General features: G+C 62.5%; 101 protein-coding genes (2 of these 101 running past the window's edge). 45 read left to right on the top strand and 56 right to left on the bottom strand.

All coding sequences use genetic code 11. The features are described 5' to 3' along the window. A protein-coding gene (locus E0L37_RS02045; RefSeq protein WP_080531622.1) for a phosphotransferase family protein crosses the window boundary here: on the top strand, positions 1-520 show its end. Its footprint begins 575 nt before the window's first position; only the last 520 of its 1,095 coding nucleotides appear in the window; its start codon lies beyond the left edge, outside the window; the stop codon is at positions 518-520. Between the two features lie 18 nt (positions 521-538). Further along, positions 539-2,137, top strand: a complete 1,599-nt coding sequence (locus E0L37_RS02040) for an acyl-CoA synthetase (protein ID WP_205655563.1) — start codon at positions 539-541, stop codon at positions 2,135-2,137. A gap of 47 nt (positions 2,138-2,184) precedes the next feature. Here the strand turns inward: E0L37_RS02040 and E0L37_RS21840 are convergent, their stop codons facing one another. The 7 genes from E0L37_RS21840 to E0L37_RS02010 form a co-directional block, all read right to left on the bottom strand. Further along, entirely contained in the window at positions 2,185-2,613 is a 429-nt protein-coding gene (locus E0L37_RS21840) for an ABC transporter ATP-binding protein (protein WP_255433109.1), read from the bottom strand. Beyond that, positions 2,592-2,888 (bottom strand): ATP-binding cassette domain-containing protein, encoded by a 297-nt coding sequence (locus E0L37_RS21835; RefSeq protein WP_255433108.1) that lies wholly within the window; start codon positions 2,886-2,888, stop codon positions 2,592-2,594. The genes E0L37_RS21840 and E0L37_RS21835 overlap by 22 nt, the downstream gene beginning before the upstream one ends. Next, positions 2,875-3,645: an ABC transporter ATP-binding protein gene (locus tag E0L37_RS02030; protein ID WP_133490138.1), complete on the bottom strand. Its 771-nt coding sequence runs from the start codon at positions 3,643-3,645 to the stop codon at positions 2,875-2,877. The genes E0L37_RS21835 and E0L37_RS02030 overlap by 14 nt, the downstream gene beginning before the upstream one ends. Further along, on the bottom strand, positions 3,638-4,633 hold the full coding sequence (locus E0L37_RS02025; protein ID WP_063139826.1) for a branched-chain amino acid ABC transporter permease: 996 nt from the start codon (positions 4,631-4,633) through the stop codon (positions 3,638-3,640). Before E0L37_RS02025 ends, E0L37_RS02030 begins: the two co-directional genes overlap by 8 nt. A 2-nt stretch (positions 4,634-4,635) precedes the next feature. Then, the gene (locus E0L37_RS02020; RefSeq protein ID WP_080531625.1) at positions 4,636-5,505 is read right to left on the bottom strand and encodes a branched-chain amino acid ABC transporter permease; all 870 of its coding nucleotides are present in this window, start codon (positions 5,503-5,505) and stop codon (positions 4,636-4,638) included. A 93-nt stretch (positions 5,506-5,598) separates the two neighbouring features. Next, a complete protein-coding gene (locus E0L37_RS02015) occupies positions 5,599-6,831 on the bottom strand; it encodes an ABC transporter substrate-binding protein (RefSeq protein WP_080531626.1) in 1,233 nt (410 codons plus the stop codon). Positions 6,832-6,880: 49 nt separating this feature from the next. Continuing rightward, positions 6,881-8,053: an iron-containing alcohol dehydrogenase gene (locus E0L37_RS02010; RefSeq protein WP_133490137.1), complete on the bottom strand. Its 1,173-nt coding sequence runs from the start codon at positions 8,051-8,053 to the stop codon at positions 6,881-6,883. Between the two features lie 454 nt (positions 8,054-8,507). On the opposite strand from E0L37_RS02010, the gene E0L37_RS02005 reads away from it, so the two are divergent. After that, positions 8,508-9,422, top strand: a complete 915-nt coding sequence (locus E0L37_RS02005; RefSeq protein WP_133490136.1) for a LysR family transcriptional regulator — start codon at positions 8,508-8,510, stop codon at positions 9,420-9,422. A 110-nt stretch (positions 9,423-9,532) separates the two neighbouring features. Then, positions 9,533-10,663, top strand: a complete 1,131-nt coding sequence (locus E0L37_RS02000; protein ID WP_133490135.1) for an alpha/beta fold hydrolase — start codon at positions 9,533-9,535, stop codon at positions 10,661-10,663. 32 nt (positions 10,664-10,695) lie between these two features. Here E0L37_RS02000 and bioD read toward each other — a convergent pair whose 3' ends face one another. The 5 genes from bioD to bioB all read right to left on the bottom strand — a co-directional run bounded on the left by bioD (position 10,696) and on the right by bioB (position 15,463). Beyond that, complete coding sequence (gene bioD, locus E0L37_RS01995; protein WP_133490134.1) at positions 10,696-11,328, bottom strand: dethiobiotin synthase; 633 nt, start codon at positions 11,326-11,328, stop codon at positions 10,696-10,698. Continuing rightward, complete coding sequence (locus E0L37_RS01990; protein WP_133490133.1) at positions 11,328-12,164, bottom strand: methyltransferase domain-containing protein; 837 nt, start codon at positions 12,162-12,164, stop codon at positions 11,328-11,330. The genes bioD and E0L37_RS01990 overlap by 1 nt, the downstream gene beginning before the upstream one ends. Positions 12,165-12,172: 8 nt before the next feature. Continuing rightward, entirely contained in the window at positions 12,173-13,003 is an 831-nt protein-coding gene (bioH, locus tag E0L37_RS01985; protein ID WP_133490132.1) for a pimeloyl-ACP methyl ester esterase BioH, read from the bottom strand. 122 nt (positions 13,004-13,125) lie between these two features. Further along, complete coding sequence (gene bioF, locus E0L37_RS01980) at positions 13,126-14,301, bottom strand: 8-amino-7-oxononanoate synthase (RefSeq protein ID WP_133490240.1); 1,176 nt, start codon at positions 14,299-14,301, stop codon at positions 13,126-13,128. Positions 14,302-14,305: 4 nt separating this feature from the next. After that, a complete protein-coding gene (bioB, locus tag E0L37_RS01975; RefSeq protein ID WP_133490131.1) occupies positions 14,306-15,463 on the bottom strand; it encodes a biotin synthase BioB in 1,158 nt (385 codons plus the stop codon). An 81-nt stretch (positions 15,464-15,544) separates the two neighbouring features. On the opposite strand from bioB, the gene E0L37_RS01970 reads away from it, so the two are divergent. The 5 genes from E0L37_RS01970 to E0L37_RS01950 all read left to right on the top strand — a co-directional run bounded on the left by E0L37_RS01970 (position 15,545) and on the right by E0L37_RS01950 (position 19,693). Continuing rightward, the gene (locus E0L37_RS01970) at positions 15,545-16,219 is read left to right on the top strand and encodes a ComF family protein (RefSeq protein WP_240687409.1); all 675 of its coding nucleotides are present in this window, start codon (positions 15,545-15,547) and stop codon (positions 16,217-16,219) included. Between the two features lie 105 nt (positions 16,220-16,324). Then, entirely contained in the window at positions 16,325-16,999 is a 675-nt protein-coding gene (locus tag E0L37_RS01965) for a 2-phosphosulfolactate phosphatase (protein WP_133490129.1), read from the top strand. Between the two features lie 582 nt (positions 17,000-17,581). After that, positions 17,582-18,811, top strand: coding sequence for an acyl-CoA dehydrogenase family protein (locus E0L37_RS01960; RefSeq protein WP_133490128.1), 1,230 nt, complete (start codon positions 17,582-17,584; stop codon positions 18,809-18,811). Between the two features lie 76 nt (positions 18,812-18,887). After that, positions 18,888-19,235: a 4a-hydroxytetrahydrobiopterin dehydratase gene (locus tag E0L37_RS01955; RefSeq protein ID WP_201303843.1), complete on the top strand. Its 348-nt coding sequence runs from the start codon at positions 18,888-18,890 to the stop codon at positions 19,233-19,235. After that, positions 19,235-19,693, top strand: coding sequence for a YiiD C-terminal domain-containing protein (locus E0L37_RS01950; protein ID WP_133490126.1), 459 nt, complete (start codon positions 19,235-19,237; stop codon positions 19,691-19,693). Before E0L37_RS01955 ends, E0L37_RS01950 begins: the two co-directional genes overlap by 1 nt. Positions 19,694-20,055: 362 nt before the next feature. Here the strand turns inward: E0L37_RS01950 and hemE are convergent, their stop codons facing one another. From hemE to E0L37_RS01895, 11 genes are all read right to left on the bottom strand, one after another. Continuing rightward, positions 20,056-21,129 (bottom strand): uroporphyrinogen decarboxylase, encoded by a 1,074-nt coding sequence (hemE, locus tag E0L37_RS01945; RefSeq protein ID WP_133490125.1) that lies wholly within the window; start codon positions 21,127-21,129, stop codon positions 20,056-20,058. A 146-nt stretch (positions 21,130-21,275) separates the two neighbouring features. Then, entirely contained in the window at positions 21,276-22,697 is a 1,422-nt protein-coding gene (locus tag E0L37_RS01940; protein WP_133490124.1) for an FAD-dependent oxidoreductase, read from the bottom strand. Positions 22,698-22,709: 12 nt separating this feature from the next. Then, positions 22,710-27,173: a glutamate synthase large subunit gene (gene gltB / locus E0L37_RS01935; RefSeq protein ID WP_133490123.1), complete on the bottom strand. Its 4,464-nt coding sequence runs from the start codon at positions 27,171-27,173 to the stop codon at positions 22,710-22,712. A gap of 180 nt (positions 27,174-27,353) precedes the next feature. Further along, positions 27,354-28,709, bottom strand: a complete 1,356-nt coding sequence (locus E0L37_RS01930) for an SPOR domain-containing protein (RefSeq protein WP_133490122.1) — start codon at positions 28,707-28,709, stop codon at positions 27,354-27,356. Next, positions 28,696-29,778 (bottom strand): 3-dehydroquinate synthase, encoded by a 1,083-nt coding sequence (gene aroB, locus E0L37_RS01925; protein ID WP_133490121.1) that lies wholly within the window; start codon positions 29,776-29,778, stop codon positions 28,696-28,698. Before aroB ends, E0L37_RS01930 begins: the two co-directional genes overlap by 14 nt. A 50-nt stretch (positions 29,779-29,828) precedes the next feature. After that, on the bottom strand, positions 29,829-30,365 hold the full coding sequence (gene aroK, locus E0L37_RS01920) for a shikimate kinase AroK (protein ID WP_370450504.1): 537 nt from the start codon (positions 30,363-30,365) through the stop codon (positions 29,829-29,831). Beyond that, entirely contained in the window at positions 30,362-32,512 is a 2,151-nt protein-coding gene (gene pilQ, locus E0L37_RS01915; RefSeq protein WP_133490119.1) for a type IV pilus secretin PilQ, read from the bottom strand. Before pilQ ends, aroK begins: the two co-directional genes overlap by 4 nt. Positions 32,513-32,532: 20 nt before the next feature. Further along, positions 32,533-33,066 (bottom strand): pilus assembly protein PilP, encoded by a 534-nt coding sequence (locus tag E0L37_RS01910; RefSeq protein ID WP_133490118.1) that lies wholly within the window; start codon positions 33,064-33,066, stop codon positions 32,533-32,535. 18 nt (positions 33,067-33,084) lie between these two features. Then, positions 33,085-33,783, bottom strand: a complete 699-nt coding sequence (locus tag E0L37_RS01905) for a type 4a pilus biogenesis protein PilO (protein ID WP_133490117.1) — start codon at positions 33,781-33,783, stop codon at positions 33,085-33,087. Next, complete coding sequence (locus E0L37_RS01900) at positions 33,770-34,351, bottom strand: PilN domain-containing protein (protein WP_133490116.1); 582 nt, start codon at positions 34,349-34,351, stop codon at positions 33,770-33,772. The genes E0L37_RS01905 and E0L37_RS01900 overlap by 14 nt, the downstream gene beginning before the upstream one ends. Continuing rightward, positions 34,348-35,415: a pilus assembly protein PilM gene (locus E0L37_RS01895; RefSeq protein ID WP_205655562.1), complete on the bottom strand. Its 1,068-nt coding sequence runs from the start codon at positions 35,413-35,415 to the stop codon at positions 34,348-34,350. Before E0L37_RS01895 ends, E0L37_RS01900 begins: the two co-directional genes overlap by 4 nt. Before the next feature lie 334 nt (positions 35,416-35,749). Between E0L37_RS01895 and E0L37_RS01890 the strand changes: the two genes are divergently transcribed. Then, positions 35,750-38,278, top strand: coding sequence for a penicillin-binding protein 1A (locus E0L37_RS01890; protein ID WP_236564164.1), 2,529 nt, complete (start codon positions 35,750-35,752; stop codon positions 38,276-38,278). A gap of 30 nt (positions 38,279-38,308) precedes the next feature. Here E0L37_RS01890 and E0L37_RS01885 read toward each other — a convergent pair whose 3' ends face one another. The 4 genes from E0L37_RS01885 to rpmE all read right to left on the bottom strand — a co-directional run bounded on the left by E0L37_RS01885 (position 38,309) and on the right by rpmE (position 42,858). Then, positions 38,309-39,604: a DKNYY domain-containing protein gene (locus E0L37_RS01885; RefSeq protein WP_240687408.1), complete on the bottom strand. Its 1,296-nt coding sequence runs from the start codon at positions 39,602-39,604 to the stop codon at positions 38,309-38,311. Then, entirely contained in the window at positions 39,601-40,995 is a 1,395-nt protein-coding gene (locus tag E0L37_RS01880) for a DKNYY domain-containing protein (RefSeq protein ID WP_133490113.1), read from the bottom strand. The genes E0L37_RS01885 and E0L37_RS01880 overlap by 4 nt, the downstream gene beginning before the upstream one ends. A gap of 159 nt (positions 40,996-41,154) precedes the next feature. After that, positions 41,155-42,429 carry a malic enzyme-like NAD(P)-binding protein gene (locus E0L37_RS01875; RefSeq protein ID WP_097058845.1) on the bottom strand — a complete coding sequence of 425 codons (1,275 nt, stop codon included), beginning with the start codon at positions 42,427-42,429 and terminating at the stop codon, positions 41,155-41,157. Positions 42,430-42,639: 210 nt separating this feature from the next. Continuing rightward, entirely contained in the window at positions 42,640-42,858 is a 219-nt protein-coding gene (gene rpmE, locus E0L37_RS01870) for a 50S ribosomal protein L31 (RefSeq protein ID WP_022995164.1), read from the bottom strand. Positions 42,859-42,992: 134 nt separating this feature from the next. Here rpmE and E0L37_RS01865 point away from each other — a divergent pair, with 134 nt between their 5' ends. The 11 genes from E0L37_RS01865 (at position 42,993) to E0L37_RS01815 (ending at position 57,874) form a co-directional block, all read left to right on the top strand. Further along, positions 42,993-45,191, top strand: coding sequence for a primosomal protein N' (locus tag E0L37_RS01865; protein WP_133490112.1), 2,199 nt, complete (start codon positions 42,993-42,995; stop codon positions 45,189-45,191). A gap of 96 nt (positions 45,192-45,287) precedes the next feature. Next, a complete protein-coding gene (locus E0L37_RS01860) occupies positions 45,288-46,859 on the top strand; it encodes a DHA2 family efflux MFS transporter permease subunit (protein WP_133490111.1) in 1,572 nt (523 codons plus the stop codon). Between the two features lie 14 nt (positions 46,860-46,873). Continuing rightward, positions 46,874-48,019, top strand: a complete 1,146-nt coding sequence (locus E0L37_RS01855) for an HlyD family secretion protein (protein WP_236564162.1) — start codon at positions 46,874-46,876, stop codon at positions 48,017-48,019. A gap of 840 nt (positions 48,020-48,859) precedes the next feature. Continuing rightward, positions 48,860-50,614 (top strand): arginine--tRNA ligase, encoded by a 1,755-nt coding sequence (gene argS, locus E0L37_RS01850; protein ID WP_133490109.1) that lies wholly within the window; start codon positions 48,860-48,862, stop codon positions 50,612-50,614. Next, complete coding sequence (locus E0L37_RS01845) at positions 50,614-51,267, top strand: SPOR domain-containing protein (protein WP_133490108.1); 654 nt, start codon at positions 50,614-50,616, stop codon at positions 51,265-51,267. The genes argS and E0L37_RS01845 overlap by 1 nt, the downstream gene beginning before the upstream one ends. Positions 51,268-51,484: 217 nt before the next feature. Further along, on the top strand, positions 51,485-52,006 hold the full coding sequence (hslV, locus tag E0L37_RS01840) for an ATP-dependent protease subunit HslV (protein WP_133490107.1): 522 nt from the start codon (positions 51,485-51,487) through the stop codon (positions 52,004-52,006). After that, a complete protein-coding gene (hslU, locus tag E0L37_RS01835; RefSeq protein WP_133490106.1) occupies positions 52,006-53,337 on the top strand; it encodes an ATP-dependent protease ATPase subunit HslU in 1,332 nt (443 codons plus the stop codon). Before hslV ends, hslU begins: the two co-directional genes overlap by 1 nt. Positions 53,338-53,570: 233 nt before the next feature. Continuing rightward, on the top strand, positions 53,571-55,418 hold the full coding sequence (gene ilvD, locus E0L37_RS01830) for a dihydroxy-acid dehydratase (protein WP_133490105.1): 1,848 nt from the start codon (positions 53,571-53,573) through the stop codon (positions 55,416-55,418). Positions 55,419-55,726: 308 nt separating this feature from the next. Continuing rightward, positions 55,727-56,113: an MAPEG family protein gene (locus tag E0L37_RS01825; RefSeq protein WP_133490104.1), complete on the top strand. Its 387-nt coding sequence runs from the start codon at positions 55,727-55,729 to the stop codon at positions 56,111-56,113. Positions 56,114-56,121: 8 nt separating this feature from the next. After that, the gene (locus E0L37_RS01820; protein WP_133490103.1) at positions 56,122-56,817 is read left to right on the top strand and encodes a class I SAM-dependent methyltransferase; all 696 of its coding nucleotides are present in this window, start codon (positions 56,122-56,124) and stop codon (positions 56,815-56,817) included. Between the two features lie 40 nt (positions 56,818-56,857). Further along, a complete protein-coding gene (locus tag E0L37_RS01815) occupies positions 56,858-57,874 on the top strand; it encodes a 2Fe-2S iron-sulfur cluster-binding protein (protein WP_133490102.1) in 1,017 nt (338 codons plus the stop codon). A gap of 13 nt (positions 57,875-57,887) precedes the next feature. Here the strand turns inward: E0L37_RS01815 and E0L37_RS01810 are convergent, their stop codons facing one another. Then, the gene (locus E0L37_RS01810) at positions 57,888-58,916 is read right to left on the bottom strand and encodes an AraC family transcriptional regulator (RefSeq protein ID WP_166642977.1); all 1,029 of its coding nucleotides are present in this window, start codon (positions 58,914-58,916) and stop codon (positions 57,888-57,890) included. An 89-nt stretch (positions 58,917-59,005) separates the two neighbouring features. Between E0L37_RS01810 and E0L37_RS01805 the strand changes: the two genes are divergently transcribed. The 4 genes from E0L37_RS01805 to E0L37_RS01790 all read left to right on the top strand — a co-directional run bounded on the left by E0L37_RS01805 (position 59,006) and on the right by E0L37_RS01790 (position 64,233). After that, entirely contained in the window at positions 59,006-60,718 is a 1,713-nt protein-coding gene (locus E0L37_RS01805; RefSeq protein WP_133490100.1) for an alkyl sulfatase dimerization domain-containing protein, read from the top strand. Between the two features lie 99 nt (positions 60,719-60,817). Beyond that, a complete protein-coding gene (locus E0L37_RS01800; protein ID WP_133490099.1) occupies positions 60,818-62,101 on the top strand; it encodes a paraquat-inducible protein A in 1,284 nt (427 codons plus the stop codon). Then, positions 62,070-63,710: an intermembrane transport protein PqiB gene (gene pqiB / locus E0L37_RS01795; RefSeq protein ID WP_133490098.1), complete on the top strand. Its 1,641-nt coding sequence runs from the start codon at positions 62,070-62,072 to the stop codon at positions 63,708-63,710. Before E0L37_RS01800 ends, pqiB begins: the two co-directional genes overlap by 32 nt. Beyond that, positions 63,688-64,233, top strand: coding sequence for a membrane integrity-associated transporter subunit PqiC (locus E0L37_RS01790; protein WP_133490097.1), 546 nt, complete (start codon positions 63,688-63,690; stop codon positions 64,231-64,233). The genes pqiB and E0L37_RS01790 overlap by 23 nt, the downstream gene beginning before the upstream one ends. A 170-nt stretch (positions 64,234-64,403) precedes the next feature. On the opposite strand, the gene E0L37_RS01785 is transcribed toward E0L37_RS01790, so the two are convergent. From E0L37_RS01785 to E0L37_RS01760, 6 genes are all read right to left on the bottom strand, one after another. Continuing rightward, positions 64,404-65,624 carry a heme biosynthesis HemY N-terminal domain-containing protein gene (locus tag E0L37_RS01785; RefSeq protein ID WP_133490096.1) on the bottom strand — a complete coding sequence of 407 codons (1,221 nt, stop codon included), beginning with the start codon at positions 65,622-65,624 and terminating at the stop codon, positions 64,404-64,406. After that, complete coding sequence (locus E0L37_RS01780) at positions 65,621-66,601, bottom strand: uroporphyrinogen-III C-methyltransferase (protein WP_133490095.1); 981 nt, start codon at positions 66,599-66,601, stop codon at positions 65,621-65,623. The genes E0L37_RS01785 and E0L37_RS01780 overlap by 4 nt, the downstream gene beginning before the upstream one ends. A gap of 205 nt (positions 66,602-66,806) precedes the next feature. Beyond that, positions 66,807-67,514 (bottom strand): uroporphyrinogen-III synthase, encoded by a 708-nt coding sequence (locus tag E0L37_RS01775; RefSeq protein ID WP_236564084.1) that lies wholly within the window; start codon positions 67,512-67,514, stop codon positions 66,807-66,809. After that, positions 67,511-68,440 carry a hydroxymethylbilane synthase gene (gene hemC, locus E0L37_RS01770; RefSeq protein ID WP_133490094.1) on the bottom strand — a complete coding sequence of 310 codons (930 nt, stop codon included), beginning with the start codon at positions 68,438-68,440 and terminating at the stop codon, positions 67,511-67,513. Before hemC ends, E0L37_RS01775 begins: the two co-directional genes overlap by 4 nt. Before the next feature lie 189 nt (positions 68,441-68,629). Beyond that, entirely contained in the window at positions 68,630-69,373 is a 744-nt protein-coding gene (locus E0L37_RS01765; protein ID WP_133490093.1) for a LytTR family DNA-binding domain-containing protein, read from the bottom strand. 24 nt (positions 69,374-69,397) lie between these two features. Then, positions 69,398-70,477, bottom strand: coding sequence for a sensor histidine kinase (locus tag E0L37_RS01760; RefSeq protein WP_133490092.1), 1,080 nt, complete (start codon positions 70,475-70,477; stop codon positions 69,398-69,400). A 381-nt stretch (positions 70,478-70,858) separates the two neighbouring features. Between E0L37_RS01760 and argH the strand changes: the two genes are divergently transcribed. Then, entirely contained in the window at positions 70,859-72,253 is a 1,395-nt protein-coding gene (argH, locus tag E0L37_RS01755; protein ID WP_133490091.1) for an argininosuccinate lyase, read from the top strand. Positions 72,254-72,560: 307 nt separating this feature from the next. Here argH and E0L37_RS01750 read toward each other — a convergent pair whose 3' ends face one another. The 4 genes from E0L37_RS01750 to E0L37_RS01735 form a co-directional block, all read right to left on the bottom strand. Beyond that, a complete protein-coding gene (locus tag E0L37_RS01750) occupies positions 72,561-74,957 on the bottom strand; it encodes a TonB-dependent receptor (RefSeq protein WP_133490090.1) in 2,397 nt (798 codons plus the stop codon). A gap of 67 nt (positions 74,958-75,024) precedes the next feature. Beyond that, complete coding sequence (locus tag E0L37_RS01745; RefSeq protein ID WP_133490089.1) at positions 75,025-76,044, bottom strand: FecR domain-containing protein; 1,020 nt, start codon at positions 76,042-76,044, stop codon at positions 75,025-75,027. Beyond that, on the bottom strand, positions 76,023-76,544 hold the full coding sequence (locus tag E0L37_RS01740) for a sigma-70 family RNA polymerase sigma factor (protein ID WP_133490088.1): 522 nt from the start codon (positions 76,542-76,544) through the stop codon (positions 76,023-76,025). Before E0L37_RS01740 ends, E0L37_RS01745 begins: the two co-directional genes overlap by 22 nt. Before the next feature lie 94 nt (positions 76,545-76,638). Further along, positions 76,639-77,112, bottom strand: coding sequence for a hypothetical protein (locus tag E0L37_RS01735; RefSeq protein ID WP_133490087.1), 474 nt, complete (start codon positions 77,110-77,112; stop codon positions 76,639-76,641). Between the two features lie 103 nt (positions 77,113-77,215). Here E0L37_RS01735 and E0L37_RS01730 point away from each other — a divergent pair, with 103 nt between their 5' ends. Beyond that, positions 77,216-77,821: a TetR/AcrR family transcriptional regulator gene (locus E0L37_RS01730; RefSeq protein ID WP_133490086.1), complete on the top strand. Its 606-nt coding sequence runs from the start codon at positions 77,216-77,218 to the stop codon at positions 77,819-77,821. A 73-nt stretch (positions 77,822-77,894) separates the two neighbouring features. Beyond that, on the top strand, positions 77,895-78,461 hold the full coding sequence (locus E0L37_RS01725) for an NnrU family protein (protein ID WP_133490085.1): 567 nt from the start codon (positions 77,895-77,897) through the stop codon (positions 78,459-78,461). A 244-nt stretch (positions 78,462-78,705) separates the two neighbouring features. Here the strand turns inward: E0L37_RS01725 and E0L37_RS01720 are convergent, their stop codons facing one another. From E0L37_RS01720 to rnk, 5 genes are all read right to left on the bottom strand, one after another. After that, on the bottom strand, positions 78,706-81,120 hold the full coding sequence (locus tag E0L37_RS01720) for a TonB-dependent siderophore receptor (RefSeq protein ID WP_133490084.1): 2,415 nt from the start codon (positions 81,118-81,120) through the stop codon (positions 78,706-78,708). 71 nt (positions 81,121-81,191) lie between these two features. Continuing rightward, entirely contained in the window at positions 81,192-82,139 is a 948-nt protein-coding gene (locus tag E0L37_RS01715) for a FecR domain-containing protein (protein ID WP_233925490.1), read from the bottom strand. After that, the gene (locus E0L37_RS01710; RefSeq protein ID WP_133490082.1) at positions 82,136-82,663 is read right to left on the bottom strand and encodes a sigma-70 family RNA polymerase sigma factor; all 528 of its coding nucleotides are present in this window, start codon (positions 82,661-82,663) and stop codon (positions 82,136-82,138) included. Before E0L37_RS01710 ends, E0L37_RS01715 begins: the two co-directional genes overlap by 4 nt. Before the next feature lie 85 nt (positions 82,664-82,748). Continuing rightward, on the bottom strand, positions 82,749-83,231 hold the full coding sequence (locus E0L37_RS01705; RefSeq protein ID WP_133490081.1) for a YbaK/EbsC family protein: 483 nt from the start codon (positions 83,229-83,231) through the stop codon (positions 82,749-82,751). A gap of 65 nt (positions 83,232-83,296) precedes the next feature. Next, positions 83,297-83,695, bottom strand: a complete 399-nt coding sequence (gene rnk, locus E0L37_RS01700) for a nucleoside diphosphate kinase regulator (RefSeq protein WP_133490080.1) — start codon at positions 83,693-83,695, stop codon at positions 83,297-83,299. A gap of 318 nt (positions 83,696-84,013) precedes the next feature. On the opposite strand from rnk, the gene E0L37_RS01695 reads away from it, so the two are divergent. After that, a complete protein-coding gene (locus E0L37_RS01695) occupies positions 84,014-84,184 on the top strand; it encodes a lipoprotein (protein ID WP_133490079.1) in 171 nt (56 codons plus the stop codon). 13 nt (positions 84,185-84,197) lie between these two features. Next, entirely contained in the window at positions 84,198-85,439 is a 1,242-nt protein-coding gene (lysA, locus tag E0L37_RS01690; RefSeq protein ID WP_133490078.1) for a diaminopimelate decarboxylase, read from the top strand. 183 nt (positions 85,440-85,622) lie between these two features. On the opposite strand, the gene E0L37_RS01685 is transcribed toward lysA, so the two are convergent. The 4 genes from E0L37_RS01685 to E0L37_RS01670 all read right to left on the bottom strand — a co-directional run bounded on the left by E0L37_RS01685 (position 85,623) and on the right by E0L37_RS01670 (position 89,944). Next, on the bottom strand, positions 85,623-86,462 hold the full coding sequence (locus E0L37_RS01685; protein ID WP_133490077.1) for a 23S rRNA (adenine(2030)-N(6))-methyltransferase RlmJ: 840 nt from the start codon (positions 86,460-86,462) through the stop codon (positions 85,623-85,625). Between the two features lie 84 nt (positions 86,463-86,546). After that, positions 86,547-87,506 carry an alpha/beta fold hydrolase gene (locus tag E0L37_RS01680; RefSeq protein ID WP_133490076.1) on the bottom strand — a complete coding sequence of 320 codons (960 nt, stop codon included), beginning with the start codon at positions 87,504-87,506 and terminating at the stop codon, positions 86,547-86,549. A gap of 130 nt (positions 87,507-87,636) precedes the next feature. Beyond that, positions 87,637-88,443: an SDR family oxidoreductase gene (locus tag E0L37_RS01675; RefSeq protein WP_133490075.1), complete on the bottom strand. Its 807-nt coding sequence runs from the start codon at positions 88,441-88,443 to the stop codon at positions 87,637-87,639. 25 nt (positions 88,444-88,468) lie between these two features. After that, positions 88,469-89,944, bottom strand: a complete 1,476-nt coding sequence (locus E0L37_RS01670) for an NAD(P)/FAD-dependent oxidoreductase (RefSeq protein ID WP_133490074.1) — start codon at positions 89,942-89,944, stop codon at positions 88,469-88,471. A gap of 131 nt (positions 89,945-90,075) precedes the next feature. Here E0L37_RS01670 and E0L37_RS01665 point away from each other — a divergent pair, with 131 nt between their 5' ends. The 6 genes from E0L37_RS01665 to E0L37_RS01640 all read left to right on the top strand — a co-directional run bounded on the left by E0L37_RS01665 (position 90,076) and on the right by E0L37_RS01640 (position 94,544). Continuing rightward, complete coding sequence (locus E0L37_RS01665) at positions 90,076-90,684, top strand: TetR/AcrR family transcriptional regulator (RefSeq protein ID WP_133490073.1); 609 nt, start codon at positions 90,076-90,078, stop codon at positions 90,682-90,684. Between the two features lie 239 nt (positions 90,685-90,923). Next, positions 90,924-91,802: a diaminopimelate epimerase gene (gene dapF / locus E0L37_RS01660; RefSeq protein ID WP_133490072.1), complete on the top strand. Its 879-nt coding sequence runs from the start codon at positions 90,924-90,926 to the stop codon at positions 91,800-91,802. Positions 91,803-91,824: 22 nt separating this feature from the next. Continuing rightward, entirely contained in the window at positions 91,825-92,538 is a 714-nt protein-coding gene (locus E0L37_RS01655; protein WP_133490071.1) for a DUF484 family protein, read from the top strand. Between the two features lie 4 nt (positions 92,539-92,542). Next, on the top strand, positions 92,543-93,451 hold the full coding sequence (gene xerC / locus E0L37_RS01650; protein WP_133490070.1) for a tyrosine recombinase XerC: 909 nt from the start codon (positions 92,543-92,545) through the stop codon (positions 93,449-93,451). Between the two features lie 69 nt (positions 93,452-93,520). Continuing rightward, positions 93,521-94,228, top strand: coding sequence for an HAD family hydrolase (locus tag E0L37_RS01645; protein ID WP_133490069.1), 708 nt, complete (start codon positions 93,521-93,523; stop codon positions 94,226-94,228). Next, complete coding sequence (locus E0L37_RS01640) at positions 94,221-94,544, top strand: YqcC family protein (protein ID WP_133490068.1); 324 nt, start codon at positions 94,221-94,223, stop codon at positions 94,542-94,544. Before E0L37_RS01645 ends, E0L37_RS01640 begins: the two co-directional genes overlap by 8 nt. Positions 94,545-94,685: 141 nt before the next feature. Here E0L37_RS01640 and elbB read toward each other — a convergent pair whose 3' ends face one another. The 3 genes from elbB to greB are packed head-to-tail and all read right to left on the bottom strand — an operon-like array spanning position 94,686 to position 96,498. Next, complete coding sequence (gene elbB / locus E0L37_RS01635; protein WP_133490067.1) at positions 94,686-95,336, bottom strand: isoprenoid biosynthesis glyoxalase ElbB; 651 nt, start codon at positions 95,334-95,336, stop codon at positions 94,686-94,688. After that, positions 95,333-95,986: a DUF502 domain-containing protein gene (locus E0L37_RS01630; protein WP_133490066.1), complete on the bottom strand. Its 654-nt coding sequence runs from the start codon at positions 95,984-95,986 to the stop codon at positions 95,333-95,335. The genes elbB and E0L37_RS01630 overlap by 4 nt, the downstream gene beginning before the upstream one ends. Beyond that, complete coding sequence (gene greB, locus E0L37_RS01625) at positions 95,983-96,498, bottom strand: transcription elongation factor GreB (RefSeq protein WP_133490065.1); 516 nt, start codon at positions 96,496-96,498, stop codon at positions 95,983-95,985. Before greB ends, E0L37_RS01630 begins: the two co-directional genes overlap by 4 nt. 190 nt (positions 96,499-96,688) lie before the next feature. On the opposite strand from greB, the gene hemB reads away from it, so the two are divergent. Next, complete coding sequence (hemB, locus tag E0L37_RS01620; protein ID WP_133490064.1) at positions 96,689-97,702, top strand: porphobilinogen synthase; 1,014 nt, start codon at positions 96,689-96,691, stop codon at positions 97,700-97,702. 223 nt (positions 97,703-97,925) lie between these two features. Beyond that, complete coding sequence (gene ppk1, locus E0L37_RS01615) at positions 97,926-100,010, top strand: polyphosphate kinase 1 (RefSeq protein ID WP_133490063.1); 2,085 nt, start codon at positions 97,926-97,928, stop codon at positions 100,008-100,010. A gap of 193 nt (positions 100,011-100,203) precedes the next feature. Here the strand turns inward: ppk1 and ppx are convergent, their stop codons facing one another. After that, complete coding sequence (gene ppx, locus E0L37_RS01610) at positions 100,204-101,694, bottom strand: exopolyphosphatase (protein ID WP_133490062.1); 1,491 nt, start codon at positions 101,692-101,694, stop codon at positions 100,204-100,206. Positions 101,695-101,901: 207 nt separating this feature from the next. On the opposite strand from ppx, the gene trxA reads away from it, so the two are divergent. Both trxA and rho read left to right on the top strand, forming a co-directional pair. Continuing rightward, positions 101,902-102,228, top strand: coding sequence for a thioredoxin TrxA (gene trxA / locus E0L37_RS01605; protein WP_014996354.1), 327 nt, complete (start codon positions 101,902-101,904; stop codon positions 102,226-102,228). A gap of 447 nt (positions 102,229-102,675) precedes the next feature. Beyond that, the gene (gene rho, locus E0L37_RS01600; protein WP_133490061.1) at positions 102,676-103,935 is read left to right on the top strand and encodes a transcription termination factor Rho; all 1,260 of its coding nucleotides are present in this window, start codon (positions 102,676-102,678) and stop codon (positions 103,933-103,935) included. A 79-nt stretch (positions 103,936-104,014) separates the two neighbouring features. Here rho and ycaC read toward each other — a convergent pair whose 3' ends face one another. Continuing rightward, complete coding sequence (gene ycaC / locus E0L37_RS01595; protein WP_133490060.1) at positions 104,015-104,641, bottom strand: isochorismate family cysteine hydrolase YcaC; 627 nt, start codon at positions 104,639-104,641, stop codon at positions 104,015-104,017. A gap of 183 nt (positions 104,642-104,824) precedes the next feature. On the opposite strand from ycaC, the gene E0L37_RS01590 reads away from it, so the two are divergent. After that, complete coding sequence (locus E0L37_RS01590; protein ID WP_133490059.1) at positions 104,825-105,730, top strand: LysR family transcriptional regulator; 906 nt, start codon at positions 104,825-104,827, stop codon at positions 105,728-105,730. A 60-nt stretch (positions 105,731-105,790) separates the two neighbouring features. Here E0L37_RS01590 and E0L37_RS01585 read toward each other — a convergent pair whose 3' ends face one another. Together E0L37_RS01585 and E0L37_RS01580 are read right to left on the bottom strand one after the other, a co-directional pair. Beyond that, positions 105,791-107,845 (bottom strand): PhoX family phosphatase, encoded by a 2,055-nt coding sequence (locus tag E0L37_RS01585; protein ID WP_133490058.1) that lies wholly within the window; start codon positions 107,843-107,845, stop codon positions 105,791-105,793. 150 nt (positions 107,846-107,995) lie between these two features. Beyond that, on the bottom strand, positions 107,996-108,913 hold the full coding sequence (locus E0L37_RS01580) for an aspartyl/asparaginyl beta-hydroxylase domain-containing protein (RefSeq protein WP_236564082.1): 918 nt from the start codon (positions 108,911-108,913) through the stop codon (positions 107,996-107,998). A gap of 112 nt (positions 108,914-109,025) precedes the next feature. Between E0L37_RS01580 and ubiD the strand changes: the two genes are divergently transcribed. From ubiD to E0L37_RS01560, 4 genes are all read left to right on the top strand, one after another. After that, positions 109,026-110,492: a 4-hydroxy-3-polyprenylbenzoate decarboxylase gene (gene ubiD, locus E0L37_RS01575; protein WP_133490057.1), complete on the top strand. Its 1,467-nt coding sequence runs from the start codon at positions 109,026-109,028 to the stop codon at positions 110,490-110,492. A 22-nt stretch (positions 110,493-110,514) separates the two neighbouring features. Beyond that, the gene (locus tag E0L37_RS01570) at positions 110,515-111,441 is read left to right on the top strand and encodes an oxidoreductase (protein WP_133490056.1); all 927 of its coding nucleotides are present in this window, start codon (positions 110,515-110,517) and stop codon (positions 111,439-111,441) included. Positions 111,442-111,551: 110 nt separating this feature from the next. Next, positions 111,552-112,922 (top strand): D-arabinono-1,4-lactone oxidase, encoded by a 1,371-nt coding sequence (locus tag E0L37_RS01565; RefSeq protein WP_133490055.1) that lies wholly within the window; start codon positions 111,552-111,554, stop codon positions 112,920-112,922. Next, positions 112,919-114,223 (top strand): DSD1 family PLP-dependent enzyme, encoded by a 1,305-nt coding sequence (locus E0L37_RS01560; RefSeq protein WP_133490054.1) that lies wholly within the window; start codon positions 112,919-112,921, stop codon positions 114,221-114,223. The genes E0L37_RS01565 and E0L37_RS01560 overlap by 4 nt, the downstream gene beginning before the upstream one ends. Here the strand turns inward: E0L37_RS01560 and E0L37_RS01555 are convergent. Further along, the gene (locus E0L37_RS01555) at positions 114,132-114,554 is read right to left on the bottom strand and encodes a hypothetical protein (RefSeq protein WP_133490053.1); all 423 of its coding nucleotides are present in this window, start codon (positions 114,552-114,554) and stop codon (positions 114,132-114,134) included. The two genes, E0L37_RS01560 and E0L37_RS01555, sit on opposite strands and share 92 nt — an antisense overlap. Further along, positions 114,551-115,343: the 3' portion of a cell envelope integrity protein CreD gene (gene creD, locus E0L37_RS01550; RefSeq protein ID WP_133490052.1), read on the bottom strand. 557 nt of this gene lie beyond the right edge of the window; the window shows 793 of its 1,350 coding nt (coding positions 558-1,350); the start codon falls outside the window, past its right edge; the stop codon is at positions 114,551-114,553. Before creD ends, E0L37_RS01555 begins: the two co-directional genes overlap by 4 nt.

Here is a 115,343-nt window from a genome sequence, read left to right as displayed (position 1 = left end):
GTTGGCCTGGAGCAACCACCCGCCGGCGGATCTGATCCGGCTGATTGAATGGCTGCAACAGCGGATACCCGCGGATCAAGGTCATTGTTTTATCCACAATGATTTCAAACTCGACAACGTGCTGCTTCGTGAACACGACCTGTCACCAGTGGCGGTGATCGACTGGGACATGGGCACACGGGGCGCCCCGCTCTATGACCTGGGGGTGCTCCTCAGCTACTGGACCGAGCGCGACGACCCGCCCTGTATGCACGCCCTGAATCAAATGCCCACCGCCGGTGACGGCTTCCCCGGCCGCGAACAAGCCGCCACTCTCTACCAGAATCTGACCGGGACCACACTGACGTCCCTGACTTATTTCCGGGTACTGGCACTACTGCGCAGTGCCGTGGTGTTTCAGCAGATATGCCAGCGCAAAACTCTGAACGGAGAAGACAACGACTCCGGCGTTGAGTTCGGGCAACTCGCCCGGGAATTGTGTTCATTCGCCCTGGATGTTAGCCGGGGCCAGTATTTTTAAGTGAGAAGGAGCAGGCCGATGCAACGCATGCCGATGAATAACTACGAAAAAACCCACTCCCAATTCGAATGGCAGCTTCCCGACCATTTCAACTTCGGCGGCGATGTGGTCGACTACTGGGCGCGTACGCCGGAAAAAACCGCACTGATCTGGACCAATCAACACGGCCAGGAGCAGATCTACAGCTTCGCCGACATTAAACGTCTCACCAACCAGTTCGCCAATGTGCTTGCCTCCCACGGCATCAAAAAGGGCGACCGCGTTCTGGTGGTGCTGCCCCGGTTGCCCCATTGGCAGATCGCCATGGTCGGCTGTAACAAACTGGGCGCCATACCGATTCCTTGTGTCACCATGCTCACCGAGAAAGACATCCGCTACCGCCGCGAGCATTCCGGCGCCATCGCCGCGATCACCACCGCGGAACACGCCGCCAAGTTCGGAGATCATTTCAAAGTCCGTATCAGTGTTGGCGAAGCAGAGGGCTGGCTTGATTTCGATCAGGCCGTGGCCGCCGCCGCCGAGGATTTTTCGCCCGTCCCGCTGCGCATGACGGATCCCGCCATCCTGTTCTATACGTCCGGCTCCACCGGTATGCCAAAAGGGGTGTTGCACTCCAGTGCGGCCCTGTTCAGTTGGCGCGGATCAGCCTGGTACTGGCTGTCGCTCGACCAGGATGATTTGATGTGGTGTACCGCCGACACTGGCTGGAGCAAAGCCGGCACCAGCATTCTTTATGGTCCCTGGAGCTGCGGAAGCGCCGTCCTGTTCCACGATGGCCCTTTCGACCCGGAATCACGACTGGCACTGCTGGAGCGTTATCAGGTCAGCGTTTTCTGCGCGTCCGCCACCGAACTGCGCCGTCTTCTGCTCGAGGATACAACAAACCGGGACCTGAACCGGCTGCGCTTGACGGTCTCCGCCGGGGAGGCGGTAAACCCGGACATCGTGCACGCCTGGCGTGACCGCACCGGCGCTCAGTTGCTGGATGGTTATGGCCAGACCGAGACCCTGATGACGGTATTGAATTATCCGTCCATGCCGGTCAGACCGGGTTCCATGGGGCGGCCTCTGCCCGGCGTGGAAGCGGCCATTCTTGGCGAACAGGACCGGTTACTGCCACCGGGCAAAACCGGCCGTCTGGCAATCAAGACGCCCAACCCGCAAATCATGCTCGGCTACTATAAAGATGAGGAGCGAAGCGCCAGCAGTTATGTGGAGGCCAATGGAGAACGCTGGTTCATCACCGGTGACAACGCACATATGGACGAAGACGGCTACATTTATTACGAGGGACGCGGTGACGATGTTATCAACTCCGCGGGTTACCGCATTGGTCCGGTGGAAGTGGAAAACGCTTTACTGGAACACCCGGCCATCCATGAATGCGCCGTCGCCGCCAGCCCTGATCCGGATCGTGGTGAAGTGGTGAAAGCCTTTATCATTCTGTCACCAGGCTATCAGGCCAGCGACGAGTTGGCGCGGGAGATTCAAACTTTCGTCAAGGCACTCACCGCGCCTTATAAATACCCTCGCAAAATCGCCTTCGTGGAGGATCTGCCCAAGACCGCCACCGGCAAGATACAGCGCCGCCTGCTCAAACAAGCGGAATTTGCCTGACCCGTTCCCCTCCCCGGCCCGGGGGAGGGAGAACAGGAGCCCTCTCTTCAACCGCCCAGATACAATTCCTTGAGTTCCGGCCGCTGACTGATTTCGGCGGAGTCGCCTTCCAATCCAATGCGGCCATTCTCCAACACATAGGAATAGTCGGATATCCTGATCGCCATATGGGCGTTCTGTTCCACCAGCAGAATAGCGGTGCCGGCCTTATTGATCCGCTTGAGAATCTCAAAAATCTCCATCACCAGCTTCGGCGCGATGCCCAGCGAAGGCTCGTCCAGCAGCAACAGCCTGGGCCTGCCCATCAATGAACGGCCAATGGCCAGCATTTGCTGTTCACCGCCGCTCAGCGTCGCCGCCTTTTGTTGCATACGCTCCTTCAGGCGCGGGAAATAGCCGAACACCGTCTCCATGTCTTCGTCGACATCCTTGTTGCCAATACGGCGGTAGGCGCCTACACGTAGATTTTCCTCCACGGTGAACTGCGGAAAAACCCGCCGCCCTCGGGGCAATGAATGACGCCATTCTTGACCAGGTCGCCGCAGGATCGTCCCTGCACGGATTCTCCGTTCAACCGCACGTCGCCGCTTTGCGGAGCACACAAGCCGGAAATCACCTTCAAGGTGCTCGACTTGCCGGCGCCATTGGCGCCCAGTAATGAGACGATCCGCCCTTCAGGAACCTCCAGGGAAATACCCCGCAAGGCATGCACCCGCCCGTAGTACAGGCTGACATCATCAAGCTTCAACATCGTCCACCTCCCCAAGATAGGCCTCGATCACCGCCGGGTCGTTCTGGATCGCCGACGGGCTCCCTTCGGCGATCTTTTCACCGAAATTCATTACCGTGATGCGATCGGATATGTCCATTACCAACGACATGTCATGCTCAATCAACAATACCGAGATCCCCATATCATCGCGCAGTTTTCGGATCAGTCGGGAAAGACCTCCGGTTTCGGAGGTGTTCATTCCCGCCACCGGTTCATCCAGCAGTATCAGCCGGGGCTCGACCATGACCGCCCGGCCGATATCCACCATCTTCTGGTACCCATACGGCAGGTTTTCAACACGTTCATTGGCGCAGTGAGACAGGCCGAACATCTCCAGCACGGCGTCCGCCTTTCGGCGGGCCTCCGCTTCCGTACGCCGGATAGAGGGGAGGTTGAAACAAATTTTCAGAAGATTGTGATTCAACCGGGAATGCAGGCCGGTGAGCAAGTTGTCCATGACCGTCATTTTCGAGAACAGCTCCACGTTCTGAAAGCTGCGGGCAATACCCAGGCCAATAATCTGATGAGGGTTAAGCCGCCCCAGGTCAGTGCCTTCGAAGCTGATCGATCCGGACGCCGGCGTATAGAACCGGCTGATACAGTTGAACACCGTGGTCTTGCCGGCCCCGTTAGGCCCGATGATGGAATGGATGCTTCCCTTTTCCACCCGCAAGGACAGCTCGGACACGGCGGTAAGACCAGAGAAACGGACCGTCAGGCGATCGAAACTAAGCATTGTCGGCCTCCTCGAAATCCTGCCCTGGTACCTTTTCCACAGGTGTCTCACCGGACGGACGCTGTTTCCTCCGCTGGAAGAACTCACCCAGTGAAACAAGCCCGGCCGGACGGAACAGAATCACCAGCACCACGGCCAACCCGATGACCAAATTGGTGACACCGACGTAAGCATCGGAGAAGTGAGGAATCCCGGTAAACAGGACAGCGCCCAGAATGGCGCCCCATATCGACGCCAAACCACCTACCACGATCATCGCCAACAGGAAGAAGGAGGCCATGATGGTGAAGTCATTCGGGCTTATGTATTGAATCCAATAGGCATACAGACCGCCGGCCAGGCCGGTGAAGAAGGCGCTGATCATGAACATGACGGTCTTGTAGCCGGCAACATTGATACCGGTGGCCGCGGCGGCGATTTCACTGTCCCGGATCGCCAGGAATGCCCGCCCGAGCCGGCTGTTGGCGATATTCATCAGCACCCAGGTCACCAGGAAAGTGAGCATCAGAATGACATAAAAGAACGTCAGGTCATCGGATGCCCATTCCGGGCGCATCAAAGGCAGGCCCGAATAGCCTCCCGTCACCGACTTCCAATTCAACGCAATTTCCGGAATGGACAATCCAAACCCCAGCGTTGCCACCGCCAGAAAATGGCCTTTCAGACGTACCGCCGGCAGCCCGATCACCAGACTCACCAGCGCGGCAATGACGCCCGCCGACGGCAAGGCCAACCAGATCGGCAAGCCGAAAGTCGTTGATAGAACGCCAGTTGAATACGTCCCCATCATCAAGAAGCCGCCTTGACCTATGGACACTTGGCCGCCGTAACCGGTTAACAGGTTCAAGGACATGGCGGCAATGGCATAAATCGCCATGGTGACCACCAGTCCCATGAAGTACGAGGACTGACCGACCAGAAATGGAAATGCCAGCAAAACCAGTACAAGCAGGGATACGAACCACCGCCGATCAAATACTTTTTTCATTGTCACACCTTCTTCATGGTCGGGGCGTCACCGAAGATACCCTGCGGGCGGATATAAAGAACCGCGACGATTAGTGCGAAGGTGCAAACCAGAGCCATTTCCGGCGCCCAGTAGTAACTCACCAGATTGCCGAATACGCCGATCATAAGTCCGCCGATCACCGCCCCGGGCAAGCTCATGAATCCGGCCAGCACGGCTGCCGCGAAGGCCATGATCAGCACATTGAACATCATCGACACCCCGAGGAACGTGAAGGGCGCCGTCAACAGGCCGGCAATGCCGCCCAACACGGAACCCGCGGCCCAGGTCGCCAGAAATACGGCATTGACATTGATACCCATAAGCCGCGCCGCCACCAGATCCTGCGAAGAGGCCCTCATCGCCAGCCCCACCCGGGTGTAGCGAAACAGGACGAAGAGAATCATGGAGAGCAGGAAGGTGATCACCAACACAAAGATTTCGTTGGGCGTGATGAAGACACCGGCGATGGAGAAGGATTTACCTTCCACCGCCTTGGGGAAACTGGTGGGGGTGTGGCCCCAAATCAGTCCCGCCGCGCCATGTATGGCGAGAAACACACCCAGTGTCATCACCAGCTGATTAAGATGGGATGCCTGACTGACATGACGTATCAGCACCCAGAACACCGCGATGCCAAAAAACGCCGAGAACGCAATGGCGGCGAGAAACGCCCCATAGTAGGGTAATTCAAAGTTTGTCAGTAATGAGAACGCCACGAACGAGCTGACCATGGCCATCTCGCCATGAGCAAAGTTGACCAGACCGGTGGTTCTGAAAATCAGCACCAGGCCAAGCGCCGCGAGCCCATAGACACAGCCGAAGATCAGGCCGCTTACTACGATCTGTCCCATGCGGACATACCTCCCGAGATGTTTTTCTTCTTAATGCGGCCCCGCTATCAGCCGAGGCAGAGCGGGGCCGCCTACTGCGAGCGACACTGTTCTTCAACCGCCGCTGATCTGCCCCGTCACCGGATCAAAGGTGATCGGCTTGGAAATCGGAACAATATGCCCATCCTTGGCTTCGGTGATGAACATGGAGGTCAGTCCATAATGGTTATGTTCGGAAAAGCTGACCCCGGCGTACATGGAACCGGTCCAGTTATCGAACGAATCGAAAGCGCTCAGGAAATCATCCCAGCTCAGTGTCTCGCTACGTCTCAACGCCTCAACCAGCACCTCCGCCGCGGCCCACCCGGTTTGTCCCCAGTCGGCAAGCGCCACCTTCGGGTAGTCCTTGCCAAACTGTTCTATGTACTGCTTGATGCTTTCGTCGTCGCTTTGATCCGGCTTGGGTAAAACCGCGCTGGAAATGGTACCGTTCCATACCTCCTTCCCGGCCAGGTCGAACATCGTTTCAGAGTCACCGCCAACCGAGGACACCAGGAAAGCCGGCTCGGACAATCCGATGTTATAAAGTGCTTTTTTCAGCTGCGCCGCCGGAGCCGGCGTTGAGAAGGCCAGTATAGCGTCCGGATCAGCCTGGCGAATACGCTGGGCCTGAGTACTCAGATCGGAATCCGCCGCCTGGAAATTCACTTCACCGACCAGCTCCACATCCTGATACTCCTTCAACGCTTCCTTGGCGGCCTCCGCCAGCGGGCTCCCGTAGTCGTCGTTCTGGTAAGCAACAACCACCCGCTTCGCCTTCAGAGACGTGGCAATATAGTTGGTCAAAACCCGGGCTTCGAATTCATAATTGGCCAGGCTGGAACCCATATAGTTGGCGATAGGCGGATCAACGAACTGCTTGGAGCCAGAGCTGGTCATCAGCATGGGAATACCACTGCGTTCATTGAACCGCCGGGTCGCCACATTGCAAGGAGTACACACATTGCCAAGCATGGCGTACACCTTGTCCTCATCCACCAGACGCTTGGTCAGCTGCACTGTCCGGCCAGGCTGATACTGGTCGTCATAGGCGATCAACCGCAGTTTTCGCCCCTTCACTCCACCATTCTCGTTGACGTGCTTGAAGTAGGACTGGATACCCATTCGGATTTTATCGTAAGCCGCTACCGGTCCGGTCTGCGGGCCAAGATGACCGATGCGGATTTCCGTGTCGGTGACACCCTGCGGGGCATCAAGATCATCAGCCCATGCCGGCGGCGCCGCGAACAAGGCCGCCAGCGAGGCCGCTGTCGTCCATTTTTTCCAGTTCTTTTTGATCAGAAACATGATTCACCACCTTTGTTTTACTAATAACGTCATTATTCGTGGACGCCGCTCAATAGGCGGCGTTGAGAATGGCGACAATGTCCTCCCGGGTACGTATCGGCCGGGGATTGGTATTGACCCAGATATTGCCCATGGCGCCTTCCGCCACCGACTCGAAGCAACCCGGATCAACCTCCAGTTCCCGCAGCCGGACAGGCAGTCCCAGATCTTTGATCAGAGTTTCCACGGCGCTAACCGCGTCGCCGTCGGTACGCCCCATAGATGCCGCGACTCGTTTCTGGCGGGCGCGGTTTTCCCCTTGTCCACGATTCCAGCGCAGTACCGCCGGCAGCAATACACAGGAGGTATAGCCGTGACTGAGACCGGTGACCGCACCGAGGCTGTGACCGATGCCGTGGCTGGCGCCATAATCGACCCGCAGGATGCCCTGGGAGGCCAGCCAGGCGCCCTGCTGAGCCCGCAGCCGTGCGTCCAGATCCTCGGGCGCACGCCGATTACGAGGCAAGGCTTCACTTAGAAGCGACAGTGCGTGCAAGGCGCAGGCATCCACCAGTGGCGCCGGCGAACGGCTGCAGAGGGATTCCACCGCGTGATCCAGCGCGCGGATCCCGGTCGATAGCCAAAGGCGTTCAGGTGTTGGCAGAGTGACGGCCGGGTCCATGATCACCGTCGCGGGGCATAAAGCGGCGCCATGGTAACCATCCTTGACATGCCGCCGCTCATCCACGGCGCCGCCCAGACAGGAAAACTCGGCACCGGACAGGGTGGTAGGGACCGCGATCTGACGAACTGGCGGCGCCCGCAAATCAGGAATCCGCCGCTCACCCGAGGCATCAACGGTTATGTGGCAGCGGTCCAGACCCGCCACATCGACCACGTTTTCCGCCAGCGCCACGAGAACCACCTTGGCGGTGTCGATGACTGTTCCACCGCCCACGGACAGGATCAGATCCGGTCCGGCGCGTCGTATCGCGGCGGCGGCCTCGATCACCGTTTGGCGGGGCGTATGCTCACGGCAGCCGTCGAATACGCCAACACTTTTTACGCCCAGAGCCTGTCTGATACCGTCAACCACCGGCGTCGCTCTGTTCAACGTTCTGCCGGTAATGATGAAAACACGCTCGGCACCAAGACGCTCCACTTCGGAACGTACCGCCTCCCCGGCGGGAACGCCCCAGACAACACGGTCCTGGGCAATATACTGGTACCAACCTGAATTCATATCCGCCTCACTCCGAAACCGACGGCAACGCCCCTCACCGTATTCGCACCACAAAGCCTGCCTCCCATTGCTTTATTGCAGAACGAAAGGTCCGCTTTTTTTATCGAAAAAATAGAGTTAAATTGAATTAGCGCGCGCCCGCTTCCGGCAAGCGCGACCACGCCGGTCAAACCGGGAAAAGGCACGCTTCATAAGATGTGAATTCACAAGGGAAGAGCTGGCGATATCAATGGCACCCCATTTTTTCCGATAAGCGAGAGAGGCGCCTGCATGCTTATTCGGCACGGGCATAAGGACTTTGAGAGGGTTTCCGGTATTCATTTTTGCATCCAACCTGCCATTGATTTCACGCTTATACTTTTTGGAAGAGTAGTAATCGCGGCAGGCGGGCTCAAATCACTTTTTGAAATACGCCATCATTTTCATCACAAATACATCAAATAAAGACAGAACCATGAGACTGAACCGCATAGATCTGAACTTGTTCATTGTCTTTGAAGCGCTGTACCGTGAGCGCCGTGTAACCAAGGTTGCACGCCATTTGAATATTACCCAGTCCGGGGTAAGCAACGCGCTCCGGCGGCTACGCGAGACCTTTGATGACCCTCTCTTTGTACGTGGCCCCGAAGGGATGGTGCCCACTCCAGTGGCGGAAAACATGATCGTGGATGTGCGCCAGGCTCTGGACCTGCTCAGCCGCAGTGTGGGAGAAAATCTACGTTTTCAACCGGAGCTTTCGGAAAGGGAATTCCGCCTTGGCATGAATGATCTGGGGCAGGCTCTGATACTTCCCGGGCTGCGCGAGAAATTACGTGAGCAGGCCCCTAAAGTGGCGCTCAGCACCTATTACGTGGATCGCCGTATCGGCGAGGAGGACCTTAAATCCGGCGGCCTGGATTTATTGATCGATGCACCGGACATCAACTCCCTGGAGTTGGACCAGGCGTTCCTTGCCGAATTGCCTTACGTCGTCACCATGCGCCACGGCCATCCGTTGGCGAAGGGCCCGCTGTCCCTGCAATGTTATCTCGGCGCCGACCATATTCACGTCTCAAGCCGCAAGCGCGGCCGCGGACAAGTGGATGTGGCCCTGCACGCTCTCGGGGAGCAGCGTCATATCTCCATGCGCGTTCAGAACTACCTGGTGGCGGCGAACATCACCGCGGAAAGCGACCTTTTATGGACGGTACCGAGAATGCTGGCGGAAACCACCGGCCTGTATATCACCGAGGCGCCGCTCAAGGTGCCGCCTTTATTCTGGAATCTCTATTGGCCGAAAAGCGTGACCATGGACCCGGCAAGCCGATGGATGCGGCAGCTGATCATGAGCCAGTTTGCCGAGAGCTGCTCCCGACTGTTGCCAGATTGACGGCCCTCCCGCCGTTTGACGGGGACGCCGGTCCGCTCCGTCGATACGGCAAGTGCTGACATCAGAGCCACGCCGTACACTGCGCCTCCCTATTTACGGAGGCTTGTTTCATGCCGCTGTCCGTTCCCACCCTGGACACCGCCCGCGCTACCTTCGACAACGCCCGTCAATGGATCACCCGTCCGCGCCCTCTGATTCAGGCGCAAACCACGCCTTTTCAAGTCATCCATGACGACGGGCTGGCCCGGCTGCGCTACTACCCACCGCTGACGGAAACCGCTATCCCGCTGGAGGACGGCAGCGAGCTGGTGGTAAGCACGCAACGGCAACGTACCCCCCTGGTGCTGGTGCCGCCGCTGGCAGTGAACATGCTGATTTACGATCTGTTCCCGCAACGCAGTCTGGTGCGTTACTTGCGCGCCAGGGGGTTCGAGCTGTATCTGGTCGATTGGGGACGTCCGGGCCGGGAGAACGACCATCAGGGGCTGGCCGATTATTTTTCCGAACGCTTTCCCGCCCTGCTGGAACGGGTACGCGAGCACAGTGGCGAGCGCCGCCTGAATCTGCATGGTTGGAGCTTCGGTGGGTTGTTCAGTCTGTGCTATTGCGCGCTGGGACGTGATCCGGACATCGCCAATCTGGTTCTGGTTGGCACCCCTACGGACTATCACCGCAACGGTGTCCTCGGCCGCCAGTATCAACGCATCAGCCGTACCCTGGGCTGGCTGCGGCACCGTACCGGCTGGCGCGCCCATGAACTCTCTCCCGGCTGGTTCCGCTCACCGGGCTGGCTCAACAGTCTGGCGTTCAAACTGACCAGTCCGGTGGCCAGCCTCAAGGGCTACCTGGACCTGTTGCGCCACCTGGACGACCACGACTATGTGAGCAATCACGCCACCAACGGCGCTTTTCTGGACGACATGGTGGCGTACCCCGGCGCGGTGATTCAGGACATCATCCATTATCTGTGGGTGGACAATGTCATGGCCGAAGGCCGGCTGCCCATGGAAAGTGATGAAGGCGGCCTGAGCCAAGTCACGGTGCCCATGTTGAACATCACCAGCCCCACCGACATGATCGTCACCCCCGAATGCTCACGGGCCATGCTGCCATTGGTGAGCAGCACCGATGTCGAGTGCCTGTCGGTGAGCGGCGGACATATGGCCATTCTCGGCGGCGGCAAAGCGCAGCAGGAAAGCTGGCCGCGCGTGGCACAGTGGTTGGTGGAGCGCGATGGGTGATCGGCGTAACTTCAAGCAGGCCGGCCTTTCCTTCAGATGACGGTAAAAGCCCCGGGCAGATGCTGACGCAGGGTGAGCAGGTTTTCTTCGCGCACATCCATGTCACCGAAGCAGTTGGCGACGGTTCCGGTATAGCGCAAACCGTCCGCCTGGACCGCCTCGGCGGTGAGGATGGCGTGATTGATACAGCCGAGTTTCATCCCCACCACCTGGATCACCGGCAGGGACAATTCCACCGCCAGACCCGCGAGCATTTCGTGATCGTTCAAAGGCACACGCCAGCCGCCGGCGCCTTCCACCAGGATCAGATCCGCCGGATGACTGCTGATCGCACCACGCACATAGCCGGCCAGTTGGGCCAAAGTGATCCGGCGCCCTTCTTGTTGCGCGGCGATGTGCGGCGCGATGGCGGCTTTCAGCGCCACCGGGTTGACCACATCATAGGGTAGTTGCACCGATGAGGCCGCCATCAGGTTGACGGCGTCGTCGTTGCGCAACCCTTCCGGTGTTTCCTCACAGCCCGCCGCCACCGGTTTCAGCCCGTAGCAGCTCAAGCCGGCCTCCCGGGCCCGTTCCAGCAGCCGGCAACTGACCCAGGTCTTGCCCACTTCGGTATCGGTGCCGGTGATGAAAAACACCCCTTTCAGGGCCGGTAGCGCGGGCATCAGAGCCTCTCCTTGCTGGCATGCAGAAACAGCACCCGCCAGGTCAGCGGCAGACCGTCCCGGGTGCGCAGAGTTTCGTAGGCATCGAGCATGGCACGGAAGGCACGCTTGCCAGTGAGACCACCACCACCACCTTGCACATGATCGGCGCCCGTGGCCTTGAGGGTACGGGCTATGGCACGCACGTCGGGATAGTGCTGGGTCACCGTCAGGGTTTGCTGAGTTACCGTGGACAATCCTTCCGTGGCCAGGGCGTCGTGCCACTGCACCATGGTCGGCAGATCATTGACGTGGGGGCGGCGATCCGCGGCTTTCCAACTCTCGGATAGCTCCTGCAGTGAGTCCCGCAATGGCACCGCCAGCAACAAATGGCCGCCGGGGGCGAGCACCCGCCCGGCTTCGGCGATCACCACCGCCGGATCACACCATTGCAGAGCAAAGCTGGAAAACACCAGTCCCAGGGAACGGTCCGGCAGCGGCAGGGCTTCGGCATCGGCGCACACTGGTGAAAACAGCCGGCCAGTACGGCCTCGCTGGGACGCTTCCTGAAGCATGGCCGGCGCCAGATCCAGGGCCAGCCAGCGCACTTCATGCCAGCGCTCCTGTTGCTGCCGGCTCAACGGCGCCGTGGCGCACCCCAGATCCGCCGCCCGGGGGATCGGCAGAGACTCAGGCGCCATGGCCAGAAGACTGCGGGCACAGGACAGCTGCAGCACCGCGTGAGCGTCGTAACTGGCCGCGGCCCGGCCGAACTGGCGCCCTACCGCCCGTTTGGTGGCCGTGGAGGAGGTGACGGCGGGCTCATACCCAGCGGATGGATTGAAAGCAGAAGACATTACGGTCATTACCAGTCGGCGGCGCTGGCAACGGTGCCGTGACGCCGATAGAAATCGAGAACCACGGCGGAGAAGCGCTCCGGCGCGGATAGAAACGGTACATGGGACACTCGCTCGATCACCGCGGTTTCCCCGTGTTCATTCAGCAGCGGCCGGATGTCATCCACCAGGGTCACCGGCACGATGTTGTCACGTTCGCCGAACACCATCAGCAGGGGCTGGCTCAGCGCCGACAGGGCCTCGCGCAGATCGGTGTCCGCCAGGATTACCAGTCCTTCGATCAGTGCGCGGCGAGCCGGCAGGCCGCAAAAGTAGAGGATTTCCTTGAGCCGGGCAACGTCCTCCCGCATGTTCTCGCTGTCTTTGCAGTTAAGCGCCAGAAAGCGTACCAGGGTGCCTTCGAAATCCTCTTCACAGACCTCGGCGAAAGTCCGCAGAATCGCCGGGCGCATGGCCCGCGGCCAGTGGTCGGCGCGGGTGAAACGCGGCGTGGTCGCCACCGTTACCACCGAGACCACCCGTTCAGCATGGCGTTGCGCCAAATTCAGCGCCACCAGCCCGCCCAGGGACCAGCCCAGCACATGGGCCCGTTCCGGCATGACCGAGGCAATCTGGTCAGCCAGAAAATCCAGCGTGTACTCGTCATTGGGTAACGGACTCTGGCCCATGCCCGGCAGGTCCACAACGGTCACCCGGAAGTGCTCAAGCAGAGCCGGCACGATGTCGTCGAAGACAATGGCGTGCAGCCCCCAACCATGGATCAGCACCAGGTCCTCGGCCTGTTCACCGGCCTTGCCGGTACAGCGGTAGGTGTTGTGAAAGGGGATGAGACGGGGCATGGATTACACCCTGGCGCTCGCACGCTTGCACGCAACACGCTTGCACGCAAACACAAAAACCTGCCCTCTCACTGCCTGGCGAACTTGCTTCATAATGTGCGGCCTCTCTGGTCCTTCCATTCTTAGCGTGCCGGCGTGTCAGCGTGTTGCGTGCAAGCGGCCTCCAGGCTGTTCAGCAACCGGTCCACATCCGCCTCCTCGTGGGCGGCGGAGAAGGTGATCCGCAGCCGCGCCTGCCCTTCGGGCACGGTCGGCGGCCGGATCGCGCTGATCAGCAGACCGTTGGCGCACAGACGCTGGCTCAGGGCCAGAGCATCGGCGTCCTCGCCCACCAACAAGGGTTGGATCGGCGTCGCCGAGTCCATCAGGGTGTAGCCGAGCCCGGCCACACCGCGCCGGAAACGCTGCACCAGCGCCGTCAGTTTTTCCCGGCGCCAGGCTTCCCGGCGCGCGATATCCAGGCTGACCAGGGTAGCGGCGGCCACCGCCGCCGGCATGGCGGTGGTGTAGACGTACGTGCGGGCGAATTGTATCAGGGTTTCGATCAGTTCGTCGGAGCCGGCCACGAAAGCGCCGGCGGTGCCCAGCGCCTTGCCCAGCGTGCCCATGTAGACTGGCACCCGGTCCTGCACGCCCTGATGCCAGAGCGAGCCGCGCCCGGCCTCGTCAAGCACGCCGAGGCCGTGGGCATCGTCCACCATCAGCCAGGCGTCATGCGCTTCACAGGCGTCCAGATAGGCGCGCAGGGGCGCCTCGTCACCATCCATGCTGAAGACGCCGTCGGTGATCACCAGCTTGCGGGCCGCGTCGCTGCGCGCCAGCAGGCTGGCCAGGGCATCCGGCTGATTATGGGCGAAACGGCGGGAACGGGCGCCGCTGAGCTGGCCGGCATCCAGTAACGAAGCGTGGTTCAGGCGATCCTGAAAGACCGCGTCACCCCGGCCGACCAGAGCGGTCACGGCCCCCAGATTGGCCATGTAGCCATTGGAGAACAACAGCGCCCGCTGCCGCCCGCAATGCTCCGCCAGCGCTTCTTCCAGAGCCTGATGCGGGCTCTGATGCCCACACACCAGATGGGAGGCGCCACTGCCCACCCCCCATTGATCGGCGGCATCGCGGAACGCGGCGACGATACGCGCATCACCGGCCAAGCCGAGATAGTCGTTGGAACAGAAGTTGAGGTATTCCCGACCGTCCGCCACGGCGGTACGTCCGCAGGCGGCATTCATCAGCGGTGGCGTGCGATAGCGGTGTTGAGCGCGGCGTTCCACCAGCCGCGCCCGCAGATCGAACCCCATGGGGTCAGGAGTCAAGCGTGGCGCCGGCGGTGGGCCGGCCGGTGTCGCGGTCCAGTACATGCTTGGCGGGGCGCTTGCTCATCGCATCGTAGAACAGCCCCTGCTCCTCTGCCTGCTGCTCCGCCACCTGGGCGCGCAGCGCCTCTTCGTGGGCCTCGTCGGAGGCTTCGTGGCGAGGATCCAGCGGATGGATGCCGAGACGTTGGAACAACTGCCGGTCGTGGGTCGCTTCCGGGTTGTCGGTAGTGAGTAGTCGCTCACCGTAGAAGATGGAATTGGCACCGGCCAGGAAGCAGAGTGCCTGGGCTTCGTCATGCATTTCCTGACGCCCGGCGGACAGCCGCACATAGGATTCCGGCATAAGAATGCGGGCCACCGCCACGGTGCGCACGAACTCGAGCGGATCCAGATCGTCCACGTCCGCCAGCGGTGTGCCCTCGATTTTCACCAGCATGTTGATCGGCACGGATTCCGGATGGTGGGGCAGATTGGCCAGTTGTTGCAGCAGACCGACCCGGTCATCGCGGTTCTCACCCATGCCGATGATGCCGCCACAGCACACTTTCATGCCGGCATCCCGCACATTCGCCAGGGTGCTCAGGCGGTCATTGTAGGTGCGGGTGGTAATCACCTGGCCGTAATACTCCGGCGAGGTGTCCAGGTTGTGGTTGTAGTAGTCGAGGCCGGCCTCGGCCAGGTTCCGGGCTTGATTTTCATCCAGCATGCCCAGGGTCATGCAGGTTTCCATGCCCAGCGCCTTCACCTGACGCACCATGTCCAGCACATAGGGCATGTCCTTTTCCCGCGGGCTGCGCCAGGCAGCGCCCATGCAGAACCGGGAGGCGCCTTTGTCCCGCGCCGCTTTGGCCTCTTCCACCACCCGCGCCACTTCCAGCAGCTTTTCCTTTTCCAGCTCGGTGTTGTAGTGACCGGATTGGGAGCAGTATTTGCAGTCTTCCGGGCAGGCGCCGGTCTTGATCGACAGCAGCGTGCTCACCTGCACCGCGTTGGGATCGAAGAACTGCCGGTGCACAGTGGCGGCACGAAAGATCAGATCATTGAAGGGCAGGGCGAACAGGGCTTCGATCTCACCCCGATGCCAGTCATGGCGTACAGCGGTTCGGGAAGAAGTCGTCTGGGCGTTGGCGGCGGCTACGGTCATGCTGGTTCTCCTTCTTGAGATCCCAAAGGCTAGGCAGCCCCGGGCACCCTGTCAACCATGAAGCATTTCCAAAGTTTACATTTGGTTAAAAAACATCCCAACTCGATCTGCTTGTTGTGTGGTCGGGGCGCCGGGGCGCCGCTGTGCCCGCCCTGCCAGGAGTTCCTGGAGCAGCGCTGCCGTCTGCCCGCCACCCTGTGTCGCTGTGGCCTGCCGGATCCCGCCGGTGGCTGTGGCACCCTCTGTGGGCGTTGTCTGAAACAACCGCCTCCCTTCACCACCACCCATTGTGACTGGCGTTATGATTTCCCGCTGGATCGCTTGATTACCGCCTATAAGCACCATGGTCAGCTGTACCAGGAGCGCGCGTTCGCGCACTTACTGGCGCAGCGACCTTTGCCCTGGGCGCAAGCCGATGTCCTGTGCCCGATCAGCGCGCATTGGCGCCGGCGGCTATGGCGCGGGTTTGATCAGGCGGAGCGTCTGGCCCATCTGCTGGCCCCACTCTGGCGCAGGCCGGTTCTCCCCGCCCTGCGCCGACAGCGGGCCACCGCGCATCAGCAGGGCAGTAGCCGGCGCCAGCGGCTGCGTAATCTGCACGGCGCTTTCACTATCCAGACGCCAGTCCGGGGGCTCCGGTTGTTATTGGTGGACGATGTCATGACCAGCGGCGGCAGCGCCCGCGAAGCCGCCGCCACACTGCTGGCCGCCGGTGCCGCCGAAGTGCGGGTCTGGGTGCTGTCACGGACCTGCTAGCGCTCAGCGCCGGCCATGACCAGGCCGGGTCCTGATTGAGGGTGCCGTCGGCGGCACCAGGCTCTACAATACGCGCTTGCTCCATTCGAGGGATCCGCTCGCGCCATGAAAATCAGCATCGCTCAAGGCCACAATCCGCCACACAATATCGACGGCATCACCGTGATCATTGATGTGATCCGCGCCTTTACCACCAGCCATCAGGCGTTCGTCGGCGGTCTCGATCACATTTTGCCGGTGGCCACGGCGGAGGAAGCCTTCGCCCTGCGCGAGCACCACCCCCAGGCACTGCTGGCCGGCGAGGTGCAGGCGTTGCCGATCAAGGGTTTTGACTACGGCAACTCCCCCTGGGAAATCGCCAACAGCGACGTGACGGACCGCACCATGATCCTGCGCACCACCAACGGCGTCACCGCCACCCTGCGGGCACGGGACAGCCGGGAGGTGCTGGTGGCGGCGCTGATCAATGCCGAGGCCACCGCCCGTTATATTCAAGAAAAAGCCCCACCGTCGGTGGTGCTGGTGGCTTCCCACCCCACCGGGGACGAGGACGTGGCCTGCGCCGAGTACATTCGGGCTTTGCTGGGCGGCGACGGCATCACCCTGGAACAGGCCCAGGAGCGCACCCGTAACGCCTTCGCGGCACGGAAGTTCTTCGACGGCAGCCACCCGCGCCTGCGCCCCGAGGATATTCACATGGCCAGTAGCAACGCCGGGGATGATGGGCTGGTGATGAAGGTAAGCTTCGAGCCGCTGCCACGGATCGACAGGGTGGGCTGAGCGGACGCCGGACGCCGGACGCCGGACGCCGGACGCCGGACGCCGGACGCCGGACGCCGGACGCCGGACGCCGGACGCCGGACGCCGGACGCCGGACGCCGGACGCCGGCAATGCAAAACCAGACCCAGCGCCCTGGCAAGCTCTAAAACGCCTTTTTTATGGTTCCTCGCGGTTTAGAGGGAAGGGGCGCTCCGGCGGGGGCTCCCGTATTGCTCGGTTACCTCGAAGACCTCCATTCAGAGGGGGCTACAGCGCCGCTGTGAGAAGAGGTCCGGGCGGCGCTCCGTTGACCGCGAATGCCCTGGGCCATTGGCGATTCGCTTGCAAGCAAGCTTCCCACAGCGGCTTCGTGGCATGATCCGTGGGAGACCAGCTTGCTGGCGAATATAGCGGCTTGGCAGTCCCGGGTTTTGACTTTAGCGTCTGGCGTCTGGCGTCACGCCCCATGCCTTAAGCATCTGGCATCCAGCGCTCACCCCCTGACCATTTCCGCCAATTCCGCCACCACTCCAGATCAATGACCCGCCATCGGGACACTGCTAATGTCAGTGGAACCCAAGAGCCTCAGGATCCCCAGTGTCATGATCGAGTGGAACGAACAACAACAAATGATCCAGAAAATGGTGCGCGACTTTATCGCCAAGGAAGTGGTGCCCAATCTGGACGACATCGAATACAACGGCGTCCCGCCTTACGACATCCTGCGCAAGATGATCAAAACCTTCGGCATGGACGAAATGGCGCGGCAGAGCTTCGAACGCCAGATCGCCAGGGAAAAGGCCGGCACACCGAAACAGGAGGAGGGCAAGAAAAGCGCCTCCGCCGCGGCCGAACAGGCGGCTCTACGTCTGATTCCCACCATTGAGCTGTGTCGCCACGCTCAGGGGCTGGTCACCGCCATGGGCGTGTCCATGGGCCTGGCCGGTGGCGCCATCATGAGCAAAGGCACCCTGGAACAAAAAGAACGCTGGGCCCTTCCCCTGCTGACCATGGAGAAGATCGGCGCCTGGGCCATTTCCGAACCCAATTCCGGCTCCGACGCCTTCGGCCAGATGAAGACCGTGGCCCGCCGTGACGGCGATGGCGGTTACATCATCAACGGCTCCAAAACCTGGATTACCAACGGCCCCTACGCCGACACCATCATCCTGATCTGCAAACTGGACGAAGAAGGGATTGAGCCCCGGGACCGCAAAATCGTCTCCTTCATCCTCGACAGCGGTATGGAAGGTCTGACCCAGTCCAAACCGTTCAAGAAGATGGGCATCGGTTCCTCGCCCACCGGAGAACTGTTTTTCGATGACGTCAAAGTCGGCGTGGACCGCCTGCTTGGCGGTAGCGAAACCAGCTATGGCCGTTCCGGCGCAAAGTCCACCTTCATGCAGGAACGGGCCGGCGTCGCCGCCATGGCGCTGGGCATGGTGGAGCGGGCTCTGGAACTGTCGGTCGGTTACGCCCGCGAGCGAGTCCAGTTCGGTCGTGCCATCGGCGAGAATCAATTGATCCAGCTGAAGCTGGCGAAGATGGAAGTCGCCCGCGGCAATCTGCAGAACATGGTGTTCCGCTACATCGACCTGACCGGCGCCGGCAAACAGATGACCCTGGCCGAGGCCTCGGCGATGAAACTCTATGCCGCCCAGGCCGCCATGGAAGTGGCCACCGAAGCGGTGCAGATCCATGGCGGCTATGGCTACATGCGCGAGTCCCGGGTGGAGCAGTTGATGCGCGATGCCAAGATCCTGCAGATTTATGCCGGCACCGACGAAATGCAGGTGATCGCCATTGCCCGGGATCTGCTGGGCCGCGGCTGATCACCGGAAAGACGGATGCGAGCACCGTGCCAATGCACTAATCTGGAAATGACCCGCAACCCCTACAAGGAGCCTCATCATGTCTCTGCATCAACAGCGTTGCGAGGCCTGCCGTGCCGATGCGCCCCTGATCAGCGACCAGGAGGCCGAGACCCTGGCCGAGGAAATTCCGGACTGGAAGCGCATTGAGGAAGACGGCGAGGAACGCTTGCAACGCCAATACTCCTTCCACGACTTCAATGACGCTCTGGCGTTCACCAACCAGGTGGGCGCCATGGCCGAGGAAGAAGGTCATCATCCTGCCCTGCTCACCGAGTACGGCAAGGTGACGGTGACCTGGTGGACCCACAAGATCAACGGTCTGCACCGAAATGACTTCATCTGCGCGGCGAAGACCGATCAACTTTATCTGAGAGCCGGTTAATGACCCTGAGCGAAGAACAACGGGAACAGATCCAAACCCACGCCGGCCGTGCCTTCCCCTTCGTGGAAAGGTGCGGGGTGGAAACCCTGGAAGTGGACCGGGGCTATTGCCGGATGAAAATGCCGCTGGCCCCAAACCACAACCACGTGGGCACTATGTACGCCGGGGCGCTCTATACCCTGGCGGAACTGCCCGGCGGCGTGATCTACATGACCAGCTTCGATACCTCCCGCTTCTACCCCATCGTCAAGGACATGCAGATCCGCTTCCGACGCCCGGCCACCACCGATATCGAAGTGGAAGTCCGCATCAGCGAGGAGGATGTTCAGCGAATTCAGGCCGAAGCCGAGGCCAATGGCAAATGCGACTTCGCCTGGGACACCGAACTCAAGGACAGCCACGGCGAGGTGGTGGCCACCACCCGGAATCTTTATCAGTTGCGACGGATTGGTCAGTAAGCAAAAGGAAAGCCAGGCTCATTCAGCATGAATTCACAGATCGCCACGAAGCCGCTGTGGGAAGCTTGCTGGCAAGCGAATGGCCAACGGCCAGCGGGGCATTCGCGGCCAAGGCCGCTTCCCACAGCGGCTTCGTAGCATGATCCGTGGGAGCCAGCCTGCTGGCGAATGGCGTGCTAGCGTGGCGGCATATCAGTGAGCTTGCCAAGTACCATGGGGACCTCCCACGGAGGCTTCGTAGCCAGGGGTTTTTCTTATGCACAAACAGGAGTAAGGTGGCAATTGCATGGCGCCGTTACCGCATCCAAACGGTCGACATGCGTTCCTTGTTTTTGCTGTTTTTTCCTAGTTTTAACGGCCCTTCACGGGCCGTCTTTCTTGGCGCCCAACTCCACCACCGCCTCAATGAAGGCCCGGGCGTGTTCCGGGTCCACATGGGGGGTGATGCCGTGCCCCAGGTTGAAGATATGGCCCGGATGATCGCCGAAATCGTCCAGGATACGCTTCACTTCAGTGCGGATGGCGGCGGGATCGGCGTACAGCACCGCCGGATCCATGTTGCCTTGCAGAGCCACCCGCTCGCCGACCCGGCGGCGGGCGTCACCGATGTTCACGGTCCAGTCCAGCCCCAAGGCATCGCAACCGGTATCCGCCATGGCTTCCAGCCACAAGCCGCCGTTCTTGGTGAACAGGATCACCGGCACCTTGCGGCCTTCGTGATCGCGGATCAGGCCGTTGACGATGCGTTGCATGTAGGCCAGGGAAAACTCCCGGTAGGCCTCGGCGGACAGGGTCCCGCCCCAGGTATCGAAAATCTGCACCGCCTGGGCACCGTGACGAATCTGGGCGTTAAGGTAATCGGTCACCGCCAGGGCCAGTTTCTCCAGCAGCGCGTGGGCCACCTCCGGCTGGCTGTAGATCATCGCCTTGAGGTGGCGAAAGTCCTTGCTGGAGCCACCTTCCACCATGTAGGTGGCGAGCGTCCAGGGGCTGCCGGAGAAGCCGATCAGCGGCACCCGCCCATTGAGCGCGCCACGAATAGTGGAAACCGCGCGCATGACGTAATCCAGGTCACTCTCCGCGTTCGGCACCGGCAGCGCCGCCACGTCCTGCTCGGTGCGCACCGTCTTGTGGAATTTCGGCCCCTCTCCGGTTTCAAAATAGAGGCCCAACCCCATCGCGTCCGGCACGGTGAGAATGTCGGAAAACAGAATCGCCGCGTCCAGCGGGTAGCGCTCCAGCGGTTGCAGCGTTACTTCGCAGGCCAGTTCGGCGTTACGGCACAAATCCATGAACGACCCGGCCGTCTCCCGGCTGGCACGGTATTCCGGCAGATAGCGCCCGGCCTGGCGCATCATCCAGATCGGGGTGCGGTCCACGGGTTCGCGGGCCAGCGCGCGGAGGAAGCGGTCGTTTTGGAGCGGGGCGTGGGTCATGGGGATTCCTTGAAAAGCGTTTTCACGCAACACGCTGGCACGCGAACACGCAAAGCATAAAAAGACTATCGCATCATATAGAAAAAGGGCCTGCGAAAGCAGGCCCCTTAGCGTGTTGCGTGCGGGCGTGTTGCGTGAAAGCGCCTTTATACATCCAAATAGTCGAGAATACCCTTGGCCGCTTCCCGGCCTTCCCAAATGGCGGTCACCACCAGGTCGGAACCGCGCACCATGTCGCCGCCGGCGAAGATTTTCTCATTGCTGGTCTGGAACGGGAACGCTTGCTGTTCCGCCGCCAGCACGCGGCCGGAGTCATCCAGATTGATACGTTGGGGCTCGAACCAGTCCGCCGGGCTGGGGCGGAAGCCGAAAGCAATGATCACCGCATCGGCTGGCAGCACTTCCTCGCTGCCCGGGATCGGCTCCGGGCGGCGGCGGCCATTGTTGTCCGGCTCACCCAGCTTGGTCTCCACCACTTTCACGCCAACCACCTTGCCGTTCTCGCCGACCACTTCGATGGGCTGACGGTTGAACAGGAAGCGAACGCCTTCTTCCTTGGCGTTGGCCACTTCCTTGCGGGAGCCCGGCATGTTCTCTTCGTCCCGGCGGTAGGCACACACCACGCTGTCGGCGCCCTGGCGAATGGAGGTGCGGTTACAGTCCATGGCGGTGTCACCACCACCGAGCACCACCACGCGCTTGCCGCCCATGTCGATAAAATCGGCGGCGTCTTTTTCAAAGCCAAGGTTACGGTTGGCATTGGAGATCAGGAACGGCAGCGCCTCATGCACGCCATCCAGGTCCTCACCGGGGAACCCGCCCTTCATGTAGGTATAGGTCCCCATGCCCATGAATACGGCGTCGAACTCATCCAGCAGTTCATCGATGGTGACGTCGGTGCCGATCTCGGTGTTGAGACGGAACTCGATACCCATGCCTTCAAACACTTCACGGCGTTTAGCCATCACCGGCTTCTCGAGTTTGAACTCGGGAATACCGAAGGTGAGCAGACCGCCGATTTCCGGATAACGGTCGAACACCACCGGCTTGACGCCATTGCGGACCAACACGTCGGCACAGCCGATACCCGCCGGGCCGGCACCGATCACGGCGACTTTCTTGTCGGTCCACACCACCTTGGACATGTCCGGGCGCCAGCCCATGGCCAGTGCGGTATCGGTGATGTACTTCTCGGTGGCGCCGATGGTGACCGCGCCGAAACCGTCGTTCAGGGTACAGGCACCTTCACAGAGACGGTCCTGCGGGCACACGCGGCCACAGACTTCCGGCAGGGAGTTGGTCTGGTGACACAGCTCCACCGCCTCCATCAGATTCCCTTCGCTGATCAGTTTCAGCCAGTTGGGAATATAGTTGTGTACCGGGCATTTCCATTCGCAGTACGGGTTACCGCAGTGCAGGCACCGATGGGCCTGATGCTCCACTTCCCGGGTTTCAAACGGGTAGTAGATTTCCTCGTACTTGTGCTTGCGCAGTTCGATGTCTTTCTTCTTCGGATCGTGCCGCGGGACATCGAGAAACTGGAAGTTATTGCTTAAACGTTCAGCCATGTCGCTCTCTCGTTATGCCGGGTTCGCACGCGTGCTCTTGAGCAGGTCTTCCAGGCTCGCCGCCTTGGGTTTGACCAGCCAGAACTTGCGGCTCATGGCATCGAAATTGTCCAGGATCTCCCGGCCCCACTCGCTGCCGGTTTCGTCCACGTATTCCTCGATCACATGACGCAGATGAGCGCGATGGGATTCAGTGGACTCGGAACTGATCCGATGCAGTTCAATCAATTCCGGGTTGATGCGGTCGAAGAAGTCATTATCCTGATCCAGCACGAAGGCGAAGCCCCCGGTCATGCCGGCACCGAAGTTGTGGCCTGTATGGCCCAGCACGGTGACGCAACCGCCGGTCATATATTCACAGCAGTGATCACCAGCCCCTTCCACCACCGCATGGGCGCCGGAGTTACGCACCGCGAAACGCTCACCGGCGGTGCCGGCGGCGAACAACTTGCCACCAGTGGCGCCGTACAGACAGGTGTTACCGATGATGGCGGTATCCTGGGTCTTGAACGGGCTGCCCTTGGGCGGGCGTATCACCACTTTGCCGCCGGCCATGCCTTTACCGACATAGTCGTTGGCATCACCTTCCAGATACAGGTGCAAGCCGCCGGCGTTGAACACACCAAAGCTCTGCCCGGCGGTGCCGGTGAAGCGAACCCGGATCGGCGCGCTTTCCATGCCCAGGTTACCGTGGTGTCTGGCAATTTCCCCGGACACCGTGGCGCCCACGGAACGGTCGCAGTTGGTGATGGTGTAGTGGAACGAGCCACCGCTTTTGCCTTCCACGGCGGTGCGCATTTCTTCCATCATTTTGGCGTTGAGCACGCCCTTGTCGAACGGCTCGTTGCGCTGCACCTGACAATGGGTCGGCTTGTCCGCCGGCACATGGTCATTGCGCAGGATCGGCAGCAGATCCAGACGCTTCTGTTTCTCGGTCAGACCTTCGATGCGCTCCAGCAGATCGGTACGGCCGATCAGTTCCGGCAAGCTCTTGATACCGAGCGCCGCCAGCAATTCGCGCACTTCACGGGCAACGAAGGTGAAGTAGTTCATCAGCATTTCCGGCGCGCCGATGAAATGCTCCTTGCGCAGGTCGTCCCGCTGGGTGGCCACACCAGTGGCGCAGTTGTTCAGGTGACAGATACGCAGGTACTTACAGCCGAGCACGACCATTGGCATGGTACCAAAGCCGAACGACTCAGCGCCGAGGATGGCCGCCTTGATCACGTCCAGCCCGGTCTTCAGACCACCATCGGTCTGCAGGCGGATCTTCTGGCGCAGATCGTTGGCACGCAGTGCCTGGTGCGCTTCCGCCAGCCCCAGTTCCCAAGGGGAACCGGCGTAACGGATGGACGTCAGCGGGCTGGCGGCGGTACCGCCGTCGTAACCGGAGATGGTGATCAGATCGGCGTAGGCCTTGGCCACGCCGGAAGCCACCGTGCCAACACCGGGCTCGGACACCAGTTTCACCGACACCTGGGCCTGCGGATTGACCTGCTTGAGGTCGAAGATCAGCTGAGCCAGATCCTCGATGGAGTAAATGTCGTGGTGCGGCGGCGGTGAAATCAGGGTCACGCCGGGCACGGAGTGACGCAGGCGGGCGATCAACGCATTGACCTTACCACCGGGCAACTGGCCGCCCTCACCAGGCTTGGCGCCCTGGGCCACTTTGATTTGCAGCACTTCGGCGTTGACCAGGTAATGCGGGGTCACACCGAACCGGCCAGAAGCGATCTGCTTGATCTTGGAAACACGCTCGGTGCCATAACGGGCCGGGTCCTCGCCGCCTTCACCGGAGTTTGAACGCCCTCCCAGACGGTTCATGGCGGTGGCGATGGCTTCGTGAGCTTCCGGACTGAGCGCGCCCAGCGACATACCGGCGGAGTCGAAACGCGGCAAAATCGTTTCGATCGGCTCCACCTCTTCCAGCGGCACCGGCGTCACATCGCCGCGCACTCTCAACAGGTCGCGCAGGGTCGCCACCGGGCGGTCATTGACCAGCTCGGCGAATTCCTTGTACGCCTGGTAATCGCCGTTCTGCACGGCACGGTGGATAGCGTGCACCACATCCGGATTGTAGGCGTGGTATTCCTTGCCGTGGATGTACTTGAGCACACCACCGGCATCGATTGGCTTACGTTGTTTCCAGGCGTCGGCGGCGATGGTTTTCTGGTCGCTCTCAAAGTCCTCGAAGGTAGCCCCTTCGATGCGGCTCTGCACCCCCCGGAAGCACAAATCCACCACGTCGCTGGCAATACCCACGGCTTCGAACAGTTGAGCGCCACGGTAGGAGGTGATGGTGGAGATCCCCATCTTGGAGAGGATCTTCATCAATCCCTTGTTGATGCCTTTGCGGAAATTCTTCTGCAGTTCCACCACGTCGCCCAGCAACTCGCCGCGCTTGACCATATCGGCCAGGATATCCTCGGCCAGGTAGGGGAACACCGCGGTGGCACCGAAACCGAAGAGAACGGCGAAGTGGTGGGCGTCACGGGCGGTGGCGGTCTCGACAATGATGTTGGCATCACTGCGCAAGCCGCATCCGGTCAGGTGGTGATGCACCGCGCCACAGGCCATCAGCGCATGAATTGTCAGTGTATCCGGGCTGATGCCGTTGTCGGACAGCACCAACAGGACGACACCGTCACGCACCGCTTGCTCGGCTTTTTCACACAGAGCATGGACCGCCGCCCGCAGTCCCAGGGCCGGGTCATAGTGCAGACTCAACCGCTCGGAGCGGTAGCCCGGCCGGTCGATGTCCAGCAGGTTGTGATACTTGGCGTAGGACAGCACCGGCGTGGAGAGGATGGCCCGGTCCGCATGGTCAGCGGTTTCCTCGAACACATTGCGCTCGGCGCCAATACAGGTTTCCAGGCTCATCACAATCGCTTCACGCAGCGGATCGATGGGCGGGTTGGTCACCTGCGCGAACTGTTGCCGGAAGTAGTCATACAGCGGGCGCTGGCGCTGGCTCAGCACGGCCATCGGCGTGTCGTCGCCCATCGAGCCGGTGGCCTCCTGGCCCGCCTCAGCCAGCGGACGCAGCACCTGGTCACGCTCCTCGAAACTGACCTGGAAGAATTTCTGGTAGCTGAGCAGCTCTTCCGGTTTTATGTCATCGATGTGTTTGGTGCCAGGAAGGTAATCGGCCTCGATACGAAGCGCGTTCTCCCTGAGCCATTGGCGATAGGGGTGGCGCACTTTCAGACGATTGTCGATGTCCTCGGTCTGCAGCAGCTCGCCCTTCTCGACGTCCACGGCCAGGATCCGGCCGGGTCCGACGCGGCCTTTGGCCACCACGTCCTCGGGCTGGTAGCTGTATACACCGATCTCGGAGGACAGCGTGATGAAACCGTTCTTGGTGATCACCCAGCGGGCCGGACGCAGGCCGTTGCGGTCCAGCATGCAGACGGCATGGCGCCCGTCGGTCATGACCAGCCCGGCGGGGCCGTCCCAGGGCTCCATATGCATGGAGTTGTATTCATAGAAAGCACGCAGGTCCGCGTCCATGGTTTCCACGTTCTGCCAGGCCGGCGGCACCATCATGCGCGCGGCGCGGAACAGGTCCATGCCGCCGGAGAGCAGCACTTCCAGCATGTTGTCCATGCTGGAGGAGTCGGAGCCCTCACGGTTAACCAGCGGGCTGAGTTCGGCCAGATCGGGCAGCAGTTCGTTCTCGAATTTGTTCTCACGGGCCAACGCCCAGTTACGGTTGCCCTGGATGGTGTTGATCTCGCCGTTGTGGGCCAGATAACGGAACGGCTGGGCCAGCGGCCACTGCGGTGAGGTATTGGTGGAGAACCGCTGGTGAAATACCACGATGGCGGTTTCCATGGACTCGTCACCGAGATCCGGGAAGAACGCCGGCAGATCCACCGGCATCATCAGGCCCTTGTAGGACACCGTGGTGGCCGACAGCGAGCAGACATAGAAGTAACCGTCCTTCGCAATGCGTTTCTCGGCGAGACGGCGGGCGAAGAACAGACGGCGGTTGAGGGCGTCCTCGGATGTCTCCTCACCGCTCACCAGCACCTGGTGAAAGCCCGGCAGGGAGCGCAACGCCAGCTCACCGAGGCAGGAAGCGTCGGTGGGCACTTCGCGCCAACCCAGAACCTTCAGCCCCTGAGCTTCCAGCTCGGCGTCGATCACCGCCTTCTGGGCGGCCGCCTGCTCGGCTTCCGGATGGGTGAACACCATCCCGACGCCGTAGATGTCCGGCAGTTCAATGCCCTGTTTCCCGGCCTGCGCCCGGAAGAAGGAGTCGGGTTTTTTCAGCAACAGCCCGCATCCATCACCGGTCTTTCCATCGGCGTTGATCCCGCCCCGGTGAGTCATGCAGGTGAGTGCTTCAATAGCGGTTTGCAAAAGCTCGTGACTGGCCTGCCCCTCCATGTGGGCGATCAGGCCAAAGCCACAGTTGTCCCGGAATTCTCCGGGCCCATAGAGCCCCTGCACCAGCGTTGAGTTCTGCTGCATCAAAACCTATTCCTCTTGAAATTCAGAGACTTACAGAAGGCGGAACTGGCGCCGGAAAAACGACGACGGCAAAAAAGGGATGAACATTCTACACATTGAGGGGGTAGCCGACAAACACCACCGCACAGAGCCGGTCCCGGCCCCGAAGGCGCCGGAGCCCGCGGGCCCCGGCGGATTATGTCATTGCAGTTCTTTTCGTATCGACGCCATGCTGCGCGGGAAAGGCCCCGCTTTACGCAGTTGCTCGGGCAGGCCGTCACGGGCCCGCACCGCCGCGTCGCGGCTGGCGTAAGGGCCGGCCAGCACCACATATACCGTCTCCTCACCCCTGCGGGCAGGGTAGTAGGCGCCCTTACGGTCCAACACGTCAAGCACACCGTGGGCGCCGTCCTCGCGACCGGTGGCGGTTACTTGCAGGAACCACTCACTGTCCGGACGGGACGCCAGCCAGCCATCATGGTGATAGCCATCGTCACTGGACGCCGGGCGCGGCTTGGGCCGGGCAGCGGGTTGCGGAGTGGCCGCCGGCGCGGTGCCGGCATCCGGCTCACTGACCGGGTCCGCGGCCCGCGGCGCCTCCTCGCTCTGGCGCGGCTTGCTCGGCGGCTCTTCCCGGCTTTTGAACGTCCTGGCGTTATCCGCGTAGGAGGCCAACGCTTCCCGGGTACGCTCCGGATCACGAATCGCCGGTAACGACGGCGGTTCATCCGATGTCGGCGCGGTCTGTTGTGCCGGCTCCTCCGGGGGAGTGGCCGGCGGCTTCGGCAAATCCAGGGCCACGGGCCGCGACGGCCGCGGTTCCTCATCACCGCCACTGGCCAACCACAATACCAGCACCACCAGCACCAACGCCCCTACCGCCAGCACATGACGCCAGGGCAGAGGCCTGCGGGCGGGGCTGTCGGCGAGCGGCGCCGGAGCCGCGTCGGCACGCTCATCCAGCAACGCCAACAGCGCCCCGGGCTGCCCTTCACTTTCCGCCAGCAGACTTTCCGCTTCCTCTTCACCCAGAGTAACGCCGTACACCTCATCGGCGAACGCCACCACCTCGGACTCATCCAGCGGCGGCAGCGCGAGCGTATCCGCCACCGCCAGGCCGGCGCTGACGACCCGCTCGGCGGCACCCGGGTAACCGCCGAACAAATAGGCCAAACGGCCTCCCAGTTTTTCCTTCAACGCCGCCATGGTGGCCAGGGCCGCTTCGTCGGCACGATCCGCGTTGTCCACCACGATCACCAGCCGGGTGTCCGCCAGCGCCTGCTTGAGAGCGTCCGCCAGCCCTTCGCGATCCACTCCGAAGTGCGTCAGCATGGCTTCCACCGGCGCGTTGGCGTTCAGCTCATCGTCGCCGTCCAGACGGATGACCTCGAAATCATCCACCAGGGCCATGCACACCATACCCAACAGAGTGGATACCCCACTGCCATGCTCGCCCTCCAGCACCGCGGTGCTGCCTTCGTGAGCGTAGCCGTTCAGCGCGTCGAGCAGATCGCCCCGTTCCGCGCCTTCGTAAAAGTACTCGTCATCCCTTATCACAAAAGGCCTCAAGCGTTCGCGTCAGTGCATTGGGGTGGTACTCCCCTGTGACCAGAGCCTCGCCGATTCGTTTCAGCAATACCAGTCTCAGGCGTCCATTACGGACTTTCTTGTCCAGGGCCATCAAATCGGAGAAATCCGCCGTCGTCATCCCCTCTGGGGCCGTTACCGGCAGCCCCCAGGGCGTCAGGCTGCCGGCCACGCGGGCCACTTCGTCGTCGTCGAGCCAGCCCAATTCCCGGGACATGCGTGCCGCCATCACCATGCCAGCGGCCACCGCCTCACCATGCAGCCACTGGCGATAACCGGTGAAGGTTTCCATGGCATGGCCAAAAGTATGCCCCAGATTGAGCAGGGCACGGTTACCCTGTTCGGTTTCGTCGGCGGCCACCACCTCCGCCTTGTTGCGGCAACTGCGCAGGATCGCCTCGGCGAGGGCGGCGTCATCGCGCCGCTGCAGTTCGGGGCGGTGCTGCTCCAGCCAGTCGAAGAACCGCGGATCGCGAATCAAACCGTACTTGATCACTTCCGCCATGCCGGCGGCGAATTCCCGCTCCGGCAGGGTGTCCAGCACACGGATGTCGATAATCACCGAGCGGGGCTGATGAAAGGCGCCGATCATATTCTTGCCACGGGGATGGTTCACCGCGGTCTTGCCGCCCACCGAGGAGTCCACCTGGGCCAGCAACGTGGTCGGTACCTGAATGAAATCCACGCCGCGCTGGTAACACGCCGCGGCGAACCCGACCATATCGCCGACCACGCCGCCGCCCAGGGCGACCAGGGTGGTGGTGCGCGAATGTCGCTTCTCCATCAGCGCGTCAAAAATCCGCTCCAGGGTCGCCAACGTCTTGTGTTGCTCACCATCCGGCAGAATCACGGTGTCGCACTGGAGGTCACCAAGGGAGGCGGTCACCTGCCCAAGATACAGCGGAGCGATGGTTTCATTGGTCACCACCATGACCTGATTGCCACGGATGCGCTCGCGAATCAACGAAGTGGACAACAGATCGGGGCCTATGTGGATCGGGTAACTGCGTTCGGCCAGCGCCACGTCAAGCGTCTGCATAGTGTCTCCGGACAAGGAAGGGAACGCCGGAGCCGTCCGGCGTCGAAGCATTATCGGACGGGGAAATCGGCCAGACAACCGAGGATCTGATCAGCGACCTTTTTCAGGTTGCTGGAAGCGGTGGAAACCACATGATGCGCCACTTCCCGATAGAGCGGATCTCGCTGCTCGAACAGCGTGGTCAGGCGGGCCTTGGGGTTACTGGTCCGCAACAACGGACGGTTGCGATCATTACGGGTACGGGCCAGTTGCACATCCACCGGTGTCCACAGGTAGATCACGCAACCGCGTTCATGCAGGTGGCGCCGGTTTTCCTCGGTCACCACCGCTCCACCTCCGGTGGCCAACACGATGCCGGGCAGCGCGCTCAGCTCATCGATGACCTCACTTTCGCGCCGGCGAAAGCCCTCCTCCCCCTCCATATCGAAAATCCACGGGATATCGGCACCGGTCTTCTCCTCGATGACCCGGTCCGAGTCATGGAAAGGGCGATTCAATAACTGTGCGAGCTGGCGCCCCAGGGTGCTTTTACCTGCCCCCATGGGGCCCACCAAAAAAAGAGAGGGAGTGTTTTCTCTATCGTTCACCGACGGGCCATTGTCTCTTTCACCAAGCGTGGCGTAATGAATATCAGCAATTCCTGCTTGCTGTCACGCTTCACTTTCTTGCGGAACAGGGCTCCCAACCAGGGAATATCACCCAGGAAGGGGGTTTTGATCAGGGAGTTTATCTGTTCCTGCTGGAAAATGCCGCCCAAAACCACGGTTTCCCCATCATTCACCAACACCGTGGTCTCAACCCGGTTGGTGCTGATGGTGGGATTGTCCAGATCCGAGCCAAGAGCATCGTTGTTGACCTTGAGTTGCATGATCACATCGCCTTCCGGGGTGACCTGCGGCGTCACTTCCAAGCGCAGCTCCGCCTCGATGAACTCCACCGCGGTGGCACCGGAGGAGGTAGCCACGTTGAACGGGATCTGCTGACCGGAGGCGATCACCGCCGGTTGCTGATCCGCGGTGAGCACCTTGGGCGTGGCCACCAGTTCACCGCGCCCCTCGGACTCCAGTGCCGACAGTTCCAGCTCGATCAGGCCGGAGCTCAGGGAGGTGAAACCGATGGCGAAGCGGGTGGCATCGGCGGAATCCACTCCCATGTCGACGATCATGTCGTTATTGGTGTCCTCGTCGAATTCCTCCATTTCCCCCAGGGAGCCATCGTCATCACGGTCAACGTTGGCGTAATGCAGCTCCCGCAAGGAGGTGAGCCGGCCGGAAATCGCCAGGGAGCGACCATCATTGGCAAGGGAATTGCCGTCGTAACCGAGACCGCCCCAACGCACCCCGAACTCGTCGGACAGATCGGTGGTGGCCACCACCACTCGCGCCTCAATCAGCACCTGCTGGACCGGAATGTCCAGTTGCTGGATCAGATCGCGGATCTCCTGCAGCTTAGCCACGGTGTCCTGGATGATCAGGGTATTGGTGCGCTGATCCACGGACACCGAACCGCGCTCGCTGATCAACGCGGTGGCGCCGCTTTCCCCGGTAATCAGTGTTTTCAGCTCCTCGGCGCGGGCGTAGTTGATGCTGATGAACTCAGTGCGCAACGGCGCCAGTGAAGCGATTTTCTTCTGGCTTTCCAGTTCCAGTTGTTCACGCGCGGCGATCTCGTCCGCTGGCGCCACCAACAACACATTGCCGACCTTGCGCTTATCCAGCCCCTTGGTCTTGAGAATCAGGTCCAGCGCCTGATCCCAGGGCACGCTTTGCAGCCGCAGGGTGATTTTGCCCGCCACCGTATCGGACGCCACCAGGTTCAATTCGGTGAAGTCAGCGATCAACTGCAGCACCGAACGCACCTCAATGTCCTGGAAGTTCAGCGACAACTTCTCGCCGGTGTACTTGAAGGACTCACGTTTCTTGCGTTCCGCCTCGCCGCGGGTGAGTGGCTTGATATTGATGCTGAACTCGTTGTCCGCCTGATAGGCCAGATATTCCCAGGTGCCGGTGGGTTCGATGGTGATCACCGTGCTGCCATCATCGGTGCGGGTCTCCACGTACTGCACCGGCGTGGCGAAATCGGTGACATCAAGACGGCGCACCAGCTTATTACCGACCCCGGCGCCGACGAAGCGCGCCTGGATGCGGCCGCCCTCTTCCTTCACATCCACCGGAATGGACGGTTTGGACAGCGTCACCACGACCCGGCCTTCGCCGTCACTGCCGCGACGGAAATCGATGTCACGAATGCTCTCCTGAGCGCCCCGTGGTGGCTCGGCGGTGGCTTCCTGGTCCGCGCGGGCCGGATCACTGGCCGGCGCTCGGTCGCGGCCGAGCACCACCACCAGTTCCTGCCCGTCCACTTCGGTGCTGTAGCCGGTCAGTTGATCCAGATTGAAAATCAGCCGGGTGCGATTCTTGGCCTCCACCACCGTGACACTGCGGGCATTGCCGGTGCCAAGGTTATGCTGACGGGTTTTCAGGGCGCTGTCCGTGCCCACCAGATCGAGAGCGATGCGGGCCGGGCGCTCGATACTGTACCCCTTTACCTCCGGCGCGGCGCCATCAAAGCGAACGCGCACTTCCATGCCGTCCCCCGGCAGCATATTGGCATCGAGGCCGGTTATGGTGGCCGCCGACGCCAACGAGGCGGCACAGCAAGCCAGCACCACCAGCACCCTGATTCCCCAGCGCCGGGGAGCGAATCGGTTTTTTATTGCATTGCAGATTGTCATAACAGGCTTCCCCAGCAACATTATTCGGCGATGGAAACGGCGCGGGACCGCTCCACCCAACCGTCGTGGCCGTCAGGCACGATTTCCACCAACGACACTTCGTTATCGCGAACGGCCACCACCCGGCCAAAATTTTTCCCCAGGTAACTGCCTACCCGGATCCGGGTAACGGCACCGGCGGGATCCTCCATCAACGCTTCCAGCGCCTTCCCCGGCTTGGTGATGGTGCCCACCATGCGCAACGCGTCCAGACTGAAGCGCTCCAGGTATTCCCGGGGCCGGCTCATGTCCGGCTCCACCTTGCGGCCTTCCGGCACTTTCACCAGTTCCTGTTCCACCGGCGGTGAAAAGGGCGGTCGCAACTTGTGCGCCCCGTAGGTAAAGGTGGCGATGGGCTTGAACTCCGGCGGCGGCTCGATGCGTCCGCGCGGCCGGGCTTTGATTTCCTCGAGACGGGCATCCAACTGGCCGAGATCAGCGCCGGCGGCACACCCCCCAAGAGACAATATCGCCGCCAGCAGACACGGTGCGGCCGCTAAATTAAGCGCTTTCATGATTCCCCCTTTAGAGCTCTAGGAACGGCCGTTCCGTTTGTTCGCCTTCGCCGTTTTGCCGGCCACCTTTTTATTATTGCCGCCTTCATCGCTATCCCGCGCCGCGTAGCGATAGGTCTTGGCGGTGATCGCCAGATTCAACAAACCGCCGCTCTCGTCCTTGCTACCGGGCTCCACCTTGAAGTCGTGCAAGGTAACGATCCGCGGCAACGCCGACACGCCGGAAACGAACGCCCCGAATCCGTGGTAATCCCCGGTCACCCGGATATCGATGGGCAATTCCGCGTAAAACTCCTTCTGTACTTCATCCTTGAGCTCGATCACCTCGAATTCGAGACCACTGCTCAAACCGGTATGGGTGATGTCCTCCAGCAAGCCGGGCACCTCGGTGTCGCGGGGCAACTGGTTCTTCAAGGTATCGAAGTTCTCTTCCAACTCGACCAGTTGCCGCCGGTACTGCTCCAGGTTGTGGGCACTGAACGCTTTTTTCTCGTAACTGGTGAGCAGGCTCTGCTCCTCCCGCTCCAGACGTTGATGCTGGGCTTTCAGATCCTTGATCGACAGCAGATAGCCCAACAGCAACACCGCGGTGAACACCAGCACGGCGGCGCCGATCTTGATCGGCAGCGGCCAACCGCCAACGTTCTCGAAATCCAGACTGTTGATCTCGTCGATCAGCTCACGAATATCGAGATTCTTCAGGTCAGAGGCTTTCATCGTCACCCTCCCCTTCACCTTCACGGTCCGGACGCCCCTGCTTCACGGTCAGAGTGAACTGGTTGGCTTGCTGACTGCCCTCCAGGGCGGTGACGTTGATCAGGTTGGGCTCGACGAACCAATCGGAGCCGTCCAGATTCCGCATCAGCCGCGACACCCGGTTATTGGATTCGGCCACGCCCTTAATGGTGAAGATATCGCCGGCGCGCTCCACCGAGCTGTAATAAACGCCGTCCGGCAAGGTCCGGACCAGTTGATCGAAGACGTAGACGATGGTGGGTCGATTGCCCTGCAATTCCTGGATCACTTTCATCCGCGCCACCAGTTCCGCGCGGCGGGTCTCCAGTTCCTTGATCTCCTTGATCTGCTCATCGAGCTTGGCGATCTCGGTCTGGATATGGCTGTTGCGGGTCTGCTGATCGGCAATGCGATCCTCCATCACCCCTTTCCACATCCAGAACAGCAGACCGGCCAGCAGCGCGGCGAAAATCAGCAAGGCGACGAATTCCTGCTGGCGCTGCTTGCGGCGCGCCTCACGCCAGGGGAGCAGGTTAATGCTGGTGCTCATAGTTCAAAGCTCCTCAGCGCCAGGCCGCAGGCGATCATCATCGCCGGGGCGTCGTTGGCCAGGGCCCGGGCGTTGACCTTGCCGGCCTTGCCCATGCTGGCGAAGGGATCCGCCAGGGAACACCCCGCGCCCACCTTTTCCTGAATCAGCGCCGGCAGCCCGGCGATGGAAGCCGAACCGCCGGCCAGCAGGATGTAATCCACCTGATTGAACTGGGTGGAGCCATAGAAGAACTGCAGGGACCGGTTGATCTGCTGAACGATGGCATCCTTGAACGGCTGCAATACTTCGTTCTCGTAGTCTTCCGGCAATTCACCGGTTTTCTTCGCCAGCCCGGCTTCCTCCATGGAAATGCCGTAGCGGCGCTGAATTTCCTCGGTGAGTTGCTTGCCGCCGAACAGTTGCTCGCGGGTATAGACGCTGCGCCCCTGATGAAACACATTGAGGGTGGTCATGGTGGCGCCGATATCGAATACCGCCACCGTTTCCAGTTCATCGGCGTTGGGCAGGGAGGGGGCAATCAGTTGGAAGGCCCGCTCCATGGCGTAGGCTTCCACGTCCACCACCTTGGCCTGGAGATTACCGATCTCCAGAGCATCGGCGCGCATCTCCACATTTTCCGTACGCGATGCCACCACCAGAACCTCCACCCGGTCGGGCGAATCCTCGGTGGCGCCGAGCACTTGAAAATCCATGCGCACTTCGTCCAGCGGAAACGGGATGTACTGGTCCGCCTCCACCCGCAATTGCGTTTCCATATCGTCCTCGCCGAGCGAGGCGTCCATTTCGATCACCTTGGTGATGGTGGCGGAGCCCGGCACCGCCACGGCGGCGGCCTTGACCCCGGGGCGGGCCCGGGCGACCACCCGGGCGATCACGTCCCCCACTCCTTCCACATCGGTGATGTTTTTCTCCACCACGGTATTGGCCGTGAGCGGCTCGACGGCATAGCTCTCGACCTTGAAGCGCCCCCCGGACCTGGATAGCTCCAGCAGCTTCACGGCGGTGGAACTGATATCGACCCCCAGCATGGATTGGGCCTTTTTTCTTAGAAAAGGCAGCACAGTCTTTCGCCCCAAGAGAGTAGATTGGAAGTACTTTTTTACCCAGAAAAAGATATACTTACGTAGTTCTTATGCTGTACAACATGAGAAATTAGTAGTAGCAGAAAGGTTATTAGATCACAACAACCTTTACGCCGTATAATGACGTGCTTCACGGCTGGATGCTGTTCCCGCGCATAAACCGTCCCAGGTGACTTGGCCCGGACCGCCGAGAGCATGCTCTAAGCCTTTATTCTGAATCCACATCAATTGCCACTATATGCAATCTGCCGTCCGTTGGATCCGCCCCCTTCTCCTCCTCGCCTTTGCCGCCGTCTGTGGCGCCGTCCTGGTCATGGCCGGCTCCTACCTGTATCTGGCGCCGCAACTGCCTGATGCCATTGGCATTCGCGAGGTCGAATACCAGACGCCGCTGCGCATTTACAGCAGCGACGAGAAACTCATGGCCGAATACGGCGAGAAGCGCCGCGAGCCGGTCACCTTCGACCATCTGCCGCCGATGTTCGTCCAGGCAGTGCTGGCGGCGGAGGACGAGCGCTTCTTCCGTCATGCCGGCGTGGACGTGAAAGGGCTGGCCCGGGCCGCGGTGGAGTTGATCCGCTATCGCGAGATCCGCTCCGGCGGGTCCACCATCACCATGCAGGTGGCGCGCAACTTCTTTCTCGACCGGGAACAGCGTTTCCTGCGCAAGTTCAACGAGATCGTGCTTGCCATGCAGATCGAGAACATCCTGACCAAGGAGCAGATTCTCGAGCTGTATCTCAACAAGATCTACCTGGGGCACCGCTCCTACGGCGCCCAGGCCGCGGCCAAGGTCTACTACGGCAAGGACATCGGCGAACTGACCCTGCCGCAGCTGGCGATGATCGCCGGCCTGCCGAAGGCCCCTTCCGCCTACAACCCGATCACCAATCCGGAGCGGGCGGTACAGCGCCGCAACTGGATTCTCGGCCGCATGCTCGAAACCGGCGCCATCACCGAGGAGCAAATGGAACAAGCCCGGCAGGCACCGGTAACCGCCCGCTATCACACTTCGCGCCCGGAAGTGGAGGGCGCCTATGTGGCGGAAATGGCGCGCCTGGCGGTGGCCGACATCATCCCCGGCGACCTCTACACCCAGGGATTGCGGGTTATCACCACGGTCGACAGCAAGCGTCAGGAAGCAGCGGTACGCGCCCTGCGCGAGGGCCTGCACGAATACGATGAGCGCCACGGCTATCGTGGCCCGCTGGCCGAGGTGGATACCGGCTCCCTGCCGGCACTGGCATGGCCCCGGGGCGATGAGGCGGAGGCCGCCCCCGAGGATGAGGCACCGCAGCCGGAACTGGCCCGTCAGGAAGAGGAAGATCAGGAAGGCCTGAGCAACGACGTGGTGGCCTGGCTCGACACCTTCAAGAACCAGCCCGCCTACGGCCCGCTGCGCACGGCCGTCGTCACCGAGGTACGGGAAGACGCCGCCGCCATGCTGCTCGGCGACGGCAAGCAGGCAGTGGTGAACTGGAAGGATATCAGTTGGGCCCGCCCGGCCTTGCGCAAGGGCTATGTCGGGGAAAAACCGAAGCAAGTCGCCGACGTCCTCAAAGTCGGCAACGTCGTCTATGTCCGCCCGGTGGATGACAAAAACGGCGCCCGCTGGCGTCTGGCGCAATTGCCCCAGGCACAATCCGCGCTGGTGTCACTGGATCCGGAAACCGGAGCCCTGCAAGCCCTGCAAGGCGGCTACAGCTTCGCCGCCTCCAACTTCAACCGGGCGATGCAGGGCCAGCGCCAGGCCGGTTCCGTGTTCAAGCCGTTTGTTTATACCGCGGCACTGGAAAACGGTTTCACGCCGGCCACCATCATCAATGATGCCCCGGTGGTCTACGACAGTTCCGAGCTGGGCAAGGCCTGGCGGCCGAAAGGTTCCAGCGGCCGTTTCTACGGCCCCACCCGCATGCGTGAGGCGCTGTACCGCTCCCTTAACCTGGTGTCGATCCGAATTCTGCGCCAGGTGGGCATCGAGCAGACCATGGAAACGCTGAAGGAATTCGGGCTGCCCTATGATCGCTTCCAGAGGGACCTGTCCCTGGCCCTGGGCAGCGGGTCGCTGACACCGCTGGAGCTGGCCACCGCCTATGCCATGTTCGCCAACGGCGGCTACCGGGTGGCGCCCTGGTACATTGATCGCATCGAGGATCGCGACGGCCATGTGCTGTGGCGCGCACCGGAGGTGTTGCGGTGCGACCTGCCCTGCGCCGATGAACGGGCCCGAATCGCCGCCGAGGAAGCGACCTGGGAACAGCGCGAACAACTGCCCACCCTGCTGGAACGCGAGGAAGTGAGCCTCGGCAACAGTGACAACGGCAATGAGCAACCTCCGGAAACCCTGCAGCCGCCGCCGGTACTGGCACCACGCACGCTGGACCCGCAGGTGGCCTGGCTGATGAACTCCATGCTGCAGGACGTGATCAAGCGCGGCACCGGTCGCCAGGCAAGCTCCCTGGGCCGCAAGGATCTCGCCGGCAAGACCGGTACCACCAACAATCATGTGGACGCCTGGTTCTCCGGCTATGCGCCGAGCCTGGTGACCACCGTGTGGGTGGGACTGGACACGCCAACCTCCCTGGGCTGGGGAGAATACGGCGGTCGCGCCGCCCTGCCGATCTGGATCAGCTACATGGGCAAGGCCTTGGAGGGCGTTCCGGAAACCTCCCTGCGTCAGCCGCCGGGCATTGTCTCGGTCCGCATTGATCCGAAGAGCGGCCTGGTCGCGCGGTCCGGCAACGGCAATGCCATCTTCGAGTATTTCCGTGAGGATGAAGTGCCAGAACAGGAAAGCCCCTACAATGGCGGCAGTGGCGGCAGCCCGGAACAGATTTTCTGATCCGTTCCCGGTTGCCGGATCAATCGCGGCTCACGAGCCGCGATTGATCATCCATTTCACCATACCTTTCAGATCATTGAGGAAACTCGAGCGGTTCGGGGACTCCGTATAGGCACCACAGCGGCCGTCATGTCGCAAGTGGCGCAACTCACCGCTCTCATCGAAGCCCATCAACGCCGCCTGGTAGGGGGCCGCTCCTTTGTAATCCGGATGGAAGAAACGCTCTCCGTTGGCCTCGTACACCTCGCCACGCAGCGCGGATCCCGACCGGCGGTAATGCGTCTTTTCAATAATACGGAATGTGTCGGGATCAATACCCGGCACCACCGCCAGGCCACTGCTCCAACCCTGCAGCCCGCGCCCTCCGCCTCGGCTTTGCCGATTCCAGTCCCATTCCACCCAGGCGAAATACAGATGCCGGTCGTCCCGGTAAAGCCCCTGCCCCAACGCCTCCATGGGAGCGCCGGAATCGCGCCGGCACAGCACCTTCACCTCATTGGTGTAAGGCTGATGGTAGAAGACGCTGTCATCCTGATAGAACAGCAGGTGCCAGCCAAACTCCTTGTCCGCCAACAATAACTTGAGATCACCCGGCCGCAGCGCCTGACCGGAATCCGCCGCCTGATCGGGCAATGGTTGGTCCTTGAAGAAGTAGCGATCACCATCGTGGCCGTAGTGGTTGCCCCAGGTGTCCCCTTCGACCCTGATCACGGTGAAGTCCCCCGGTTCTGCTCCTTCCACCACCTTGCCCCGGTAATAGACCCTGCCGGCGTCCTTGAGGTAGTAAAAGTCCGCCGAGGTCCGTTCCGTCACCGCCACTTCGCTCAACGAGGAAACATCGGCGTCGGCGATCCGGTGCCCCTGATAGTACAGCCGCCGTCCATCGTCGGCGTAATCGCCGTGGCGGACGCGGACCCTGGCGGCATCGGCGCCATCCAGTAACGTGGTGCGGTAATACACCCGGTCACCGGCACGATAGTAGTGGCGGCCCAGATAACGGACGGAATCCGGATTCACCTCCGGTTGCTGCTGGCCGTCGACATAGAAGTGCTCGCGGTCCCGGGCCAGACCACTGTAAAAGTAGCCTTTCCCAGTATCGCCGGGCACCGGTTCGAAAGTCTCCGGATCGGCCCCCTCGACCCGATGATGGCCCTCTCCCGCTCGCAGAAACCAGATACCACCGTTCTCATCATGGCTGTAGCGGCTTACCGGATAATCAGTGCGGTTCACCTCGGGTTCTTCCCCGGGATCCAGCCACAGCATCAGCGAGACCATCAGCGCCAGAATCGCCATGACCCAGGCCAGCCCCTGCCCCCATCGTCTCATTGATGCCCTCCCTTGGTTCCTGTTGCCTTTCGCCGCAGCAGCCAGCGGATACCACCGATGACAGTCAGCACGATGGCGAGCAGGATGAGGATAGCGCGGGCACGCGCCGGAACGTAATTCCAGTCCGGATTGCGCGTGTACGCCAGGCACTCGTTCTCTCTATCCAGCCTCTGTAGCTGCCCGTCTCCATTCACGCCCCACAGCCCGGCCACATACCCTTCGGCGGGATTGAGAAAACGGCGCTCATCGGCCTGATACAGATTCCCGGTCAGGGTTTTGCCTGGCATGTGCAAACGGCGCTCGCCGATCAGACGCCACTCATCGGGATGCACACCGGGCACCACTTCCAACCCGGTATACCATCCACGCAGGCCGCTGGCGTACCGGCCCTTGCGATGATCCAGTGCCGTCCAGGCGTAGTACAGATGCCGGTCATCCCGGTACAGACCCCGCCCCAATTGCTCCAGCGGCGCCCCGGAATCCCGCCGGCACAGAGGTTCCAATTCATTGGTGAACGGTTGGTGATAGAACAGTTGCCGCCCCTGATAAAACAGGAAATGCCAACCCAGATCCCGGTCCGCCAGCAGCAGTTCCAGGCCACCCGGCGGTAACGCCTGCTCGGTGCCTGCCACCCGCTCCGGCAGTGCCTGGTCTCTCAGGAAGTAATGCCGGCCATCGTGGCCATAAAAGGCATGGTGACTCCGATCCACGATCAACCCCGGCACTGCCACCAGCGCGAAGGAATCCGCATTCGCGCCCACCACCACGCGGTCCCGGTAGTACACCCGATGACGGTCTTTCAGATACCCCCGTTCCGCCGGCGTCGGCGCTTCCCGGGGGACCTTCGCCAAGGACGCGATGTCCGCACCCTGGATCCACCGACCCTGGAAATACAGGCGTCGGTCATCGTGAGCGTACTCGTTGGGGTACCTTGGGGCGTTCTGGAATACCCGCAGCCGGTCAGCATCCGCCCCTTCCAACAGCGTGGCACCGTAATACGCCTGATCACCGGCAACGTAGTAACGGGACTCCAGATAGTGCACGCCGTCCGGCGCCACACCGGGCATACGCTGCCCCATGGCATAGAGATGGTCGCGATCCCGGGCCAGGCCGCTGTACTCAATGGGCCCACTGGCATTGGCTGGCAGTGGCTCGAAGCTGTCCGCGTCGGCGCCTTCCACCCGCTGATAGCCATCGCCGGGGCGCAAAAACCAGACACCACCGGCGTCATCGTGGGCATAGCGGCTACGGGGATAATCAGCGGGGTCTACGTCGGCCCCCTTGGACAGCGTCCAGCAGATCGCCAGGGCACTGGCGATACTGACCAATACCGCGATGACAACAACGGCTTTGCCGCCGATGGCTGGCTCAGATTTGTTGGTATTGTCCAAACATCGCGCTCCATGCGTCTGCCGTTGTCCGACACAGTATAGTCATGCGGACCGGTTTGCGCGCGGCGCGGAGGGTGAGGGGTACAGACGTCGCGCTCGCCAGCTGTTCCCACGAAGGCCTCGACGACCTGCCGTGGGAGCGGCTAACGAACCCGTCCGTCAAAGCTCCGGGAAGATATCGTCCAGGGACTTCAGCGGATAGTGAGACGGGTAGCCTTTGCGGGCGACGCCAGAATCCACGGCCGCACGGGCCACGGCGGCGGAGACCCGGCCCAGCAGGCGCGGGTCGTTGGGCTTGGGAATGATGTATTCCGGACCAAAGTTCAGCGGCTCGCCACCATAGGCTTCCAGCACTTCCCGGGGCGGTGCTTCACGCACCAGCTCGGCGATGGCGTGCACCGCCGCCAGCTTCATGTCCTCGTTGATGGAGGTGGAGCGTACATCCAGGGCCCCCCGGAACATGTACGGGAAGCACAGAACGTTGTTGACCTGGTTCGGATAATCGGAACGGCCGGTGGCGATGATGGCATCGGCGCGGGCGGCCTTGGCCACTTCCGGGCGGATTTCCGGGTCCGGGTTGGCCAGCGCGAAGATGATCGGCTTGTCGGCCATCTTCTTCACCATTTCCGGCGTCAGCATATCCGGGCCGGACACGCCGATGAACACGTCGGCGCCTTCGATGGCGTCATCCAGGGTGCGTTTGTCGGTGTCATTGGCCAGCGCCGCTTTGTACTGGTTGAGATCGTCGCGGCGGTTGTGGATCACGCCCTTGCGGTCCAATACCAGGATATTTTCCTTGCGCGCGCCCATTTCGATCAGCAGCCGCACGGAAGCAACCCCGGCGGCACCGGCGCCAACGCACACCACCTTGATGTCCTCGATGCGCTTGTTCTGGATTTCCAGGGCGTTGAGCAGCCCGGCGCCGACCACGATGGCGGTACCATGCTGGTCGTCATGGAACACCGGCACGTCGCAGATTTCCTTGAGCACGCGTTCGATCTCGAAGCACTCCGGCGCGCGGATGTCTTCCAGGTTGATACCGCCAAAGGTGGTGTGAATGCGCACCACGGTATCAATGAACGCCTGCGGATCCTCTGCTTCGACTTCGATGTCAAACACGTCGATACCGGCGAACAGCTTGAACAGAATGCCCTTGCCTTCCATCACCGGCTTGGACGCCAGCGCACCCAGGTTGCCCAGTCCCAGGATAGCGGTGCCATCACTGATCACCGCCACCAGGTTGCCCTTGGCGGTGAAACGGTAGGCCAGCTCCGGTTCGCGCGCGATCTCACGCACCGGTTCCGCTACGCCGGGGCTATAGGCCAGGCTGAGGTCGCGACCGGTTTTCGCGCTCTTGGTCACCTCGACACTGATCTTCCCTGGACGTGGTTTGGCATGATAATCCAGGGCCGCCTTCTTGAAATCCTCGGACATGGTGGTCTCCGCTCCCCGAAACGGGCTTCAAAACACTATATTGGCCAAATAAAAATCAATCGACGTAAATTTCCATCGATACCAGATTCTACCGGTGGAAAGCTTCAATTGATGAAAAACCGCTGCTTATGTAAAACAATGCCGGCGATGAACGTAAAAAGCACCCGGAAGGGTGCTTTTTACAGGTGGAACGCAAAGCAATGAGAACGATCAGTTCTTCTTGGAGCGCAACACACCAAAGCGCTGCTTGAACTTGTCGATCTGGCCGCCGCTGTCCGCCTGTTTCTGCTTGCCGGTGTAGAACGGGTGGCAGGCGGAACATACGTCCACGGAAAAATCACCAGCACGGGTGGACCGGGTCTGGATGACGTTTCCGCAGCTGCAGGAAATCGCCACGTCCTGGTATTCAGGATGAATGTCTGCTTTCATAACTGGGCTCCATTGCGTGTCGCTACCCGATCCTGGCCGGGCACCACACTGGCTTACGCCGGGAAAAGTGAACGCGAACTATATCAGTTTGCGCCCGATGCGCAAGCTGTAACCGCCGTTTTCCGGATTTCCACGTGCCGCTCTCCACCTTACAGGTTGCCTTGCCGGTCCCTCTGCCGGGCTGTTTCGACTATTCCCTGCCGCCGGAGACGCCGGTGCCGCCCCGTGGCACCCGGGTGGAAGTGCCGTTCGGAAAACGGACCCTGGTGGGCGTGGTCCATGACCATCAGCCCAGCAACCTGAAGACGCTCAAATCGGTCAAACGGGTACTCGACGAGGCGCCGATCATTGATGAACGGCTCTACGCCCTGTGCGAATGGGCCGCCGGCTACTATCACCATCCCCTTGGCGAAGTACTGAATTTCGTGCTGCCAACACTGCTGCGCCAGGGGCAGGCAGCACGGCCGGACGCCGAGGTCCGCTGGCGTATCACCGACCGCGGCCGGCACGTGGCACTGGATCGCCTGAAGCGGGCTCCGCGCCAGCAGGAAGCCCTGGCCCTGCTGGCCGCACACCCGGACGGCCTCACCCCGGCCATGCTGGAAGCGCTGTCGGTATCGCGCCCGGCGCTCCAGGCACTGCGTGACAAGCAGTGGGCGGAGCGCGAAGAGCACCTGCCCCAGGTACCGCCGTTGCCAGCGGATGTCCTGGCCGAGCCCGCTCTGAGCGCCAGCGCGGAGCAGCGTCTGGCGATCGAGGCGATCAACCAGGCCAGCGGCTTTCAGCCGTTTCTGCTGGACGGCGTCACCGGCAGCGGTAAAACCGAGGTGTATCTGCAAGCCATGGCGCCGGTATTGGCGGCCGGCCGGCAGGTGCTGGTGTTGGTACCGGAGATCGGTCTGACACCGCAGACACTGCGTCGTTTCCGCCAGCGTTTCGCGGTGCCGGTGACCGTCATGCACTCGGGCCTGAACGACCGTGAACGACTGGAGGCCTGGCTCGCCGCCGGCGACGGCCGGGCACGCATCATTATCGGCACCCGCTCGGCGGTCTTCACCCCGTTGCACGCCCCGGGGTTGATCATCGTCGACGAAGCCCATGACGGCTCCCTCAAACAACAGGACGGTTTCCGTTACCACGCCCGGGATCTGGCCACCTGGCGCGCCCGCCAGTGGGACATTCCGGTGGTCCATGGCAGTGCCACGCCGGCTCTGGAAACCCTGCATCTGGCCCACACCGACCGCTACCATTGGTTGCGCCTGCGCGGACGGGCGGGTGGCGCCGCGCTGCCGGAGATCGAACTGCTGGATGCCCGCGACGCGGCACCGGACACGCCACTGCTGCCCCCCGCCCTGACCGCCATCGAGGACACCGTGCGCCGTGGCGAGCAGGCGCTGGTGTTCCTCAACCGGCGCGGCTTCGCCCCGGTGATCCTGTGCCGGGACTGCGGCTGGCAAGCGGAATGCCCGCGCTGCGACAGCGTCATGACCTGGCATCGCAGCCTCTCGCAGTTGCGTTGCCACCACTGCGATCATCAACAGAGGGTCCCGCGCCGGTGTCCGCAATGCGGCTCCAGCAATTTGATCGATGCCGGTGCCGGCACGGAAAAACTGGAGGCTCTGTTGAGTGATCATTGCCAGGCTCCCGTGGTTCGCATCGACCGGGACACCACTCGCCGAAAGGGCAGCCTGGACGCCAAACTGGCGGAGATCCGCGCCGGCGCGCCGGCGGTGCTGGTGGGGACGCAGATGCTGGCCAAGGGCCACCACTTTCCACGCCTGAGTCTGGTGGTGATCACCAATCTGGACGCCGGTTTCCTCAGCGCCGACTTCCGTGGCCCGGAACAGGCCGCGCAATTGCTGCTGCAAGTGGCTGGCCGCGCCGGGCGGAAAGATCTGCGTGGCCGGGTGCTGCTGCAAAGCCGCCATACCGATCATCATCTGGTGCGTCTGGCCGCCGCCGGCGACTACCATGCCCTGGCCGACACGCTGCTGGAAGAACGGCGCCTGGCCGGGCTGCCGCCGTTCGGCCACCTCGCATTGCTGCGCTGCGAGGCGATGTCCATGGACAAGGCCCTGGCCTTTCTCGATGAATGCGCGGCGCCCTTTCCGCAACAGACGAACATCGACGACGACAGCGTGAATCTCCTCGGACCAGCGCCGGCGCCGATGGAAAAACGGGCTGGCCGTTATCGCGCCCAACTGCTGCTGCAAGCACGGCAGCGGCCGGCACTGCACCGGGTACTCGACGCCCTGGTGCGGCACGCCCGCGGCTTGCCCTCCGCCCGCCACTGCCGCTGGCATCTGGATGTGGATCCCACCGAAATGGTCTAATTCGCCATTGGAATACGTCACCTCACTTGACTAAACTGGCGGTTTCCCCCGCATCCTGCCCGGGCTTTTCCGATCCCCGGGCCGTCAGGAGCATGCATGAGTCAGGTGGACATTCTGTTCCAGCGTTACGGCCCGCGTTACCGTCTGTGGGTAACGCTCACCGTCATGCTCGGCCTGGTGGCGCTGGGCATGTCCATCACCATCGTCAACGTCGCCATCCCCTATATAAAAGGCGCCTTCGGTATGAGCGACAGCCAGGTGCAATGGCTGTCCACCGGCTTCCTGGCTTCCACCACCGTATCCCTGCTGGTGGCGCCCTGGCTGGTGTCCGCGGTGGGCCAGCGCGCCACTTTCATGGGGCTGTTGCTGGTATTCATCATCGCCTCCCTGCTTGGCGGCCTCGGCGAGGGCATGGCGGCCCTGGTGGCCGCCCGGGTCATTCAGGGAGCGATGACTGGACTGATCCGGCCGGTGGCCATGGAAGCGCTGTTCGCCGCCTACCCGCCGGAAGGGCGGGGCATGGCCACCGCCATGTATGGCATGTGTCTGGGCCTGCCACTGACCCTGGCCACGGTGATCGGCGGCTGGCTGGTGGAGAACTTCACCTGGCGTTATGTGTTCTTCATCACCCTGCCGATCTGTGTCGCCGCGGTGGTGATGGGCTACTTCTTTTTGCCGCCCCGCGAGAGCAAAGGTCCGCGCTCCCCCTTTGACTGGGGTGGCGTGATCATCTCCTTCGCCGCGGTTTTCTCCTTGTTGGCGGCGCTGTCCAACGGCCAGCGCTGGGGCTGGGATGACCCCCGGGTACCGGTGCTGATTGTCACCGGCATCTTGCTGGGCACCGCGTTCTTTTTTTGGCAGAAGCGGTGCCGCCACCCGCTGCTGGACCTGGCCATTTTCCGCAATCGCCTGTTCGTCACCGGCACCACCGCCATGTTCCTGTTCGGCGGTACTTTCTACGGCATCATGTATCTGTTGCCCCAATTCGTGCAGACCATCCTGCACTACAGTCCGGTCAGTGCCGGCAAGATCTTCCTGCCTTCCACTCTGGTTCTGGCGATTCTGGTGCCTCTGGTGGGCCGGCTCAGCGACCGCTATCCGGCTCATTGGTTGACGCTGCCGGGGCTGGCTTGCGCTCTGTTCGCGGTCTGGCATATGGCGTTGATGGATTGGGATACCTCCTTCGCCTACCTGGCCACCACCATGGCGGTGCTCTCCGTGGGCATGGCGGCGTTTCCGCCACCCACCCTGTCCAAGGCCATCGCCGCGCTGGAGCCTCGCCTCACCGGCCACGGCTCCGGCGCCATCAATTTCGCCATGCAGCTGGGCGGCGCCCTCGGCACCGCCGGCCTGGTGATCATGCTGGAACGCCGCACCGTGGAGCATGGCCAACAGCTCAACGCCGGCGTGCACGCCGGTAACAGCACTGCCCAGCATCAACTGAGTCAACTGGCCGAACTGGCCGGCCGGCTGGGTGTTCCAGACCCCCACCTGCAGGCCATGGCCGGGCATTTGATGGGTCGGCTGGAAACCCTCTGGGCGTCGATTTTTGCTTACCAGGACGGGTTCTGGATTCTGGTTGTCAGCCTGGTGCTGGTGGCGATCCCCTCGGTGCTGTTAAGCCGGCTGCACAACCGGCCTTCCGCCAACAACCCGGCCCCACAATGAAGGAAGACGACACCATGACCGACAGTTCGTCCCGCTCCCGTCCCCCACTCCGCCCCTCGCGGCAGCTGAAGCTCGCCGCGCTGGTGGCGCTGGTGGTGGCCTGCCTGATCTGGATGGCCCTTGCCATCCACCATCGGCTCACCCATGTCAGTGCCCAGGACGCGCGAGTGATGTCCAGCCAGGTCACGGTCAGCAGCCGGTTGCCCGGCTGGGTGCCGGAATTCACCCTCACCGAGGGCGACCGGTTGCAAAAGGGCGACGTGGTGGCCCGTTTGTACAGTGAGCCGGACCAGCAAAAACTGAAGACCCTGCAGGCCGACGTCGCCGCCATGCAGGCCAGACTCGACTACGAGCAGGCCCGGCTGTCGCTCGGGCAGCAGCAATTCGAGGGCGGCCTGCACATCACCAGCCAGGAACTGCAATCGGCCAGAGCCGCGGAGAAAGCGGCCAGGGCGCGGCTGACCCAGGCGCGCAAGGATTTCGAGCGTTCCGACGCCCTGCACCAGCGCGGCGCCGTTTCACAGCAGCAACGGGATCAGGACTACTACACTTACCAGGCCGCCCAGGCCGAATATCAACGCTCCCGGGAAGAGGTGGCGGTCAGCCAGGCACAGGCCGACAACGCCCATGTCGGTTTTCTCAATGGCGTGCAGGTGCCGTTGCCGCCCCCGACGGTGATGAAAGCCCAGGTACGAATCGCCCGACAGCAGTTGGAAGAGGCCCGCGCACGGCTGGCACAGCAGGAACTGCGCCTGCGCGATCTCACCGTACGCAGCCCGATCAACGGCGTGGTCAACAAAACCCTGATCGACCAGGGCGAATACGTGGCACCGGGGCAGCCGATTCTGATGATGCACGATCCGGATGACCTGTGGGTGGCGGCCAATATCAAGGAAACCGACGTGGCCGAACTGCGCCTTGGGCAGCCGGTGAACATCACCGTTGATGCCTATCCGGACGAATCTTTCAACGGCTCGGTGCAAGTCATCGGCCGCGCCGCCACCAGCCAGTTCGCCCTGTTGCCGGACCCCAACCCTTCCGGCAATTTCACCAAGATCACCCAGCGCCTGCCGGTGCGCATCCGTCTGGAAGACGGCCCGCTGGATCTGATCGGCCCGGGGATGATGGTGGAAGTGGATATTGATGTGAGCGGGGGATAGGTGTTGGCCGGACGCCGGCAATGCAAAACCAGACCCAACCCCCTGGCAAGCTCTAAAGCGCCTTTCTTATGGTTCCTCGCGGTTTAGCGGGAAGGGTCGCTCCGGCGGGGGGCTCCCGTATTGCTCGGTTACCTCGAAGACATCCATTCAGAGGGGGCTACAGCGCCGCTGTGGAAAGCGGCCCGGGCGGCGCTCCGCTTGGCCGCGAAGGCCCAGGGCCGTTGGCGATTCGCTTGCCAGCAAGCTTCCCACAGCAGCTTCATGGCATGATCCGTGGGAGACCAGCTTGCTGGCGAATGCGGCCCTCTGGTGTTGGGATATTCGCTTGCCAGCAAGCTTCCCACAGCAGCTTCATGGCATGATCCGTGGGAGACCAGCTTGCTGGCGAATGCGGCCCTCTGGTGTTCGGATATTCGCTTGCCAGCAAGCTTCCCACAGCAGCTTCGTGGCATGATCCGTGGGAGACCAGCTTGCTGGCGAATGCGGCCCTCTGGTGTTCGGATATTCGCTTGCCAGCAAGCTTCCCACAGCGGCTTCGTGGCATGATCCGTGGGAGACCAGCTTGCTGGCGAATGCGGCCTCTGGTGTGGGGTATTCACTTGCGGACACGCTCCCAGAGCGGCTTGGTAGCCCCTTCCGTTACAGACCCGTGCCCATGATTGAAGCACCGTGGCCCTCTAAACCGCGATGAACCTTTTTTATGACCGCAATGCCCGCGGCCCCGGGTTTTGACTTTAGCGTCTGGCGTCCAGCATCCGGCGTCCGGCGCCCCCCAGGGGGCGGCAATTCGATCCGGATTCACGTACAATCGCCGCCCAATCGAACCCGTCTTGAGAAACCATGAAAGACCGTCTGATCGCGCTGATCGACAGCGCCCTGGATACCCTGACCGCCAACGGCGTACTGCCCGCGGAAGCACGCCAACCAGTGCGGATCGAGCGCACCAAGGATAAAAGCCACGGCGACTTCGCCACCAACATCGCGCTGATGCTGGCCAAGCCCGCCGGCCTGAAGCCCCGCGATCTGGCCCAGGCCCTGCTGGACGCCCTGCCGGCGGACCCGGCTCTGGCGAAAGCCGAGATCGCCGGACCCGGTTTTATCAACTTTTTTCAATCCGACAACTGGCTCGCCTCGCAACTGGAAGCAGCCCTGGCCGACGACCATCTGGCGGTCCCCCGCCCTCAACGGCCGCTGACCGTGGTGGTGGACTATTCCGGGCCCAATCTGGCCAAGGAAATGCACGTCGGCCACCTGCGTTCCACCATCATCGGCGATGCCGTGGTGCGCTCACTGGAGTTTCTCGGCCACCAGGTGATCCGGCAAAACCATGTCGGCGACTGGGGCACCCAGTTCGGCATGCTGCTGGCGTATCTGGAGGAGCAAAAGGCCGAGGAAGGCGAAACCGAGCTGAGCCGCGAGTTGGCCAATCTGGAGACCTTCTACCGTGCCGCCAAACTGCGTTTCGACGAGTCTCCGGCGTTCGCCGACCGCGCCCGCGCACTGGTGGTGAAACTGCAGTCCGGTGACGAGTACTGTCTGAAACTGTGGAACGAGTTCAATCAGGTTTCTCTGAGCCATTGCTACGCGGTCTATGAGCGCTTGGGCGTCAGCCTCACCGCCGCCGATGTGCGTGGCGAAAGCACCTATAACGATGACCTGCCGAAAGTGGTGGCGGATCTGGACGCCGCCGGTCTGCTCACCGAGGACCAGGGCGCGCTCTGCGTGTTCCTGGACGCGTTCCGTAACAAGGACGGTGACACCCTGCCGGTGATCGTACGCAAGGCGGACGGCGGCTATCTCTACGCCACCACCGATCTGGCGGCTCTGCGTTACCGTGCCGGCCAGCTGCACGCCGATCGCATTCTGTATTTCGTCGATCAACGTCAGGCCCTGCACTTCCAGCAAATGTTCGCGGTAGCCCGCGAGGCCGGTTTTGTCGGCGCCGGAGTGGATCTGGCGCACATGGGCTTCGGCACCATGAACGGCCCCGACGGCAAACCGTTCAAGACCCGTGACGGCGGCACCGTCAAACTGATCGATCTGCTCGACGAAGCGGAGCAACGGGCCTATCAGCTGGTCAGCGAGAAAAACCCGGAGTTGGGCCAGGATGAGCTGCGAGCCATTGCCCACGCCGTCGGTATCGGCGCGGTGAAATACTCGGATCTGAGCAAGAATCGCAGCAGCGACTACATTTTCAATTTTGACCTGATGCTCAGCTTCGACGGCAACACCGCGCCCTACTTGTTGTACGCCTACACCCGGGTGGTCAGTGTGTTCCGCAAGGCCGGCCTGTCGCTGGATCAGGCGCAGGGTGAGTTCCTGTTGCGCGAGGAAGCGGAACAGGCGCTTGCGGCCCGCCTGGTGCAGTTCGGCGAGGCGGTTCAGTCAGTGGCGGACAAAGGCCAGCCACACCTGCTGTGCGCGTACCTGTATGACGTGGCCGGGTTGTTCTCCAGTTTCTATGAACATTGCCCGATCCTGTCCGGCGATGATGACGCCCTGCGCGCCAGCCGCCTGAAGCTGGCCGCCCTGACCGCCCGCACCCTGTCCGAGGGCCTGCGACTGCTTGGACTGACGCCGCTGGAGCGCATGTAATGGCAAAGAACACCCGTGGCGCCAGCCGCCGCCCCCGCAAGAACAGCAAAAAGCGTCAGGTCCCCGGCTGGGTCTGGTTGTTCACTGGCGTGGCGGCCGGTCTGTTCCTGGCGTTTCTGGTCCACCTCGCCCAGGTACAAAAAGAAGCGGGCACCGCCACTCTGGTGAAGGCTCCAGAGCAGTCCGGCCAGGACAACGCCAAGGGCACGGACAAGCCCAAGGCCGGCGGCGATGAGCCGACCTTCGACTTCTACGCGGTCTTGCCGAAGATGGAAGTGATCGTGCCCAAATCCAAGGACGAGAAAACGGCCCCGGCGAAAAAGCCGGCCACCACCAGCCGCGACGACAAACCGGCCACCGCGTCCAAGCCCGACACCAGTAAAAGCAACAACACCACCGCCGATACCGGTGACGGCAAGATCTATATGCTTCAGGCCGGCAGCTTCCGCAATGCCGGCGACGCCGACCGCCGCCGCGCCGAGCTGATCCTCAAGGGCTATGAAGTACGCCTGCAACCGGTAAAACTGGAAAACGGCGACACTTGGCACCGGGTCATGATCGGCCCCTACAACAGCGTCAACACCTTGCATAAGGCGCAGGACCAACTGGCCTCCAACGGCGTGGAAACCCTGCCGATCCAGGTAAAAAAGTAATCGCTTACACGCAACACGCCGGCACGCAAACACGCTAAGCGGGCCGGCCTCTGCTGGCTCAGCCCTGATTTCCGGGCAATCCGGCCTTTCCGCTTGGCCGCGGGGCTGGCAAGCATGGCGTGTTTGCGTGCCAGCGTGTTGCCCGCCAGCGATTCCACCATTGAAATCCCGCCCTCCACCCGCATATCCCCCGGAACACGAATAAGGAGATAGACGCGTGACCACTATCGTATCCGTTCGACGCGGCACCAACGTGGTGATCGGCGGCGACGGCCAGGTGAGCCTGGGCAACACCGTTATGAAAGGCAACGCCCGCAAAGTACGCCGCCTTTACCATGGCAAGGTGATCGCCGGTTTCGCCGGCGGCACCGCGGACGCCTTCACCCTGTTTGAGCGTTTCGAAGCGCAGTTGGAAAAACACCAGGGCCATCTGGTCCGGGCCGCCGTGGAACTGGCCAAGGACTGGCGTACCGACCGCGCCCTGCGCCGCCTGGAAGCACTGCTGGCGGTGGCCGACAAGGACAACTCCCTGATCATCACCGGCAACGGCGACGTGGTGGAGCCGGAACAGGGACTGATCGCCATCGGTTCCGGCGGCCCCTTCGCCCAGTCCGCCGCCACCGCCTTGCTGGAAAACACCGATCTGAGCGCCCGTGAGATCGTCGAGAAAAGCCTCAAGATCGCCGGCGACATCTGTATTTATACCAACCAGAATCATGCCTTCGAGGAGCTGAACTAGTGGCTTCCCTGACACCGAGAGAAATCGTATCCGAGCTGAACCGGCACATCGTGGGCCAGGATGAGGCCAAGAAAGCCGTGGCCCTGGCCCTGCGCAACCGCTGGCGCCGCATGCAACTGCCGGCGGAAATGCGCGCCGAGGTAGCCCCCAAGAACATCCTCATGATCGGCCCCACCGGGGTCGGTAAAACCGAGATCGCCCGGCGCCTGGCCAAACTGGCCGACGCCCCTTTCCTGAAAGTGGAAGCGACCAAGTTCACCGAGGTGGGCTATGTGGGCCGGGACGTGGAATCCATCATCCGTGACCTGGTGGAAATGGCGATCAAGATGCTGCGCGAAAAGGCCATCCAGCGGGTCGGCTCCAAAGCCGATGACGCCGCCGAGGAACGCATTCTCGACGCCCTGCTGCCCGCCGCCCGTGGCGAGGAAGCCGACAATACCGACTCTGGCACGCGCCAGATTTTCCGCAAGAAACTGCGCGAGGGTGAACTGGACGACCGTGAGATCGACATCGAAGTCAGTGCCAACCCGGCCGGCGTGGAAATCATGGCACCGCCCGGCATGGAGGAAATGACCAGTCAGCTGCAGCAGATGTTTTCGCGCATGGGCGGCCAGAAAAAACGGCACCGCAAACTCAAAGTGCGCGACGCCCTGCGTCTGCTCCGCGACGAGGAAGCGACCCGCTTCATCAACGAGGACGAGCTGAAAGTGGAGGCCATCGACGCGGTGGAGAACCACGGCATCGTCTTCCTCGATGAAATCGACAAGGTGGCCAAGCGCTCCGAAACCGGCGGCACCGACGTGTCCCGCGAAGGGGTGCAGCGGGACCTGCTGCCATTGATCGAAGGCTCCACGGTAAGCACCAAGTACGGCATGGTGCATACCGACCACATCCTGTTCATTGCTTCCGGCGCCTTCCATCTGGCCAAGCCAAGCGACCTGATCCCGGAACTGCAGGGCCGCCTGCCGATCAGGGTGGAGTTGAGTGCACTGACCCCGGAAGACTTCGAGCGCATCCTCACCGAGCCGCGTTGTTCACTCACCGAGCAATACAAAGCGCTGCTGGCCACCGAAGGCCTCAAGGTGGAATTCACCGGGGACTGCATCCGCCGCATCGCCGAAGTCGCCTGGCAGGTGAACGAGAAGACCGAGAACATCGGTGCCCGCCGGCTGCATACGGTGCTGGAGAAGCTGCTGGAGGAAATCAGCTACGACGCCGATGACCTCGCCACCCAGTATCACGACAAACCGCTGAGTCTGGACGCTGAGGCGGTCAATCGTTACCTGGGTGAACTGGCGGACAACGAGGACCTGAGCCGCTACATCCTCTAACAAGAAGTCCAAGGCAACTTCCCACGGAGAATGCTACGAAGCCGCTGTGGGAAGCTTGCTCGCAAGCGAATGGGGTTTGCTCGGGCGTTTGCAATATTCGCTTGCAAGCAAGCTTCCCACGGCGGCCTTGTAGATACGGCCGTGCCAACGTGTTGCCTATAAGCGTGCCAGCGAATTGTACGCTACAATGGCTCCCCTTTTTCCGCACCGGTCGCAGCAACAACGAGGTTCCCATGCCCGAATACCGCTCCCGTACCACCACCCATGGCCGTAACATGGCCGGGGCCCGCGCTCTGTGGCGCGCCACCGGCATGAAGGACGGCGATTTCGGCAAACCGATCATCGCCATCGCCAATTCCTTCACCCAGTTCGTGCCCGGCCACGTGCATCTGAAGGATCTTGGCCAACTGGTCGCCGGGGAAGTGGAAAAAGCGGGCGGTATCGCCAAGGAATTCAACACCATCGCGGTGGACGACGGCATCGCCATGGGCCACGACGGCATGCTGTATTCGCTGCCCAGCCGCGACATCATCGCCGACTCGGTGGAGTACATGGTCAACGCCCACTGCGCCGATGCGTTGGTGTGCATTTCCAACTGCGACAAGATCACCCCCGGCATGCTGATGGCCGCCATGCGGCTGAACATCCCGGTTATTTTTGTCTCCGGCGGCCCGATGGAAGCGGGCAAGACCAAACTGGCCGAGCACAAACTGGATTTGGTGGACGCCATGGTAATGGCCGCCGATGACAGCGTCGACGACGAAACCGTGCACGAAGTGGAACGTTCCGCTTGCCCCACCTGCGGCTCCTGCTCCGGCATGTTCACCGCCAATTCCATGAACTGCCTGACCGAAGCTCTGGGCCTGTCGCTGCCGGGCAACGGCTCGCTGCTGGCCACCCACGCTGATCGCCGCGAACTGTTCCTGGAAGCCGGCCGCCGCATCGTCGATCTGGCCCGGCTCTACTACGAGCAGGACATGGACAGCGTACTGCCGCGCAATATCGCCTCCCATCAGGCGTTCGAGAACGCCATGAGTCTGGACATCGCCATGGGCGGTTCCACCAACACCGTGCTGCACTTGCTGGCCGCCGCCCAGGAAGGTGAGGTGAACTTCACCATGGAGGACATCGACCGCCTCAGCCGCAAGGTGCCGTGCCTGTCCAAGGTGGCACCCGCCACGCAGAAGTACCACATGGAAGACGTGCACCGCGCTGGCGGCGTCATGGCCATTCTGGGCGAACTGGACCGCGCCGGCCTGCTGCACCGGGATCTGCCCATGGTGCACTCCGCCACCGTGGCGGAAGCGCTGGAAAAATACGACGTGACGCTCACCAGCGACGACGCGGTGAAGAAGATGTACAGCGCCGGCCCCGCTGGCATCCCCACCCAGACCGCCTTCAGCCAGGATACCCGCTGGGAGAGCCTCGATATCGATCGCGCCAACGGCTGTATCCGTGACTATGAGCACGCCTACAGCAAGGACGGCGGCCTCGCGGTGCTCTACGGCAACATCGCCGAGCGCGGTTGCATCGTCAAAACCGCCGGCGTGGATGAGTCCATCCTTACCTTCACCGGCCGCGCCCGGGTGTTCGAATCCCAGGATTCCGCGGTACGCGCCATCCTCGGCAATCAGGTCGTGGCCGGAGATGTGGTGGTGATCCGCTACGAAGGTCCGAAAGGCGGGCCTGGCATGCAGGAAATGCTCTATCCCACCAGCTACCTGAAATCCAAGGGCCTGGGCAAAAGCTGCGCGCTGCTCACCGATGGCCGCTTCTCAGGCGGCACCTCCGGCCTGTCGATCGGTCACGCCTCGCCGGAAGCGGCGGAAGGCGGCGCCATCGGCCTGGTGGAAGAAGGCGACACCATCGAGATCGATATCCCCAATCGCCGTATCCACATGGCCATCGATGACCGCGAGCTGGCGCAGCGGCGTGAGCGCATGGAAAAACGCGGCAAGCTGGCCTGGAAACCCAAGGAGATCCGTCAGCGCAGCGTTTCCACCGCGCTCAAGGCCTACGCCGCCCTGACCACCAGCGCCGACCGTGGCGCGGTGCGCGATCTCAGCCAGATCGGGGAGTAGGCAGTCCAATTGCAGACGCTGGGAAGTGGGAGCTTGCCCGCAAGCCAATACCCCACACCAGAGGCTGTATTCGCGAGCAGGCTGGTCTCCCACGGATCATGCTACGAAGCCGCTGTGGGAAGCTTGCTTGCAAGCGAATCGCCAACGGCCCGGAGGGCATTCGCGGCCAAGGCCGCTTCCCCACAGCAATGGGCTACGAAGACGCTGTAGGAAGCGGCCGTGAGGCGCTCCTCTTTAGTAGCGACGGTCATGGGAGCCGGCGCCGCAGCGCGTTATGATGCGTGAAACCGATCAAGGAGACGGCACTCATGACCCTTGCCTACTGGTGCGTACTGGCGGCGATTCTACTGCCCTACGCCTTCACCGGCTTCGCCAAGTTCCAGGGCGGTTTCGGCCCCCGGCAGAACCATAATCCCCGCGAGTTCCTGGATACCCTGGAAGGAGCACGCAAGCGGGCTCACTGGGCCCAGCAAAACAGTTTCGAGATCACTCCGGCGTTCGCCGCCGCGGTGATCATCGCCCATCTGGCACAGACGTCGCCGCAACCCACCATCGACGGCATTGCCATCGCCTTTGTCCTGAGCCGTTTCATGTACGGCGTCTGCTACATCGCCGATTGGGCCAGCGCCCGCTCCCTGGTGTGGTTTTTCGGCATCGGCTGTATCATTGCACTCTTTATTGGCACCGGTGCCTGAGGATTCTCATGTCGGTTAACGAATTTCTGGAAAAAGCCTGGTCCGACAAGGGCCCGAAGCTGGTCAGCGGCTTTTCACGCCCGCTGTACCACAATCTGGTGGGCCTGCTGAAAGGCCGCAAATACGATAAACGCGCCTACGGCGGCATGATCCGCCACACCGAGGCCGGCATGCTCACCGAGTGGGCCAGCCAGGTCCCCGCCGGCGGCGTGATCGTGGAAATCGGCTGTTATGGCGGCCTGTCCACCAGTTATCTGCTCAACGGTCTGAAGAAGAAGGGCGGCAAAATCCACGCCATCGACCCGTTCAATTCGGATCTGGACAAGCAGGAAGAGCTCACCGACGACTGCGTGCCACTGGAGAACAAACCGACCAAATCCCTGGTGGAACAACGCCTCAAGCGCAACGGCTTCGACGGCATGTTCGAGCTGATCGAGGGCTTCTCCCAGGAAGCCGCCCACAACTGGAATCCGGAAGTGAAAATCGACTTCCTGTGGATCGACGGCAACCACGAGCAGGCCTACCAGGATTTCAAGGACTTCGAGCCGTTCCTCAATCCCGGTGCCCGGGTGGCGGTGCACGACGCCCATCCCCGCTACGGCTATGCCGCGGTGGTGGAAGACGTGAAGAAGATCTTCGCCGAAGGCGCCTGGGCCGACCTGGAGCACGTAAAAAGCATCATTACCGGCCGCAAGGTGGGCTGACCCCCGGGCCGATGGGGCGCCCGGCGCCCCGCATCATGCCATGCCGTACCGCATACGCATCAATCAGCGGCACACCCTGGATTGTCCGGAATCGAAGACCATTCTGGAGGCCGCCCGGGAAGCCGGATTTGGTTTTCCCCATGCCTGCCGCAACGGCGTCTGCCGGCGCTGCGAAGGACAGCTTCAGCGCGGCAGCGTTCATCTGAGCCGCCCTCCCGGCCCGCTGAGCGCGGGAGAAAGCGGTGCCGATGCGGTGCTATACTGCGTGGCCTTTCCGATCAGCGACTGCGAGATCGATGTGCCAGATATAACCGCCCCCGGAGAGATTCCGGAGCAGACGTTGCGCTGCCAGATTCGCCAGCGGGAGCCCCTCAACCACGACGTCAGTCGGATCTGGTTGCGGCTGCCCGCCGGTCGGCAAGCCCATTGGTATGCCGGCCAATACCTGATTCTCGACCTACCCCACGGCCAGTACCCGTTTTCCATCGCCAATGCCCCTGGTGGCCGCGAGCTGGAACTGCATATCCGCCACGGCCGTGACAATCCCGGTGCCCGTCGCATCATGGCGGACCTCGCCGACGCCAGCACGGTATCGGTGATTCTGCCTCAGGGCCTGCGTTACCTGGACACGCCGCCGCCCCGGCCGCTGTGGTTCATTTGCGGCTCCACCGGCTTCGCCCCGGTGAAGGCGATGATCGAACGTCTGATCCAGGTGGGTTTTGAACACCCGGTGCGCTTGTTCTGGGGGGCCCGCACCGAGCAGGATCTGTACCTGCCCGGCCTCCCCGCCCAATGGCGGGACGCGCTACCGGACTTCCACGCGGTCACCGCGTTGTCCGACATCAGCAAACCCGGGCACGCCCAAGGGCTGGTGCATGAGGCCGCTCTGGAAGCGCTGGAACAACCCGAGCAACCGCTGTTCTACATTGGCGGCTCACCGGCCATGGTGTGGGCGGTACACGATGCCCTGGTGGAAGAAGGGGTACCGGCCTGCAATATGCACTCCGACGTGTTCGATTACGCGCCCCGCGATCAAGTCTTCACCCCGCCTTCTTGAAGAACACTCACGGCTACTGATCGCCACGGATCCGGCGACGGTAGCGGTCCGGACTGATCCCATGCCAGCGCTTGAACGCCTTGCCGAAATTGCTGGGGTCGGTAAACCCCAGCCGTGCCGCCACTTCACTCAGAGGCTCATGACTGTCCGCCACCAGTTCCGCCGCCCATTCCGAGCGCTGCTGTTCCAATAACTGCCGGTAGCCACTACCCAGCTCCGCCAGACGGCGGCGCAAGGTTCGTTCGCTCAGCGTCACCGCCCCGGCCAACTCCGCCAGCGTCGGTGAGTGCGGGGCCGCCGCCCGCAACAGCCCTCTCAGGGTCTGAATCAGGGGCGGTTCCCGATCCAGGTCCTCCAGAGCCTGCTCCGCCAGGTGGTAATGCAGACGGCACAGCTCCGGGTCCCCCAGGGGCAACGGCTGATGCAACCGGCCGCGTTCATGCCAGATACAGGCCTCGTCGCCATCAAAACGAACCGGGCAACCCAGGGCATCCCGCCACCGCTGCGGGTCCCCGCCAGAAGCCCGTCGCGGCAAACTGACGCCATGAATCCAGTCCTGCGCGCCACGCCGGCGCAAATGGTGCACATGGGCAGCGACGAAAGCGTCCAACGCGCAAGGGTGCACCGGCACCCCCGCCAGGGGCCGGATATGCAATCCGATGGCCTCCGGCCTGTGCACCCGCGCCACCACCACACTGGTGGAGATCAGGCGCTGAAAATGTTCGGTGTATTCCAGCAAAGTGGCCAGATCCGGCACCATCTGCAGTAGCAACCCCACTACCCGCAGATGCATCGGCTGCGCTTTCTGACCGACGGCCAACCCCAAAGCGGGATCACCGCTGAGGCGCACCGAGGCTTCCCAGAGCCGTGCCATGGCCTCCGTGGGCACCCGCCCGCCGGCGTTGCCGACCAACCGCGCCCGGTCCAGCCCCGCTTCGGCCAGCGCCCGGTCAGCGTCGAAGCCGCGTTGCGCCAGCACATCGCATACCGCCAGCGGCCAGGCCGCCACCGTGGTGGCCCCATCAACCACGCCAACGGCCATCACGCACCAGCCGTTGGCCGGTCGGCACCTTGGCCGTTCCGGCAGCGACATCTAGCCTGTGCCGGTTATCTTCATAAGGACGGTTCATTATGCGATTCCTGTCGTTTTCCCTGCTGTTTCCGCTGTTTCTTGTGCTCACCGCCTGTGGCGGCGAGAACGCGTCCGGCCCGGCGCCGGCACTGGCACCGGAGGCGTTGCGCGAACACAGCACGCTGTTCCGCAAAGGGGTCGAGGAGGTCACCGACGGCGTCTATGTGGCGATCGGCTACGGCCTTGCCAACAGCATTATGCTGGAAGGCGACGACGGTATCGTCATCGTCGACACCATGAGCACCCAGGAGGAAGGCCAGGAGGTACTGGCGGCGTTCCGGGAAATCACCGACAAGCCGGTGAAAGCCCTGATCTACACCCACAACCACGCCGATCACGTGTTCGGTGCCCGGGCCTTCGCCGCTCCCGGAGAGGTCCCGGTGTACGCTCACGCCACCACCCAGGACAAGATCAACCGCGTGGTCAATGAGATCCGGCCGATTATCACGTTGCGCTCCATGCGCATGTTCGGCACTTATCTCGACGGTAGCGAGCGGATCAACGATGGTATCGGCCCGCACCTGGGAGTCAACGAGGACAGCAATCTGTTTTCGCTCACCCCCGATCATACCTTCGAGGACGAGCTGGATCTCAATATCGCCGGCCTGCATCTACGCCTGATCCACGCGCCCGGAGAGACCGATGATCAGTTGTTCGTGTGGCTGCCGGAAAAGAAAGTCGTGCTCTCCGGTGACAATATCTATCAGGCCTTCCCCAATCTCTACACGATTCGCGGCACCGCCTACCGGGATGTGGCCCAATGGGCCCGCAGCCTGGACAAAATCCGCGCCCTCGAACCAGAGTATCTGGTGCCCAGCCATACCCGCCCGCTGATCGGCGCCCAGCGGATCCACACCACCCTCACCCATTACCGGGACGCCATCCAGTACGTGCACGACCAGACTCTGCGCTACATGAACCTCGGACTGACTCCGGACCAGATCGTCGAAAAAGTGCAATTGCCGCCACATTTGGCCAGCGATCCCTGGTTACAGGAGTTCTACGGCAAGGTGAGCTGGTCGGTGCGCTCCATCTTCAGCGGCTATCTGGGCTGGTTCGATGGCAACTCCAGCACGCTGCAACCGCGATACGACAGCGAGCAGGCACAGCGCATGGCGGATCTGGCCGGCGGCACCGAAGCATTGATGTCCGCGGCACAAAAGGCGCTGAAAAACCAGGACGCCCAATGGGCGCTGTCCCTGACCGACCACCTCCAGGTGCTCACGCAGGGCGATCAGGCGGTGACCGATCTGCGCGCCCGGGCCCTGCGGCAACTGGCGGAACAGGAGAGCAATCCCAACGCCCGCAACTACTACTTCACCGAAGCCCGTGAACTGGAACAGGGGCTGAAACCGGGACGGACCAAGACATCTCCGGAGTTTCTCGCCACCCTGCCGATCGAGAACTTCCTCGGCGCCATGCCATCCCTGCTCAAGGCCGAGGAAACCCTGGAGGTCAACGAAGCATTGGGCTTCCGCTTCCGCGACACCGGCAAAACCTTCACTCTGCGTATCCGGCAAGGAATCGCCCTGATCGAGAGCGGGCTCGACGACGACAGCGTGGCGACACTGGACACCAGCGAGATCACCTGGAAATCCATCGCCGCCGGGTCCCGAAGCGCCGCCCTGGCGCTGGCCGGCGATGATTTGAACATCGACGGCGACAAGCTGGACGCCCTGCGCATCCTGGGTTATTTCGAAAAAATTGAATAATCCGGCATCGGCGCACGCCGATGACCGCCCCGCCGTCTGGCTCCGGGCCCGGCCAGACGGCACAATAGGCACTGTTTATCAGCGCGGACCCCTTGGCCCATGGACGATCCGAACACAGCCTCGAAACCCGAGACCCTGGTCGCCTGCCCGGAATGCGACCTGGTACTGCGGGTTTCGGCGCCGGACAAGGGACAGTGGGTGCGCTGCCCGCGCTGCCGCCATCCACTGGTGCGACCGCCGGAGGACCGCCATCTGACCCCCGCTCTGGCCGTCGCCGCGCTGGTGATGCTGGCGGTGGCGCTGTCATTTCCCTATATCGAATTCCAACGCTCCGGTATCGGCGAGAGCATGACCGTGCTCGACGCCGCCACCAAACTGGCCGCCTTCCACCATCCCGAATTGGGTTTGCTGGTGTTCGGCACCATCGTGGTGTTGCCGGCGTTGTATCTGCTGGCGGTATTGTGGATCGAGTTCAGTCTCGGCCGCCGGCCGCGCCTGCCGGGCACCCGCACGTTGATCCGCGCCCTGCATTACTGCAAACCATGGATGATGGCCGACGTGTTCGCCATCGCCGCGCTGGTCAGCCTGGTCAAGATCATCGGCATGGCGGAGGTGTTCCTGAAACCGGGTTTCTGGAGCTTCGCCGGCTTCGCCCTGTTCCTGCTGATGGTGGTGCAAAGGGTCAATCCACTGGTGTTGTGGACACGTCTGGAAGGACCACCGCAAGCGCCATCCGCCCTGCGTCCGGGGGTATCCGCGCGCTTGCAACATTATCAGGGCTGCGAGCAATGCAGCCAGTTACAGCCGATTGAATATCACCATTGCGAACGTTGCTCCGCGCGTCTGCATTCACGCCATCCGGACAGTATCCAGCGTACCGTTGCCTATCTGGTGGCGGCCGCCATCGCCTGCTTTCCGGCCCATCTGTACCCGATCATGGTGACCACCAGCCTGGGCAACACACAACCGGCCACCATCATTTCCGGTGTATTACAATTCATCGCGCACGGTGACTGGCCCATTGCCCTGGTGATCTTCACCGCCAGCGTGGTGGTGCCGTTCGGCAAAATCCTGGCCCTGAGCTGGCTGTGTCTGGCCAGCCGCCGCGAGAAACCCCTGGATATGCCGGCGCAAATGGCGCTGTATCGCTTTACCGAATGGATCGGCCGCTGGTCGATGATTGATGTTTTCGTGGTGGCCATCGTGGTGGCGCTGGTGCGCCTGGGTAATCTGATGTCCATCGACCCCGGCCCGGGAGGGATGGCGTTCGCCGCCGTGGTGATTCTTACCATGCTGGCCGCGCACAGCTTCGACCCGCGCCTGATTTGGGACCAACAACAGCGACGAACGGATGACTACGACGCCCTCGAACGCCGCGCCTGAACGGCGCCCGAAACTCTCACCCGTGTGGCTGATCCCGCTGGGCGCGCTACTGATCGGTCTGTGGCTGGGCTACGATCACTGGGCCAGCCAGGGCCCCAGAGTGGTGTTGAAAATGACCGACGCGGAAGGCATTGAGGCCGGTAAGACATCGGTCAAGACACGCAATGTGCAGGTCGGCCAGGTGGAGGAAGTGGCGCTGTCAGAGGATCTCAGCCATACCCTGGTGACGGTGCGCATGCAGCAGGACACCGCCCGCATGCTCAACGACAAGACCCGGTTCTGGGTGGTCAAACCGCGCATCGGCCGGGAAGGCATCAGCGGCCTCGGCACGGTGCTCTCCGGCGCCTATATCGAATTGCAGCCCGGCGACGGCAAAAAGGAAAAACGCCGTTTCCAGGTGGAGGAAAAGCCGCCGATCACCGAAGCCGGCGCCAAGGGCCTGTATCTGACGCTGAACGCCCGCCCCGGCAGTAGCGTCGCCACCGGTGACCCGGTCACTTACCGTAACCTCACCGTGGGCCGGGTGGTGGACACCGAATTCCTGGCCGCGGAAAAGATCATTCGCCACCGCATTTTCATCGAGGAACCCTACGACGTGCTGGTCACCGACAGCGTGCGCTTCTGGAACGTATCCGGCGTCACCCTGCAACTGGACTCCGGCGGTTTCAAAGTAGGCATGCAGTCCATGGAGACGTTGATCGGCGGCGGCATCACCTTCGGCGTGCCGGATCAGGACATGCCCGCCGGCGCGCCAGCCAAGGCGGACAGTGAATTCGAACTGTACGCCGACGAGGAAGCCGCCCGGCGCGGTCTGTTCGACCAATACCTGGAATACGTGCTGCTGGTACAGGACTCGGTTCGCGGCCTGCGCCGGGGCGCGCCGGTGGAATACCGGGGCGTGCGCCTGGGCACGGTGGAGCAGGTACCCTGGCATTTCACCGCCGATCAGCCGGAAACGCTGACGCGTTTCGCCATTCCGGTGTTGATTCGCATCGAGCCCCAGCGGATTCTCGAGGACGAGGAAGCGGATCTGGACGAATGGCGCCAACGTCTTGATCGCATGTTCACTCATGGCCTGCGCGCCACGCTCAAATCCGGCAATCTGCTGACCGGCGCCCTGTTCGTGGACCTGAATTTCCAGCGCAATGCCGAACCGTTCGAGCAGGCCCGGTTTGAAGGGGTCCCGGTCTTCCCCAGCAGCACCGGTGGGCTGGCTCAGTTGGAAAGCCAGGTGGCGGAGTTGATGGACAAGATCAACAGCCTGCCGCTGGAGCAGATCGGCAACAAGCTGGACCGCAATCTGGCGGCCTCGGAATCCACGCTCAAGGCCTTCGCGGGTACCGCCGAACGGCTGCGACAGCTGCTTGAGGATCCGGCGGTGGCCGGCATGCCGGAGCGTCTCAACGACACACTGGGTGCTCTTGAGAAAACCCTGGCGGGCCTGGAGCCCGGCTCCGACGCCTATCAGCAGCTGTCCGGAACACTGCAGCGGATGGAGCGGTTACTGCGCGACGCCGAGCCCTTGATGCGGACGCTCAAGGAACACCCCAACGCCCTGATTTTCAGCACTGACCCGGAGCCGGACTATGAGCCGAAAGCGGCCCGTTAAGCTTTTTCTTGTTCTGCCGTTACTGGCGACGCTGATGGCCGGCTGCGCCAGCAGCCCCGCCGGCCCCTCGGTCCAGTATCTGCTGCCGGGCGCGGCGCAGTCGGCGCTGCGCGGGGCGTTGCCGGACATCCGCCTGGACACCGCCGGCTACCTGGATCAGTCCGGGGTGGTGATGCAGACCGGCCCGGTGGAAGTGCGCGCCGCCCGTCAGCACCAATGGGCGGAGCCACTGCCCCGGCAGTTGGCGCGTTCACTGGCGGCACGGCTGGCACGGAACGGCGTCAACGCTCCCGGGCGCCTGGAAGTGCTGGTCACCCGCTTCCAGGGCACCGCCGAAGGCGAGGCGGTCATTGAGGGTCAATGGCGTTTCCTGGGAGATCAGGGCGCCCGGGCGGGCGAGCACTTCCTGGAGCGGCGACCGCTGCCAAGGGACGGCTACCCGGCTCTGGTGGAACAATTGGATGAAGGCTGGAACGCGGTGGCGGATGGCATCGCGAACGGCTTGACCGGCCCTTCCCGGTAATAGACGCCACCTACACCGCACGCTAATTCGCTGGCAAGCCAGCTTCCCACAGAGGGGTCACGAAGCCGCTGTGGGAAGCTGGCTTGCCAGCGAATACATGTGACCTCTGTCCACAAAGCTACGCGAGCGGCGATGGGGTAGCGTACCAGCGTGCCGCCCTCCCTAACCGTTCAGTTCGGCATCGGCAGGGACGGCAGCTCGCTGTCCAACCGGGACACCCTTCGTTCCAGTGCCTGGTCTGCTTTGCCGTGATCCCCCAGCGCCCGATACAGCCGCGCCAGTTCCGCCAGGGCGGTGGCGCTCTGACTGGAGTTGGCCGCGGCTTCGAAGAAGCTCTGCGCCTTGCCCCACAGACGCGCCTTGAGCGCCACCCGTCCGGCGGTGATCAATACAGCGGCATTGCCGGGCCGCTCCGCCAGCCACCCTTCCAGAACCTGCAGCAGGTCATCCGGCGACACGTCATCGATGGCCTCCAGAACCGGCGGCAAACGGTCATCCCACTCGATGTTCAGTTGCTCGCGCACCAGGCCCAGCGCCACTTTGCCCTGCCCCAATTGCGCCAGGAAACCGGCGTAGCGGGCCTTCATCGCCGCATCGTTCTTCAGGGCCAGCGGCACCGATTTCCATAGCCGGCGCAGCTCGGCGGCGCGGGACTCGGCGTCATTGAATCCGGGCTTCTGCGCCACCTCCTGAACCCGTGCCAACCATGCCCGGCGCTCGCGGCGCGCCACGCTCTGTTCGTCGAGCACTTTGCGCAATCGGGGAATCAGGTCGCACAGTGTCGGCCAGTCATGCAGCCGATCCAGCACATCAGCGTACAGGGTCAGAATCCGGCGATTGTTGGGGGCCTGTTTGAGTAGCGCTTCCAGTTCATGGCGCGCCTGTTCCGGCTGACCGTCGTCGAGAGCAAACCGGGCCCGCATCAGACCACTCATCAGCAGCCCCCGGCGGTCCACCGACGCCTCGCCCAGATACTGCTCCAGCGCTTCGCCGTCACCGCGTTCGCGGGCGCATTCCGCCGCCAGCAGCCAGGCCGCCAGCGGCCAGTCACCTTCACGGCCGGCGGCGGTCAGCAGCCGTTCCGCCTTTTTGATATCGCCATCCACCAGCAACACCAGACCGCTCTTCAGACGACGGCGGGCCACCGACTGGCGGAACCGGCGCGTGGCGCGCACCGGCTCCGCCAATTGCCACAATCCGTTGAGAATCAGGGTGGCCACGATCAAGGCCACCGCCGAGAGCACCGCCACCAACACGGCGAAGCCCAGCGTGGTATCCATTTCCCAATTACCACGCACCAACAGCAGGTAACCGGAATCCGCCGCCATCCAGCGACCCAGCGCCGCCGCCGCGATCAGCGCCAGAACCAGCAACAGGAGGATTTTTTTCATGCGTCACCCTCCTTGCGCTTGAGCTCACGAATCGCCGCCAGACCGCCGCCAATGTCCGGCAGCGCCTGACTGACCGCCTCTTCGTCCAACTCATCCAGTGCGGAAAGCAGGTGGCGGGTGGCCGGATTATCCCCACGGAACCACTGTTCGATGGTTTCCCGGGCCTGATTCAGAGCTTGTCCGTAACTTTCCGCACGCCCCTGCAACAGAGCCAGTTGCGCCTGCTGCAGGCTGGTATTGATGCTCAACCGCACCAGCGCCGCTTCACTTTGTGTCATCGGCAGCGGCTCGGCGGCGTCATGGTGGCGGATGTTCACCGGCAGATGGGAAAGAAGCCGCTGCCACCAGGAAGGCTTGGCGTCGCCGTCACCGGCGTTGCTGTTTCGCGGACGTTCACGCAACGGCACCGCCAGCTCGTCGACCCGCTCGCGCAAGGCGCCGAGTCTTAACACCAGGGCCTGGACGTCCATTTGCAGGGCGGCGTTGAGCGCTTCCATATCGGCGGCCAGGGCACGGCGGGCCGGGAGTGTCCGCGGATCATCCAGACGGGCCAGGGTTTCGTCGGAGGCCTTGAGCAACCGTCGCGCCGCTTCGGCGTCGCCGGTGAGCAACAAGCGCTGGCTAGCCAGGCTGGCCAGGGATTCCGCCTCGGTGATCAGCCACAGGCGCTGGCCGCCCTGGCTCATGTCATTCAGTTTTTCGCGGTCCCTCGCCATGCGGGCTTCTGTCTCTTCCTGGGTGTGGCGCAACGCCGCCAGCGCCTGACCTTGCTTGCGGCTTTCCTCACCCTGCTGGTCCAGCCGTTTTTCCAAACCGGTCACCTGCTGTTCCAGACCACTGCGCTGCCCTTCCAGGATCCGCCATTGCTGCCATCCCCACCAGCCGGCACCCGCCAGCGCGGCAATCACGATAAGGAGGATAATCAACGGCCACAGGGCCAGGCCCCGCTGGGACGAAAGTGGACGGTACAGCGTCATGGGAGCTCCCTTTTTTGTCATCCCGTGTTGTCATCCCGGCGCGCTGCGCCGGCGATTGCCCTTATAAGGCCTTTCCTTTGAAATGATTCAGAGCAAGCCTGAAAAGCCGGGCGACGGAGCGCCCAATAAGCCACAGCATAACCCGCTGCGGAAAGAAGAAAACCTTTGATGCCTGGCCGTGGCGCCACGGTTGCAATTTTTTACTTCAATCACCGGCACTAACCAGCGCCGCCACCATGTCCCTATCATGGGCACTGGCGGCCACGGTTACAGGGCCCTGGTGATCCTCACGTACCGCTTGCGCCACCCTCTCACCGGCGCTCACCACCCGGGTCGCGGGAGGCACCCGCGCCGCTATCGCGCGCCAGCCCTCGACACTGGTCACCAGTACCACGGAGGCGGATTCAGGCCAGAGGAAGGACGGGTCGGCACGGCGCCGATAGAAAGGAATGATATCGACCTCGGCCCCCTGTTCACGCAACCGGGCAGCGAGCCAGTCACGGCCGCTGTCCGCGCGGCAGATCAGGATGCGCTGACCCGCCACCACCTCCAGACAGGGCAGCGCCAGCACCGCCTCGGAATTGAAACCGGCGCCGGGGTATTCCGGTGCCATCCCCGCCGCCGACAGCACCCGGGCGGTGGCTTCGCCCACCGTCAACCAGTGCACGCCCACCGGCCACTGCGGCCAGACATCGGCGAACGCTTCCAGCGCCAACTCTGCGGCGTTGGCGCTGACGAAGAACACCGCGTGGTAAAGGTCCAGATCCAGAATGCGGCGCCGGTCCGCCGCCGACAGCGGCAACGGCTCGATGGTCAGCGCCGGCTGGTGGATAGGGACATGGCCGGCATCGCGCAGCAGCGCCGCCAGCGTCCCGCCCTGCCCTCGCGGCCGGGTGATCAGCACCGTACTCATGAGCGTTGATACAGCTCCGCCAGAATGCGCTCGGCGCCCTGCTCCAGCAAGGACTCAGCCACCCGCACACCCAGTGACGCGGCTTCTTCGCGAGGCGCCCGGGCCTCAGCCCGCAGCACGGTATCGCCGCTTTCGCTGGCCACCAGACCGCGCAACCAGAGGGTATCGCCCTCAAGCAGGGCAAAACCGGCGATCGGCACCTGGCAGCCGCCTTCCAGACGGCGATTCATGGCCCGCTCGGCGCTGACCCGGTCCCAGGTCAGCGGGTCATTGAGCGGTGCCAGCAGAGTCCGCACCGGCTCATCTCCGGCCCGGCATTCAATACCCACCGCGCCCTGGCCCACCGCCGGCAGGGACTCTTCCGGCGGCATTTCATAGCGGATACGATCGTGCATCTCCAGCCGCTTGAGGCCGGCGGCGGCCAGAATGATGGCGTCGAAGTCACCGCTGTCCAGCTTACCGAGCCGGGTCTGTACATTGCCGCGCAGGCTGGCGACCTTCAGATCCGGCCGGTTAGCCAACACCTGGGCCTGCCGGCGCAGGCTGGAGGTGCCGACACAGGCGCCTTCCGGCAAGGCGAACAGGGCATCGTGGTGATTGGAGACGAAGGCGTCGCGGGGATCCTCCCGTTCACAGATCACCGGCAGCGCCATCCCCTCGGGGAGTTCCATCGGCACGTCCTTCATGGAATGCACGGCGATGTCGGCGCGGCCATCCATCATCGCCTGCTCCAGTTCCTTCACGAACAGGCCCTTGCCGCCAATCTTGGCCAGAGGTGTATCGAGGATCTTGTCACCCTGCGTCTTGATCCGCACCAGCTCCACGGTCAGCCCCTCATGCAGCGCTTCCAACCGCCGCTGGACATACTCGGCCTGCCAGATGGCCAAGGGGCTGGAACGGGTGGCGATGCGCAGAATGCGGCTCATGCAACTCTCCTGAACTGATAAGGAACCGTGGGCCGCACATTCTACCGGAAACAGAGCCGGGTTTGCCGGGGAGATCCCGGCCATGGGGCGTTGATATCACCACGCGCTGGCAGGCAAGCCCCGTGGTTGCTTGGTGGCGATGGCTTCACGGCCCGGTCCGAGGGAAGGCGGCGGGCGGTTAACCAACCGTCAATTCCGATTCAGCAGCGCCTGGCGCAACCCGGCCAGGTGGCGCCGGCTGACCGGCAGGCGCACGTCCAGATCGCGCAGCCGCACTTCATAACCGCCGTCGGAACCACCATGTTCCAGCGCTTCGATACAATGCAGCGCCACCAGGGTGCTGCGGTGGGTGCGCACGAACAGGCCGTCGAATTCCTTCTCCAGATCCTTGAGCGGTTCGTTGATCACCACCGATCCGCCGGTGTGATAGACGGTGACGTATTTCTGGTCGGCCTGGAAATAGCGCACATCTTCCACCTGTACCAGTTCCAGCCCCCGGTAGGTACGGGCGCTGATATGGCGGCGCTGACGCGGCCGGTTGGCGGCCATGCGATGCTGTACTTCCGCCAGTTGCACCTGATTGAGGGCACGGACTTTCTCCAGCGCCTGACGCAGATCGGCCTCACTCACCGGCTTGAGCAGATAATCCAATGCATGGACCCGAAAGGCTTGCAGCGCGTGTTCCTCGAAAGCGGTACAGAAGATCACCGCCGGCGCCGGTTCCAGGCGGGTCAGGTGGGCACCGGCCTCAAGGCCATCCATGTCCGGCATGCGAATGTCCATCAGCACCACATCCGGGTGCAAGCGGCTGGCGCTGGCCAGAGCCTCGCGTCCGGTGCTGGCCTCCGCCACCACTTCCATGTCGCACCGTTCCACCAGCCGCTTCAGTCGCATTCGGGCCAGGGCTTCGTCGTCACAGACCAATACGCGCATGCGTCCCCCCTTCCTGTCCGTGCTTCATTCTATCGTTATGTCTTCTGGCATATTTTCCCGCGCGGTCACCGGCTCGGGGCGGGCGGGGAAACGGATTTCCACATCATAATGGCGTCTCAGATCGCGGGCGCGCACCTCCACCTGGTTACCATGCAGCACTTCCAGACGATGGCGCACATTTTCCAGCGCCATGCGGTTGCCGCGATGATGGCCTTCCCCTTCCGGTTTCGGATTGCGCACGCTCAACACTATACGGCCTTCCTCACACCAGGCTCTGATGGTGATCACACCCCCGCCGGGCAGAGGCTGGATACCGTGGTAAATGGCGTTTTCCAACAAGGGTTGCAGGGTCAGCAGCGGCATTTCCTGATGTCGTGGATCCAGGTCTAAGCGCCAGTTCACCCGCAGCCGTTCACCAAGACGCAGTTGTTCGATATTGATATAGCGCTCGCACAACGACAATTCCTCGGTCATCGGCACCGGGTCGGCGTTGTCCTTGAGGCTGGCCCGGAACAGCCTGGACAGGTCCTCCACCGCCCGCTCGGCGGCGTCCGGGTCGATACTGATCAGACTGGCGATGATATTCATGGAATTGAATAGAAAATGGGGCCGGATCCGCGACTGCAGCGCTTGCAGCCGGGCCTGCAGCTGGGCCTGTCCCTGGCGCCGCAGTTGCTCCTGCACATAGACATAACGCATCACCAACCCGGCCAGGATGGTGGCGATCAGCACATTGATGAGAATGTTCGGGTGCCAGAGAGCACTGCCAGGCGGTGTCCAGGACAGCAAGCCAGTGAGCATGTTGGCGGCAATGCTGAAAACCAGCGTATTGGCGGAAACCACGCCGACCACAGCCAGCGCCGCCCAGGAGTGCGGCAGGCGGTTCAGCCAGCGGCGCAGCAGGCAAATCAGCGCCGCCGAGCTGAGCGCCACCCATTGGATGAACAGCGAGGTCAGCGCCAGCCGGCCGAGACCGAACGCCTGATAGTAACTGGCCACCAACGCCACCACGATGGCCATCAGTTCCGCCACCACCACCACCACCAGCACCGCCCGGGCGGAGCACAGATCAGGCAGGAAGGCGTTTTGCGAGGAAGTATCCATGCCAGGGCCTGTTCTCACTATTTGCATCCCGCCTGCTGGATGCCGTTTTTGCCTCCAGCCAGGCGGAGGGCGCGCGGTTTGGTCATTCCAAATGAGCAACCGACAACGACGCTGGAGGCAGACAGGGCTCCAGCCCTTCGGGTTGCGGCTAATACGTCACCACTCTGCGTTACTCGTCGCTCATTTGGAATGACCAAACTTCTCTCCTCGTGCCTGGATTGGTGACGTTTTAGCCGCAACAGGCGGGATGCAAATAGGCTGAACAGGCCCTAGCGGTTATACCCTGCCGGAAGCACCACAGCCAGCCCCGGAGTGTTATACTGCGCGCCCGCTATCCGGCCCGGTGGGTACCGGCGCATCAACGAACAGACGAGCAGCAAGATGAGCGACAAGCAGCAGCAAAACAAACTCTGGGGCGGCCGCTTCAGCGAATCCACCGACGCCTTCGTGCAGGCGTTCACCGCCAGCGTGTTGTTCGATCAGCGCATGTACCGGCAGGATATCCAGGGCTCCCAGGCCCACGCCACCATGCTGGCGGAAGTCGGCGTGCTCACCACCGAGGAGCGCGACGCCATCCTCCAGGGGCTGGATGAAATCCGCCAGGAGATCGAAGCCGGGGAATTCGCCTGGTCGGTGGCACTGGAAGACGTGCACATGAACATCGAGGCGCGGCTCACCGACAAGATCGGCATCACCGGCAAGAAGCTGCACACCGGCCGCTCCCGCAACGATCAGGTGGCCACCGACATCCGCCTGTGGCTGCGCGATGAGATCGACCAGTTGGACACCGAACTGCTGCGTCTGATGACCGGCCTGCTGGATCTGGCCGAGCGCGAAGCCGCCACCATCATGCCCGGCTTCACCCACCTGCAGACCGCCCAGCCTGTGACCTTCGGCCACCACTTGCTGGCCTGGTTCGAGATGCTCAAACGCGACCGCGAGCGGCTACTGGACTGCCGTAAAAGAGTGAATCGCATGCCCCTGGGCGCCGCCGCGCTGGCCGGCACCACCTACCCGATCCAGCGGGAACGCACCTGCGAGCTGCTTGGTTTCGACGCCGTGTGCGAAAACTCCCTGGACGCGGTCAGCGACCGCGACTTCGCCATCGAGTTCTGTGCCCTGGCGGCGCTGTCCATGACCCACCTGTCACGGATCAGCGAGGAACTGGTGCTGTGGACCAGCGCCCAGTTCAACTTCATCGATCTGCCGGACCGGTTCTGCACCGGCAGCTCGATCATGCCGCAGAAGAAAAACCCGGACGTGCCGGAGTTGGTGCGCGGCAAGACCGGCCGCGTCAACGGCCATCTGATCAGCCTGCTGACCCTGATGAAAAGCCAGCCGCTGGCCTACAACAAGGACAACCAGGAAGACAAGGAACCGCTGTTCGACGCCGTCGACACCCTGGCCGGCAGCCTGCGCGCCTTCGCCGACATGATCCCGGCGCTGGAACCCAACCGGGAAGTGATGCGCGAAGCGGCCCGCCGCGGCTTCGCCACCGCCACCGACCTGGCCGACTACCTGGTGCGCAAGGGCATCCCGTTCCGCGACTCCCACGAAATCGTCGGCAAGGCGGTGGCCTACGGCGTCAGCAAGAAGAAGGACCTGGGCGACATGAGCCTGTCCGAGCTACGCCAGTTCAGCGATCAGATCGATGACGACGTGTTCGAAGTGCTGACTCTGGAAGGCTCGGTGAGTGCCCGCAACCATATCGGCGGCACCGCCCCGGAACAGGTACGCGCCGCCGTGGCCCGCGCCCGCGAGGCGCTCGGCGCCTGAGCCCCAACGCTGTGCGCTGCCATGGCCGCTTCTCACGAACCGGTCCGAGAAACCGCTGTGGGAAGCGGCCATGGCCGCGAATGCCCTCCGGGCCGTTGCCCATTCGCTTGCAAGCAAGCTTCCCACAGCGGCTTGGTAGCATGATCCGTGGGAGCCAGCCTGCTGGCGAATGGCGCGCTAGAGCTTGCAAGGCACCATGGAATCTTCCACAGCCGCCTTGTAGCCATCTCCGAATTCATGTCGCTAAAGCCCTCAAGCGGGCCTTTGTCTTTGGCGGTCCCGCGCACTGCGTATAAGCGCAATACCTTCAGAACTCCGCGCTCACCGACAGCACCGCCGTACGCGGCGCGCCCACGGTGAGCATGCTCCAGCTGTTGACGCTGGCCCAGTAAGCCTTGTCCCCCAGGTTCTGCACGGTGAATCGCACCGTCACCGGGGTTCCGGCCAGGTCCGCCCGGTAACGCGCGCCCACATCCCAGGTGGTCCAGGACGGCAGTTCGCGGTCGTTGCTGCTGTCCAGGTACTGCTCCCCAGTGTGGGTGGCGGACGCCGACAGGGTCAGATTCGGCAGCGGAGCCGGATCCCACTCAACCGTCATGTTGGCTTGAAAATCCGGGACGCCGATCGGCGTATTGCCTTTCTTGGCCGGGTCTTCGCTGCGTGAGTATTCGGCGTCCATGATCATCAACCCGGACATTAACCGGAGACGCTCGGTGAGACGGCCAAACACCATCGCCTCGATGCCCCGGTTGCGCTGTTCACCGCTGCGCCGATAAACCCTGCCGTCCAGTTCCGCCGACGGCTTGGTGATTTGAAACGCATCAAGCGTGGCGCCGAGCCCTCCCCGGTCCAGTTTGACGCCGACTTCGTACTGCTTGGCCACGTACGGCGCCAACGCCTGCCCGCTGTTATCGGCGGTCACCGGCGCAATGTCGCCACGACTGAGCCCTTCGGTGTAATTGCCATAGAACGACACGCCGGACCAGGGCGAGACCACCACCCCGCCGAACAGCGCCGTCGCACCTTTATCGTAATCGTTGGTGAACACCCCGGCGTTGTAGTTATCGGTTTCGATACGCTGGCGGCGAGCCCCCAGCGTCACCTGCAAGCGCCGGTCCAGAAAGGACAGGGTGTCGGCCACCGCCACGCCGCTGAATTCCGATTCGGACAACTTGGGAATACTGCCTGGCCGCGCCACCGTAATTTCCGGGTGCCCCACCGGATCATAAATGTTCGAGTCCCAGCCGTCGGTGGCGTAAACCGCGCCACGCCGGTAAGTTTCCCGGTAACGGCTGACCTGCAATGACATCTCATGGCTCACCCGGGCGGTGTCGAGCAGGGCCCGCAGCCCGACATCGGCGGTACGGCGCTGATTACGGAACAGCATGTAGGATGGGGAATCCTTCACATCACCGGCGCTGTTCTGAATCATCGGATAGCCAAACAGGCGGTCCACCTCACTGTCACCTCCCCCCACGTTGGCGAACAGCATCAACTGATCGTCGAGGTCGTATTCGGCGGACAGCAGCATCGACTGGTCATCCACACTGGACCATTCCCATGCCTGGGTCACGTTGCGCCGGCCGTCGGGCGCACCGGGCAACGGCACGCCATCGGCGATCATCAGTTCTCGGGACGGGGCGTCATAATCCTCGCGCTGGTCCAGCAGATCCAGGCTGGCGCGCAGCCGGTCGCCCTGATAATCCACGGCCAGCGCGGCGTAGCCGGAGGTCCGTTCCTGATTGTCCAAACGGGTGTCTCCGTCAGTATAGCCACCGTTGAAGCGAACGCCCCAGCGGCGTTGCTCACCGAACCGGCGACTCACATCCACGGCGCCGCCGAATTGCCGGTCCTGGGTAAACTGCAGCTCCGCCCGGTTCAGGTCGGTGTCCTGGGCGCGCTTGGGTACGACATTGATGGTGCCGCCGACACTGCTGTTGGGGGACAGGCCGTTGAGCAGGGTGGACGGCCCCTTGAGCACCTCCACCCGTTCGGCGTAACCGGTCAGCACCCGATAGTTGGGCGCCACCCCGAACACACCGTTATAGGATACTTCCCCGGAGTTGCCCTCGTTCATGGCGAATCCGCGGATGAAGAAGGAATCCAGCATGCCGCCGGCACCGCTGGCGTTACGTACCGAGGGATCATTGCGGACCATTTCCGCCACGGTGCGGGCCTGGAGATTATCGATGGTTTCGCGGGTATAGCTGGTGATGTTCACCGGCGCGTCCATATAGTCCTTGTTGCCGAGCATGCCGACCTGTCCGCCGCTGGCGAGCTGACCGCCCTCGTAGGGCACCGGAAGCGCCACCGCCGGTGAACCACCGATACCGGCGCTCACGTCCACCCGGTCCAGCACCTGTGCTTGTTCGGCACGGATCACGTAGACCGCCTCGGCGGCGCGGCGGGCAGTCAGGCCGGTGCCGGCCAGCAACCGGCTCAGGCCTTCGTCCACGGTGTACTCGCCGCGCAAACCGGAGCAATGCTTGCCATCCAGTAAACCGGCCCCGGCCTGCACACTGATGCCGGCAATATCGGCGAAACGATAAAGCGTCGGCGCCAGTGGACCGGAGGACAAAGCGTAGGACTGGCGCGGTGCCGGGTCGGCCAGGGCCAACACCGGCAACAGCAGGAGCAGCACCCACCACGACCGCGCCCATACGGTACGGCGTTGAACGCGGAAAAACGGAAGCATCACGGTCATTACTCGGTTTCCTGAAGAAGTCTTTGCCAGTAAGGACACGCGAAACAGAAAAAGGGGACAGCCGTACTCAGCGAGCGCGCACCGTTACCCAATAGGGCGTCAGGAAGGCCACGTCCACCGGCACCGTGGCCGGCAACGCCGCCAGGATCCGGTCACTGTGATCAAGTTGGAAAGTGCCGCTGATGCGCAGTGCACCGGCACGGTCGTCGCAACGCACCAGGCCATGACGGTAGCGCGCCAGTTCCTTCAGGAAGCGGCTCAAGAGCATGTTGTCGGCCACCAGCCGCCCTTCGGTCCAGGCTGCCAGCTGCGGCCATGCCGTCGTGGTCGGGGTAATCGCCTCATGGCTGAAGCGGGCCTGCTCGCCGGCATGCAACACTCGCGGTGACGCCGATGCCAAAGCATCGCCGGGGCGAATCGCCACAGCGCCTTCGAACACGGCCACCCGGGTGGGCGCCGCCGAGCCGCGCCGTACCAGGAAACGGGTGCCCAGAGCCTCGATCATGCCCTCGCTGGTGCGCACCCGCAGTGGCCGATGCCGTTGCGGTAATGGCGAACCATCGTCCCCACTGGTCACCAGAATTTCGCCGGCATGCAGTTGCAATAAACGCTGCTCGTTATCAAACAACACGTCCAGGGCCGAGTCGGTGTTCAGCATCACCCGGGAACCGTCATCAAGCACCAGCTCACGGCGCTCACCGATACCGGTGCGGTAGCTGGCGCTCCACTCGCTCCAGGGCAAAGCACGTGCCGCCAGGTAGGCCGCCGGCGCCAGGCCGATCAATACCGCCAGATGCTTGAGCGCGCCACGCCGGTCCAGACGCTGGCGGCGATCCAGGGTACGCATGCCAACGTCGGAGGGAATGCGCTCAAAGGTTTCGGCAAGACGCAAGGCCCGCTGCCAGGCCCGTTCGTGATCCGGATGCGCGGCCCGCCAGCGTTCCAGATCAGCCCGTTCGGCCTGGTCCAGACCGGCCTCGCGCCAGCGCAGGAACCAGTCAGCCGCGCGGCGAGCCACCTCCCGCTGCAAAGGCTGGCTGCCGTCCTTGTTTACCCCATCAGAGTTCAGTCCATCAGCAGAATGCATTCTTCCAGGGCCCGGGCCATGTAGCGTTTCACGGTGCGTTCGCTCACCGCCAGGTGTTCGGCGATGACGGCGTAGGTCAGCCCTTCCAGTTGGGACAGGAGAAAAGCGGTGCGCACCTGCTCCGGTAACCGGTCCAGCAGAGCGTCCACTTCCTGCAGCGTCTCCAGCAAGCCCAGCCGCCATTCCGGCGAAGGCGTCTGCTCAGGCGGCAGCAGCGCGAGGGTTTCCTTGTAGGTGCGCTCCAAGGACAGGCGCCGATAGTGGTTCACCAGCAATCGACCGGCCACGGTACTCAGGTAAGCGCGCGGCTCGCGTACCGCCAGCACCCCGTCCCGGTCACGGGCTGTCAGCAGCCGCATGAAGGTGTCCTGGGTCAGATCCTCGGCGCTGTGCGAGCAGTCCAGACGCCGCCGCAACCACCCTCTCAGCCAGCCGGAATGGGAGTGATAGAGCTGGTCGATACGGCGCTCAAAGGCCTCCCTCTCACCGGCGATCGTCATAGCAGTCCCCACCCCAGTCAATAATGCGAATTGTTATCATTATATCACCTTGGTGGAAACCTCCTCCAACATTCCCTATATCGGTCGCCGCGGATCAGGCGTCCCCTGCCAGTCGCCGCCGCAATACGCGGTGCCGGTGAGCAAAGACCTGGCGGATGAACCATCGCGTCAGGGGCGCCGCCAGGCGGGGCTTGAACGTCAGTTGGTCCACCAGCAGATGGCTGTCTGGATCATCATCGCAGGGCAGGATGCGCCGCTCATGACGCCACAGGGCCATGGACCCCATCGGCGACTGTTCCAGGAAGCCCTTGCCCGTGTCCAACGCCAGCAGCGTCATATCCGAATAATCGATGGGCACAACGCCGAACAGGAAAATATAGCTGCGAAACAGCCGTATTCCGGGACGCACATCCACGTCCTCCAGAGAACGGACCCCCTTCGGCGCCGTCATGCGCAGCCACGGACGCAACTCCTCGGCGATGCCATCCACCGAAGTAATCCATTGCCAGATTCGGGATTCCGGTACGGATAAGCGGGATTCAAATCGCAGTGTGACCGGGTCGCTCATGGTTGCTCCTTGCCGGCTATCGGTGGCCGACGTGTTGCACGTCGACACAAACACGAGTAAATCTCACATTTCCGGCTATCCGCCGCTACTCGCATTCACCGCCATGACCGGCATCCGCAAAAAGCCCCGCCAGCAGCGCTCCCGCGCCACCTGGGACGCGATTCTGGAAGCAGCGGCTCAGCTTTTCGGGGAACAGGGCTATACCGGCACCACCACCAACAAGGTGGCCGAGCGGGCCGGTGTCTCGATTGGTTCGCTGTACCAGTATTTTCCCAACAAGGAAGCGCTGCTGCTGGCGCTCAGCGAGCAACACATGGAACACAGCGGCACCGTGTTGCACACCGTGTTCGAGCACCTCGAACGCGAACACCCCGGCCTGGAGGAAACCGTATCGCGATTGGTGGACGCCGCCGTCGAACTGCACCGGCACAATCCGAACATGCACCGTCTGTTGTTCGAACAAACACCGCGCTCCCCAACGTTGATGGCGCGTTTCCAGCGGCTGGAAAGCCTGATGGCGGCGGCGGTGGGGGCGCAACTGCGGCGCCTCGGCGTCGCCGGGCCACGCCCCGAGGCACGGGCGTTGCTGCTGGTGCAGTCATTGGAAGCGCAAATTCATGGCGCGGTTCTCTCTCCCCCTGACGGCGCCGACACGGATACGCTGGTGACGGAAATCAAAGCGCTGTGCGTGGCGTCGCTGGCGTCCTGACCTGCCCCCGCGCCGCCAAACCCGCTATGCTCCAGGCTGACATCGCCACCCATCACAATAAGGGAAGCCAGTCATGACAATAATGATTATCGGCCTCGTGCTGTTTCTTGGCGTTCATTCCGTACGTATCTTCGCCGAGCCCTGGCGTCAGGTACGGATTCAACGGCTGGGCGAACCCGCCTGGAAGGGGATCTATTCACTGGTGGCCCTGGCCGGGCTGGTATTGACGATCTGGGGGTACGGTCAGACCCGGCTTGATCCTGTGTTTGTCTGGAATCCGCCGATGGCGCTGCGCCATCTCACCGTGCTGCTGATGATTCCGGCGCTGATTCTGCTGGTGGCGGCCTATGTCCCCGGCAACGCCATCAAGGCCCGCCTGGGCCACCCGATGATGCTGTCAGTGAAGGTCTGGGCCCTGGCTCACCTGCTGTCCAACGGCCGGCTCGGCGATATTGTTCTGTTCGCGGCCTTCCTGGTCTGGGCGATTATGGCATTCCGCGCCGCCCGCCGGCGGGAGCCGGCCAGCGGTGCCGGCGGCCGGTCCAGCGCCACCATTACCACCGTGGTAGTGGGGCTGGTGGCCTATGGTCTGTTCGCCGCTTTCCTGCATCCCTGGTTGATCGGCGTGCCGGTGATGTGATTCCCCATTAAAAGATTCATCGCAGATTAGCGGGAAGGGTTTCTCTTCAATCCTGGATATTTCTTTCTAGCGGGGGAGCGTTGCCGGTCCTGGAATGCCCTGACCGGCGACACTCCGCGAGATCCGAAACGCCCAGCTTCGAATTGACGACGGTGAAAAGAAAAAAGAACCCTCGGTTGGCTGTGACCGAGGGCCTTGCGGTATCCCATCACAAAGAATCGATGTCCGACTAACCCGCAGCCCGTTAGAAGGCGTGGCGCACGGTAAGCGTGACGCTGCGCGGCTCGCCGAAATAGGTCTGCCGGGTTCCCCCCAGGCTGGCGTAATAGTACTCGTCGAAAAGGTTATCGATGGTGAGCGTGACCTCCGACCCGGGGGCGTATTCATAGCCCGCCTGCAGGGTCGCCACAGTGTAGTGCTCCTGGGTCGACCGAATCCCCGAAGTCTCATACCAGATCTTGCTCTGCGCCCGCACGCCGCCACCAACGGACAAGCTATTCAGGGCCCCCGGCGCGAACCGGTAACGGGTCCAGAGGGTGAAGGCGTGCCGCGGGGTCTGGCTGCTGAACACCCCTTCCCCACCTTCCTTGAATTCGGTCTCTGTGTAGGTGTAACCGGCCTTGAGGTTCCAGCGCGGCAGAATCTCGCCGCTGATCTCAATCTCGCCCCCCTGGCTGACCACTTCCCCGGAGGCGATGGCGAACCCGGCACCGGGGGGCGCGGCGGGATCGGTCATCGAGCGATTGCGGTCCTCGATACGGAACAGGGCGACATGGGCGTTCAGACGACGCTCGAACGATTCGCCCTTGAGGCCGATCTCGTATTGCCGGCCCTCTCTCGGCTCGAGAAGATCGCCGTCGCGCCCCTGCGAGGTCTGCGGCGCGAAAATCGTGCTGTAGCTGCCGTATACCGACACTCTGGGGATCAGGTCGTAGAGCACGCCGGCGTAGGGCACGAATTCCCTGGGCAGACTTTGCGCCGCCCCCGGTCTCACCCGGTCACTGGTCTTCCACCAGGCCAGGCGCCCGCCCAGTAACACCGTGGTGCGTTGCCAGGGCCGCAGGCGGACCTGACCGTAGAAGGCGGATTGATCGGTCTTGGTCTCCCGGTTGTTGCGCACCACCAGGTCCGGCTCGGGCACGTGGACATCGGGATCGAAGATGTCCTGATTGACCCCGCCCTGCCCGTAGGAGTCGCTGCTGTAGCCGTTGTCGGTGCGGTTACGTTGCCAGGACACTCCCAGCAGCGCCTCGTGCTGGCCGCCGAAGGCACTGAACGGCAGGTTCAGGCGCGCATCCAGTCCGGTATCCACCTCCTCGGTTTCAATGGCGATGGGTAACATCAGCACTTCGCCAGTATCCGGGTCGATCGGCGTCGCCCCCCAGCCCAGATGCTTGCTGTCGGAGCGGCGGTGTGAGCGGCGCGCGCTCACCGTGGCCTGCCCGCCCCCCTTCAGTGTATGCGCCAGTTCGGCGAAGTAGCTGGTCATGCCTTCATCCTTCTGGTTCCAGTCGGCGCCAACAAAGGTGGACCGGGGCAGATGGGCCAGCGTTCCATCGGGGTAGACCGAAACACCATAAAAAGGCCGGTGATCCCCGCTCTGGTGAGCCCCTCCCAGGGTCAGGGTGGTGGCGTCCCCAAGGTCCTGGGAGACGGTGCCGAACACCACTTTTTTCCTCGAAGACACATAATCGGTGAAGGACTGGCGGTCGTCATGGACCGCCACCGCCCGGCCACGCAGGGAACCGTCCGCATTGAGCGGACCGGTAACATCCAGCTCTCCCCGGTAGGCATCCCAGGAACCCGCCGACAGGCTGCCTTTGGCCTGGAACTGACGCTGAGCCCGTTTGCGCACGAAATTCACCGTGCCACCAGGGTCACCGGCACCGTCAAGCAGCCCCGACGGGCCGCGCCAGATCTCCACCCGGTCATAGAGCGCCAGGTCGAAAAAGCTGCTGCTCCAACTGCCCTTGCCAGCGCTAACCGGCATGCCGTCGACCTGATAGTTACTGAAGTCATAGCCCCGCGCCGAAATATTGTCAGTGCCGGTACCGTAGTGTCTGACGGTGACCCCGGTGGCGTAGCGCATGGCTTCGCTGACGGTGTGGGCGTTTTGCTCGTCCAGTTGCTGGCGGGTTACCACCGACACGGACTGCGGTGTCTCACGCAGGGATTGGGCGGTCCTGCCGATGGTGATGGCTTCCGTGGTATAGGCGCCGGTCCCTTCGCTACGGCCGGCGTCCACCGCCGCGACGCCGCCGCGCACCGAAACCGGCGCCAGCCGGCGTGCTTGCGGCTCGGTCACGATAGTAACGTTCCTCTCACCATCGAAATCCGCGCTCAAACCGGTTCCGGACAACAACCGCCTCAGCCCTTCCCTCGGGGTATAGACGCCCCGCAAACCAGCACTGGTCTTGCCGGCGGTGAGCCCGGCGTCGGCGGAAAGCACCAGGCCGGCGGCAATGGCGAAGCGGTTAAGCACACCATCGAGGGCACCGCCTGCGATATCGAAACGCAGAGCGGAGCTTTCCTGCGCGGGCCCGTTTTGGGCCTGGGCGGGAACGGATAGCAAGGGCGCGATGGACAAGGCGGCAAAGGCGCAAGTCCGCAACACTCTCAGTAATGAGCGTCGCGGGGCGCGGCAACAGGTTACCAACATGGTGTCCCCTTATTGGTGTCGTCGAAATTCAGTGTCTTCTACCTGTTTTCCGAACGAGCCCCGCCACCCCCTCAATGTTTTTTTTCGATGCGCACCCAGAATGGGGTGTAGTACGTCACCTTCACCGGCAGCGCCCGGGCCAGTGCCGCCAATGCCTGATCCGTGTCAGTGAGCGGAAAGACACCGGTAACCCGCAGCGCCGCCACCTCGGGTTCACAGTCCACCAGCCCATGGCGATAACGGGCCAGTTCCGCCGAAAACCCGGCCACCGTCATGCGCTCGGCAATCAGCCGGCCGTGCTCCCATTCCGCCGCGCCCGCCGGCAGCGTGGACACCGGGGCAATACCGTCCGCTGCAAAGGTCGCTTGCCGCCCCGCGGGCAGAACCACCGGATCAGCACCGCTTTGCCGCCATTCCACCAAACCTTCGAACACGCCCACGTGCGTCGCTCTCCCCATAAGGCGCACGGAAAAGCGGGTACCCAGAGGGCGGATGACACCGCTGCCGGCGTGCACGCGAAACGGGCGAGCTTCGCTGGCGCCGGTGGTTATCAGGACTTCTCCACGGCGCAGCAGAAGATCCCGCGTGGTTTCATTGAAGCGCACGTCAACGGCGCTATCGGTGTTCAGCACCAGGCGGGTACCGTCGGCCAGCACCACGACCCGGGTCTCCCCCACCCCCGAAGCGTAATCGGCCCATTGCCGCTGCCACAGTCCCGAGCGCACGCCACCGTAGCCCAGCGCCCCGGACAACAGCGTCACCGCGCCCCAGCCGAGCAGTTGGCGCCGGGACAGCGTCCCCCGCCGCTCCAGCAAATCACTGCGGGAGGCATGGGACGGCAGGGACAGGAAGGCGTTCTGCAAAGCGGTCATCTGCTGCCAGACCCATTCATGATGAGGGTCCGCCCGCCGCCAGCGGTCACAGGCCTGATGATCCGCCTCGGTGACATCCTCGCTGCCCAAACGGGCCAGCCAACGGCCAGCCTCCCGCACCACCAGCGGATCCACTCGGGCGGTCACGGCCGCGACTCCAACGCGGCGATGAAACAGACCTCCAGCGCCCGGGCAATGTATTTCTCCACCGAGGACACGGAAACCTCGAGCCGTTGCGCGATTTGCGGATAGGACAGGCCATCCAGGCGAGACAGGAGAAAGGCTCGCCGGGGCTTGGCCGGCAACTTATGCAGCAGAGCATCAATGCGCACGAGAGTATCGATCACCTCGGCCCGGATTTCCTCCGACGGCACTTCCGGCTCAGGCAGGGCGTGCAGCGCGTCCCGGTAGGCGGCTTCGATACGGCGGCGGCGATGGAGATCGACCATCAAGCCACTGGCGATCCGCCTCAGGTGACGGCGGGATTGCTCCGGCTCGGGCAGATAGCCCCGCACCAGCAAACGCACATAGGTATCCTGAGCCAGGTCCGCGGCGGTATGGGAGCAACCCAGGCGGGCCTGTAACCAGGACGACAGCCAGCCGTGATGGTCCACATAGAGGGTGCCCAGCTGTTTACGCAGCCGAGTGCCGGCCACTTTGCCCTGTGCCATGCCGGTGTCCGAAGGAAGAGGTGAAGCGCAGAGAATAAATAATAAGCATTCTCATCGCAAATCTCCCCCAGGACCGATGGCGCAATCACTCCCCGTTGGCGGGTTCCGGCAATTGACAGACGTCCACCCACTCGCCTTCCACCAGTTCCACCAGCCGCCGCGGCGCGATGCGCACCGCGCTGTGGGTGGCACCAGCGGCGGGAATCACTTCGTCGTAGACGCGCAGGGATTGGTCACAATACACCGGCAGCGGCGTGGCCAGCCCGAAAGGACAGACGCCGCCCACCGGGTGGCCGGTGAGCGCCAAGACGGTCTCCGCGTCGAGCATTTTCGCTTTGCCCTCGAATACCGCGCGCATTTTGCGGTTATCGATACGGGCGTCGCCGCGGGCCACCACCAGGACTTCCCGCTCACCGACCCGGAACGCCAGCGTTTTGGCGATCTGTCCGGGCTCGACACCGTGTGCCCGGGCGGCCAGCGCCACCGTGGCGGTGCTGGTGTCCAGCTCGATGATGCGAATCTCCGGTGCTTTTTCGGTGAAAAACGCGCGCACGCTATCCAGGCTCATGGCGGCTATCTCTCCAGGTAATGAAAACGGCAGGGTCGGCAACGCCGGGCGCAGGCCCGGCGCGATCACAGATCGTAGTCGCCGGCGGCTTCCGGCTGGTACTCCACTTCAAGGATGACGATACGCAGGGTGCGGCCGTTACGGCCCGGCCAGTCGATGCTCTGCCCCTTGGACAATCCCAGCAAGGCCGCGCCCACCGGCGCCAATACCGACACCGTGTCTGGCTTACCCGCGTCTTGCGGGTACACCAGTGTCACCGACCACTCCCGGCCGCTGTTTTCCTCGCGGCAGCGGACCCGGGAGTTCATCGTCACCACATCCGCCGGCATGCTGCGAGGGTCCACCACCGTGGCCCGTAGCAGTTCGTCTTCCAATCCCAGTACCTGGTCATCATCCAGGTCGTCCAGCAGCGGTTCGATACGGCTGACATCCAATCGCGACACCGTAATGGGTGGCGGCAACATGTTCATACTCCTGTGGAAGCGCCCCTCTCGCGGAGCGCGGGCAAAACATCACCGGCAACGACTTTTCACATCACCCCGGTGACCGTCCGGAAATGACCGCCATGGACAGCGGCCACTATAAAAACGGCGTTCCGATGGGAACGCCGCAGGGTTGTTGTTCTCTGATATTAGGCCAGTGGTGTTTTTTGGCAAGTCCATCGATGCCCTTCGTCGCCCGCCGCGCGCAGCCAATCACCAGAAACCCGGCCGCCACGGTATTAACCGCCCCCTGGAAACCGCTATACTCGCCGCATTCAACGCTGTATCCCGGAGCCTTTCATGCGTGCATTGAGCCTGTTGGTGCTGGTGCTGTTGAGCGGTTGCGGCCAGAAAGGCCCGCTCTACTTCGCCGAGCCGGCCCCGCCGCCCCAACCCCAGGATCAACCGTCGACGCCGGAACAGGCGCCGGCCGAGGACCAAGACGACGATTCGGACCAGGACCCGCATTAACAGGATGAGCCCCATGGATCATTTTCCCTACCGCGACGGCACCCTGTACGTCGAGGAACTGCCTCTGGCATTGCTGGCCGAACGCTTTGGCACCCCGCTGTATGTGTATTCCCGGGCGGCCCTGGAAACACACTACCGCGCCTTCGATGACGCCTTTGGCGATCACCCCCATCAGGTTTGCTACGCGGTGAAGGCCAACAGCAACGTGGCGGTGCTCAATGTACTGGCCCGCTGCGGCGCCGGGTTCGACATCGTTTCCGGCGGCGAGTTGGAGCGGGTGCTGCGCGCTGGCGGTGCTCCGGACAAGATCGTTTTCTCCGGCGTCGGCAAGACCGCCGACGAGATGGCCCGGGCCCTGCAGGTCGGCATTCACTGTTTCAACGTGGAATCGGCGGCGGAACTGGAACTGCTCAACCTGGTGGCCGGCGAACTGGGCCAGCAAGCGCCCATCGCCATCCGTGTCAATCCGGACGTCGACGCCCAGACCCATCCGTATATCTCGACCGGCCTCAAGGAAAACAAATTCGGCGTCGATATCCGCAAGGCGCCGGCGCTGTATCAGCGGGCGGCGGAACTGCCGCACATCCGGATTCTCGGCATCGACTGCCACATCGGCAGCCAGTTGACCCGTCTGGAGCCGTTCGAGGACGCACTGGAGCGGGTGCTGGCATTGCTGACCGAACTGCAGGAACTGGGCATCGAGATCCATCATCTGGATCTGGGCGGCGGTCTCGGTGTCACCTACAACGATGAGACGCCACCGGCCCATGAGGACTACGTGGCCGCTCTGCTGCGGCATATTCCCGGCGAATTGCCGGTGCACATCGAACCGGGCCGCGCCATCGCCGCCAATGCCGGCGTGTTTCTGACCCAGGTGCTGTTCCTGAAGCCCACCGAGCATCGCAACTTCGCCATCGTCGACGGCGCCATGAACGATCTGATCCGCCCCAGTCTCTACTCCGCCTGGCAGGACATCGTGCCGGTGACGCCGCACGAGGCGGATTGCAGGGACTGGGATATCGTCGGTCCGGTGTGCGAAACCGGCGACTTCCTCGGCAAGGACCGGGCCCTGGCGCTGGAAGCCGGCGATCTGCTGGCGGTGCGCTCCGCCGGCGCCTACGGTTTCGCCATGGCCAGCAACTACAACAGCCGTGGCCGGCCCGCGGAGATTCTGGTGGATGGCGATCAGGCCTTCGTGGTGCGTCAGCGGGAAACCATCGAGGATCAGCTCAAGCTGGAAACGCTGCTGCCCTGAAGAGACTACGGACGCCAGGCATCGCGGTCAGCGGTCCATTACTGTTCCACACCGTTGAGGAACAGACCGCCTGCGCTGATTCGCTGCCAAGGCAGCTTCCCACGGCGGCTTCGTAGCCCTCTCTGTGGGAAGCTGCCTTGGCAGCGAATCAGCCGGCCCACGCGTCTCGATACCGCTGCTCGCTCACTCTCCAGTAAGCCGCGCCACCCGATGGTGGCCGTGACCATCCCCCAGCGCCGCCTGCAACACCGGCATCACCTGCTCCATGTTACCGGCCAGGGTATAAGGCGGATTGACCACCAGCATTCCGGAGCCGGTCATGCCACGTCCACTGGCGTCGGCGCGGACACAGCATTCCACCCGCAACAGATTCGGCATGTCCGCCTCCACGAACCGACGCACGAAGCGCTCGGTACGGTTGCGCTCCAACACCGGATACCAGATCGCGTAGGTGGCGGTGGCGAATTTGCGCAGCGCCAGACGCACCGCTTCCACCACCTGGGTGTAATCCGCTTCCAGTTCGTAGGACGGATCGATCAGGACCAATCCACGACGGTGTGTTGGCGGCAGCAACGCCTTCATGCCCTGCCAGGCATCCTGTTTCTCCACCCGCACTCTTCTGTCTCCAGCGAACTCCCGCCGCAGTAGTTCAAAGTCGGTGCCGTGCAGTTCCGTACATTGCAGGCGGTCCTGCTCACGCAGCAGGTGGGCGGCAATCAGGGGGGATCCGGGGTAATGGCTCAGACGCCCCACCGGATTGAGTTGCGCCACCACCGACAGATAACGGTCCACCGCCGCCACGCCGGTACGCATACCGAACAGACGGGCGATACCGTCCACATACTCGCCGGTTTTTTGCATGTGCGCATCGTCAATGGCATAGCGCCCGGCGCCGCCGTGGGTATCGTGCACCGTGAACGGCTTGGGTTTGAGCCGCAGATAATCGAGGATCGCCACTTCCACCAGATGCTTGAGGACATCGGCGAAACTGCCGGCGTGATAACTGTGACGGTAACTGAGCATGGCGGATCCCGAGGCGGTAAACCGGCATTGTACGCGGGGAGCAACCAATGCGCCTATCTTCGGACCACCCCGGCTTTCCCGGCCTCAGACCGGCGGCAAGGCCCGCATGCTGCGCTGGATGAAATCCGTGGTCACATCCGGCTGGGTCAGCGGCAACATGTGGCCGCCTTCGATGAGTTCCAGCTCCACTCTGTCCGGGAATCGGTCCACCATCCCCTGCCCCTGCTCCCGGGGATCGAGAATGCGGTCGCCACGACCATAGAGAATCCGCACCGGCACTTGCAGATCAGCGTAGCGCTGCTGCAGCGCCGGCACCACGCCATCCAGTGCCAGCAAATCCTGTGACGCCGCGATGAAATGGCTGGGTCTCAGGCCGAGCGCTCCACCGCCGCGTATGGCATAGTCGGCCGGCACCGTTTCCGGCCCGAACACGATATCCAGCACCTTTTCGCGATAACGCATGGCCATCGGCACCATCAAGGTCCAGGCCACCAATTGGCGCAACCAGGACGGGCGTATGCCCAGGGCGGCAAACGCCTTGGAGGGCCCCGCGGCGGGCATATGGGTCAACGGCGCGATCAGTGCCAGCCCCCGCACCTTGTCCGGATGCCGCAACGCGGTGGCCAGCGACAGGGCTCCGCCCAGCGAGTGCCCCACCAGCATCGGCTTACCCAGTTGCAAGGCGTCGATGACACCAGCCACCACATCGGCCTGAACCACCAGGGACGCGGAAGAGCGCGCCGCGCGCTCCGAATAACCGCTGCCAGGGCGGTCAATGGCCACCACCCGGTAGTCCTTGGCCAGCTCTCCCAGCACTTTGTAGGAGAAGTGCTGGGAAACCCCGCTCAGCCCATGGATCAGCAACAGGGTTTCCGGTCCACTGCCTTGCTCGATGTAGTGAATGCGGTTGCCCATGACCGTGATGAAACGACCCTCCGGCGGCAAGCCGAACCGTACTTTGCGCACTGTCATCACGGTAAACACGAAAAGTCCCAACGCGATCAGCAGCACCAGGATCAACACGCCACTCAGCAGGTATCCCATATCCGTTTCCTTTTTTCCTGGGCGTTTCTGGCAACCGCCCCGTCACCCCGGGGCGAGCCCCGGAATCCCCTCTGGGGGAGCACCACTTAGTATATGGAGAGAGGCCGGTTCCAGTCCGGCATGAGGTTCCTCAGCCACTCAGTCCCGGAATCAACCGCCAGTAACTCACCGGCATCAAACGCTCCAGCCAGGACAGGACAAGCGCGTCATTGCCGACGATCACCCGGGCTTTGTCCTTGAGAATGCCGTTGACGATGATTCGCGCCGCTTTCGAGGGCAGCATGCGCAGCAGCTTGCGGGCGCGCTCCCGCCGGATCGTCCACTCCCGTTCAGTGATCCCTTCCGGCACCCTGGCGCTGTCGGCAATGGCGGTGGCGATACCACCGGGGTGCACCACCGTTACACCGACGGGGCCGCCGTTCAATTCCAGACGCAGCGCATTGGAAAACCCCCTCACCGCGAATTTACTGGCACAGTAGGCGGTCTGTCCGGCCGGGCTGATCAAACCGAACAGGCTGGACACATTGACGATCCTGGCCGCCGGCCGCTGCCGCAGCAGAGGCAGGAAAGCCCGGGTCATGCACACCACCGCATCGAAGTTGATCGCCATCAGCCAGTCGAAATTTTCCACCGACACCTGTTCGAAATGGCCGCCGAGCGCCACACCGGCGTTGTTGATCAGCAGATCGACCTGACCGTGCGCGGCCACCACCTGCTCCGGCAGCACCGCGACGGCGGTCCGGTCCGCCACATCCAGAGGATGCGCCGTCACCGTGACACCGCGCTCCCGTGCCTGACTGGCGATGTCCTCAAGACTGTCCGCATTGATATCCGCCAGCGCCAGGTGGCAACCCCGATCCGCCAACGCCAGAGCCAGCGCGCGGCCTATGCCGCTACCCGCTCCGGTCAGCACCGCGACCTTCCCCTCGATCTTCATATCCGGTTCCTTGCTCTTATCGCGGTCATTGGAACCGCAGCACGCCGTCATCCAGTCTGCCGTACTGGATCATATATTTGTCTTTCAGATAATTCTGATGCACGCGCCAGCAATCCCGATCGCCCTGTTGCGGCATGACGTCCACGCCGCGCTGGACATAACCGGAACTGAAGTCGAGAAAGGGCAACGCCTTGACGGTCGGATCGCGCCGCGCCACCGCTATCCGGACGCCCTTCTTGTCCATATGGCGCAGCAGGCGGGTCATATAGTTGCAGGTCAGCTCGGCCTTCAACGTCCAGGATGCATTGGTATAGCCGAAAGTCAGCATCAGGTTCGGCACGTCACTGAGCATCATGCCTTTGTAGGCCATGCAGTCGGCCGCCGCCGTCTCCTTGCCATCCACTTCCAGCCGCACATCGCCCAGGGCGTTCAACTTCAAACCGGTGGCGGTAACGATGATGTCCGCCTCCAACTCCTGGCCGGAAGCAAGCCGGATACCGCCCGGCGTGAAGCGGTCGATGGTGTCGGTGACGATGTTCACCCGGCGGGAGCGCAGCATATGGAACAGGTCACCGTCGGGTACCGCGCAAACACGCTGATCCCAGGGACGGTAGTCTGGTGAGAAGTGTTTCATGTCCACTTCCGAGCCGACCTGACGCTGCGCCAGATGCAGCAGGTAGTCCCGGGTGGGGCCGGGCCGGGTGCGGGCATTGCGGAAGAAGCGCTGGCCGAGCAACACGTTCTTCCAGCGGGTCAGACGATACGCCAGCGGCAGCGGCAACCAACGCTGCAGGGCGTGGGCAAGCCGGTCCACCAGGGGGCGGGCGAAGATATAGCTGGGGGAGCGCTGCAGCATGGTGACCCGCGCGCCCTGCTCGGCCAGCGCCGGCACCAGCGTAACGGCGGTGGCGCCGCTGCCGATGACGACGATTCGCTTGCCCTGGCAGTCCAGTTGCTCCGGCCAGAACTGCGGATGAATGATCTGGCCGTTAAAGTCCGACTCACCGGGAAACTCCGGCCGGTAGCCCTCATCGTAACTGTAGTAGCCGGAGCAGGAGGCGATGAAGCGGGTCCGGATGCGTTCCTCCCGCGTCGTTCCGTCCTCGCCGGTAATCCTGACCTCCACTGTCCACAGCGCGTCGTCAGTGGACCAACTGGCCGACACCACCTGATGGCGGAAGCGAATGTTGTGAATGGCTCCGGACTCTTCAGCGATTTCCTCGATATAGCGCTTGATGTCCGGCCCGTCGGCGATCGCCTTGCGGCCGGTCCAGGGTTTGTAGCTGTAGCCCAGGGTGTACATGTCCGAGTCCGATCGGATCCCGGGATAGCGGAACAGATCCCAGGTCCCGCCAATGGCCTCCCGCCGCTCCAGGATCAGATACCGCTTGTCCGGACACTTGTCGCTCAAGGCCCGGGCCGCGCCGATGCCGGACAGTCCCGCGCCGATGATCAGGACATCCAGGGGAAGGGGTTGGAATTGTTCTTGTTGTTTATTCATGCTGATATCCTCTGCGCCACGCATCAGGACGGACTCCCGCGCCTCAACGGCCACGGGCTCTCCGCTGGCGGGCATGAATGACAATTTATATTGTCACTTACAATTTGACAACGCTGATTTTCAGAAAGCCCATGGCCACAGAAACCACAAGCAAGCGACCGTACCGGGGCACCGCCGCACGGGAACGGCGCGCGCAGCGCCGCCAGCAGTTGATCGACGCCGCGACCGAGGTCTATGGCCACAACGGCTACCGGCATTCCAGCGTCAAACAGGTGTGCGACGCCGCCGGCCTGACCCAGCGCTATTTCTATGAGTCCTTCGGCCACAGCGATGAATTGCTGATCGCCTGTTACGAGCAGGCCACCCGACGCCTGCGCGAGCACAACATGGCCGCCGCCGAGGCCGCGGGGGGCGACTCGCTGGCCCGCTGCCGCGCCATGCTGCGCTCCTATTTCCAGGAGCTGAAGGACAAGCCGAACGTGGCCCGGCTGTTGCTGATCGATATTCGCGGCATCAGCCCGGCGGTGGACCGGGCCATCAACGACGCTCTGCGAGCCGGCATTCAGAACATGACCCAGGCCCTGGCCCGGCCCGGTCAGACCTTCGACCCCATGCTTCAGGCCGGCATCCAGGGCGGCTTCATTCATATCGCGCTGTATTGGATGGCCACCGGCTACGCCCAGCCGGTGGACGCAGTGACGGAAACCGCGTTGAAGATTTGCGCCGCCCTGCTGGAATAAGAACAGACGCCAGACGCCAGACGCCAGACGCCAGACGCCAGACGCCAGACGCCAGAGATGAAAAACCGGCCCCACCGCCCCGGCAAGACCTGAAAGCGCCAATTATATCCCCAGTGTTTCAGGGCCCCATGTTCCAAGGCGTCCGGCGCCAAGCGTCTGGCGCGTCCCCTTCCCACCCTACTGCTCCCTGGAAAATCCCCGTACAATGGTGGTTTTCGTTATCCGCGCGGATGCGTCGCATGCGACTGAAATTCACCAAAATGCACGGGCTTGGTAACGACTTCGTGGTCGTGGACGGCGTGCGCCAGCCTTTGCCGGAAAACGGCCCGCCGCTACCGACGGAAGAGTTGCAACGTCTGGGCGACCGGCATTTCGGTATCGGTTTCGATCAGATGCTGGTGGTGCAACCGGCCCGCAAAGAAGGCGTTGACTTCCGCTACCGTATTTTCAACAGCGATGGTTCCGAAGTGAGCCAGTGCGGCAACGGCGCCCGCTGCTTCGCGCGTTTCGTCCGTGACGAGGAACTCACCGACAAACACGAAATCCGCGTGGAGACCGCCGCCGGCGAAATGACCTTGCGGGTCACCGACGATGGCCTGGTGACCGTGGACATGGGCGCGCCGCGCTGGGCTCCGCGAGCCATTCCCTTCACCGCCAAGGCGGAAGCGGACAGCTATTTCCTGGTGGCCGGCAACAACGGCTATGAAGTCTCCGCCGTGGGACTGGGCAACCCCCATTGCGTCCTGTTGGTGGAAAATGTGGACAACGCCCCGGTGGACACCGTCGGGCCGTTGCTGGAAAGCCACGAGCAGTTTCCCGAGCGGGTCAATGTGGGCTTCATGCAGGTGATCAGTCGCAGCGAGATCCGGCTGCGGGTCTATGAACGCGGCGCCGGTGAAACCCTGGCCTGCGGCTCCGGCGCCTGCGCCGCGGTGTTGTGCGGCCAGCGCCGCGGCCTGCTCGATGATACCGTCACCGTGCACCTGCTCGGCGGCGCCCTGCAGGTCCACTATCCCCATGGCGGCCAGGACAGCCAGAGCGGCGTGTTGATGACAGGCCCGGCAAGCCGTGTCTATGATGGCGCCATCGATATTCCGCAGCCAAACAAAGCCCGTTGAGCCAACCCACGGGGATGATTTCATGAGCGAGCAAAAACCCACCAGCGCCGACCAGGTCGCCGCTTTCCTGCGCCAGCATCCGGATTATTTCCAACAGCGACCGGAACTGCTCGAGTTGCTGCGTCTGCCGGACGCTCGCGGCCAGGCGGTGTCTTTACTGGAACGCCAGGCGGCGATCCTGCGCGAACGCAATCAGGAATTGCGCGAACGGCTGAACGGCCTGCTTGACGTGGCACGGGAAAATGACCGTCTGTTCGAGCTGACGCGAAGCCTGACCCTGGCCCTGCTGGAAGCGCGCACTCCGGACAAACTGTTCCGGGGCCTGGTGCGCACCCTGGAGGACGATTTCCAGTGCGACGCCGTTGCTCTGCTGTTGCACGATCGGGAGATCCCGATTCTCGGTGAGCTGCGCCGACAAGTGCGGCTGATCGACGATGACGCCTTGCCTCCCGGGCTGTCGCCAATGCTGCGTCCGGGCAAATCGGTGTGCGGCGTATTCCGCCAGGAAGAACTGAAGGCACTGTTCCAGGAGCAGGGCGAACAAGTGCAATCCGCCGCCCTGATCCCGCTGGATTTCCATGGCCCGGTTGGCCTGCTGGCGATCGGCAGCCGTGACGCCATGCACTTCCGCAGCGGCATGGATACCCTGTTCATCAACCACCTGGGCGACATCCTGGCACGCCGCCTCAGCGAAGTGAGCCGTTCCGGTAGCAGCCGCCAGGCGCAGCGGGCCTGACGCCGTGACCACCGCCGACGACGCGGACTGGGTGGCGGATTTTATCCGCCATCTCGGCAGCGAACGGCGGCTTTCCGCCAACACCGTCAAACATTACCGCCGTGACCTCGAACGTGCCCGGCGGGCCCTGGACAATCTCGACTGGCGCCGTGTCACGGTACACGACCTCCGCGCCCTGGTGGCACGGCTGCACCGGGACGGTCTCGGAGGCCGCAGCCTGCAGCGCTTGCTGTCCACAATGCGCACTTTTTTTCATTTTCTGATTCGAGAAGGGCGAATCAACGATAATCCCGCCCTGGATATCCGTGCTCCGAAAAGCGGCCAACGGCTCCCCAAAGCGCTGGACGCCGACCAGACCCGGCACCTGCTCGACAGCGAGGAAGCCAGCGGCACCCCCCTGGACAGGCGTGACCAGGCCATGATGGAACTGCTCTATGGCTGCGGCCTGCGGCTGGCGGAGCTGATCAGCCTGGATCTGGACAGCATCGACGTCCGAGCCGCCCAGGTGCGCGTCACCGGCAAGGGCAACAAGACCCGCCTGCTGCCCGTGGGCAAACCGGCCCTGGCCGCCCTGCGTCGCTGGCTGTCTGTGCGGGGCCAGTTCACCTCCGCGGACCAGCCGGCCCTGTTCGTCAGCCAGCGCGGGCGGCGGGTATCACCCGCCACGGTGCAGCAAAGACTGCGTCAGGCGGCGATCAAGCGAGGTCTCGGCGAGCATCTGCACCCCCACAAGCTGCGCCATTCCTACGCCACCCATCTGCTGGAGTCTTCCGGCGATCTGCGCGCGGTGCAGGAGTTGCTCGGCCACGCCAATCTCAGCACCACCCAGGTCTATACCCATCTGGATTTCCAGCATCTGGCGCGGATCTACGACGACGCCCACCCGCGCGCCCAGCGCAAGAAAGACGATTGATCGCGGCGGAGTGATCGGGGATAGTGGAAAGTCCGTCACCCCGATCAACCCGCTGTTCGCCGATTCCCTATGACTGGACTGAAACTGATCACCTTCGACCTGGATAATACCCTCTGGCCAGTGGACGAGGTGATTCGTCAGGCGGAACGCGCCTGCAGCGCCTGGATCGCCGAGCATCATCCGGACGCGTCCGCGGCGCTCACCGCCGAGCGCATCCGCTCGGTGCGCGACCGGCTGATCGGCGAGCAGCCGGACTATCTGAATAATCTGACCCGGCTGCGCCGGGACGCCATGGCCCAGGCCTTCATTGAAGCCGGATTCGCCGAACGCGAGGCCCGCCACATCGCCCAGGACGCCTTTCTGGTGTTCCACGAAGCACGCAATAAGGTCAGTTTCTTCCCTGGCGCGCTGGAGGTACTGGAAACCCTGGCGGACAGCTACACCCTGGGGGCACTCAGCAACGGTAACGCCGACCTGGAGCAAATCGGCATTCGCGATCTCTTTGCCTTCCACCATTCAGCGGAAAGCATCGGCAAACGCAAGCCGGAGGCGGACATGTTCCATGCCGCCCTGCACAGCGCCGGCGTCACCGCCACCCAGGCAGTGCATGTGGGCGACCATCCGCTGGAGGATGTGGACGCGGCCCGCCAGCATGGCTTCCATGCGGTGTGGGCCAACCTGATCGACTTGTCCTGGCCATCGGATCTGGATCAGCCGAATCACTACATCCACAACCTTCATGAACTCACCGACCTTCTGCCTCTGTTCGATGACTGATCAAACGCAACGTCTCACCACTCTGCTCGACCAACTGCAACGGGAACTACAACGGCTGGATCTGTGGGAAACGCAACCGCCCGGCCCCGAGGCGTTCGACAGCGTCACGCCGTTTTTCGCCGACACCATGGTGTTCAGCCAGTGGCTGCAATGGGTGTTCATCGCCCGTTTCCGGGCCTTGCTGGACGGGGATTATCCGTTGCCGTCACGGTGCGACGTGGCGCCAATGGCCGAAGAAGCGCTGAAGGATCTGCCTGAGGACACCGAGGCGCTGGTGACGATGCTGAAGGAATTCGACGGCCACTTTCCGGGGTAGAACCGATCCCTCAGCATGGCGACGAAGCCACTGCGAGAGGCCGGCTTGCCGGCGAAGGCGTTTCCAAAATACTGGAAGAACTTCGCTTGCAAGCAAGCTTCCCACAGCGGCTTCGCATCAATGCGGGAGCCACTCCCGGGGCTAACCCGCCATGGACAGGATCTTGTCCACCAGTTTCTCGATACCGGCGGCGGCTTCCTTGATGCTACCGGCTTCCATGTAGGCCGGCGTGGTCACCAGACGGTTTTCCTCGTCGACGACAAAGTCGTCCACCGGACACGGCTGGTGGCGCCCTCCCATCTGCTCAATGGCGGCGGCCACTTCAGTGTTGGAACCGATGGTGCAGGTGGCGTCACCGAATAACAGCCCGGTCATGGTCGGGGAAATGCAGATCAGGCCCACCGGCTTGCCGGCCTTGTGCACGGCCTGAATGAAGTCCTTCACCGGCGGATGGATGGTCATTTCCGCCCCCTTGAAGGCGAAGTCGCACAGATTCTTGGCGACACCGAAGCCGCCGGGCACGATCAGGGCGTCGTAGTCTTCCGCTTTCGCCTGACCCAGCTCGATCACCTCACCGCGCGCCAACCGCGCCGCTTCCTTGAGCACATTGCGGGTCTCACCTTCATCCACCTCACCGGTGAGGTGATTGATCACATGCGCCTGGTCGATGTCCGGCGCGATGCATTGATAGGTCACACCCGCCCGGTCCAGGGCCAGCAAGGTAATGGTGGTTTCATAGATTTCACTGCCGTCATAGACGCCACAGCCCGCCAGTAATACGGCCACTTTCATGATTGCTCTCCTCGTATTTCGGATCCGTTACCGTCACCCCGCAGCAACTGACCACTACCAGCGCCACAGGCCACTACGGATTTCATCATCTGCTCGACACCCACTTCCGGGTGCCGGGTCACCAGCTCTTCGTTCACATGGTATATAAAACCGGTGGTGGGATTGGGCCCGGTGGGCACGAACACGGTCACCCGGCCGTTGCCGTGGTGCGAGGTTATCAAACCCATCACCGAGACGTCCGCCTGACGTCCGTACAGCCATATCTGGGCCACCTCACCCCGATGAAAAGGGCTGTCCTCATCCTTGCCAAAGACCTGAAGAATGATCTCCTTGACCAGCCGGTAGCCCGGCAGACGGACCATGGTGCGCGCCTCGAAGCGCTGCCACAACCAGCTTCCCAGGCGGGTCGCCACCAGGGTGCCGACCAGGAAACAAAACACCACCAGCACCGCCACCACCACCCAGTCGGCGGCGAACTTCGGCAACCCGAAAGTGTGCACCACGAACCGGGTGAACGGCGCGATCAGGCTGGTGACCGCATCGTAAAGCCACTTGAAGAAGAACGCGATGATCGAGATCGGCAGCAGAATGATGACACCGCCGATCAGCGATTTGCGCACGAAAAACCAGAAACCTCGGTCCGCTTTCATGGGGCTGCTTCCGGAAACTGATACCAGATTTTGTTGACGTAAAGACAACGTTCCCCGGTGGGGGTTCTCACCCAGGCCTCATCGTCTTCCCGTTTACCAAGCAAAGCCCGGGCCAGGGGCGCATCAACGCTGATATAGCCACGCCCGCCGTCGGCCTCATCCGGCCCAACCAAACGGTAACGGTGGTTTTCACCGTCCTCATCCTCCACTTCCACCCAGGCGCCAAAGAACACCTTGCCGGTATCCTCCGGCGGCCGGTCCACCACCACCATGCCGTCCAGGCGTTTGCTGAGAAAGCGAATCCGGCGGTCAATTTCGCGCAGTTGCTTCTTGCCGTAGATATATTCGGCGTTCTCCGAACGGTCTCCCTGGGCGGCGGCTTCCTGCACCGCCTGCGTCACCTGAGGGCGGGTTTCCTTCCACAGGGTCTGCAATTCCCGGTTCATGGCCTGATAGCCTTCTGGCGTGATGTATTTGGAACCCGGATTACCCCGGGGTCGCCAACGTCCCATAGCCTGCCTCAATGGATCAACCTTGCCGGCATTGGTAAACTGCCCGGCGCGCATCGCGCTATCATCTCGCGATTGCCACGTCACGGCCAGCGGCACCCCCGGGCCTGACACCGGCCGGCTTACCAAGCCCCCCATCGGGGCTGATGAGCCGAGGCTCGCAAACACGACGCCCACAGTAAGGTAACGCCCTATGTCCTTTCCCCGTGCACCCTGGCCGCATACCCGCATGCGCCGCATGCGCAAAGACGATTTCTCCCGCCGCATGATGCGCGAATCCGTGCTCACGCCCAGCGACCTGATCTACCCGGTGTTCATCATCGAAGGTGAGAACCGCACCGAAGCGGTGGCCTCGATGCCCGGTATCGAGCGCATGAGCATCGACCTGTTATGCCGCGAAGCGGAGCAACTGGCGGCCCTGGGCGTTCCGGCGATGGCACTGTTCCCGTCCACTCCGGCGGAGGCCAAAAGTCTGGACGCGGCGGAAGCCTGGAACCCGGACGGCCTGGTCCAGCGCTGCACCCGGGCGATCAAGGCGGCGGTGCCGGAAATGGCGGTGATCACCGACGTGGCCCTTGACCCGTTCACCATCCACGGCCAGGACGGCATCCTCGACGAAGACGGGTATGTGCTCAACGAGGAAACGGTGCGGGCACTGGTTCGCCAGGCGCTCTCCCATGCCGAGGCCGGCGCCGATTTTGTCGCGCCGTCGGACATGATGGACGGTCGCATCGGCGAGATTCGCCAGACCCTGGAAGACAATCAGTACATTCACACCCGTATCATGGCCTACTCCGCCAAGTACGCTTCCGCCTACTACGGTCCGTTCCGGGACGCGGTGGGCTCCGCCAGCAACCTGGGCAAGGCGGACAAGAACACCTATCAGATGGACCCGGGCAACTCCGACGAAGCCCTCCATGAGATCGCACTGGATCTGGCCGAGGGCGCGGACGTGGTGATGGTGAAACCCGGCATGCCCTACCTGGACGTAATCCGGCGTGTCAGGGACGAGTTCAAGGTGCCGGTGTTCGCCTATCAGGTCAGCGGCGAGTACGCCATGCACATGGCCGCCTTCCAGAACGGCTGGCTGGACGAGGACAAGGTCATGATGGAGTCCCTGCTGGCGTTTAAGCGGGCCGGCGCCAGCGGCATCCTCACTTACTTCGCCAAACGCGCGGCGCAACGGCTGCAAAACAAGCCCTCCTGAATAACCGCCGCTGTAGCTTGCCTGCAAACGAAAGGGCTTTCGGCCCCAAACGATTCGCTTGCAAGCAAGCTTCCCACAGCGGCTTCATCGCAATCTCCATGTCTTTTGCTTTTCGCTGTCAACTGTCCACTATCCACGGTTAACTGCCTCCCCCTCTTCCTGTCATTCGCTTGTCACGTTAATGTCATCCAATAAGTGCCTCTCCCAGGCCCAGGATGTCATCATGAACGCCAACGCCAATCCGCCGTCCATGGACTTGAGCAGTCCCGACAATTACATCAACCGTGAACTGAGCCTGCTGCAGTTCAATCTGCGGGTGCTGGAACAGGCCATGGATGAGCGCCATCCCCTGATGGAACGCCTCAACTTCCTGTTGATTTTCTCCTCCAATATGGACGAGTTCTTCGAGATCCGGGTGGCGGGATTGCGTAATCAGATGGAAACCGGCACCGGCACGCCGGGACCGGATGGCATGCTTCCCCAGGAGGTATTGCCGGAAATTTCGCGCATTACCCATGAAGCGGTGCAGCGCCAGTATCACATCCTGCAGGACATCCTGCTGCCAGCACTGGCCGCGGAAGGCGTCCATTTCCTGCGCCGCGAGCATTTGACCGAAGTCCAGGCCGAGTGGGTGAAGAAGTATTTCCGGGACCAGGTCTATCCTGTGCTCACGCCCATTGCCCTGGATCCGGCCCACCCTTTCCCGCGCCTGGTCAACAAGAGCCTCAATTTCATCGTGCCTCTGGATGGCAAGGACGCTTTCGGCCGTTCCACCGGGCTTGCCATCGTGCCGGCGCCGCGATCACTGCCTCGTCTGATCCGGCTGCCCGACGAAGTGTGCGAAAACGGCGACGATAACTTCATCTTTCTTTCGTCCATGATCCATGCCCATGTCAGCGATCTGTTTCCGGGCATGAAAGCCACCGGTTGCTATCAGTTCCGCGTCACCCGGAACGCGGATCTGGAAGTGGACGAGGACGTGGAGGATCTGGCCAGCGCGCTCAAAGGGGAGCTGCTGTCCCGGCGCTACGGTGACGAAGTGCGATTGGAAGTGGCCGACAACTGCCCCCAGCACCTGATCGAGTATCTGCTGGAACAGTTCGAACTGGGCCCGGAAGACGCTTACAAAGCCAACGGCCCGGTGAACCTGGCGCGCATGTTCACCAGCGTCAACCGGCCGCGTCTGCACTATCCGCCTTTCACTCCCCGGGTACCGGCGCCGGTGAGGAAATACGAGAGCATTTTCGACGCCATCGACCAGGGTGACATCCTGCTGCACCATCCGTTCGAGAGTTTCAGTCCGGTGGTCAATCTGTTGGCGGAAGCGGCGCGGGACCCCAAGGTTCTGGCGATCAAACAAACGCTGTACCGTACCGGCACCAACTCGGAAATCCTGGATCATCTGGAAACCGCCGCCCGCAACGGCAAGGAAGTGATCGCGGTGGTCGAGCTGCGCGCCCGCTTCGACGAGGAGTCCAACATCGAGGGGGCCCGTCGCTTGCAGGAAGCCGGCGCCATCGTGGTGTATGGCGTGGTGGGCTATAAAACCCACTCAAAAATGCTGTTGGTGCTGCGCCGGGACGGCGACGGCATGAAGCGTTACGCTCATCTGGGTACCGGCAATTACCATACTAAAACCACCAAGTTCTACACCGACTACGGGATGCTCACCGCCGAACCGGGTATCTGCCAGGACGTGCACAAGATCTTTCAGGAACTCACCGGCATGGGTAAGGCGGCGCGGCTCAAGCAGCTCAAGCATGCGCCGTTCACCCTGCACCCCAGTCTGATGGAGTGGATCGAGTTCGAGACCGAGCAGGCCCGTGCCGGCAAACCGGCGCGGATCATCGCCAAGTTCAACTCCCTCACCGAGGAACGCATCATGCAGGCGCTGTACCGGGCCAGTCAGGCGGGGGTGGAGATTGATCTGATCGTGCGCGGGATTTGTTGTCTGCGGCCGGGCATCCCCGGTCTGTCGGAAAACATTCGGGTGCGCTCCATCATCGGCCGCTTCCTGGAACACACCCGCATTTACCATTTCCACCACGCGGGCGAGGACCTGGTGTACTGCGCCAGCGCCGACTGGATGGATCGCAATCTGTTCAATCGGGTGGAGACCTGCTTCCCGGTCAATGATCCCAAGCTCAAGAAACAGATACTGGAAGAGGGATTGTACTTCTATCTGCGCGACAACACCCAGGCCTGGCTGTTGAACGCGGACGGCAGCTATCAACGCGCCGCGCCGGCCGCCGACGAGGAGCCGTTCCTGGCCCAGCAGGCCTTGCTGGAAGCACTGAGCAACGGTTGAACGTGTGCCGGCAGCTTCCCGCGGATAGGGCTACGCCCCCGGTGTGGGAGCCAGCCCCGCTGGCGTACCTCTTGCGATGCCCCGCCGTAATTCGCTTGCGGGGCAAGCTCCACGGTGGCCTTGTAGCAATCGCTGAATCCATGTTCCCGAGACCCGCCAGAATTTGGGATAGCGGGGAGGCACGGATCGCGCTTCAGGTCACTGCCAGCTGATAATCGCTGCTCTGGAAGAACTCCTGCTCCTGCTCCAGATCCGCCTGGGTCAGCGGGTGTTCCGCCAGCCAGCCTGGCGGGAAGCTCAGCGTCAATACCTTGCCGTCGGCGACCAGGCTTAGCGACGGCAACGGCTCGTCACTACGCGCATGATGCAGACGACAGGCCAGACGCAGCAGCAGGCACAGTCGCAACAGCGGCTCCCGCTCTTCCTCGTCCCATTCCGATAGGGCCGACAGCGGCAGTTTGCGGCGATGGCCGCGCACCAGCAGCGCCACCGCCGCCTGTTCCTGGCGCGAAAAGCCGGGCAGATCGGCGTTGGAAAGCATATAGGCGCCATGCTTGTGGAATTGGCTGTGGGAGACGGTCAGACCCACTTCATGCAGTAACGCCGCCCAACGCAGGGTATCCAGCAGCGCCTCATCATTCAGTGACCACGCCTCCGCCACCGACTGGTGCAACGCCAGCACGGTGTCGTGCACCCGACGCGCCTGGGCCGGCTCCACCCGGTAACGATCCATTACCGCCTGTACGCTGCGCTCCCGGACATCCTCATGGGTAAAACGTCCCAGCAAGTCGTAGAGCAACCCTTCACGCAGGGCGCCGCCGGATACCGTCATATGGGTAATGCCCAGTTGCCGGAAGATCCCCAGCAGGATGGCCAGCCCGGAGGCGAAAATCGGCTTGCGATCCTCACGAAGACCTTTCAGGGACAAGGCGTCCGCGGAACCGGCTTTCACCACCTTGCGGGCGATTTTCTCCAGCGCCTCCAGAGTAATGCCCTGATCGGTCAGGCCGCTTTCCTCACACACCTGAGCGATGGCCTTGATGGTGCCGGAGGCACCCACCGCCTGGGTCCAGCCCATCCGCCGGTAGTTGGCCTCGATCGACAGTACTTCCTGGCGGGCGGCGGTGACTGCCCGGGCCATGCCCGCCTCGGTGATACGGCCATCGGCGAAGAAGCGCTGGCGGAAACTGACACAGCCCATATGCAGGGACTCGGTTTCCACCGCCTCAAACCCTTCACCGATGATCAACTCACTGGAACCGCCGCCAATATCCACCACCAGCCGGCTGCCGCCATTGGCGGCCAGACTGTGAGCCACGCCAAGGTAAATCAGCCGGGCTTCTTCACGGCCGGCCACCACCTCGATGTCATGGCCAAGAACCTGCTCGGCGCGGGCGATAAACGCCTTGGCGTTACGCGCCATGCGCAGGGTATTGGTCCCCACTACCCGGACGTTGCCCCTGCGCACGCCGGTGATCCGCTGGGCAAACCGGGCCAGGCATTCCAGCGCCCGCTGCTGGGTTTCCTCATCCAGCCGATTCTCCTTGTCCAGACCGCTGCCCAACTGCACTTTTTCCGAGAGACCTTCCAGCAGGCGTACTTCTCCCTGATCCTGACGCGCCACCACCATATGAAAACTATTGGAGCCCAGATCAATGGCCGCCAGTTGCTCGCCTTGTCGCAAATTGTTCCCTCTCTGCCAAGCTGCGGAAACGGCGGCCGTCCCCGACGCGCCCATGGATTGATTTTCCGCGCCGCGAGGGCACGCCGCAACCGGCAATCGATCCCGCCATAGGGTCCGGCTGTCGGCGTAATCGCCCCTCACGCTTGAAATCCCGCGTTGCCGGCCCGATAGTATCAATCTCGCGAAACCCTTAAGCAGGAGATATTCATGAGCGGCGAGATTATCAACGTGACCGACGCCGACTTCGAGGACAAGGTCCTCAAGGCCGACGGTCCGGTTCTGGTGGACTACTGGGCACCGTGGTGCGGCCCGTGCAAGATGGTGGCGCCGATCCTGGAGGACCTGTCCAAGGAATACGCCGACAAGCTGACCATCGCCAAGCTGAACATTGATGAGAACCCGGATACCCCGCGCAAATACGGCGTACGTGGCATTCCGACACTCACCGTGTTCAAGAACGGCGACGTCGAAGCCACCAAGGTGGGCGCGCTGTCCAAATCCCAGCTCTCCGCTTTCCTGGACAGCACCCTGTAGTACGCTGTCAATCCCGGCCAGCCCATGATCAATTCATCTCCTATCCGTTTGATTATGGGCTGGACAGGCGCCGACTCACGGTGGTACATTCCGAAACCAGCGTTTTCGCACCCTCAAGCAGGGGATCTCTAATTCATTTGTTCTTGAGTTAAGATTCACCCATGGCCTCGCGTCAGGGGCGGTATCGGTGGGTGATTTTCGGGAGGGGCATCCCTTCATTACCCATGATTCGACGACGGGCCTGAGTACACCGGCCGGATGTCCCGATATTTCCCACCGAAACCTCACGAACCAATCAATTAGAGATTTCCACGGCTTTGCCGGCTAAGCGCTCCAGAACGACGTCCCTTATCGTAGGGACAACGAATCCGATAATCGGACTTTCATAAAACAACACCGCCCCCAGGTGTTTTCCAATCATTCATTCTCTAGACACCCAACACACCAATGAATCTGACCGAACTGAAGCAGAAGCCTATTGGCGAACTCCTGGACATCGCCAAGGAACTGGGCCTGGAAAACCTGGCCCGTACCCGCAAACAAGACGTCATCTTCTCGATTCTGAAGAGAGCCGCCAAAAACGGCTCGGACATTTACGGCGACGGCGTCTTGGAGATTCTTCAGGATGGCTTCGGCTTTTTACGTTCCGCCGAAGGCTCCTATCTGGCGGGACCGGATGACATCTATGTGTCACCGAGCCAGATTCGCCGCTTCAATCTGCGCACCGGCGATACCATTTCCGGCAAGATCCGACCTCCCAAGGATGGCGAACGCTATTTCGCCATGCTCAAGGTCAACGAGATCAACTTCGATAAACCGGAAAACGCCAAGAACAAGATTCTGTTTGAAAACCTGACGCCTCTGTTCCCCACCGAGCGTCTGGTCATGGAAGTGGGCAACGGCTCCACCGAGGACATCACCGCCCGGGTGATCGATCTGGTGGCCCCGATCGGCAAAGGGCAACGCGGCCTGATCGTGGCCCCGCCGAAAGCCGGTAAAACCATGCTCCTGCAGAACATCGCCCACTCCATCGCCCGCAACAACCCCGAATCCCACATGATCGTGCTGCTGATCGACGAGCGTCCCGAAGAGGTGACGGAGATGTCGCGCACGGTCCGTGGTGAAGTTGTCGCCTCCACCTTCGACGAGCCGCCGGCCCGCCACGTTCAGGTAGCGGAAATGGTGATCGAGAAAGCCAAGCGTCTGGTCGAGCACAAGCAGGACGTGATCATCCTGCTGGATTCCATCACCCGTCTGGCACGCGCCTACAACACCGTGCAGCCCAGCTCCGGCAAGGTCCTGACCGGCGGTGTGGATGCCCACGCCCTGGAAAAACCGAAACGCTTCTTCGGCGCCGCCCGGAACATCGAGGAAGGCGGCAGCCTGACCATCCTCGCCACGGCACTGGTGGAAACCGGCTCCAAGATGGATGAAGTGATCTACGAGGAGTTCAAGGGCACCGGCAACATGGAACTGCACCTGGACCGCAAGGTCTCCGAGAAACGCGTGTTCCCGGCCATCAACATCAAGAAGTCCGGCACCCGCCGTGAAGAACGTCTGGTCAGTGAAGACGAGCTGCAGAAAATGTGGATCCTGCGCAAAGTGCTGCATCCGATGGATGAGATCGGCGCCATGGAGTTCCTTCTGGATCGCATGAAACAGACCAAAACCAATCTGGAATTCTTCGAGTCCATGAAGCGCAAATAACCCGCGCACACCTCGAGAAAAAACGACGAAAGGCCCGTTCCAAACAGCGGAAGCGGGCCTTTCGTGTTTTCATACCGGGTTATTTGCCGGCGGTGAGCGTGTTGTAGCTGGTCATCAGGTTCCGGTAATCCGGAATATGTTTCGAGAACAACGTCCCCAGACCTTCAACATCATTACGCCAGTCCCGGTGCAATTCGCAGGCGGTACCGAACCAGGTCATCAGCTGAGCACCGGCGGCGGACATCCGATCCCAGGCCGCGTCCCGGGTAAGCGGATCAAAGGTGCCGGAAGCGTCGGTGACCACGAACACCTCGAAGTCCTCCTCCAGCGCCGACAGCGCGGGAAAGGCCACACAGACCTCCGTCACCACGCCCGCGATGATCAGCTGCTTCTTGCCGGTGGCTTTCACCGCCTTGACGAAATCCTCGTTATCCCAGGCATTGATCTGACCCGGCCGGGCGATGTACGGCGCTTCCGGAAACAGTGCTTTCAACTCCGGGATCAGCGGGCCATTGGGACCGTCCTCGAAGCTGGTGGTCAGGATGGTGGGCAGATTGAAGTACTTGGCCAGATCCGCCAGTGCCAGCACGTTGTTATTGAACTTGTCCGGCTCGATGTCCCGAACCAGCGACAACAAGCCCGCCTGATGATCAACCAATAACACGGCGGCATCGTCTTTATTCAAACGGTTGTATTGCTTACCCATGATCAATCTCCTCAATTGGTTTGTCTTGCCCGTTGGGTTATCGCTGTCGACAACCTCGTCGAAGGATCAAGATGTCGCGAGTGCGAACATCTTGACGATCATGCTATTAATAGGACTCCAAGCCGTGTAGATAGCAAATTTGCCACTCAGTGTTCCATTATTGGAACAGTAGCGAGCCTGATTTTGGAAAACCTCAACGACCTCTATTACTACGTGAAGACCGTGGAGCACGGCGGTTTCGCCCCCGCCGGCCGCGCCATCGGACAGCCCAAATCAAAACTCAGCCGACGCGTGGCGGCGCTGGAGGAACGCCTGGGCGTGCGCCTGCTACACCGCTCCACCCGGCACTTCTCCGTCACGGAAATCGGGCGCACCTACTACGACCACTGCAAGGCCATGCTGGTGGAAGCGGAGGCGGCCCAGGACGCCATTGATAGTGTTCGGGCCAGCCCCAGAGGCGTGATCCGGCTGACCTGTCCGGTCACCCTTCTGCACGTGCACATCGGCACCTTCCTGGCCGATTTCATGACCCGTTATCCGGAGATCACCGTACATCTGGAAGCCACCAACCGGCGCGTGGATGTGATCAACGAGGGCATCGATGTGGCGATCCGGGTACGGCCACCGCCATTGGAAGACAGCGATCTGGTGCTGAAGGTGCTGTCGGACCGCCACCCGGCAATGGTGGCCGGGCCGGCACTGGTGGCACGCCACGGGCTGCCGGCAGCGCCAGAGGCCCTGGGCGAATGGCCGAGTCTGGCACTGAGTAGTCCGCGACCCAGCTATGTCTGGGTGCTGTACGGCCCCGGTGAACACAAAGCCACCGTGCCTCACCATCCCCGCTTCGTCACCACCGACATGATCGCCTTGCGCTGGGCCGCGGTGGCGGGAGTGGGCGTGGTGCAGTTACCGCTGCTGGCCGTGCGCCAGCAGTTGGAAGAAGGCAGTCTGATTCATCTGCTGCCGGACTGGGCACCGCGCCGGGATATCATCCACGCGGTGTTTCCATCACGGCGGGGGCTGCTGCCGGCGGTGCGGACCCTGATCGACGAACTGGCTTTGTTCTACCAGTCCTTCGAGGAACGCTGACCCAGAAGCAGCAACGCCCCGGCAAGCGGGGCGTCGCGGCTGGCAAGAGACCTCTTCCGATCAGGCGATGCCGATCTCCCCGCCATCATCGCGGGTGACCACCACCGTGGAGGAGCGCGGCCGGCTGCTGCCCCCATCCGGCCAGTGGCTGGTGAAGTCACCCGGCTCGGAGCGATCACCGGGATGCTGGATGTTGACGAACAGCGTCTTATGGTCCGGCGTCATGGTAATGCCGGTGACCTCGCACTCCGTCGGCCCGACCAGGAAGCGCTTGATCAGGCCGGTATCCGGTTCCGCCACCAGCATCTGGTTATTGCCGAAATCCCCATGGTCGCTGGAACCGTCCTGCATGGAACCGGACATATCGGTCTGAATCCACAGCAGACCACGGCCGTCGAACCACAACCCATCCGGGCAGGAGAAGATGTTCTCCGCGGTCAGCGCGGCATCGGCCACCAGACTGCGCCCCTCCTGCTCGGAGCCCTCGAGGTGGCCACCCAGCGCGAACAGATCCCATTGGAAGGTGGAGGCCGAGGCCGCGCCATCTTCCTGCCAGCGAATGATCTGGCCCACCTGGTTGGCCGCTCTCGGGTTGGCCGCGTCGGTATCGTCTTCCGTGCGATTGGAATTGTTGGTCAGCGTGAAGTACACCATGCCGGTACGCGGACACACCGCGCCCCACTCCGGGCGATCCATGCGGGTGGCACCGGCAATGTCCGCCGCCAGACGGGTATTGATCAGAAGCTCGCCCTGATCCGCGAACGGCTCATCGAATTCGATGCTGCCCACGGTGGTGCCCACCGCGGCGTTCATTTTGGCGACGAAGCCGTCATCCCCCATGGACAGAGGCAGCCATTCACCGCTGCCGTCGTCATTGAAACGGGCCACGTACAGGGTGCCTTCGTCCATCAGATCGTTGCCGGTCATCCCTTCCTGATACAGATTCTTGGAAACGAACTTGTAGATGTATTCAAAACGGGCATCGTCACCGGAGTAGAACACCATCGGCTCGCCCACCTTGGGCTCGGCGAACACCACCCCTTCGTGGGAGAAACGCCCCAATGCGGTCCGTTTGATCGGCATGGCGTCCGGATCGTGAGGGTCGATCTCAACGATCCAGCCAAAGCCGTTGGGCTCGTTGCGAAAATCCTGGGTAGCATCGTCACCGGATTCGCTGGGCTGGAACCGGGTGTACAGATCACTGTCCTCGTCCAGAACGTCGTACCAATGGTATCCCTGCCAGCCAGTGACACCGTAACGGGCCAAATGACGGGGCTGCGGATCCATCCGCACATGGAAATAACCCGGCCAGTTCTCCTCACAGGTCAGGTAGGTGCCCCAGGGCGTGAAGCCATTGGCGCAGTTATTGATGGTGCCCCGGGTACGGGTTCCTTCCGGAGAGAAGGCGGTCTTCACCAGGTCATGACCGCGTGCGGGGCCACGCAGCGCCATCACGGTAAACGCGTTGATACGGCGGTTCAAAGCGGAAGGCACCACTTCCCAATCACCGTTGCTGCTTTTCTGTACTTCAATGACCGACACCCCATGGGCGGCCATTTCCTTGCGCACTTCATCAAGCGGACGAGGCCTCTCCGACGGGCCATTGGGGTGCAGGGTGATTTGATCAACATACTCGTGATTCATCACCAGCAAGCCATGCTCGGAGCTGCCTTCCAAGGGGAAGAAATGCATGCCGTCATGGTGCATACCCACCTGCATGGACTGATCGGCACCGGTGTTGCCGCCGTCATCCATATAAGCCGGATAGCTACCGAGAATCGGTGTTCCCCAGGGCACGAACGCCTTGGCGGTATACCCCTCGGGCACCACCACCGCATCCTGGCGGCTGGTGGCGATGGCGTCGAAGGACAGGCGCGGCGGGGTGCCGTCACCACCATCGCCACCATTATCATCGTCGTTGTCACTGTCACCCCCGCAGCCGACCAGGCCCGCCCCCAGGAACGTCACGGCGGCGGCGCCCAGAGAGCCCTTGAGCATGGTGCGCCGGGAGTAACGGGCCTGGATGATATCGGCGAAATAGCGATTGGAAGTGAAGTTGGATACCGGTTCTTCGGGGTTGTTCTCGATCGTTCTATCCACGACTTTGTCAGACATGATCGTCGCCTCTCTGGAGTTCCTGGGACCCGCGCGACCGGCATGCCGACGCGCGGGGCGAGCCTGGGTTCGCTAGGAGGCTAGGCAGGAGAGGTGAAGGCACGATGTCGGAATCGTGCCAGTTTCATGACAGAGACGTTGCAGCCGGATTCAGCGGACGAACAGCCAGTAGAACAAGGCTCCGATCATCAGCCACTTGAGAATATAGTAGAGACCGCGGTTGCGCTTTTTCAGATCCTTGGCTTTGGCCCGGGCCTTGTAAACCACGTCAAAGACCTTGTTCAAGACACCAACGCGGTCGCCTTCCACATTTTCCGTGCTGGTGGCGCGCACTACCACGTTCTTGAATATCCGGTTAATCGCCGTGGCGAACCGGTAGCGTAGCGGACGCTCCACATCGCAAAACAGAATCAGCCGATCCTGATCGGTGTTGTTTTCCGCCCAATGGATGAAGGTCTCATCGAACACCACGTCCTCGCCGTCGTGCCAGACGTGCCGCTCGCCGTCGACGTAAATCGCGCAACGATCGTCGTTGGGGGTCACCAGGCCCAGGTGGTAACGCAGGGAGCCCGCGAACGGGTCACGGTGTTTTCCCAGCTTGGCGCCGGCGGGCAGCATCGCGAACATGGCGGCGTTGACGCTGGGCACCTGGTTGACCAGCGCCACCGAACGGGGGCAGAGCGCCTCGGCGGAAGGCTGGGAATCGTCGTACCATTTGAGATAGAAGCGTTTCCAGCCGGTACGGAAAAACGAATGAAACGCCAGATCATTATCGCTGGCGGCCTGGCGAATATAACCCTCGTCGAACAGCCTCATGGCCTCGTCGCGGAATACTTCCCAGTTGTCGCGCAGCAGATCCAGATCGGGGAAGGCGGAACGATCCAGCAACGGGGTATTGTCCACATCACTGGTGGCGTAAACGAAGCAGTTATAGGGCCCCATGATGGTGGAATGATCCAACAACTGGCGGCTGAATGAATGCCGGATCCGACCGCGGAAGTGCACATAGGTCCCGCACACGATGAAGGTGTACAGCACCAGCATCTTCCCTGACCATAACCATGCCACGATTCATCCTCCCGTTGTGGGTGAGGGCGTATGAAGCGTTATTGTACACCCGGACTGTGGCAACATAGTGTTCACATTTTTCTATCACTTTGACCGGAAAAGTAAATCACCCATGAAATACCGCGATCTGCGCGACTTCATTCAGCAACTGGAACAACATGGCGAACTGAAGCGGATCAAGGCCGCCGTGGATCCACGCCTGGAGATGACCGAAATCTGCGACCGCACTCTCAAAGCCGGCGGCCCGGCTTTGCTGTTCGAAAACCCCAAGGGGTTCTCGATTCCGGTTTTGGGCAACCTGTTCGGCACTGAACGGCGCGTGGCCCTGGGCATGGGCCGGGATTCCGTCGCGGAGTTGCGTGAACTGGGTGAATTGCTGGCTTTTCTCAAGGAACCGGAGCCACCCAAGGGATTCCGTGACGCCTGGAGCAAACTGCCGATCTTCCGCAAGGTCCTGAGCATGGGGCCGAAGCTGCTGAGCAGCGCGCCCTGCCAGGAACAGGTCCTTGAAGGCGGCGACGTGGACCTGTTCCAACTGCCGATCCAGACCTGCTGGCCGGAGGACGCCGGCCCGTTGGTGACCTGGCCGCTGGTGATCACCCGGGGGCCCAACAAGGAACGCCAGAATCTGGGCATCTACCGCCAGCAACTGATCGGCCGCAACAAGCTGATCATGCGCTGGCTGAGCCATCGTGGCGGCGCCCTGGACTTCCAGGAATGGCGCCAGGCCCACCCGGGGAAACCGTTCCCGGTGGCGGTGGCGCTGGGCGCCGATCCGGCCACCATCCTCGGCGCGGTGACACCGGTACCGGATACTCTCAGTGAGTACGCTTTCGCCGGACTATTGCGCGGCGGTAAGACCGAGCTGATCAAAGCCATCGGTTCGGACCTGCAGGTTCCCGCCAGCGCCGAGTTCGTGCTGGAAGGCCACATCCATCCCAACGAATACGCCGACGAGGGCCCCTTCGGCGATCACACCGGCTATTACAATGAGGTGGAGCGTTTCCCGGTGTTCACGGTGGAACGCATCACCCACCGCCGCGACCCGATCTATCACAGCACCTACACCGGCCGCCCCCCGGATGAGCCGGCGGTGCTGGGCTTGGCGATGAACGAGATTTTCGTACCGATCCTGAAGAAGCAATTCCCGGAGATCGAGGACTTCTACTTGCCGCCGGAAGGCTGCTCCTACCGCATGGCGGTGGTGACCATGAAGAAGCAGTACCCCGGCCATGCCAAGCGGGTAATGATGGGGGTGTGGTCGTTCCTGCGGCAGTTCATGTACACCAAATTCGTCATTGTCTGCGACGATGACGTCAATGCCCGCGATTGGAAGGATGTGATCTGGGCGATCACCACCCGCATGGACCCCCGGCGCGATACCGTATTGGTGGACAATACGCCCATCGACTATCTGGATTTCGCCTCCCCGGTGGCGGGACTGGGCTCGAAGATGGGACTGGACGCCACCAGCAAATGGCCCGGCGAGACCGACAGGGAATGGGGCCGCGCCATTACCATGAGCGAAACCGTGAAAGCACGGGTGGACGAAATCTGGGACAGCCTCGGCATCAATTAGCGATCTGTCCCCGGAGGATGCGATGATGAGCTGGAGCCCGCAAGACATTCCGGACCAACAGGCCCGCACCGTGGTGATTACCGGCGCCAACAGCGGCATCGGCTTCGAAACCGCCCTGGCGCTGGCCGACAAGGGGGCGCGGGTGGTGATGGCCTGTCGTAATCCGACCAAGGCGGAAGCCGCCCGGGAACGAATCCGGGAACAGACCGGCGGGCGCGGCGAAGTACAGATCGTGGCACTGGATCTGGCCAGCCTCGACAGCGTGCGTCGCGCCGCCGATACGCTGCGCGAGCGTTACTCACGCCTGGATCTGCTGATCAACAACGCCGGCGTCATGTGGCTGCGCCAGGGCCACACCGAGGATGGTTTTGAGCGCCAGCTCGGCGTCAATCACCTGGGCCACTTCGCCTTGACCGGTCTGTTGTTACCGGCCCTGCGCGAAGTACCGGATTCCCGCATCGTCACCGTCAGCAGCCTGGCTCACAAAGCCGGACGTCTGCACCTGGATAACCTGCAACTGGACGGCCGCTATGGCCGGCAACGGGCCTATGCCCAGGCCAAGCTGGCGAATCTGGTGTTCGCTCTGGAACTGGAGCGGCGCTTGCGCGCGACGGAAGCGGAAACGCTCTCCGTAGCCTGTCACCCGGGGCTCGCCAGCACCAATCTGGCGGAGTCCGGGGTTGCCCGGGAGAGTCCGTTCGGGGTCGGCTATGTTGCCCGCTGGCTGTGGCCCCTGTTCACCCAGAGCGCCGCCCGCGGCGCCGCCCCCACCCTCTATGCCGCCACCAGCCCACAGGTTCAGGGCGGCGGCTACTACGGCCCCGCTTACCTCAGGGAAGCCGTGGGCCCGCCCACACTGGTCCACCCCAGCCAGCGGGCCCGTGACGCCGCCGATGCGGCACGCTTGTGGGAGCAATCCGAAGCACTCACCGGCGTCCGCTATCCCTGAGATACCATTACCCGCGGCCGAGGCCGCCAATGCCGTGAAAGCCTTACGTTGACATGCAGAGCCTCTTTTGTGGTACGTTGGTACCATAAAAAGAACAGTAAGGATCATTCATGTTGCCACCCTTATCGCGTCGCGCCCTGCTGAAGGCCCTGCTCACCACCACCGGCGCCGCCGTTCTGCCGCTTCCCGCCCGCGGCCGGGCCGGACAACCCCCGTCCTGGAGTAATTGGTCCGGCAACCAGAGCGTGACACCGGAACAACTGCTCTTTCCGACCGCCGAAGACCAGTTGATCGATTTGCTGCGCCAAAGCAGCGGCACCGTGCGTGCCTTCGGCGGTAGCCACTCCTTCAGCCCCATTGTGCCCACCGATGACACCCTGATATCCCTGGAAGCCATCAACGGCCTGAGTGACCAGGACGACAACGGCCACTTGTCCTTCGGTGCCGGCACCCGGCTGGGCGCGGCGGCGGCCCAGGCCTGGCAGGCTGGTCGCAGCTTCCGCAATGAACCGGATATCAACCTGCAGTCCCTGGCCGGTGCCATCGCCACCGGCACCCATGGCACCGGCATCACCCTGCCTTGCCTCAGCGCCCAGGTAAGCGCATTGCGGGTGGTGCGTCCGGATGGTGAAACGGTGTCCCTGAGCGCGCGGGACGGTGACGTTTTCCAGGCCGCCTGTTGTGGCCTCGGCGCCCTTGGGGTGGTGACCCGGGTCACCCTGCATAGCGAGCCGGCCTACCGTTTGCGGGAACATACCTGGACCCTGCCACTGGACAACGCCATCGACTTCGTCGGTGCCAATCGGGACCGCTATCGCAATATCGAGTTTTTCGCCTTCCCCCTTGGCCGCACCGCCATCGTCAAGACCATGGAGCTCACCGATCAGGAAGATCAGCCGCTGCTTCAGGATGACAGCAATGATCTGCTGGAAATGGTCTGTGAGCTGAGCCTGCGGGCTCCCTGGCTCACCGCCACTCTGCAGAAACTGGTGACGCTGTTCGTCAGCGATGAGGAACGCCAGGGGCCGGCCCATCAGATCTACGCCAATCGCCGCACAGTGCGGTTCAATGAGATGGAGTACACGGTGCCCGCCGACGATGGCCTGGACTGCCTGCGCGAGGTATGTGAGCGAATCCGAGATCAGGACATCAACGTGTTCTTTCCGATCGAGTACCGCTATACCGCCGCCGATGACACCCTGTTGTCCATGTTCAGCGAACGGGCCGGCGCCAGTATTTCCGTGCACCAGTATTACAAGCAGGATCACCGCCCACTGTTCGATGCCGTGGAACCGGTTTTCCATCGTTACGCCGGACGGCCACACTGGGGCAAATTGCACAGTCTGGGCGCCGATCAACTACGCAGGCTTTACCCGCGCTTCGACGATTTCCTGGCATTGCGTCGTCACTTCGACCCCAAGGGCAGGATGCTTAACCCCTATCTGCACCGAATCTTCGGCGGCACGGAGAAGCCTGTATGAAACGGCGCCATTTCCTCATCGGCCTCGCCGGCACCGCTATCCTCGCCAGGTGGCTGAAACCCGGAGAGCAGGGCCACCCCCATGCGCCCTACTTTCAGAAGCTCAACGACACCTTGCGCGACGGACCGGGGCGGCCTTTGCTGCTGATTGACCGGGAACGGCTGGCCGCCAACTGCGCGCAACTGGTGGCCGGGCTGCCAGCAGGCCGGCACTATCGTATCGTCGCCAAGTCCCTGCCCAGTATCCCGCTGGTACGCGAAGTCATGGCGCTGACCGGAACACGCCGGGTGATGGTGTTTCACCAACCTTTCATCACCGCCATGGCGGCGGCGGAGCCGGACTGCGATCTGCTGCTGGGCAAACCGATGCCCGTAAGTGCCGCGGCGTTGTTTTATCAGACGCTCCCCGAGAACGGTTTTGATCCGGATCGGCAATTACAGTGGCTGATTGATGACATGGGCCGTCTGCGGCAGTATTTGGCCCTGGCCCAACGTCTGGACCGGCGACTGCTTATCAATGTGGAAATCGACGTGGGGCTGCATCGTGGCGGCCTCACCGAAGCCGAACAACTGGACGAGCTGCTGACGTTGATCCACGCCCATCCCGAACATCTGGCCTTCAGCGGCTTCATGGGTTACGACGCCCAGGTGGGCAAGCTGCCGGGCTGGATCGAGGGGCGCGATACCAGCCTGCGCGAGTCCCAGGACCGCTATCGCGCCTTTATCGACCGCCTGTACCAATTGGAACCGGCCTACCGGGCACAATCGCTGACCTTCAACGGCGCCGGCAGCCCCACACTGCGCCTGCACGGTGAGGACTCGCCGCTCAATGAACTGGCCGCCGGCTCTTGTCTGCTCAAGCCCACCGACTTCGACCTGGATACTCTGACGGATTTCCAGCCCGCCGCCTTTATCGCCGCCCCGGTTTTGAAACGGCTACCGGGGCTGAATTTGCCGGGACCACTGCCGCTCGGAGAGGCCTGGTCCTGGTGGAACCCGAACCGGCGGGAAACCTATTTCATCTACGGCGGCGCCTGGAAGGCCTTGCCGGCCTCACCGGAAGGCATCAGTGCCAATCCGGTGTACGGTATCAGCACCAATCAGATGATGTTCAACGGCCCTCCCACCACCGCCCTGCGCGAGGACGACCAGATCTTCTTCCGTCCCACCCAGAGCGAGTTCGTGTTGCTGCAATTCGGTGACCTGGCGATTATCGAACAAGGCCGGGTACTCGCCTGGTGGCCGCCCTTTCCACAACGGACGGAAACGATTCCGGCGCCGGGTCGGGCAGACGCCATGTGATCGGCACCGAACGAGGCTGCTCATGCGCCAACTGTTCCGCGTAATCCATCAACAGCCGCCCCCGTAACGGCGCGCCCAGTTGGCACCAGGTCACGCCCAGGTTGAACACCGTGTTGGCGTCATCCCGATCCCATACCAGCGCGCGTTGGAAGCGACACAGAGCGCGGGGCCAGTCCCCGCGCCGTGCCCAATAGATCCCCTCGATACTGCACAGGGCGGCGTTTCCCGGGTAGCGCCGCCGCAGCCCCTGCAACTCGTCTTCAGTCTGTTGCCAGACCCCACCGTCGATCAGGCCGCGCAGGCGCAGCGCGTGTTCGCGGCGCACGCTCATGATGATGCTCCTTCGCGTTGAGCCAGCCCATGCCAGTCGACCCGGCGGGTCAGGATCATAACCGCCGCCAGTGCCGCGAACAGCAACAACGAGCCCATCAGCAGCGCGTAGTCCTCGGCCATCAGGATGCCGAACAACAACCCCAGCACGATCAGCTGCGCCAGGGCAAATCCCCAGCCCGCCGCTTTCGATTTCAACACCGCGCTCAGATACACCCCGATCAACCCCACGCAGGCCACCGCGCCCGACACATAAGCCCAGACGAAATCCACATGCTCGCCCAGCGCCACCAGCAGCAGGTAGAACATCGCCAGCGCCAACCCCACCAGCATGTATTGCATCGGGTGCATGGCCACCCGGCGCATCACTTCAAACAGGAAGAAGGCGGCGAAGGTCAGTCCGACGATCAGAAAGCTGTATTTCAAAGCCCGTTCGCTGGAGAGAAGACCAGTGACCGGCTGTACCAGATCGACACGCAGGTACTGGTTGTGATCCCCGCAATGGCCGTTGCCTTGAATACAGTCGATGGCGCTTGAGGCGGCCAGGCTGTTGGTCTGCCAGCGGCCGATGAAACCGTTCTCGCTGACTTCCCGCTCCGCCGGCAGCATCAATCCGGAGAAGCTCGGATGCGCCCAGTCGCCACGCAGGGTCATGCGCGTTTCCTTGGCCATGGGCAACGCCGCCAGGCTGGTGCTACCGTTCAAATTCAAGCGCAGATGGACCGTGAAAGGGCCGGAAAGGTCCTCCGGCAATGGCGCCGCCACCACGCCACCGCCTTGCAGAATGGGC

Origin of the sequence: Alcanivorax sp. 24, assembly GCF_004360225.1 — a bacterium.
Classification (GTDB): domain Bacteria; phylum Pseudomonadota; class Gammaproteobacteria; order Pseudomonadales; family Alcanivoracaceae; genus Alloalcanivorax; species Alloalcanivorax xiamenensis.
This window is presented reverse-complemented; position numbering and strand designations above follow the sequence as displayed.

Bases quoted from the DNA above. Each gene is read 5' to 3' on its own strand.
- E0L37_RS02040 (WP_205655563.1), top strand. From the start codon at position 539: ATGCAACGCATGCCGATGAATAACTACGAAAAAACCCACTCCCAATTC.
- E0L37_RS21835 (WP_255433108.1), bottom strand. From the start codon at position 2,888: ATGTTGAAGCTTGATGATGTCAGCCTGTACTACGGGCGGGTGCATGCC.
- E0L37_RS02030 (WP_133490138.1), bottom strand. From the start codon at position 3,645: ATGCTTAGTTTCGATCGCCTGACGGTCCGTTTCTCTGGTCTTACCGCC.
- E0L37_RS02025 (WP_063139826.1), bottom strand. From the start codon at position 4,633: ATGAAAAAAGTATTTGATCGGCGGTGGTTCGTATCCCTGCTTGTACTG.
- E0L37_RS02020 (WP_080531625.1), bottom strand. From the start codon at position 5,505: ATGGGACAGATCGTAGTAAGCGGCCTGATCTTCGGCTGTGTCTATGGG.
- E0L37_RS02015 (WP_080531626.1), bottom strand. From the start codon at position 6,831: ATGTTTCTGATCAAAAAGAACTGGAAAAAATGGACGACAGCGGCCTCG.
- E0L37_RS02010 (WP_133490137.1), bottom strand. From the start codon at position 8,053: ATGAATTCAGGTTGGTACCAGTATATTGCCCAGGACCGTGTTGTCTGG.
- E0L37_RS02005 (WP_133490136.1), top strand. From the start codon at position 8,508: ATGAGACTGAACCGCATAGATCTGAACTTGTTCATTGTCTTTGAAGCG.
- E0L37_RS02000 (WP_133490135.1), top strand. From the start codon at position 9,533: ATGCCGCTGTCCGTTCCCACCCTGGACACCGCCCGCGCTACCTTCGAC.
- bioD (WP_133490134.1), bottom strand. From the start codon at position 11,328: ATGCCCGCGCTACCGGCCCTGAAAGGGGTGTTTTTCATCACCGGCACC.
- E0L37_RS01990 (WP_133490133.1), bottom strand. From the start codon at position 12,164: ATGTCTTCTGCTTTCAATCCATCCGCTGGGTATGAGCCCGCCGTCACC.
- bioH (WP_133490132.1), bottom strand. From the start codon at position 13,003: ATGCCCCGTCTCATCCCCTTTCACAACACCTACCGCTGTACCGGCAAG.
- bioF (WP_133490240.1), bottom strand. From the start codon at position 14,301: ATGGGGTTCGATCTGCGGGCGCGGCTGGTGGAACGCCGCGCTCAACAC.
- bioB (WP_133490131.1), bottom strand. From the start codon at position 15,463: ATGACCGTAGCCGCCGCCAACGCCCAGACGACTTCTTCCCGAACCGCT.
- E0L37_RS01965 (WP_133490129.1), top strand. From the start codon at position 16,325: ATGAAAATCAGCATCGCTCAAGGCCACAATCCGCCACACAATATCGAC.
- E0L37_RS01960 (WP_133490128.1), top strand. From the start codon at position 17,582: ATGATCGAGTGGAACGAACAACAACAAATGATCCAGAAAATGGTGCGC.
- E0L37_RS01950 (WP_133490126.1), top strand. From the start codon at position 19,235: ATGACCCTGAGCGAAGAACAACGGGAACAGATCCAAACCCACGCCGGC.
- hemE (WP_133490125.1), bottom strand. From the start codon at position 21,129: ATGACCCACGCCCCGCTCCAAAACGACCGCTTCCTCCGCGCGCTGGCC.
- E0L37_RS01940 (WP_133490124.1), bottom strand. From the start codon at position 22,697: ATGGCTGAACGTTTAAGCAATAACTTCCAGTTTCTCGATGTCCCGCGG.
- gltB (WP_133490123.1), bottom strand. From the start codon at position 27,173: ATGCAGCAGAACTCAACGCTGGTGCAGGGGCTCTATGGGCCCGGAGAA.
- aroB (WP_133490121.1), bottom strand. From the start codon at position 29,778: ATGCAGACGCTTGACGTGGCGCTGGCCGAACGCAGTTACCCGATCCAC.
- pilQ (WP_133490119.1), bottom strand. From the start codon at position 32,512: ATGACAATCTGCAATGCAATAAAAAACCGATTCGCTCCCCGGCGCTGG.
- E0L37_RS01910 (WP_133490118.1), bottom strand. From the start codon at position 33,066: ATGAAAGCGCTTAATTTAGCGGCCGCACCGTGTCTGCTGGCGGCGATA.
- E0L37_RS01905 (WP_133490117.1), bottom strand. From the start codon at position 33,783: ATGAAAGCCTCTGACCTGAAGAATCTCGATATTCGTGAGCTGATCGAC.
- E0L37_RS01900 (WP_133490116.1), bottom strand. From the start codon at position 34,351: ATGAGCACCAGCATTAACCTGCTCCCCTGGCGTGAGGCGCGCCGCAAG.
- E0L37_RS01890 (WP_236564164.1), top strand. From the start codon at position 35,750: ATGGCCGGCTCCTACCTGTATCTGGCGCCGCAACTGCCTGATGCCATT.
- E0L37_RS01885 (WP_240687408.1), bottom strand. From the start codon at position 39,604: ATGAGACGATGGGGGCAGGGGCTGGCCTGGGTCATGGCGATTCTGGCG.
- E0L37_RS01875 (WP_097058845.1), bottom strand. From the start codon at position 42,429: ATGTCCGAGGATTTCAAGAAGGCGGCCCTGGATTATCATGCCAAACCA.
- rpmE (WP_022995164.1), bottom strand. From the start codon at position 42,858: ATGAAAGCAGACATTCATCCTGAATACCAGGACGTGGCGATTTCCTGC.
- E0L37_RS01860 (WP_133490111.1), top strand. From the start codon at position 45,288: ATGAGTCAGGTGGACATTCTGTTCCAGCGTTACGGCCCGCGTTACCGT.
- E0L37_RS01855 (WP_236564162.1), top strand. From the start codon at position 46,874: ATGACCGACAGTTCGTCCCGCTCCCGTCCCCCACTCCGCCCCTCGCGG.
- argS (WP_133490109.1), top strand. From the start codon at position 48,860: ATGAAAGACCGTCTGATCGCGCTGATCGACAGCGCCCTGGATACCCTG.
- E0L37_RS01845 (WP_133490108.1), top strand. From the start codon at position 50,614: ATGGCAAAGAACACCCGTGGCGCCAGCCGCCGCCCCCGCAAGAACAGC.
- ilvD (WP_133490105.1), top strand. From the start codon at position 53,571: ATGCCCGAATACCGCTCCCGTACCACCACCCATGGCCGTAACATGGCC.
- E0L37_RS01825 (WP_133490104.1), top strand. From the start codon at position 55,727: ATGACCCTTGCCTACTGGTGCGTACTGGCGGCGATTCTACTGCCCTAC.
- E0L37_RS01820 (WP_133490103.1), top strand. From the start codon at position 56,122: ATGTCGGTTAACGAATTTCTGGAAAAAGCCTGGTCCGACAAGGGCCCG.
- E0L37_RS01815 (WP_133490102.1), top strand. From the start codon at position 56,858: ATGCCGTACCGCATACGCATCAATCAGCGGCACACCCTGGATTGTCCG.
- E0L37_RS01810 (WP_166642977.1), bottom strand. From the start codon at position 58,916: ATGGCCGTTGGCGTGGTTGATGGGGCCACCACGGTGGCGGCCTGGCCG.
- E0L37_RS01805 (WP_133490100.1), top strand. From the start codon at position 59,006: ATGCGATTCCTGTCGTTTTCCCTGCTGTTTCCGCTGTTTCTTGTGCTC.
- E0L37_RS01800 (WP_133490099.1), top strand. From the start codon at position 60,818: ATGGACGATCCGAACACAGCCTCGAAACCCGAGACCCTGGTCGCCTGC.
- pqiB (WP_133490098.1), top strand. From the start codon at position 62,070: ATGACTACGACGCCCTCGAACGCCGCGCCTGAACGGCGCCCGAAACTC.
- E0L37_RS01790 (WP_133490097.1), top strand. From the start codon at position 63,688: ATGAGCCGAAAGCGGCCCGTTAAGCTTTTTCTTGTTCTGCCGTTACTG.
- E0L37_RS01785 (WP_133490096.1), bottom strand. From the start codon at position 65,624: ATGAAAAAAATCCTCCTGTTGCTGGTTCTGGCGCTGATCGCGGCGGCG.
- E0L37_RS01780 (WP_133490095.1), bottom strand. From the start codon at position 66,601: ATGACGCTGTACCGTCCACTTTCGTCCCAGCGGGGCCTGGCCCTGTGG.
- E0L37_RS01775 (WP_236564084.1), bottom strand. From the start codon at position 67,514: ATGAGTACGGTGCTGATCACCCGGCCGCGAGGGCAGGGCGGGACGCTG.
- hemC (WP_133490094.1), bottom strand. From the start codon at position 68,440: ATGAGCCGCATTCTGCGCATCGCCACCCGTTCCAGCCCCTTGGCCATC.
- E0L37_RS01765 (WP_133490093.1), bottom strand. From the start codon at position 69,373: ATGCGCGTATTGGTCTGTGACGACGAAGCCCTGGCCCGAATGCGACTG.
- E0L37_RS01760 (WP_133490092.1), bottom strand. From the start codon at position 70,477: ATGGATACTTCCTCGCAAAACGCCTTCCTGCCTGATCTGTGCTCCGCC.
- argH (WP_133490091.1), top strand. From the start codon at position 70,859: ATGAGCGACAAGCAGCAGCAAAACAAACTCTGGGGCGGCCGCTTCAGC.
- E0L37_RS01750 (WP_133490090.1), bottom strand. From the start codon at position 74,957: ATGACCGTGATGCTTCCGTTTTTCCGCGTTCAACGCCGTACCGTATGG.
- E0L37_RS01745 (WP_133490089.1), bottom strand. From the start codon at position 76,044: ATGCATTCTGCTGATGGACTGAACTCTGATGGGGTAAACAAGGACGGC.
- E0L37_RS01740 (WP_133490088.1), bottom strand. From the start codon at position 76,544: ATGACGATCGCCGGTGAGAGGGAGGCCTTTGAGCGCCGTATCGACCAG.
- E0L37_RS01735 (WP_133490087.1), bottom strand. From the start codon at position 77,112: ATGAGCGACCCGGTCACACTGCGATTTGAATCCCGCTTATCCGTACCG.
- E0L37_RS01730 (WP_133490086.1), top strand. From the start codon at position 77,216: ATGACCGGCATCCGCAAAAAGCCCCGCCAGCAGCGCTCCCGCGCCACC.
- E0L37_RS01725 (WP_133490085.1), top strand. From the start codon at position 77,895: ATGACAATAATGATTATCGGCCTCGTGCTGTTTCTTGGCGTTCATTCC.
- E0L37_RS01720 (WP_133490084.1), bottom strand. From the start codon at position 81,120: ATGTTGGTAACCTGTTGCCGCGCCCCGCGACGCTCATTACTGAGAGTG.
- E0L37_RS01710 (WP_133490082.1), bottom strand. From the start codon at position 82,663: ATGGCACAGGGCAAAGTGGCCGGCACTCGGCTGCGTAAACAGCTGGGC.
- E0L37_RS01705 (WP_133490081.1), bottom strand. From the start codon at position 83,231: ATGAGCCTGGATAGCGTGCGCGCGTTTTTCACCGAAAAAGCACCGGAG.
- rnk (WP_133490080.1), bottom strand. From the start codon at position 83,695: ATGTTGCCGCCACCCATTACGGTGTCGCGATTGGATGTCAGCCGTATC.
- E0L37_RS01695 (WP_133490079.1), top strand. From the start codon at position 84,014: ATGCGTGCATTGAGCCTGTTGGTGCTGGTGCTGTTGAGCGGTTGCGGC.
- lysA (WP_133490078.1), top strand. From the start codon at position 84,198: ATGGATCATTTTCCCTACCGCGACGGCACCCTGTACGTCGAGGAACTG.
- E0L37_RS01685 (WP_133490077.1), bottom strand. From the start codon at position 86,462: ATGCTCAGTTACCGTCACAGTTATCACGCCGGCAGTTTCGCCGATGTC.
- E0L37_RS01680 (WP_133490076.1), bottom strand. From the start codon at position 87,506: ATGGGATACCTGCTGAGTGGCGTGTTGATCCTGGTGCTGCTGATCGCG.
- E0L37_RS01675 (WP_133490075.1), bottom strand. From the start codon at position 88,443: ATGAAGATCGAGGGGAAGGTCGCGGTGCTGACCGGAGCGGGTAGCGGC.
- E0L37_RS01670 (WP_133490074.1), bottom strand. From the start codon at position 89,944: ATGAATAAACAACAAGAACAATTCCAACCCCTTCCCCTGGATGTCCTG.
- E0L37_RS01665 (WP_133490073.1), top strand. From the start codon at position 90,076: ATGGCCACAGAAACCACAAGCAAGCGACCGTACCGGGGCACCGCCGCA.
- dapF (WP_133490072.1), top strand. From the start codon at position 90,924: ATGCGACTGAAATTCACCAAAATGCACGGGCTTGGTAACGACTTCGTG.
- E0L37_RS01655 (WP_133490071.1), top strand. From the start codon at position 91,825: ATGAGCGAGCAAAAACCCACCAGCGCCGACCAGGTCGCCGCTTTCCTG.
- E0L37_RS01645 (WP_133490069.1), top strand. From the start codon at position 93,521: ATGACTGGACTGAAACTGATCACCTTCGACCTGGATAATACCCTCTGG.
- E0L37_RS01640 (WP_133490068.1), top strand. From the start codon at position 94,221: ATGACTGATCAAACGCAACGTCTCACCACTCTGCTCGACCAACTGCAA.
- elbB (WP_133490067.1), bottom strand. From the start codon at position 95,336: ATGAAAGTGGCCGTATTACTGGCGGGCTGTGGCGTCTATGACGGCAGT.
- E0L37_RS01630 (WP_133490066.1), bottom strand. From the start codon at position 95,986: ATGAAAGCGGACCGAGGTTTCTGGTTTTTCGTGCGCAAATCGCTGATC.
- greB (WP_133490065.1), bottom strand. From the start codon at position 96,498: ATGGGACGTTGGCGACCCCGGGGTAATCCGGGTTCCAAATACATCACG.
- hemB (WP_133490064.1), top strand. From the start codon at position 96,689: ATGTCCTTTCCCCGTGCACCCTGGCCGCATACCCGCATGCGCCGCATG.
- ppk1 (WP_133490063.1), top strand. From the start codon at position 97,926: ATGAACGCCAACGCCAATCCGCCGTCCATGGACTTGAGCAGTCCCGAC.
- trxA (WP_014996354.1), top strand. From the start codon at position 101,902: ATGAGCGGCGAGATTATCAACGTGACCGACGCCGACTTCGAGGACAAG.
- rho (WP_133490061.1), top strand. From the start codon at position 102,676: ATGAATCTGACCGAACTGAAGCAGAAGCCTATTGGCGAACTCCTGGAC.
- ycaC (WP_133490060.1), bottom strand. From the start codon at position 104,641: ATGGGTAAGCAATACAACCGTTTGAATAAAGACGATGCCGCCGTGTTA.
- E0L37_RS01585 (WP_133490058.1), bottom strand. From the start codon at position 107,845: ATGTCTGACAAAGTCGTGGATAGAACGATCGAGAACAACCCCGAAGAA.
- ubiD (WP_133490057.1), top strand. From the start codon at position 109,026: ATGAAATACCGCGATCTGCGCGACTTCATTCAGCAACTGGAACAACAT.
- E0L37_RS01570 (WP_133490056.1), top strand. From the start codon at position 110,515: ATGATGAGCTGGAGCCCGCAAGACATTCCGGACCAACAGGCCCGCACC.
- E0L37_RS01565 (WP_133490055.1), top strand. From the start codon at position 111,552: ATGTTGCCACCCTTATCGCGTCGCGCCCTGCTGAAGGCCCTGCTCACC.
- E0L37_RS01560 (WP_133490054.1), top strand. From the start codon at position 112,919: ATGAAACGGCGCCATTTCCTCATCGGCCTCGCCGGCACCGCTATCCTC.
- E0L37_RS01555 (WP_133490053.1), bottom strand. From the start codon at position 114,554: ATGAGCGTGCGCCGCGAACACGCGCTGCGCCTGCGCGGCCTGATCGAC.